This is a genomic window from Paenibacillus sp. 01T431 (assembly GCF_056398625.1).
On the sequence record NZ_JBFTPT010000020.1, the window covers coordinates 1 to 104067 of the forward strand.

At 42.5% G+C, this 104067-nt stretch carries 96 protein-coding genes and 8 tRNA genes; 21 read left to right on the forward strand and 83 right to left on the reverse strand.

Translation table 11 applies throughout. The features are described from left to right. Positions 1-204 precede the first annotated feature (204 nt). A complete protein-coding gene (locus AC1DM9_RS28445; protein ID WP_477509095.1) occupies positions 205-675 on the reverse strand; it encodes a 2-thiouracil desulfurase family protein in 471 nt (156 codons plus the stop codon). Between the two features lie 209 nt (positions 676-884). Here AC1DM9_RS28445 and AC1DM9_RS28450 point away from each other — a divergent pair, with 209 nt between their 5' ends. Together AC1DM9_RS28450 and AC1DM9_RS28455 are read left to right on the forward strand one after the other, a co-directional pair. Continuing rightward, a complete protein-coding gene (locus AC1DM9_RS28450; protein ID WP_477550975.1) occupies positions 885-1826 on the forward strand; it encodes an NADP-dependent oxidoreductase in 942 nt (313 codons plus the stop codon). A gap of 115 nt (positions 1827-1941) precedes the next feature. After that, positions 1942-2280: a L,D-transpeptidase gene (locus AC1DM9_RS28455; RefSeq protein WP_076267434.1), complete on the forward strand. Its 339-nt coding sequence runs from the start codon at positions 1942-1944 to the stop codon at positions 2278-2280. Positions 2281-2294: 14 nt separating this feature from the next. Here the strand turns inward: AC1DM9_RS28455 and AC1DM9_RS28460 are convergent, their stop codons facing one another. Genes AC1DM9_RS28460 through AC1DM9_RS28475 form a run of 4 tightly spaced genes read right to left on the reverse strand, consistent with a single transcriptional unit; the run spans position 2295 to position 6634 of the window. After that, positions 2295-3257 carry a DUF1861 family protein gene (locus AC1DM9_RS28460; RefSeq protein ID WP_477583441.1) on the reverse strand — a complete coding sequence of 321 codons (963 nt, stop codon included), beginning with the start codon at positions 3255-3257 and terminating at the stop codon, positions 2295-2297. 26 nt (positions 3258-3283) lie between these two features. After that, a complete protein-coding gene (locus AC1DM9_RS28465) occupies positions 3284-4363 on the reverse strand; it encodes a mannose-1-phosphate guanylyltransferase (protein WP_339204562.1) in 1080 nt (359 codons plus the stop codon). Next, positions 4356-5453: a glycosyltransferase gene (locus AC1DM9_RS28470; RefSeq protein WP_477583443.1), complete on the reverse strand. Its 1098-nt coding sequence runs from the start codon at positions 5451-5453 to the stop codon at positions 4356-4358. The genes AC1DM9_RS28465 and AC1DM9_RS28470 overlap by 8 nt, the downstream gene beginning before the upstream one ends. Beyond that, on the reverse strand, positions 5453-6634 hold the full coding sequence (locus AC1DM9_RS28475) for a glycosyltransferase family 4 protein (RefSeq protein ID WP_477509099.1): 1182 nt from the start codon (positions 6632-6634) through the stop codon (positions 5453-5455). The genes AC1DM9_RS28470 and AC1DM9_RS28475 overlap by 1 nt, the downstream gene beginning before the upstream one ends. Before the next feature lie 366 nt (positions 6635-7000). Between AC1DM9_RS28475 and AC1DM9_RS28480 the strand changes: the two genes are divergently transcribed. Further along, entirely contained in the window at positions 7001-7576 is a 576-nt protein-coding gene (locus AC1DM9_RS28480; protein ID WP_477583445.1) for a 50S ribosomal protein L25, read from the forward strand. 52 nt (positions 7577-7628) lie between these two features. Here AC1DM9_RS28480 and AC1DM9_RS28485 read toward each other — a convergent pair whose 3' ends face one another. The 11 genes from AC1DM9_RS28485 to AC1DM9_RS28535 all read right to left on the reverse strand — a co-directional run bounded on the left by AC1DM9_RS28485 (position 7629) and on the right by AC1DM9_RS28535 (position 10101). Continuing rightward, on the reverse strand, positions 7629-7868 hold the full coding sequence (locus AC1DM9_RS28485; RefSeq protein ID WP_339204567.1) for a helix-turn-helix domain-containing protein: 240 nt from the start codon (positions 7866-7868) through the stop codon (positions 7629-7631). Between the two features lie 167 nt (positions 7869-8035). After that, positions 8036-8120: transfer RNA gene (locus tag AC1DM9_RS28490), tRNA-Leu, on the reverse strand. Positions 8121-8169: 49 nt separating this feature from the next. Beyond that, positions 8170-8245, reverse strand: a tRNA-Lys gene (locus AC1DM9_RS28495). A gap of 49 nt (positions 8246-8294) precedes the next feature. After that, a tRNA-Glu gene (locus tag AC1DM9_RS28500) sits at positions 8295-8369 on the reverse strand. Positions 8370-8478: 109 nt separating this feature from the next. Then, positions 8479-8796 (reverse strand): hypothetical protein, encoded by a 318-nt coding sequence (locus AC1DM9_RS28505; protein WP_076267429.1) that lies wholly within the window; start codon positions 8794-8796, stop codon positions 8479-8481. Positions 8797-8976: 180 nt separating this feature from the next. Next, positions 8977-9061, reverse strand: a tRNA-Leu gene (locus tag AC1DM9_RS28510). Between the two features lie 49 nt (positions 9062-9110). After that, positions 9111-9186: transfer RNA gene (locus AC1DM9_RS28515), tRNA-Lys, on the reverse strand. Between the two features lie 56 nt (positions 9187-9242). Further along, positions 9243-9317 (reverse strand) — tRNA-Glu (locus tag AC1DM9_RS28520). A gap of 105 nt (positions 9318-9422) precedes the next feature. Continuing rightward, positions 9423-9513 (reverse strand) — tRNA-Ser (locus AC1DM9_RS28525). Positions 9514-9518: 5 nt separating this feature from the next. Continuing rightward, positions 9519-9594, reverse strand: a tRNA-Asn gene (locus tag AC1DM9_RS28530). Positions 9595-9621: 27 nt separating this feature from the next. Continuing rightward, a complete protein-coding gene (locus AC1DM9_RS28535; protein ID WP_441876414.1) occupies positions 9622-10101 on the reverse strand; it encodes a SprT family protein in 480 nt (159 codons plus the stop codon). A gap of 131 nt (positions 10102-10232) precedes the next feature. Here AC1DM9_RS28535 and AC1DM9_RS28540 point away from each other — a divergent pair, with 131 nt between their 5' ends. Together AC1DM9_RS28540 and cmpA are read left to right on the forward strand one after the other, a co-directional pair. Beyond that, a complete protein-coding gene (locus AC1DM9_RS28540; RefSeq protein WP_339204568.1) occupies positions 10233-10595 on the forward strand; it encodes a hydrolase/acyltransferase in 363 nt (120 codons plus the stop codon). An 80-nt stretch (positions 10596-10675) separates the two neighbouring features. Then, positions 10676-10828, forward strand: a complete 153-nt coding sequence (gene cmpA, locus AC1DM9_RS28545; RefSeq protein WP_339204569.1) for a cortex morphogenetic protein CmpA — start codon at positions 10676-10678, stop codon at positions 10826-10828. A gap of 183 nt (positions 10829-11011) precedes the next feature. On the opposite strand, the gene AC1DM9_RS28550 is transcribed toward cmpA, so the two are convergent. The 6 genes from AC1DM9_RS28550 to uptA all read right to left on the reverse strand — a co-directional run bounded on the left by AC1DM9_RS28550 (position 11012) and on the right by uptA (position 16606). Beyond that, a complete protein-coding gene (locus AC1DM9_RS28550) occupies positions 11012-11683 on the reverse strand; it encodes a nitroreductase family protein (RefSeq protein ID WP_076271830.1) in 672 nt (223 codons plus the stop codon). 178 nt (positions 11684-11861) lie between these two features. Further along, positions 11862-12308: an RrF2 family transcriptional regulator gene (locus AC1DM9_RS28555; RefSeq protein WP_441876406.1), complete on the reverse strand. Its 447-nt coding sequence runs from the start codon at positions 12306-12308 to the stop codon at positions 11862-11864. Between the two features lie 103 nt (positions 12309-12411). After that, complete coding sequence (locus AC1DM9_RS28560; protein ID WP_477550978.1) at positions 12412-14670, reverse strand: Tex family protein; 2259 nt, start codon at positions 14668-14670, stop codon at positions 12412-12414. Between the two features lie 23 nt (positions 14671-14693). After that, positions 14694-15347: an MBL fold metallo-hydrolase gene (locus AC1DM9_RS28565; RefSeq protein WP_477583448.1), complete on the reverse strand. Its 654-nt coding sequence runs from the start codon at positions 15345-15347 to the stop codon at positions 14694-14696. A gap of 18 nt (positions 15348-15365) precedes the next feature. Further along, positions 15366-15932, reverse strand: a complete 567-nt coding sequence (locus AC1DM9_RS28570; protein ID WP_477583450.1) for a thioredoxin family protein — start codon at positions 15930-15932, stop codon at positions 15366-15368. A gap of 65 nt (positions 15933-15997) precedes the next feature. Then, complete coding sequence (uptA, locus tag AC1DM9_RS28575) at positions 15998-16606, reverse strand: undecaprenyl phosphate transporter UptA (RefSeq protein ID WP_076271826.1); 609 nt, start codon at positions 16604-16606, stop codon at positions 15998-16000. A 167-nt stretch (positions 16607-16773) separates the two neighbouring features. On the opposite strand from uptA, the gene AC1DM9_RS28580 reads away from it, so the two are divergent. Together AC1DM9_RS28580 and AC1DM9_RS28585 are read left to right on the forward strand one after the other, a co-directional pair. Beyond that, entirely contained in the window at positions 16774-17220 is a 447-nt protein-coding gene (locus tag AC1DM9_RS28580; RefSeq protein WP_441876396.1) for a cupredoxin domain-containing protein, read from the forward strand. 75 nt (positions 17221-17295) lie between these two features. Beyond that, the gene (locus AC1DM9_RS28585; RefSeq protein ID WP_441876393.1) at positions 17296-17607 is read left to right on the forward strand and encodes a dehydrogenase; all 312 of its coding nucleotides are present in this window, start codon (positions 17296-17298) and stop codon (positions 17605-17607) included. Positions 17608-17701: 94 nt separating this feature from the next. On the opposite strand, the gene AC1DM9_RS28590 is transcribed toward AC1DM9_RS28585, so the two are convergent. The 25 genes from AC1DM9_RS28590 to galU form a co-directional block, all read right to left on the reverse strand. Continuing rightward, the gene (locus AC1DM9_RS28590; protein ID WP_339204576.1) at positions 17702-17884 is read right to left on the reverse strand and encodes an H-type small acid-soluble spore protein; all 183 of its coding nucleotides are present in this window, start codon (positions 17882-17884) and stop codon (positions 17702-17704) included. Positions 17885-17925: 41 nt separating this feature from the next. After that, on the reverse strand, positions 17926-18108 hold the full coding sequence (locus AC1DM9_RS28595; RefSeq protein WP_076271822.1) for a hypothetical protein: 183 nt from the start codon (positions 18106-18108) through the stop codon (positions 17926-17928). A 130-nt stretch (positions 18109-18238) separates the two neighbouring features. Then, complete coding sequence (cls, locus tag AC1DM9_RS28600; protein ID WP_477583452.1) at positions 18239-19663, reverse strand: cardiolipin synthase; 1425 nt, start codon at positions 19661-19663, stop codon at positions 18239-18241. 189 nt (positions 19664-19852) lie between these two features. After that, on the reverse strand, positions 19853-20824 hold the full coding sequence (locus tag AC1DM9_RS28605) for a glycosyltransferase family 2 protein (RefSeq protein WP_477583454.1): 972 nt from the start codon (positions 20822-20824) through the stop codon (positions 19853-19855). Continuing rightward, a complete protein-coding gene (locus AC1DM9_RS28610) occupies positions 20814-22220 on the reverse strand; it encodes an undecaprenyl-phosphate glucose phosphotransferase (RefSeq protein WP_477583456.1) in 1407 nt (468 codons plus the stop codon). Before AC1DM9_RS28610 ends, AC1DM9_RS28605 begins: the two co-directional genes overlap by 11 nt. 100 nt (positions 22221-22320) lie before the next feature. Then, entirely contained in the window at positions 22321-23259 is a 939-nt protein-coding gene (locus AC1DM9_RS28615; RefSeq protein ID WP_477583458.1) for a glycosyltransferase family 2 protein, read from the reverse strand. Positions 23260-23267: 8 nt separating this feature from the next. After that, positions 23268-24116 (reverse strand): dTDP-4-dehydrorhamnose reductase, encoded by an 849-nt coding sequence (rfbD, locus tag AC1DM9_RS28620; RefSeq protein ID WP_477583460.1) that lies wholly within the window; start codon positions 24114-24116, stop codon positions 23268-23270. A gap of 1 nt (position 24117) precedes the next feature. Continuing rightward, complete coding sequence (gene rfbB, locus AC1DM9_RS28625) at positions 24118-25140, reverse strand: dTDP-glucose 4,6-dehydratase (protein WP_477583462.1); 1023 nt, start codon at positions 25138-25140, stop codon at positions 24118-24120. A 9-nt stretch (positions 25141-25149) separates the two neighbouring features. After that, positions 25150-25707, reverse strand: a complete 558-nt coding sequence (rfbC, locus tag AC1DM9_RS28630; protein ID WP_477550987.1) for a dTDP-4-dehydrorhamnose 3,5-epimerase — start codon at positions 25705-25707, stop codon at positions 25150-25152. Between the two features lie 16 nt (positions 25708-25723). Then, positions 25724-26467, reverse strand: a complete 744-nt coding sequence (locus tag AC1DM9_RS28635) for a sugar phosphate nucleotidyltransferase (protein ID WP_477550988.1) — start codon at positions 26465-26467, stop codon at positions 25724-25726. A gap of 17 nt (positions 26468-26484) precedes the next feature. Next, positions 26485-27273: a glycosyltransferase family 2 protein gene (locus AC1DM9_RS28640; protein WP_477550989.1), complete on the reverse strand. Its 789-nt coding sequence runs from the start codon at positions 27271-27273 to the stop codon at positions 26485-26487. Positions 27274-27292: 19 nt separating this feature from the next. Further along, on the reverse strand, positions 27293-28105 hold the full coding sequence (locus AC1DM9_RS28645) for a sugar phosphate isomerase/epimerase family protein (protein ID WP_441876363.1): 813 nt from the start codon (positions 28103-28105) through the stop codon (positions 27293-27295). After that, positions 28102-28872 (reverse strand): Rossmann-fold NAD(P)-binding domain-containing protein, encoded by a 771-nt coding sequence (locus tag AC1DM9_RS28650; RefSeq protein WP_477583465.1) that lies wholly within the window; start codon positions 28870-28872, stop codon positions 28102-28104. Before AC1DM9_RS28650 ends, AC1DM9_RS28645 begins: the two co-directional genes overlap by 4 nt. A 2-nt stretch (positions 28873-28874) precedes the next feature. Continuing rightward, on the reverse strand, positions 28875-29867 hold the full coding sequence (locus AC1DM9_RS28655) for a glycosyltransferase (protein ID WP_477583467.1): 993 nt from the start codon (positions 29865-29867) through the stop codon (positions 28875-28877). Further along, the gene (locus AC1DM9_RS28660; RefSeq protein ID WP_477550992.1) at positions 29864-30988 is read right to left on the reverse strand and encodes an FAD-dependent oxidoreductase; all 1125 of its coding nucleotides are present in this window, start codon (positions 30986-30988) and stop codon (positions 29864-29866) included. The genes AC1DM9_RS28655 and AC1DM9_RS28660 overlap by 4 nt, the downstream gene beginning before the upstream one ends. Before the next feature lie 15 nt (positions 30989-31003). Beyond that, a complete protein-coding gene (locus tag AC1DM9_RS28665) occupies positions 31004-31354 on the reverse strand; it encodes an SMR family transporter (RefSeq protein WP_477550993.1) in 351 nt (116 codons plus the stop codon). A 15-nt stretch (positions 31355-31369) separates the two neighbouring features. Beyond that, on the reverse strand, positions 31370-33478 hold the full coding sequence (locus tag AC1DM9_RS28670) for a hypothetical protein (protein WP_477583469.1): 2109 nt from the start codon (positions 33476-33478) through the stop codon (positions 31370-31372). Positions 33479-33489: 11 nt separating this feature from the next. Continuing rightward, positions 33490-34419: an NAD-dependent epimerase/dehydratase family protein gene (locus AC1DM9_RS28675; RefSeq protein WP_441876342.1), complete on the reverse strand. Its 930-nt coding sequence runs from the start codon at positions 34417-34419 to the stop codon at positions 33490-33492. Positions 34420-34424: 5 nt separating this feature from the next. Beyond that, a complete protein-coding gene (locus AC1DM9_RS28680; RefSeq protein ID WP_477550995.1) occupies positions 34425-35183 on the reverse strand; it encodes a hypothetical protein in 759 nt (252 codons plus the stop codon). 13 nt (positions 35184-35196) lie between these two features. Next, positions 35197-36792, reverse strand: a complete 1596-nt coding sequence (locus AC1DM9_RS28685) for a glycosyltransferase family 2 protein (RefSeq protein WP_477550996.1) — start codon at positions 36790-36792, stop codon at positions 35197-35199. Between the two features lie 32 nt (positions 36793-36824). Beyond that, complete coding sequence (locus tag AC1DM9_RS28690; RefSeq protein ID WP_477583471.1) at positions 36825-38870, reverse strand: glycosyltransferase family 4 protein; 2046 nt, start codon at positions 38868-38870, stop codon at positions 36825-36827. A 3-nt stretch (positions 38871-38873) separates the two neighbouring features. After that, positions 38874-41057, reverse strand: a complete 2184-nt coding sequence (locus tag AC1DM9_RS28695; protein ID WP_477550998.1) for a methyltransferase domain-containing protein — start codon at positions 41055-41057, stop codon at positions 38874-38876. 13 nt (positions 41058-41070) lie between these two features. Continuing rightward, the gene (locus AC1DM9_RS28700) at positions 41071-42348 is read right to left on the reverse strand and encodes an ABC transporter ATP-binding protein (RefSeq protein WP_477550999.1); all 1278 of its coding nucleotides are present in this window, start codon (positions 42346-42348) and stop codon (positions 41071-41073) included. Next, positions 42338-43162 carry an ABC transporter permease gene (locus AC1DM9_RS28705; protein ID WP_441876324.1) on the reverse strand — a complete coding sequence of 275 codons (825 nt, stop codon included), beginning with the start codon at positions 43160-43162 and terminating at the stop codon, positions 42338-42340. The genes AC1DM9_RS28700 and AC1DM9_RS28705 overlap by 11 nt, the downstream gene beginning before the upstream one ends. Before the next feature lie 87 nt (positions 43163-43249). After that, complete coding sequence (gene galU, locus AC1DM9_RS28710) at positions 43250-44131, reverse strand: UTP--glucose-1-phosphate uridylyltransferase GalU (RefSeq protein WP_477551000.1); 882 nt, start codon at positions 44129-44131, stop codon at positions 43250-43252. A gap of 272 nt (positions 44132-44403) precedes the next feature. Between galU and AC1DM9_RS28715 the strand changes: the two genes are divergently transcribed. The 3 genes from AC1DM9_RS28715 to AC1DM9_RS28725 all read left to right on the forward strand — a co-directional run bounded on the left by AC1DM9_RS28715 (position 44404) and on the right by AC1DM9_RS28725 (position 48338). Beyond that, on the forward strand, positions 44404-46665 hold the full coding sequence (locus tag AC1DM9_RS28715) for an O-antigen ligase family protein (RefSeq protein WP_477583473.1): 2262 nt from the start codon (positions 44404-44406) through the stop codon (positions 46663-46665). A gap of 207 nt (positions 46666-46872) precedes the next feature. Next, the gene (locus tag AC1DM9_RS28720) at positions 46873-47886 is read left to right on the forward strand and encodes a peptidoglycan DD-metalloendopeptidase family protein (RefSeq protein ID WP_441876316.1); all 1014 of its coding nucleotides are present in this window, start codon (positions 46873-46875) and stop codon (positions 47884-47886) included. Between the two features lie 5 nt (positions 47887-47891). Next, positions 47892-48338: a bactofilin family protein gene (locus AC1DM9_RS28725; RefSeq protein WP_477583475.1), complete on the forward strand. Its 447-nt coding sequence runs from the start codon at positions 47892-47894 to the stop codon at positions 48336-48338. Positions 48339-48421: 83 nt separating this feature from the next. Here the strand turns inward: AC1DM9_RS28725 and AC1DM9_RS28730 are convergent, their stop codons facing one another. The 5 genes from AC1DM9_RS28730 to gltB form a co-directional block, all read right to left on the reverse strand. Continuing rightward, on the reverse strand, positions 48422-49216 hold the full coding sequence (locus tag AC1DM9_RS28730) for an ABC transporter permease (protein WP_076268918.1): 795 nt from the start codon (positions 49214-49216) through the stop codon (positions 48422-48424). Beyond that, positions 49209-50129 carry an ABC transporter ATP-binding protein gene (locus AC1DM9_RS28735; protein ID WP_477583477.1) on the reverse strand — a complete coding sequence of 307 codons (921 nt, stop codon included), beginning with the start codon at positions 50127-50129 and terminating at the stop codon, positions 49209-49211. The genes AC1DM9_RS28730 and AC1DM9_RS28735 overlap by 8 nt, the downstream gene beginning before the upstream one ends. A gap of 518 nt (positions 50130-50647) precedes the next feature. Beyond that, positions 50648-52030 (reverse strand): sugar phosphate nucleotidyltransferase, encoded by a 1383-nt coding sequence (locus tag AC1DM9_RS28740; protein ID WP_475443661.1) that lies wholly within the window; start codon positions 52028-52030, stop codon positions 50648-50650. A gap of 50 nt (positions 52031-52080) precedes the next feature. Beyond that, entirely contained in the window at positions 52081-52521 is a 441-nt protein-coding gene (locus tag AC1DM9_RS28745; protein WP_076268921.1) for a PilZ domain-containing protein, read from the reverse strand. 385 nt (positions 52522-52906) lie between these two features. Further along, positions 52907-57511: a glutamate synthase large subunit gene (gene gltB / locus AC1DM9_RS28750; protein ID WP_441876297.1), complete on the reverse strand. Its 4605-nt coding sequence runs from the start codon at positions 57509-57511 to the stop codon at positions 52907-52909. A gap of 419 nt (positions 57512-57930) precedes the next feature. Between gltB and AC1DM9_RS28755 the strand changes: the two genes are divergently transcribed. After that, on the forward strand, positions 57931-59280 hold the full coding sequence (locus AC1DM9_RS28755; protein ID WP_477583479.1) for an SGNH/GDSL hydrolase family protein: 1350 nt from the start codon (positions 57931-57933) through the stop codon (positions 59278-59280). A gap of 7 nt (positions 59281-59287) precedes the next feature. Here AC1DM9_RS28755 and kapB read toward each other — a convergent pair whose 3' ends face one another. Beyond that, entirely contained in the window at positions 59288-59683 is a 396-nt protein-coding gene (gene kapB / locus AC1DM9_RS28760) for a sporulation phosphorelay system protein KapB (protein WP_477583481.1), read from the reverse strand. 204 nt (positions 59684-59887) lie between these two features. Here kapB and AC1DM9_RS28765 point away from each other — a divergent pair, with 204 nt between their 5' ends. The 3 genes from AC1DM9_RS28765 (at position 59888) to AC1DM9_RS28775 (ending at position 63549) form a co-directional block, all read left to right on the forward strand. Further along, complete coding sequence (locus AC1DM9_RS28765; protein WP_076268925.1) at positions 59888-61003, forward strand: MGDG synthase family glycosyltransferase; 1116 nt, start codon at positions 59888-59890, stop codon at positions 61001-61003. Positions 61004-61086: 83 nt separating this feature from the next. Continuing rightward, entirely contained in the window at positions 61087-62502 is a 1416-nt protein-coding gene (locus AC1DM9_RS28770) for an NAD-dependent malic enzyme (RefSeq protein WP_475443667.1), read from the forward strand. Positions 62503-62904: 402 nt separating this feature from the next. Further along, positions 62905-63549, forward strand: coding sequence for a YqaA family protein (locus AC1DM9_RS28775; protein WP_076268927.1), 645 nt, complete (start codon positions 62905-62907; stop codon positions 63547-63549). 61 nt (positions 63550-63610) lie between these two features. Here AC1DM9_RS28775 and AC1DM9_RS28780 read toward each other — a convergent pair whose 3' ends face one another. From AC1DM9_RS28780 to AC1DM9_RS28790, 3 genes are all read right to left on the reverse strand, one after another. Next, positions 63611-64639 carry a C40 family peptidase gene (locus AC1DM9_RS28780; RefSeq protein ID WP_477583483.1) on the reverse strand — a complete coding sequence of 343 codons (1029 nt, stop codon included), beginning with the start codon at positions 64637-64639 and terminating at the stop codon, positions 63611-63613. Positions 64640-64976: 337 nt separating this feature from the next. Beyond that, positions 64977-65927, reverse strand: coding sequence for a cation diffusion facilitator family transporter (locus tag AC1DM9_RS28785; RefSeq protein ID WP_477527703.1), 951 nt, complete (start codon positions 65925-65927; stop codon positions 64977-64979). A 108-nt stretch (positions 65928-66035) separates the two neighbouring features. Beyond that, positions 66036-67034 carry an ABC transporter substrate-binding protein gene (locus AC1DM9_RS28790; RefSeq protein ID WP_477512367.1) on the reverse strand — a complete coding sequence of 333 codons (999 nt, stop codon included), beginning with the start codon at positions 67032-67034 and terminating at the stop codon, positions 66036-66038. Positions 67035-67231: 197 nt separating this feature from the next. Between AC1DM9_RS28790 and AC1DM9_RS28795 the strand changes: the two genes are divergently transcribed. The 3 genes from AC1DM9_RS28795 to AC1DM9_RS28805 are packed head-to-tail and all read left to right on the forward strand — an operon-like array spanning position 67232 to position 70152. Further along, entirely contained in the window at positions 67232-68239 is a 1008-nt protein-coding gene (locus tag AC1DM9_RS28795) for a FecCD family ABC transporter permease (protein WP_339204605.1), read from the forward strand. A gap of 1 nt (position 68240) precedes the next feature. Continuing rightward, positions 68241-69287, forward strand: a complete 1047-nt coding sequence (locus tag AC1DM9_RS28800) for a FecCD family ABC transporter permease (RefSeq protein ID WP_477583485.1) — start codon at positions 68241-68243, stop codon at positions 69285-69287. 49 nt (positions 69288-69336) lie between these two features. Beyond that, the gene (locus AC1DM9_RS28805; RefSeq protein ID WP_339204607.1) at positions 69337-70152 is read left to right on the forward strand and encodes an ABC transporter ATP-binding protein; all 816 of its coding nucleotides are present in this window, start codon (positions 69337-69339) and stop codon (positions 70150-70152) included. 76 nt (positions 70153-70228) lie between these two features. Here AC1DM9_RS28805 and AC1DM9_RS28810 read toward each other — a convergent pair whose 3' ends face one another. The 8 genes from AC1DM9_RS28810 to AC1DM9_RS28845 all read right to left on the reverse strand — a co-directional run bounded on the left by AC1DM9_RS28810 (position 70229) and on the right by AC1DM9_RS28845 (position 81807). Further along, complete coding sequence (locus AC1DM9_RS28810; RefSeq protein WP_477583519.1) at positions 70229-71878, reverse strand: glycoside hydrolase family 13 protein; 1650 nt, start codon at positions 71876-71878, stop codon at positions 70229-70231. An 89-nt stretch (positions 71879-71967) separates the two neighbouring features. Further along, positions 71968-73059: a carbohydrate ABC transporter permease gene (locus tag AC1DM9_RS28815; RefSeq protein ID WP_441908439.1), complete on the reverse strand. Its 1092-nt coding sequence runs from the start codon at positions 73057-73059 to the stop codon at positions 71968-71970. A gap of 1 nt (position 73060) precedes the next feature. Then, positions 73061-74470, reverse strand: coding sequence for a carbohydrate ABC transporter permease (locus AC1DM9_RS28820; RefSeq protein WP_477583487.1), 1410 nt, complete (start codon positions 74468-74470; stop codon positions 73061-73063). Between the two features lie 71 nt (positions 74471-74541). Then, positions 74542-75933: an ABC transporter substrate-binding protein gene (locus tag AC1DM9_RS28825; protein WP_477583489.1), complete on the reverse strand. Its 1392-nt coding sequence runs from the start codon at positions 75931-75933 to the stop codon at positions 74542-74544. A gap of 293 nt (positions 75934-76226) precedes the next feature. Next, complete coding sequence (locus AC1DM9_RS28830) at positions 76227-77237, reverse strand: LacI family DNA-binding transcriptional regulator (protein ID WP_477583491.1); 1011 nt, start codon at positions 77235-77237, stop codon at positions 76227-76229. Positions 77238-77646: 409 nt separating this feature from the next. Next, on the reverse strand, positions 77647-79266 hold the full coding sequence (locus AC1DM9_RS28835) for an ABC-F family ATP-binding cassette domain-containing protein (RefSeq protein WP_477512371.1): 1620 nt from the start codon (positions 79264-79266) through the stop codon (positions 77647-77649). Positions 79267-79514: 248 nt separating this feature from the next. Then, complete coding sequence (locus AC1DM9_RS28840) at positions 79515-80582, reverse strand: Gfo/Idh/MocA family protein (RefSeq protein ID WP_441908444.1); 1068 nt, start codon at positions 80580-80582, stop codon at positions 79515-79517. 169 nt (positions 80583-80751) lie between these two features. Further along, positions 80752-81807 carry an MBL fold metallo-hydrolase gene (locus AC1DM9_RS28845; protein WP_445253948.1) on the reverse strand — a complete coding sequence of 352 codons (1056 nt, stop codon included), beginning with the start codon at positions 81805-81807 and terminating at the stop codon, positions 80752-80754. A 339-nt stretch (positions 81808-82146) separates the two neighbouring features. On the opposite strand from AC1DM9_RS28845, the gene AC1DM9_RS28850 reads away from it, so the two are divergent. Further along, complete coding sequence (locus AC1DM9_RS28850; protein WP_477583494.1) at positions 82147-83301, forward strand: virulence factor; 1155 nt, start codon at positions 82147-82149, stop codon at positions 83299-83301. A gap of 90 nt (positions 83302-83391) precedes the next feature. Here AC1DM9_RS28850 and AC1DM9_RS28855 read toward each other — a convergent pair whose 3' ends face one another. The 5 genes from AC1DM9_RS28855 to AC1DM9_RS28875 form a co-directional block, all read right to left on the reverse strand. Next, on the reverse strand, positions 83392-84576 hold the full coding sequence (locus AC1DM9_RS28855) for a transglutaminase domain-containing protein (protein ID WP_477583496.1): 1185 nt from the start codon (positions 84574-84576) through the stop codon (positions 83392-83394). Between the two features lie 180 nt (positions 84577-84756). Continuing rightward, entirely contained in the window at positions 84757-85734 is a 978-nt protein-coding gene (locus AC1DM9_RS28860) for an alpha/beta hydrolase (protein WP_477583498.1), read from the reverse strand. Between the two features lie 17 nt (positions 85735-85751). Next, a complete protein-coding gene (locus AC1DM9_RS28865) occupies positions 85752-86384 on the reverse strand; it encodes a bifunctional 4-hydroxy-2-oxoglutarate aldolase/2-dehydro-3-deoxy-phosphogluconate aldolase (RefSeq protein WP_477583500.1) in 633 nt (210 codons plus the stop codon). A gap of 28 nt (positions 86385-86412) precedes the next feature. Next, positions 86413-87654 carry an A/G-specific adenine glycosylase gene (gene mutY / locus AC1DM9_RS28870; protein WP_477583502.1) on the reverse strand — a complete coding sequence of 414 codons (1242 nt, stop codon included), beginning with the start codon at positions 87652-87654 and terminating at the stop codon, positions 86413-86415. Next, on the reverse strand, positions 87654-88532 hold the full coding sequence (locus tag AC1DM9_RS28875) for an AraC family transcriptional regulator (RefSeq protein WP_441876245.1): 879 nt from the start codon (positions 88530-88532) through the stop codon (positions 87654-87656). Before AC1DM9_RS28875 ends, mutY begins: the two co-directional genes overlap by 1 nt. A gap of 169 nt (positions 88533-88701) precedes the next feature. On the opposite strand from AC1DM9_RS28875, the gene AC1DM9_RS28880 reads away from it, so the two are divergent. After that, positions 88702-89049, forward strand: coding sequence for a c-type cytochrome (locus AC1DM9_RS28880; protein WP_477583504.1), 348 nt, complete (start codon positions 88702-88704; stop codon positions 89047-89049). Positions 89050-89126: 77 nt separating this feature from the next. Here AC1DM9_RS28880 and AC1DM9_RS28885 read toward each other — a convergent pair whose 3' ends face one another. From AC1DM9_RS28885 to AC1DM9_RS28905, 5 genes are all read right to left on the reverse strand, one after another. Further along, the gene (locus AC1DM9_RS28885) at positions 89127-89354 is read right to left on the reverse strand and encodes a hypothetical protein (RefSeq protein ID WP_076268946.1); all 228 of its coding nucleotides are present in this window, start codon (positions 89352-89354) and stop codon (positions 89127-89129) included. Between the two features lie 61 nt (positions 89355-89415). Next, positions 89416-89814 carry a holo-ACP synthase gene (acpS, locus tag AC1DM9_RS28890; protein WP_477583506.1) on the reverse strand — a complete coding sequence of 133 codons (399 nt, stop codon included), beginning with the start codon at positions 89812-89814 and terminating at the stop codon, positions 89416-89418. Between the two features lie 95 nt (positions 89815-89909). Further along, positions 89910-91982, reverse strand: a complete 2073-nt coding sequence (locus AC1DM9_RS28895; RefSeq protein ID WP_477583508.1) for a copper resistance CopC/CopD family protein — start codon at positions 91980-91982, stop codon at positions 89910-89912. A gap of 9 nt (positions 91983-91991) precedes the next feature. Further along, positions 91992-93053, reverse strand: a complete 1062-nt coding sequence (locus tag AC1DM9_RS28900) for a DUF4198 domain-containing protein (protein WP_477583510.1) — start codon at positions 93051-93053, stop codon at positions 91992-91994. Positions 93054-93217: 164 nt separating this feature from the next. Beyond that, complete coding sequence (locus AC1DM9_RS28905) at positions 93218-94849, reverse strand: hypothetical protein (protein WP_477583512.1); 1632 nt, start codon at positions 94847-94849, stop codon at positions 93218-93220. Positions 94850-95059: 210 nt separating this feature from the next. Here AC1DM9_RS28905 and AC1DM9_RS28910 point away from each other — a divergent pair, with 210 nt between their 5' ends. Continuing rightward, positions 95060-95977 carry an amidoligase family protein gene (locus AC1DM9_RS28910; protein ID WP_477583514.1) on the forward strand — a complete coding sequence of 306 codons (918 nt, stop codon included), beginning with the start codon at positions 95060-95062 and terminating at the stop codon, positions 95975-95977. A 40-nt stretch (positions 95978-96017) separates the two neighbouring features. Here the strand turns inward: AC1DM9_RS28910 and AC1DM9_RS28915 are convergent, their stop codons facing one another. The 9 genes from AC1DM9_RS28915 to AC1DM9_RS28955 form a co-directional block, all read right to left on the reverse strand. Next, positions 96018-96398, reverse strand: a complete 381-nt coding sequence (locus tag AC1DM9_RS28915; RefSeq protein ID WP_430059704.1) for a ribosomal maturation YjgA family protein — start codon at positions 96396-96398, stop codon at positions 96018-96020. Positions 96399-96405: 7 nt separating this feature from the next. Then, complete coding sequence (locus tag AC1DM9_RS28920) at positions 96406-97245, reverse strand: P-loop NTPase family protein (protein ID WP_477583516.1); 840 nt, start codon at positions 97243-97245, stop codon at positions 96406-96408. 175 nt (positions 97246-97420) lie between these two features. Then, the gene (nadE, locus tag AC1DM9_RS28925) at positions 97421-98230 is read right to left on the reverse strand and encodes an ammonia-dependent NAD(+) synthetase (protein ID WP_339204629.1); all 810 of its coding nucleotides are present in this window, start codon (positions 98228-98230) and stop codon (positions 97421-97423) included. 14 nt (positions 98231-98244) lie between these two features. Beyond that, entirely contained in the window at positions 98245-98679 is a 435-nt protein-coding gene (locus AC1DM9_RS28930; RefSeq protein WP_076268955.1) for a BrxA/BrxB family bacilliredoxin, read from the reverse strand. Positions 98680-98781: 102 nt separating this feature from the next. Then, on the reverse strand, positions 98782-99159 hold the full coding sequence (locus AC1DM9_RS28935) for a DUF3905 domain-containing protein (protein WP_441876213.1): 378 nt from the start codon (positions 99157-99159) through the stop codon (positions 98782-98784). 15 nt (positions 99160-99174) lie between these two features. Next, complete coding sequence (locus tag AC1DM9_RS28940; RefSeq protein WP_477512383.1) at positions 99175-99315, reverse strand: hypothetical protein; 141 nt, start codon at positions 99313-99315, stop codon at positions 99175-99177. Between the two features lie 81 nt (positions 99316-99396). Then, positions 99397-99849: a GNAT family N-acetyltransferase gene (locus AC1DM9_RS28945; RefSeq protein ID WP_477512396.1), complete on the reverse strand. Its 453-nt coding sequence runs from the start codon at positions 99847-99849 to the stop codon at positions 99397-99399. Positions 99850-99873: 24 nt separating this feature from the next. Beyond that, entirely contained in the window at positions 99874-101559 is a 1686-nt protein-coding gene (locus AC1DM9_RS28950) for an ATP-binding protein (protein WP_477551022.1), read from the reverse strand. A 106-nt stretch (positions 101560-101665) separates the two neighbouring features. Further along, positions 101666-102502, reverse strand: a complete 837-nt coding sequence (locus tag AC1DM9_RS28955; RefSeq protein ID WP_477512385.1) for a lysophospholipase — start codon at positions 102500-102502, stop codon at positions 101666-101668. Positions 102503-102564: 62 nt separating this feature from the next. Here AC1DM9_RS28955 and AC1DM9_RS28960 point away from each other — a divergent pair, with 62 nt between their 5' ends. Further along, positions 102565-103821 (forward strand): BaiN/RdsA family NAD(P)/FAD-dependent oxidoreductase, encoded by a 1257-nt coding sequence (locus AC1DM9_RS28960; protein WP_441959668.1) that lies wholly within the window; start codon positions 102565-102567, stop codon positions 103819-103821. Positions 103822-104067 lie beyond the last annotated feature (246 nt).

Consider the following 104067-nt stretch of genomic DNA (forward strand, 5'->3'; position numbering starts at 1 on the left):
TTTTTAAGCTGATCATCCATCCGCTTGTTTGCTGTTCCCTTTTTTCATACTTGCATAAAAAAAGAAACGGCACAGGACTTTTTCCCAAGCCGTTTCTGATTCTATTTTTATTCCCGGTCCTGACTCTTATGTTAACTTAATGACATTGCTCCTAGGAGGCTCCTTTTTATTTATGATTCTATTATTTTCTTGAATTTATTTCTGCTAGAAACTCATTTCCACCAAAAATTCCCCAAGCTGCTCTTCGGATATCACTCTTATGCCGTTTCTTCTAAGCAGAGCAGTCGTAACCCCATTTCCAGTCCTCTTATTGCCTTTAAACTCCCCATTATAAATCATGGCGCTGCCGCAAGAAGGGCTGTATTCCTTAAGTACAATCACTTCCGCATTTACTTCCTTCGCTTTTTTTAGCGTAATGTGTGCACCTTCCATATACATCGCCGTTACGTCCCTGCCCGATTTCTCTACTACTCTAGCTGTACCGTTTAACACATCATCGCCGTCGCCGCCAACAATTTCGGCTGACTCTCTTGGAGTAGAGAAACCGCCCAGCAATTCAGGACATACAGCAACGGCTTTCTTTTGCTGCACCAATTGTTGAATGATTTCATTTACACTATGCGTTGCATTATATCTTACCTCATACCCTGCTAAACAAGAGCTTACTAGGATCATAATCTGCACCTCTTTAAGAAAAATCATGATGTTCATTCATCTATTACTTTTATTGTACCATAGAAGCTGAGCAAGCTAATCTTAAGGAATCGTTACGATCCGCAAAAAAGTGCCTGCTTGCTTCCTTAATAGCATCAAGGTACATTTAACTCATATACAAATAGCCGAGCATTTGAACGATATAAAAAATTTAAAGGAGCTGCTTCCCTATGTCGGATCAAGCGATGCAAGCAATAAGAGTATATCAATATGGCAATGAAGAGGTGCTGCAGCTTGAGAGCATCCCCGTTCCTGTTCCAAAAGATAATGAGGTTCTCATACGTGTTCATTATGCGGGAATTGTCCCTGTCGATTACAAAATCCGAAATGGCTGGATGCATGCCAGATTTCCGCAAACCTTTCCGTATATCCCAGGCACAATCATGTCCGGTGTCATAGACACTGTCGGTTCCGCTGTAAGCGAGTTTAAAGCAGGTGACCGCGTGTTTGGTTCGGTAAAAGGAGCTTATGCAGAGTATGCGATTGCTGAGCCAAAAGAGCTGGTGCATATGCCAGACAGACTCTCGCTGAAAGAGGCTGCTACCATTAGAGGCGGAGCTGACACCGCTTGGAAAGCTTTATTTTCAGAAGGAGAGCTAGGCGCAGGACAGACCGTACTTATCCATGCTGCTGCTGGCGGTGTGGGGCATTTCGCAGTGCAGTTGGCCAAGTGGAAAGACGCGACTGTCATCGGAACGGCATCCACAGGAAATATAGACTATATTCAGTCGCTTGGTGCAGACCAAGTCATTGATTATACGACTACAGCTTTTGAGAGCGTAGTTCATGATGTTGATCTTGTCGTTGATGCAGTCGGCGGAACTACAGAAGATCGTTCATGGTCTGTTATTAAACAAGGCGGCAAATTGGTCGCACTAACGCAGCTTCCCTCCAAAGAAAAAGCCAAGGAATTTAATGTAACAGCTACATTCAACACAAAGTTCCCGACACATGCTAACCTTGAACAGCTTGCTCAACTCATTGCAGATGGAACGATCAAAGCAGAGATCAACACTGTCTATTCTCTAGCAGATGTAAAACAAGCGCATAAACAATGCGAGGGAAAACGAGGGCGAGGCAGAATATTGCTAGAGTTATTTACTATAAAATAAAATGACCAAAGAGCCCTAGGACACATCCTTTGGGCTCTTTTTTTGGGCGCGCCTAAATCTTTGAAGCAAACCGCTGCCGCTCTACATAACATAGGAGAAAAGGAGTGAGTCCCCCATGCCCGACTACCGTATTATCATCGATCTTTCCGATCGTCAGCTCTATCTGCTGGACGGCGACGTCGTCACTCAAGCTTTTCCCGTTGGCATCGGCAAAATGGTAACTCAAACGCCTACAGGTGAATTTACGATTATTAATAAGCAGCCCAATCCCGGCGGACCGTTCGGCGCCTTTTGGATGGGGCTCTCAAAGCCGCATTATGGCATCCATGGCACAAACGATCCTTCTTCCATCGGACATATCGTCTCACACGGCTGCATCCGAATGTTTAACGATGATGTACTCGCCTTGTCCAAAATAGTGCCTATTGGCACGCGTGTTACCATTCGCCCTTAGCCTAGCAGCCAGCTTTAGCTTTCAGCTTCATCTTGCTTCATCGCTTCGTACTCCGTGAACGGGTCTGCAATATCGATGTAATGCGCCTCCGTGTCACTAGCTCCCACATAGAGCTCCGCTCGGTTGTTAGCCTTGCGGACCAGTCCACCACTGAATATTACATCAACTAAATTCGGGCGTTTAGCCGGACCCTCAGGGAAGTCGCTTCTTGTTGCTATGATTTTGACCGGTGACTTCTCTCTCGTCCAAGGATTGAGAACAAATGACATCGCATGATAATGAAGATTAGACTCCTCGTCCGTGTAGGAGATGTGGCCTAATACGCCGAGATAACCATTTTTGAGCAAATGAATTTCATTTGCCCCTCCCCATTCATCCTTTAGAAATTGATCACGAAACAATGGAGCGTTAATAATAGCTGTTTCCGACAACTCCTCAAAGGAATCAATGATGCTAAAGCCGATTACAGCTCTCGTGCCTTCAATCCCAAATGGTCTCGAAAAAATACCGATCTTCCCATCAGATAATTGTGTTAAGCGAATATCCTTCATGTTCCAAGGGCCTGTTGCAGCATGTACAAGCTCATGCAAATTTTCTCCTCGGTAAAGCACGGTTTTCCAGCCTATGATCGACCTCGATGTTTCAGAGTCAAAATAAAGATGCACACCGCCGAAGATCCATTCGCCGTTAATTTTCGTAATAAAGGGATCCTGCAGCTGAAACTTAGGCAAATCCAGCTTCGGAGTCCATATCCCATCTTTGCATGTAAAGAAGTTAATCTCGGATTCCTCCGAATGGCGATCTTCCACACGGCCGGCAATATAAAGCTCCCCCTCATTCAAGAATGGAGCAGTAATATTGTAAACATCGCGGTCCCCAACGCCAGCAAAATGCAGCTTCGATCCTTGTTTTTGAGCAGGCTCATATTCTAGCAGCAGCTCTTTGCATGTTTTCGTTATCCATTCCAGCTTCATCATGGGGTTCATTTGAATGTGAGCCTTTCTTAGGCGTATTCGTGCATTCCTTTATCTTTCAATATTCTAACGATTTCCTTTACCTCTTGCGCCTTGTCTTTGGCACATATCAGCAGCGCATCCTTGGTATCCGCAATAATCAGACCATCAATTCCAATTGTAGTGATGAGCCGGTCATCGCCGTAGATGATGGAGTTCTGAGTGTCGATGCCTACGTAGTTCGCTTTGACAATGTTTCCATGCTCATCTGGAGGAAATATCGCGCCGAGCGCATCCCAGCTTCCAATATCATTCCATCCAAAATCGCCTTCAATAACGACAACCTCGTCACTGCGCTCTAAAATACCATAGTCGATTGAAATGTTTTGCAGCAAAGGATAAATCTCATTAATCATTTCCTCTTCGCGCTCCGTGCCCATGTACGCAATTAAAGGGAGCATTGTTTTAAAGAGCCTCGGAAGAAACCTTTTGAAATTATCAATGATGCAGGAGGTTTTCCAAATAAACATACCGCTGTTCCACAAATAATGACCGGATTGAAGATAGGATTGCGCTTTTGCAAAATTAGGTTTTTCGACAAATTCGGCTGCCTCATAAACATGACAAGGCTCCTTAATGAAAGAGTCTTTCTTGCAAGAAATATAACCATAGCCAGTTGAAGGAAAGGTAGGCTTGATGCCAATCGTAACAATCTTGTTTGTCTCCATAGCCACGATGCAAGCATCATTCAATGTTTTCTTAAAGTTATCCGATTCGGTAATATGATGATCGGATGGAAATACGACCATAAGAGAATCACCATGGTTTTTCTCAATAAATAAAGCCGCAAGGAGTATGCTCGCTGCCGTATTTTTGGCAACAGGCTCTACCAGAATGTTAACGTGCTGAACACTCTTATGCATGATCCTCTCGAGCAGCACCGCTTGGGTGCGATTCGTTACTACGATCGTGTTTTCCATCGGAATAACACCGTTAAAGCGTTCAATCGTATCATTGAGCATAATGTCGGTACCGCTTATATTGATCAGCTGCTTTGGCAGCTCCTGCCGGGATAAAGGCCAAAAACGTGTTCCGCCTCCGCCTGCGAGAATCGTAGCAAATTTATTTATTGTGCATCACCTCATGAGCCATGCAGTATGAAACAATGTTTTCCGAGCCTTGATTTAAATTCAGGCCGCTTGCATGTATGCCATCGTAACAGCCGCCGGTCTCTGCATCTATTAACGATTCATGACGGGAGTTCCGCCCATGAAACCATTCATAGCATAAGGAAGCTTGCTCGCGATAGGTTTCCTTCCCTAACGTCTTGTACGCTTCTAAGCAGGCTAACAGCATCTCGCAAGCTTCTATCGGCTGCTCGTCATATAACGCTGCTTCTCCGCCTCTATCAAGCCAGCCATGACTGCCCACGGGTTTGAAATAACCTTCTTTTGCAAAAGTAATTAAAGCTAGAAAGTCCAAGCTTTCTTTAGCGGTTTGTCTGAATGCTTCTATATGCGAAAAATGTGATGCTTTGAAAAGCGCCCAAGGCAGCATCGCATTGCCATAAGTAATACGATCCTCAAACCACTGCCAGCCCTCTCCTTTATTGCTTTGATACTGCGTATGCAGCCTCATCGCTAATTCCTCAATTAACGAAACGATTTGAGCCTCTGGAAGAAAGGCTGGATCATCGCTTTCCATATTCGGATATGGGAACTTATAACGGAGCGCGTTCTCGGTCTGCATCATGGAAGTTAAGCCGATAATTGCATAAGCCATCGCTCTTGGCGATCTCAAGCTCCGCACATGCGGCAGCGCTTGATTGATCATATATTTACATGTATTTTGCACATTATGCGGGACGGATGGCTCCGAAAGTGTAAATCCAAGCGCCCACAAACAGCGCCCCAGACAATCCTCAGAGCCTGTTTTTTCTATGAACAAACGGTTGTAGTCCATAAAGTTTCGAAAGCTGCCGTCTTCATTTTGAGCATGATGAATAAAGGCCAAATACGTATTTATAAGGTTCAAGGATTCCTTATCTCTAATGCGCTTATTGAGCATAACTGCCGCAATCAAAGCCCTTGCATTATCATCGGAAGTATAACCTTTGGAACGGTCGGGAATACCGAATTTAGTATGCTGGAAGATGCCTGTATCATCTGTTAATGAGCGTAAATAATCGGTTGATAACGGCTTGATCATACTTACTCCCATTAAACCGCACTTCCTTTTAACACATAATGATGTGCCATCGTTTCACGGAAAAGTACCGCGTAAGATTTGGCGACTTCATTCCACATCATTGTACTGCCTAAAGCGAGCGTCTTGCTCTCCATTTCCGCTTTTAGATTCGGATCGTCCAATATCGTTACAATATGATTTTCTAATGATGCGGAATTGTGGAAATCTGCGAGCAATCCTCTTCCGTCAGCCAGCATCTCAACAGCGTAGCGGTACGGAGTCGAAATAATCACCCTGCCGTAACCAATTCCGAATGCTAGTGTTCCACTTACAGCTTGATCCTTGCCAAGATAAGGCGTCATATAAATATCCGACAATACAAGAGATTGAACAACCTCCTCTTGCGTTAGATGCTTATCAACAAACGTAACATGCTGCTGAAGGCCTAGCTTTTCCACTAGATCTGTCAGCTTCGTCCTGTACACTTCTCCAACCTCTTGTTTCACAACAGGATGCGTTTTGCCTAAAATCATATAAAGTGCTTCCGGGTGCTTCTTCACTACGCCGTTCATGGCCTCTATGGCATATTCAATCCCTTTGCCTGGGCTTAAAAAACCGAATGTTGAAATGATTTGCCGATTCGTATACCCGAACCTTTCTTTAAGCTCATTTCTAGATTCGGTCGCAACTACCGGAACCCCATGATGGAACATCTCTATCTTTTCAAGCGTTATGCCGTAAACCTCATGCAAATCCTGTATTTTGGTATGGGCCATCGTAATGACCTTATAGCTTAAATCCGCCAGCTGCTTCATAATTAAACGCTGTTTCTCGCTCGGTTCGGACAATACGGTATGAAAAATAACGATAAACGGGATTTTGAGCTTCGCTGCCAATTCCAAAACGTATTCTCCGCTTTCCCCGCCGTAAATGCCGAACTCATGCTGAATGACTAACATATCGATATTGGATTGATTAAGATCAATGGCTATTTTGCTATAATCTGCACGATTGTGCTGTCCAATCTGAGCCATCACCTGATTGCCGTACGCATAGGACTTGTTGTTGTTAACCGCAATCATGCGTGGTGCATTAAAATCTTGCATTTGTTCGATCTCATTCATCAGATCCTGAGAAAAAGTAGCTAATCCGCATTCTCTAGGCAAACTCGTTCCCAAAAATGCTATATTCCGCTTGATTAAAACTTTTTTCAATGAAATCGCTCCCTTATTTTTAAAAAATTTACAAATGACAATAAAAAAAAGAAATAAAGATGTCTTTATTTCCGAGATTAAACGATATGCTTTTGGTTTTTAGCTATCCCAGTGTTACCACTTAACAGCTTTCAGTTGCTGCCTTTTCTTGCAATTCCGCTCCTATCTGCTGTTTAAACCTTAACACGACCATATTTTCTTGTCAATCGAGCCGGATTTGCACTGATTTGACAAGTCGAGAACTTGTGATAAAATTAACATATGACAAGAAAATATGGTCGTTAGCGGGCTGATTAGACATTCTATTGCTAATCGGTCTTTTTTATTGTCGGTTTGACAGTACCCCATTCGATTAGGAGGCAACAAATGATGAGCAATACTATCCAGTTAAACGAACGGGTCGATTTAAGCAAATCTAAGATTAATCTATTAAGAAAGCAAGGACAGGTACCAGCTATTGTATACGGTAAGGATGTCGGCAGCATTTCTGTTATCGTCGCTGAGAAAGAAATATTATCAGTCATAAAGCACAACCCGCGCGCTATTTTAAATGCAGCTATTCCGGAAAAAGGGAATAAGCCAGTATTAATTCAAAATATACAAAGAGATCCGCTAAGCAACAAAATTGTTCACGTTGATTTCTATCAATTGAATATGAATGTGAGTTTAGATTCGAAAGTAACGATTCATTTCTCCGGAGAACCAGCAGGTGTCAAAGAAGGCGGAATGCTTCAAGTTGAGATGTACGAAGTAGAGGTTCGCTGCATGCCAGACAATCTGCTCAGCGCATTCGAGGTAGATATTAGCGGCCTTAAAATAGGAGATCATTTACTAGTGTCTGATCTCTCCTTCCATGAAGGCATCGAAGTTTTGTCCGATCCTGATGCAATGTTAGTTAAAATCTCGCAAGCACAAGCCGAAGAAGCAGTCGCTTCCGCATAATTATCATATAAATAGTAAAGGGAACCCTATACAAAATGTACAGGGTTCCCTTTTATTTATCTGGATCTATATCTTTATCATCATGAACGACTACAATAAACTGTCCAGGACTTACATCAAAATATTTGCATAACCTCCATAACAGATCCCGCGGATATTGAACCATCTCATCCTTATACATCTTCCGAACAGAATCAAAATGATAGTCAATATCTTTGGCAAGCTGCCTAATCGATAGGTTTGGATCTTTAGCTCTCATGATTTCTTTTAAATTACTATGAACCCCCGGCATTTGAACACCCCCCACTCCGATAAATATATAACGCTCTAAATATATAATCAACCATTCCAACCTCTAGTATTCCCACTTTTTAAATATGACGATAAGTAGGGTTTCTTTTTTTGTTAGAACACACAAAAAAACGGCTCTATCACTAGAGCCGTACGATTTATATACTTTGGTGCGGTAGACAGGATTTGAACCTGCACGTCCATGGGACACTACCCCCTCAAGATAGCGTGTCTGCCGTTCCACCACTACCGCACATTGTAAATTGTACGATCCTTCACTCACATCTTCTTATCAAAGAAAATGGTGAGCCATGAAGGACTCGAACCTTCGACACCCTGATTAAAAGTCAGGTGCTCTACCAACTGAGCTAATGGCTCTCGTGTGATTGCAACGAGCTCCATAGAGCTGGTACACTTTGAGGATTAATGGTGACCCGTAGGGGACTCGAACCCCTGTTACCTCCGTGAAAGGGAGGTGTCTTAACCACTTGACCAACGGGCCGTCTGGAACTAAGAGAACAAATATGCTTGAGACAACAAAAATGATTATATCAGCTTATCATCAGAAGTTCAAGCATTTTTTCTCAAGTTTTTTAAATATAATTTTAGCCTTACGATTCAATCGTTTCAGCCTTAAATACATTGTCTAACTTGTCTTCAGGCGTAAGTCTTTTCTTAAGCGGCACCTTAACGTCTCTTCCCAATTCTTTGAAGAAGGTTTCAACGTCACATTCGATTTTGTCTACAAATACCGATAATTTGCCTCTTTCGATAATCGCTTCATTGCCTTCTGCTGGTACAGTTACTTCGATTGAGTATTTTTTCATTAAGGTATTGCTGTACCGTGCGAAAATCTCAAGCAATTCCTCGTTGTTAAATTTGCTAATCGCTGCTTGTCCCTTGTTCGTAAAGTTTAAGTTTATTTTCATGTTTACAGCTCCTCATCTCTAATGATGCATCTGTTTTCACGGCTCGAGCAACTTATAACGAAAAAACCACTCTCTAGTCAGATTTATGATCTGAATATAAAGTGGCATCATCTATCAGAAAAGTGCATGCAAAATGACACCTTCTAAGTTCACCTATATACATCGGCAAAGAGTAAGTTATGGTGCGGTAGACAGGATTTGAACCTGCACGTCCATGGGACACTACCCCCTCAAGATAGCGTGTCTGCCGTTCCACCACTACCGCACATTTATAAGTCGAACGTTCATCGCTCGCATCTTCTTAATCAAGAAAATGGTGAGCCATGAAGGACTCGAACCTTCGACACCCTGATTAAAAGTCAGGTGCTCTACCAACTGAGCTAATGGCTCTCGCTGTAATTGTAAACGAGCTCCGAAGAGCTAGTACATTTTTTTGTGTGAATAATTGGTGACCCGTAGGGGACTCGAACCCCTGTTACCTCCGTGAAAGGGAGGTGTCTTAACCACTTGACCAACGGGCCATACAGAACAATTCAAATGAGATTTCCACGATGCTGCAACCACTGTGGCAAATAAAAAAGACCGGATGAACGGTCTTCCCGTTGCAAACACTTGTGAGAAAAATGTGGCGGAGAGAGAGGGATTCGAACCCTCGCACCACTTACGCAGTCTAACCCCTTAGCAGAGGGTCCCCTTGAGCCACTTGGGTATCTCTCCAAATCTGGCTCCCCGAACAGGACTCGAACCTGTGACAACTCGATTAACAGTCGAGTGCTCTACCAACTGAGCTATCAGGGAAAAGTAAAAGTGACAAGTAATAATATATCATGTACTACTTTGATTGTCAATCACTTTTAACACTAATTTTCCGCGACATTTTCCACAAGCGTATTTAGCCGGATCAATCTTCCTTTTGCGCAGATACTCCATCCCGCATTTGGTACAAACAAGCTTGTACCGAAATGGCTGCTGCTTACGCTGCGCGCGTTCAGGCAAGGACTGACAATAGCGTGAGCCGCCTACCTGAGCCAGCAGCTGTTTGAATTCAATATCACGATGCTGGTATCCCCGCTTCAATATATGCAAGTGATAATGGCAAAGCTCATGCTTAATAATTTTCTCGGTTTCTTCATGCCCGAAAGCCGAAAGCTGATGAGGACTGATCTCAATATTATGGGACCTTGTAAAGTAGCGTCCTCCTGTTGCTTTAAGTCGGCTGTTGAATGTGGCTTGATGTAAAAACGGACGATTAAAAAAGGTTATCGAAATATGCTCAACCCATTGCTGCAGCGCCTCATTATTCATTCATTATTCTCCCCCAACTACTTGAATTTTAAAGCTGGCATAGGCTACACTGTCAAGTAGGAATTATTAAATGTGCAGAAAATTTACAGTATATGTACGGTAACAAACTAAAGGGGAGATCAATAATTATTATGGCAACTATGCGCTACGTCCTATTGAAACAAAATGACATCATCTTTTTCGTGGAAATGCCTGAATCGCACGCTTATCAGCTAAGCGCGCTTAACCTCCGGCTTCATAAAGAAATTGACAAGCTAACAGCAGAGCATGTTCCAGTATTGCCTTATGCTGTAGCAGAGTGCAACGATGTTGAGCTTCACGACAATTCCATTAATATCGTCTCAGGCCTGGATTACATCAACAGCCTTGAGAAGGATTTTGCCGGCGTACAAGAGAAGTCCTATCCGCTTATTTCGCTTTTAACAGAAATTCGCGCCCTGCAAGCTCAGCTTGAACAGTGGTACGAAGAGTATGAAGAAGAACAGAGTATATAGGTAGGACCTGCACGGACACACGCCCTTCCCCATATTGTAGTATTACAACAAGTTAGGCCTGGGGAAGGAGAACGATAGGTATGCCACAGTGGCTGTGCAATCAAATGATGCGTGCATTTCAAAAGAAAGACCGCAGACAAATTAAGCTGCTTAATGACTGCTGGTATTTTTACCGCAACAAACAAGGTTCAAAGGAAGAAGGCACCGGAACCGAATTCACCGAATTTCAGTAATCGATCACTGCCCAACCACATAACCGTATAGGGCTGCTGCCATACTTTTAAGGGATTAGCTCGTTTAAACGGTGAAATAAAGCAGAATGTAATGGCGAACTCCTAATTACTTATCGTTAGAATAACAAAAGCGACCCCCACTATCTGAGGGTCGCTTTTTGTTATTGTTTGGTTATCGATAAATTAAAATTTGTTAAAAAATGTAACATCATCAACCGATAGACGAGTTGTTTCACGGCCTTCTACTGCTGCTTTGCCGATTGGAAGCATCAACGTCGGCAAATAACGATCCGAAATATTAAACAGTTCCATCACTTGATCACGGTTATATCCGCCCATAGGAACGGAATCATACCCTTTAGCACGAGCTGTCAGCATAAGCTGCATCGCCACTAGGCCTGTGTCAAATACAACGATTTCTTTCAAGCGCTCTGCTGGCAAAGCTGAGTACATTTTCGTAGAATTCGCAATAAAGTTGTTGCCCACTTCTTCAGTCATGAAACCTGCTTCAATCGCAGATCCATAAATTTTTTCGGACAACGTGTACATTTCCAAATCAGCTAGAACAATAACAATCGCTGATGCAGCAGCTACCTGCTTTTGGTTAAATGCGATGGGAAGCAGCTTTTGCTTCAGTTCAGGATCAGTTACAACGAGAAAACGCCAAGGCTGCATATTCGATGAAGATGGCGCTTTGATCGCAGTTGCAAGAATGTCTCTGATTTCTTCCTCAGAAATTACTGCACTGCTGTCGTATTCACGTACAGAACGACGGCTATTTAAAACATCAAAGAAAGTTGCATTCAATTGTTCATTCGTTTGAGTTTCTTGTGAATTGCTTTGAGTTGTTGTCATATGGTTCCCTCCAAAGGAAAATTTTTATCTGTGCAAGATTCTACTCAGTTAATCTCGCGAATATACTGTGCTTCGCAGGGCACAGTTAATGAAAGATAAACTGTATCATTTATATACACAGTATAGGTCGTGTCGATACTTTTGTCAATCGACTAACTTTAGTAAATTTAATTACTTTTTAAGAAGAATTAGGCAATGTCTTTTGAGCAAGCTGCGCAATTGTAAACTGCTGCAGTGTTTCGATCGTATTCTGTTCAATCTCATTTGCAATATCCATGAATGCTGACTTCATATTCATTCCAGCATCATGCAGGCTGATTGTATCCAGCATGCCGCTGCAGAGAGGTTCTCCTACTTTGAGAGCAATGTACACCTCAGCGAGCGATATCGCCTCTGGAGGGCGTTTCAGCCTATAACCTCCATCACGGCCTTCTCTTGTTTCAATTAATTGCCCAGCAGCCAGCTTAGCCAGCACTTTCCGCAATTGTGTTGCTTCCGAGTTCAAGCAGCCGGCAATAGCCGCACTTGGATAACATTCTGATTTGTGCGATAAAATAACGAGTGCCTGCAAAGCGAGTCCAAACCATTTTGAATGGGCTGATCCGCTTGCCTTTTCTGTCTTCATAGTCATCTCACTCCTTTTGTAGGGTAGTAGGCGATGCCCATGCACTTGTTAAATTATAAAGGGCTTGCCTCCTAACAGGCAAGCCCTTTATATATGGAAACCGTTAGTTAGGCTTGCGCATCGTCAAGCTTACTCGGCCTTTTTTCGAATCGACACTAAGCACCCATACCGTAACCGTGTCACCGACAGATACAACATCCATCGGACGTTTAACGAATTTATCGCTAAGCTGTGAAATATGAACGAGCCCATCATTTTTGATGCCGATATCGACAAACGCACCAAAATCGATGACATTCCGCACTGTCCCGTGAAGTTCCATTCCTGGAGCCAGATCCTCGATATTGAGTACATCAGTATGGAAAATCGGAGGAGGAAGCTCTTCACGCGGGTCGCGACCCGGACGAAGCAAGCTATCCATGATGTCCCGCAAAGTAGGTACGCCCACGCCAAGCGTTGGCGCGATACGATCTGCGTCTAGCTCGGCAAGCTTTGTTCTTAGCTCCTCTGAGCCTAACTGCTTAAGGCTAAGGTCCATCTCACTAAACAGCTTGTCTACAACCTCATAAGATTCCGGATGAATCGGCGTGCTGTCTAGAGGATTGACTGGTTCAGCAATTCTCAAGAAACCAATACATTGCTCATAGGATTTTGCGCCAAGACGCGGTACCTTCTGCAGCTGGTTTCGTTTAATGAAGCGTCCGTTTTCATCACGATATTTCACGATATTTTTAGCGATGGTAGCATTAATGCCCGCCACGTAGGATAACAAGGATGCTGATGCTGTGTTCACATCGACGCCAACATGGTTAACCGCTGACTCTACTACACCGCCAAGCGTCTCATCAAGGCGCTTTTGACTAACGTCATGCTGATATTGTCCAACTCCGATTGCTTTAGGCTCGATTTTAACGAGTTCTGCAAGCGGGTCCTGCAATCTGCGGGCAATCGACACTGCGCTGCGCTCTGCGACGTCTAACGCCGGAAACTCCTCCTGAGCGAGCTTAGAAGCCGAATACACGCTTGCGCCTGCTTCGTTGACAATTATGTACTTAAGCTCAGCGCCGTCCGCTCCGGCCGCTTTGCGCTTGCCTATTAAGTCAGCAATAAATTGTTCCGTCTCACGTGAGGCTGTTCCGTTGCCTATAACGATCAATTCTACTTTGTATTTATCAATTAAACCATTGATGAGCTTCTCAGCTTCAGCCACTTTGTTGTTCGGAGGAGTTGGATAAGATACCGCGACCTCCAGCAGCTTGCCAATATCATCAATGACTGCTAGTTTGCACCCGGTACGGAAAGCCGGATCAACTCCGAGCACGATATTGCCGCGAACGGGCGGTTGAAGCAGCAGATTGCGCAAGTTTTCAGAGAAAATGGAAATGGCATGCTCCTCTGCCTTTTCTGTCAGCTCGCCACGAACCTCACGCTCAATGGATGGCGAGATAAGACGCTTATAAGAGTCTTCAATGACCGATACAAGCACATCGCGTACAGATTGCGCAGTCCCGTTTCTAAGCAGCTTTCTCTGGATATGCTCATGAATGCGTTCCGTAGGAACATCAAAGGCAACACGCAGCACATCCTCGCGTTCAGCACGATTAATCGCAAGAACACGATGTGGAGGAAGCTTTCGAACCGGCTCCTGATAGCTGTAATACATTTCGTATACCGTTTCCTCAGCAGCATTTTTTGCTTCTGTCTTGATTAGCGCTTGATCAAATGTGAATTTGCGAACCCAAGCGCGAATAGATGCATCATCGGCAATATTTTCGGCAATGATGTCCGAAGCTCCATTTAAAGCATCCTGAGCAGTCGGTACACCTTTTTCCTCGTTCACATAACGGGCAGCTTCAACAAGCGGATCACCGCTGCGCGGCTGTGACCACAGCCATTCTGATAGCGGCTCCAGCCCTCTTTCCTTCGCGACGCTCGCACGAGTCTTACGCTTTTGCCGATATGGCCGATATAGATCTTCTATCTCTTGCAGCTTAACCGATTGGGTAATCGAAGCGCGCAGCTCTTCAGTCAGCTTGCCTTGCTCATCGATTAGACGAATAACCTCGCGTTTGCGCTCTTCCAGGTTCCGCATATATTGCAGCTTCTCTTCGATTGCTCTTAGATCATTCTCATCCAGCTCACCTGTCATCTCTTTCCGATAACGCGCGATAAATGGAATGGTGTTGCCCTCATCGAGCAAGCCTACTGCAGATTTCACTTTTGTTACCGGGATCGATAACTGTGCAGCTATTCCAGTAATAATTCGCTGACTTTCGGCAGCTTTCTGTTCCACTGTCAATTTCGATTTTCCCGCATTTTCTTCTACATCATCTGTAAAATGCTGTACCTTTGTATCCGCCAAACGTCATGCCCCTTCCTCATGCTTCATGCACCCGTATATGGGTTGTTCGCCATTTCAAAACCAATCGTCGTACGTCCGCCATGTCCTGGATATACAATGACTTCTGGGTTTAGTTTGTACAGCTTCAAGCGAATGGAGTCATATAAATCACGTTCACGTCCGCCCGGCAGGTCCGTTCGGCCAACTGACATTTTGAAGAGCACATCGCCTGAGAACAGATGGTTGCCATGCAGGAAGCTTACGCTGCCGGGAGAATGCCCCGGTGTATGCATGACTCGGAAAGATAATCCAAGCAGCGATAAGGTTTGACCTTCCGCGAGCGCATATTCAGCGGGGTCCGTTGAGAGCGGAGGCGTTACATCCTGCCATCTCATTGAACCATTTTTACGCGGATCCGTTAGCCAGTCTGCCTCCAAGTCATGTATGTACACAGGACAGTCAGCCAGCTTTCGCACTTCATCCACGCCGCCCATATGATCGAAATGAGCGTGAGTCAATAGAATTGCCTCCACCTTCACACCTTTAAGGCGCTCAATCAGCTTGCGCGGATTCATTCCTGGATCAATCACGATGCCTCGTTCCTGCGCCTCTTCACCATTTACTGTTGCAGGCTCCTTCACCGTGATGAGATAAGCATTCGTTTGCAGGGGACCTAATGTAAAAGTTTCAATCTTCATATTCTCACTCATATTCGTTTAAAATGACTCCAACAAAGTGCGGAGCTCTTTCACAATAACGGATTGATATTCAGTTCCTTCTCCATAACGACGGCCAATTTCCTGTCTTGTAATCGCCAGCTTCTCTTGATAGTCGGCTGCTTCACGGTCTGGATTTTCTTTTTTGAACGCGAGCATAGCTTCCTGAACATGAGTAGGACGCGGTCCCCACTTGCCTAGCACTGCTCCGCCTGTATCCGCAACAATAACGACAGGTACAGAACGGCCGCCAAGTGTCAAAAATTGATCCATCGTGTCGAGATGCTCTTCCATAATGAGCACGTCAATCGGAACGCCGCTGTTCTCAAGCGCTTTGAATACAACAGGAATATTCCGTACAACATCGCCACACCAATCAGCCATCAGGATCAATACACGAAGATCATCACGATTGTTAAGCGATTCGAAATATTCCTTGTCGCTCTCATCAGTCCATACGAACTTTTCCGACCAATCCAAAAACTGCTCTTTATTTTTGGTCATGCCGTCAATAAATTGTTGCGGGCTAATTCCTTTGCCCAGTTTATCTGCAATGCTTTTGCTCATATGAATCCCTCTTTCGTCTATTTAATGGTTGCTCATCAGAAAAAAATGCAAGGTTGACTGTTCTATTATACCGATTTGCGGCGTGAGCGTACAAATTTGAAAAGGACATAAATAATAAGGAGTGCAATTGCGATAAGAATAGCAGGCTGTACATAAGGCGCAGCTTTCTCATCGATTTTATCCCAGTTCTCGCCAAGCGATTTGCCCAGATAAATAAACAATATAGACCATGGCAGAGAAGCAAGTGCAGTCAGCAATGTAAATAATCCAAAATTCATTCTTGCCATACCCGCTGGAATTGAAATAACCTGTCTCATTACCGGCACAAAACGTGCAGTGAACACGATGCCTACGCCATACTTGTTAAACCAATTTTCAGAAATATCTACATGTTTTTGTTTGATCTTTATATATTTACCGTATTTCTCGACGATTGGCCGTCCGCCATATCTGCCAATCCAATATAAAATCCAGTTTTGTCCAATTGCTCCTAACGTACCAAACAACACTGCCCCCCAGAAGGAAATATCCCCTTTGTATACGAGATAACCTCCAAAGCCGAGCACAATTTCACTTGGTATAACTTCAATCAATAGTCCGATCAAAATACCAAAGTACCCTAGACTCTCTACCCATTGCAATACATTGTCCAATACTTCATGAATAAAATCCATTCCTGTTCTCAATCCGCCTTCCTGCATAAAATATGGCTTTCGCTTGCTTTTGCTGCGCTGAAGCTATTCTAACATACGATACAGACAACCTTCCACTTTTGTCATGTGCTGACAAGCCCCTGCATAGACTAGCCTTAAATGATACGAATGGATGAGGTGAGCGTTTCATGTCAAAGGTCTTTATTGTAAGTAAACGACAAATTCAACTGTTTATTGTAGTTGCAGTCCTTATCGTATTCACCGGCGTTTACTTAAGCTGGGACAGATCAAAAGAGGTAGATGGACAACCGTCAGAGCCGCGAATTTTCCAGATTGTTACGGTTGAATACAAGTCACAAACCGCTGACGGCAAAGAGCATGAAATGTATCGCTGGGATCCGGGTCAAATTGTTGTCCAAAAGGATGAACTAACTGAGCTGCATATTAGTGGTGTAAGTGGAGCAAGCCATCCCTTTGTCATTGAAGGCCTTGGCATTAAGGGAGAAGTACTAAAAGGCAAAACGACGGTTGTACGATTCACTGCCAAAAAAGAGGGGACTTATCCTATTTTATGCTTGACCCATACTGATATGCGCCACGGTGGACCAATGGTTGGATATATCACAGTAGATTAGCAGGCAAACAGCTGTAACGAGTGACCTCCTTCTCCCCGGGCGCATACATATGGGGTAGAGAGGAGTCGGTCTATAATGAAAGCTAACGCGCCAAAACATACAGCCGGCTTACCGACTGCGCGTAAAATCCGCAGAGCCTGCAGCAACGAGCTATACCGCACCGTGAAGCGCATGAAACTTTGGGTGTCCAAAGAGAAAATGGAGCAAGCTGAAAAACTTTATTTTAAAAAGGTTATTGTCAACCTGATCTGGGTTCACGAAAATAAAGACAATCGGAAGATCCAATGCGACTGGTGGGAAGAGAATGTCAGCGCTGAAATTGCCGAGTTATGGGAAGTCGATCGCAATCAGCTTTGTATCGCGTTTAGAGAAGCTTTTGGCGGTTAAGATGGTTATTGGATAAACAAAAAAGAGGCTTTCCCATTTATTATTGGGATTGCCTCTTTTTCTGTACAGCTGCTTGTTGCTTAGCTTGTAACGATTAACCTTCTTCCTTCAATCGGTCACAGGATACCGTCTTTGTGTTCACAGGATTGTTGCCGACCATAACGGTTGCCATCCCATTCGCCTCGTCGACATTTTCAATCCAGACCGAATCCTCATCCAGATGAACTTTAACTGTCTGTTCTGATTCGTATATTTGCTTCGCGCGTGCTACGTCCATACTGCCTACCCCTCCTTTTTTATAAGTTCATTGAACAATTGCTATCTGGATTCACGTTCCATCGTATCTGTTGTTGATTCGTCAATAAGGCCGTTTTGCAGCGTTACATTGCCGCCGCCCAATCCTTCATTTACCATTCTGTCGATATCCATAAAATAATCCTCTCGACCCTCATGCTTCGGATCTGCCGCCTCTTGTTTTTGCTCGTCGTTAGTATCTGTCATAGTTATACCCTCCCATTTGTTTTGGCGAATACGTATACCGTGTAGGCCTGATTTCGCATTCGCGGCGGTAATAACATGGTTTATCCACCTTCGAAAAATATGCCCGAAAACGCAGTCAAGCATGCATCGTTCACAGCAGCGGCGATAACATGCGCAGTAATTCTTCTGCTGCCTTTTGTCGATTCGGTCGATTCATAAAGGTCTTTTTGTCCAATTCTCGGCTATGCTTCAAATCCTCCATAAAATCCGTTTCCAGCTTCTTAATCGTCCCTTCGTCAAAAAGCACCGCGTTCAGYTCAAAATTACTTAGCAAGCTGCGCATATCTACATTTGCTGTTCCAACAGTGGCCAGCATGTGATCTACAATCATCACCTTCGAGTGAATAAATCCTTTCTCATAGCGATAAACCTTCACTCCCGCATCCAGCATCTCTTGCATATAGGATAGTGTGGCAAGCAGCACAAGCTTGGAGTCCGCAATGCCCGGTATAATCAACCTCACATCCACCCCGCTGAGTGCAGCAGTTCTGAGACCCATAAGCAGGCTGGAATCAGGTATAAAATAAGGCGTCGTTATATATATCCTCGTCAAAGCCGCTGTTATCGCAGCAAACATGACTTCATCAATCTTATGAGCATGCTGTCCCGGTTTACTTGAAACCATCAGCACCCTTTCATTTCCTAGGCAATGATGAGGCGTCATATACGCTTTACCATCCAGCTCTTCTTTTGCCGCGAAGGCCCAGTCGTTCATGAACAGCTCCTGCAGGTAATAAACGGAGTCCCCTTTTAAACGCAAATGGGTATCCCGCCAGAAGCCCAGCTTAGGGTCCTTTCCTAAGTATTCATCACCGATATTGATACCTCCGATAAAACCTACGGTCCCATCTACTACAACGATTTTGCGATGATTGCGATAATTTAATTTTCTGTCAAAAAAGGCGATGCGCGGCGGTAAAAAGCAGCTTGTCCGAACTCCTGCACGATGAAGCTCTTCGAYATACTTATCACTTAAATGCAGGCTTCCTATCCCATCATATACAACTCGAACCTGGACTCCTTCTCTCGCCTTACTCGTTAACACCTGCAAAAAGCGTTGGCCAATTTCATCATCTCTAATCGTGTAATAATCCATATGTATATGATGGGTCGCTCGCTTCAGCTCTCTCAATATCTCCTCGTATGTGTCATCACCGTTATTCAGAACGAATGCTTCATTATTACGAGTAATCGGAAACGGTGCTAAGCCAGTAAGCATGGCAAACAGTTTCTTTTGTGTCTCAACCTGCTCATTTTCCATATCCGCTGCCTCTGTAACCTCCTGGGATAATTGATTAGCATAGCGTATAGTCTCCTGCTTAAATCGTTCCAAACACCTGCGCCTGACAAAGTCTTTCCCAAGCATGATATAGGCTATAAAACCTATGAACGGGAACATAAATGTAATGAAAAGCCATGCAGTCAACTGTGCTTGACGACTATGCTCCATCACAAATACCGCAGCGAGCTGAATAATGTATACGATTAATATTCCCGACAGCCAAATGAACACCATAGTTAAAATAACACCTCGTTTTCTCCTTACCGTGCAGAATCTTACAAGTCCCTCTAGTTTGAACGCATGCTTACATACCTATTCTTATAAAATCTTATAACATGAAAAAAAAGCCCGCCGATTAATGCTAATCGGACGAGCTTTAGAATTTGAGGTATTGCAGATTAATGATTAGATCTGATGAATGGATTATTGTTTCATTGTCACGCCAGCATTATTATTTTCAATATGAGTAAGGATAAGGCGATGCATGCTAAGCCTTCTTGTTATAAACTGTGGCAGTAAACGGTAATTCATGCCTAGCTTATAGCCGATCAGCTTTGCTGCTGATTCAGCGATCAGCTTGGGAATCAGATGCCATTTACGGGTTCGATTGAGCTCATTCAGCTGCAGCTTAACAAGCTTTGAGCCTGCCTTGCCAACCGCGCTGTAAGGCATGATCCATGTATTGCATCGCATAGAAATTCCATTATCGAAGTAACGCTTGAATTGTTGCTTAATCGAATAGTCATGCGAATGAAAAACAAGAGCCTCTGCGCAGTAAGCAACCTTATAGCCAGTCAATATGCATTTGGCAGCCATAAACAAGTCCTCATTAAAAATGACTGGCTCCTGAAACCGTCCCATCGTCTCAAACGTCTCACGCCAAATCGCTGAGCATACGTTGGAGCAAAAAAATGTTTTAATCCCAAGCTCTTCAATATCCTCATATGCTTTTAATTGCGACTGTGCCGGATAGTTATGTTCCCTTGCCAGTCGTTCCAGCACATTAGCTTCTGGTCTCGGCAGTTGCCTTGCATAGGCATACGCCACATTATTTCCAGATAAAAGTGGGCGAGTCAGCTCTTCAATGAGCTTATCGTTGCAAGGAAGGGCATCCTGCGTCATAAAAAGCAAAATATCGCCGCGTGCTTGCATCGCTGCAACGTTGCGCGTACCACCGTGATCGAAGTCACGGCGTTCAACGCGCATCACTTGGGCTCCAGCCTTGAGCGCTCGCTCCTGCGTTCCGTCGTCCGAGCAGGAATCCATGATGATGATTTCATATGGAGGAAGCGACTGATGCTTCAATCGCTCTAATAGCTCTTCCAGCTCTGGCCCTGCATTTAATGTAGGAATAATAATCGATACTCGGCATGCTGAATCGCTGTTAGTAAGCATTTTTGTTAATCAAGCCCTTCAGTACCGTTTTGAAAATAATTTTGATATCAAAGAAAAAAGTCCAGTTTTCAATATAAAAAATATCAAACATAATACGGTCTTGTATGGAAGTGTCGCCTCTTAAGCCATTGGTTTGTGCCCAGCCTGTTATCCCGGGTCTAATCTGATGCTTAACCATATATTTTGGAATTTCCTCTTTGAACTGATTCACGAAATAGGGACGTTCTGGCCGCGGACCAACCACGCTCATATGGCCGAGCAGGACGTTGAAAAACTGCGGCAGCTCATCCAGACTCGTGCGACGAAGGAAGCTGCCAAACTTGGTGCGCCTTGGATCGTTCTCTACCGTCCACTGTGTATCTGATACTTTATCCGTTGATACACGCATCGAGCGGAATTTAAACATATGGAACGTTTTGCGATCGAGCCCCATCCGCTCCTGCTTAAACAATACGGGTCCAGGTGATGTCAGCTTAAGCCCTATGACAGCGAACAACATGATTGGAGACGTTATAACAATTGCTACTAATGAGAAGGCGATATCAAACCAGCGCTTTAATATCCGATTGCTCAGCTCATCGAGCGGAATATCCCTTACATTAATAAGAGGGATGCCCGCAAAATTATCAAAAAATGGCCGAGCCGGCAGCAGATCAAAGAAATCAGGAATGATTAGCGTCTTCACGCCCGTCCGTTCACACATTTCAATAATTTCCGCATACTTCGCATGCGCTTCAAGCGGCAGTGCAATGATGACTTCATCAATAGGCATCATATCCAGCTTTTGCTTCAAAGCATCAAGCCTTCCGATAATCGGCTTCATATACTGATGCTCAGTCGCATGCTCATCTTGATAATCATCCAAAAAGCCGACTACCTCATAACCAAGATCCGGGTGCTGCTGCAGATTCGTATAGAAACTGCGTCCCACGGAACCAGCCCCAACGATAAGTACAAAACGTTTATTAAAGCCTTTGCGACGAAATGAAGCGAGGATCGATTTGACCCAATATCGGTATGACGCAATGGCGATAAAATTCATGAAAAAGAAAATGGCTAGAAATTCACGAGAGATATGTACTTCACGGGTAAAGAAGAACAAGCTAAGTAAACCTAAAAAGCTAATCATTTGAATCTGTAAAATACGAAGCACTTCGTAGGAATAATTTTTACGTCGTTTGGGCGAATAAAACTGAAAGTAAAAACCGATCAGCACTGCTGAAAAGGAATAAATCGTTCCCCATAGTAAATAAGTAGAGAACGCTACCGAGTTAAAGCTTGGCAGTAGACCGCTATAAAATTTAAGCCAATACGCGGCCATAAAGACGACCAATGTGCAGGATAAATCCGCCAGCATATATAATTGCGTCAAAAACCGTTGGTTTTGCCTTAGCATTCGCCGTGTTCACCCGCATTCTCTTAAATTTCGACTCTATCTGCATTGTACCAAAAATAGGATAGGAGGAGAACCCCATATTTTCCCATTTAAAATTAATTTAATGTTTAGTGTGCCGTTTATGAACTGCCTTTTCCTGAATCCATTTACGCTTTTGAAGCATGTTCGGAAGCGATTTGAAAATAATTGACCAACAGCGTAACAATCCTGGCTCACGTAAAATAATATAACCAAGCTTCACCACTTCCGTTGCTAGGATCAACGGCCCTATTAATAGAGAGTGCCAACCGATAGGTTCATTTTTTATAAGGGTGAAAAACCGGTTCTGATAGGAATGCTGACGAACAAACAGCGGAACGCTGCTCCTGCTTCCCTTTTTCCAGCCTCGATGGTGTACTGCGTTTGCTTCAGGTATGTAAAATGAGGTCYAGCCAAGCTTCTGCGCTCGCCATGCTACATCTACGTCTTCCTTATAAGCAAAAAAGCGTTCATCAAAAAATTCACCATCATATTCGATATCACGAATCATTGCCTTTCGATATACTGCTGCTGCACCAGATACGCCAAATACGGCTCTTTTTGTACTCCAGTCCGCTGCTTGGTCGCCTGCGGCTAGATCATATGCATTTCGAGTTCGTTTCATTCCAAGTCCTGCGCTATCCATTACTTCTATATTAGACGAAAAAACAAGCCGTCCGGTTGCACTTCCAACCTCCGGCTTTTGTTCCATAAAACCAATAATTTCTTGTAAATAATTCGGGTCTAGCGTAACATCTGGATTCAACACAAGTACATAATCGGAGGATGTCTCTCGGATAGCCTGGTTTTGGCCGCCGGCAAATCCATTATTGATCGTGTTCGTTATGAAATAGACATACTCTGCAAAAGGTTTCACTTGATCAGCCGTTCCATCAGTTGACGCATTGTCGATGACGACAATGCGTTCAACAGGGAAGCTTTGTTTTAAAACAGCTTGCAAACAGTTCTGAATGTCTTTCGCACTGTTATAAGTTACTATACAAACGCTTACTGTTGGCATTACATATATCACTCACTGTCTTTGAGATAGTGGTTAAGCGCTTCTCTCCACGGCCGCAGCATGTTGAGCCCATTAGTGCGGATTGCAGTATGATCCATAACCGAATATGCGGGTCTCGGCGCAGGCCGCGGGAAATCTGCTGTCGTACAAGGCTCAACAAGAATAGTTGTGCCGCTGTCTTCAAATATAGCATTTGCGAACTCAAACCAAGAGCAAACTCCGCTATTGGATGCATGATAAATACCATAATAATCAGTTTGCACTAGCTCTAGCAAAAAAGCTGCAAGATCATAGGTGTAGGTAGGCGAACCGATTTGATCTGCAACTACTTTAAGCTTATCTCGCTCTCCAGCCATTTTCAGCATCGTCTTCACAAAGTTATTTCCGTACTTCCCGTACACCCATGATGTCCGAACAATATAGAAGCGATCATGTAGTGTCTGAACGGCTTGTTCGCCAGCATATTTCGATTTACCATATACCGTTTGAGGATTAATCTGATCATATTCATTGTAAGGGACAGTGCTGTTCCCATCAAAAACATAATCGGTGCTTATATAACAAAGCTTTGCACCGATCTCACGAGCAGCTACCGCAACATTGCGTGTTGCAGCTGCATTCACACGAAAAGCCTCGTCCGGCTCGGACTCGGCTTTATCTACCGCAGTATAGGCGGCGCAGTGTATGACAACATCAGGACGATGCAGTGCAAATAAATTCCGGCAAGCTGGGAGACTCGTAATATCAAGCTCACTTCGGCTTAATCCAATAATTTCAGCCGTATCCGTCGTCCATTGCGACAATTCTCGGCCAAGCTGCCCACTCGCACCAGTAACTACGATTTTTAAAGTAGCCATATTATTCTTTCGCCTCCAGGCGATCTTTGTACTGGGTGTCATAATATTGTTGATAAGAGCCGGATGCAACCTGCTCCATCCACTCTGTATTGCTAAGGTACCAACGAATCGTTTCCTTGATTCCGTCCTCATAGTTAAATTTCGGCTGCCAGCCTAATTCATTACGAATCTTGTCAGCATCAATTGCATATCTGCGATCATGACCAAGACGATCCTTTACATAGGAGATCAGCGACTCAGGCTTGCCAAGCTCTTCAAGAATCGTGCGAACAACCTGCAGATTGTTCCGCTCGTTACGTCCACCAACGTTGTATACTTCACCATTAACACCTTTATGCAGTACGAGATCTATTGCGCTGCAGTGATCCTCTACATAAAGCCAATCACGGACATTGAGGCCATCCCCGTATACAGGAAGCGGCTTATCTTGAAGCGCATTCTGAATCATCAATGGAATAAGCTTCTCTGGAAACTGGTATGGACCATAGTTATTAGAGCAGCGTGTTATGTTGACGTTTAGTCCGAACGTTTCATGATAAGCTCTAACAAGGAGATCCGCCCCGGCCTTGCTCGCCGAATATGGACTGTTTGGCACAATCGGCGTATCTTCCGTGAAAAGCCCCGTCTCACCCAGCGTTCCGTACACTTCATCCGTAGAAACTTGAACGAATTTAGTTACGTTATATTGCTTTGTAAGATCAAGAAGCGTCTGAGTACCAAGAATGTTTGTCTGTACGAAAATCTCTGGATGCAAAATGCTGCGATCTACATGAGATTCTGCTGCAAAGTTAATAACAGCGTCGATGCCTTGTTGGAATAACGGCTCCAATTCTGAACGTTTAGCAATATCTGCTTTCACGAATGAATAGTTTGAATGCTGCTCAATCGATCGCAGGTTTTCAAGATTGCCTGCATATGTGAGTGCATCAACATTAATGATTTCGTAATTTGGATAGTTTTTAATCATATACAATACAAAATTGCTGCCTATAAAGCCGGCACCGCCGGTAACTAGTAATTTCACGAGTCTAACTCACCCTTCATATACAAAGTTGATTTCCGCATCGGCAAGCACCGGATGCTTGCCATCCTTATCCGATAAAATCGGAGTAGATGTCGGCCAATCGATTGCTAGTGCCGGATCGTTCCAGGCGATGCCACGGTCGTGTTCGGGGGAATATAGGGCATCAACTTTGTATTGAACTTCACAATTGTGAGTTAGAGTGCAAAAACCATGAGCGAATCCTTGTGGAACCAAAAGTTGAAGTTTATTGTCTGCAGATAATTCAAAGCCTTGCCATTGTCCAAAAGTAGGTGAGCCGTGTCTTATATCGATGACAACATCATAGATCCTACCCGCAGAAACTCTTACAAGCTTTGTTTGTGCCTTTGGTCCAAGCTGATAATGCATACCTCTTAGAACATGCAATTCTACTGAAAGGGAATGATTATCTTGTATAAAGTCATAATTAAGCCCAAGCTCAGCAAATGTTTTAGCATTATAGCTCTCCATAAAGAAGCCACGATGATCACCAAACACTGCGGGTTCTAGCAATTTCACTCCAGGAAGATCAGTCTCTCTTACTATCAATATCAATCACCGCCTATTACAATTTGAATCTTCCAAATTCGTCACCGTAAATGAGGTCCTTTGAAAGTTCATTCGCCTTGCTATATGATACATGAGTCCCTGCGTCCGTCCACCAGTTACTTAATACATCATATGACAGCTCATTGGAAGTGATATAGGCATTGTTAACATCAGTAATCTCTAATTCTCCCCGGTTCGACGGCTTTAAGGAACGAATAATATCAAATACACGACTATCGTACATATATATTCCGGTTACAGCATAATTACTTTTAGGGTTCTTGGGTTTCTCCTCAATCGATACAATCTTTTCTCCTGCAAGCTCCGGCACACCATACCGCTGTGGATCTGGCACCTCTTGTATGAGAATTTTTGCTCCAGACTGTTGTTCTTCAAACCCTTCAACAAATGATACGATTGAATTACTAAAGACATTATCACCTAAAATGACAACCATTCGATCGTTGTTGACGAATCGTTCTGCCATACCTAACGCCTGTGCTATCCCACCTGCTTCATCCTGAACCTTATAAGTAAAAGAAAGCCCAAACTCTTTACCACTTCCTAAAAGGTTCACAACATCACCCATATGTTCTTTCCCTGTTACTATAAGTATGTCTTCAATAGCTGCTTCTTTTAACTTAGCTATTGCGTGGAAGATCATAGGGTAACGTCCAACTGGAAGTAAGTGCTTGTTTGTTACTTTCGTCAAGGGAAATAGGCGTGAACCAGTTCCACCTGCTAGAATGATTCCTTTCAATTATTCCCCTCCCTATTCTATTGTTCAACATCGTATTTTCTTAACAAGAGATTACCTAGGGTCCGTAACAATAACATATTCCCTTTTATTGGACTAATTTTTGTTGGGATTTTACCTTTCGGATATACTCTGCTAACTGGTATTTCAATGACTTTCATTCCAATTTTAGGAGATATGTATGATAAAAAAGCTAGAAGTTCATAAGTTTCAAAGATTTCTCTAAAAGGTTTGACTCTTTGATCTAAAAGAAGCTTCCTTGAATGTCCTCTAAATCCATTTGTTGTATCTGTATATTTAAACCCTGAAATAAGTGATAGATAAGGAGCGTGAATTAATTTTATCGCTAGTTTTCTACTAAGTGGAGTGTTTACCTCACTCCCTCCAGGAACATACCTTGAACCTTGAATAAAGTCATAGCCTTTTTTTAATTGTTCGATAAACAACGGTATTGAATCAATACTATCTTTGTTATTGCCATCTACAGTAATAATCCCATCGTAGCCTTGTTCCAAAGCATATGCAAATCCCATTCTTAATTGAGCACTTAATTTCCCTTTATCTCTCTTCGTTAGGATTGATCTAATTCCGTTACTTATCAGGAAGTCATCTTCTAAAGAACCATCTGTACTTCCTCCGTCTAAAATAATAACATCTATTATATTCGTAAAAGATTTTATTTTAGTTAGTTGTTTCTGAATCTTTTCTCCTTCGTTAATGACAGGGATACATACACAATATGAGTTTTTTCTATTTGAAAATTCTTTCACATCGTGTTTAGGAACTATCCAATCTGACCGATTCGCCATTACTTACAAATCCTCACCCTCATATTTGAGTATAGTGTCTATTTACATATTCCAATGCTTGTAATAAAGCCTCGCTATTGTCTCTAAGAATACCGTTTTTCATTTCAATAGACACCCATCCCTGATAGTTGTAATCATGTAGGACTTCTGCAATGGCTTCATGTCCTTGATTATAACTCCCTGGTATATTAAGAAAAGGATCACTGATGTGAAAGTGTCCCGAATAGGGAAGACACTCTGGAATTAATAGTTCTGGTTTTTCCTCATTTAACAACATTGTACCTGTATCTAAATGAAGCTTCACTCCATCACTTTTTACATTTTTAACAAAATCTAATCCTTCTAAAGTTGTTGTTATAAAATCGCAACCGTATTTTACAGGATTAGGTTCAATACAAAGATGTACGCCTAGCTGAGTCGCCCGTTCTCCCAATAATCTAAAAAAATCGATAGCTTCTCCATATCTTTCTTCACGATCAGAACCGCCAATAAGACGATTCTTTGGAGATCCAAACACTACAGCTTTTATTCCTAACTTACTTGCTAGAGTTAAAATAGATACTAAATAATTCATTGTCTCTTTCTTTACATCACCAAAAATGGACAACTGATTTTTGTTAAACAATAAAGATTGCATTGCAATGGGAGTAAATCCTTGATTTACCCAAAATTCTTTATAATTTGCTATTTCAGTTTCTTTCGCTGTTGCCGGTTCATCCCAATGCTTTGTTGGAGCAATTTCAATACCTTTAACTCCAAACTTCTTAAGTAATGGAATCATTTTATCGTTTTCATGAGAGTCCCAAGCTATATTGGATATCGCTAGTTTCATTCTATTCCCCTTTCATTTGCAACAAATTGTTCTATTTGTAAAAAAACCTCTTCCTTAGTACTTAAATATGGTCCTGATTGTCCAAATAAACCTGCATACTTACTTCGCATATCATAATTAACAGGTGCTTTACCGTTATCATTTGTGTATACACTTTTAAAACAATTTTGAGCGATCTCTTCCGCTGACACCGGTTCTGTTGCAAAATTGATGATTGGACGATCATTACTTATAACAATACTCAAATCTTTCCACAATCGTGACATATCATAGAATTGAAACACACTTTTATAATGAGTCAAATGCAGACAATTATCATGAATCAAATCATAAATAAAATTTTTCTTAAGCCCATTCCCAAAAAGCCCTGGTAAACGAATAATACTACTTCCTTCAAACTTGTCTTGTACAAAATTCTCTAAGACAAAACGATGTTTACCATATGGCTCCAACGTTTCTTCAAATATCTTTGTATCTTCATCAACTGAAAGTGGTCTTTGATATACATCTACTGTAGATATTAATACAAACTTATTGGCTGTTATTGTATTCAAATGTGACATTAACCCTTTAAGATTAGCAAGATCTTCTTCTGGGTGCTGATTTGCCTTCCACTTTACAGCCGGAGCACCTGCACAAACAACAAGATCATAATTCTTCCCTCTAATCTCGTCGATATTCTTAGAATTATAACAATCATCAAATGTTGTTTGTGATAAAAGAGTTGTGCCTACAAAACCTGTAAATCCAATAAGTGCTGTTTTCATATTTACCCCTCCTGTTTAGATACTGCTACCTCAAGTTCACTGTTAATAAAATCCACGTTTCTTATTTTCGATTTAATTACTTCTGTTGAGTTAGTCGTATACGCTGGCCGATCTTGTATCTCTATCAGAATTCTTGATATGTATTCTCCTAGCATCCCAACAATAAAAAACAGCCCTGCAAACCCTGCACTTATTAAAATCATTAATGTAGTCCATCCTTGTACTACATACGCGTTGAATATGTAGTTATACAAGGCATAGCCCCCCATAAACATACTAAATACAAAGAAGATTATAGATAAATAATGAGCAAACTTAAGACCTAAATTCGAAAAAGAGACAATAATATCAAATGCTGTACCTATATTTTCACTATTAAACTTTTTAACTTGAGCAGCAACATTATTATTCGGTGCATAAAGAATACTTTTCTTGGAATATCCAGTATATGAATATAACGCCTTTCTATATCGCACTTTTTCTTTTAAATTTAGCATAGCATTTAGTGCTCTTCTTGAGACCAGACGTGCAGTTTCTGTGGTAAGGTCAAGATTCAAATAAGAAATTTTATTTATTAATTTATAAAACATCTTTGATGTCCAGGATGGATTTAAGGAAGGTGTTAGCACAACAATGTCTGATCCTTTTAATGCAGTTTGATACATTTCAACAATTTTTTCAAAATTGAAATCTATACTTGAGCCTTCTAATTCATAAACAAAGTCTCCCATAGATTTTATTAAACCTGCCATCATTGCCTTCTCGATACCATGTTTACGTGCAAGATTTAGTACAATGAGAGTGGACTCTATATTTTCCGAAGCAGACCTAATCTCTTGCAATGTTAAATCGTTGCTCGCGTCATTAATTACAATTATTTCATAGTTGTAGAATGTCTTACTCATGGTCTTATCAATATTAAGCAATGCTTTTTTAATTAAATCTTGTTCATTATGAACATATAACACTACAGACACAAATACCTGTTCTTTCACAGCAAGACATCCTCCAAATCATAAATTGTGTTAAACTTACCAGACAAAACAGAAATAAAAGATGGCTTGTTTGATGATGTTTTTATTACTGTTGGTCTTGAGTCATCAAGCTCAGCAGAGTTCAATATTGTTTTGACCGAGAACAATGATTTTTCATAATTAAACTGTAACCTTGAACTTAAATATTTTTGAGCTTGTTGTTTCATTCTCATCCATGCAGTATCAGGACTCATAAAACAAGAATTACAGTTTTGTAAAGAGAACTCAGAACAATCTACTCTATGATTTTGACAAGAAAACTTTGGAAACTGCCCACTTGCAGTTTCATGTGGTGTATAACTAACCGATGTAAGAGAATGATATCCTGAAAAACCGAAAGGCATTATTGAGAAAAACGGACCATCCATTACTGTTATTCCTATATTATTAAGTTCTTTGTTCGCTTTTGTTAAGATAACCTCACACAACTCATATTTTGTTTTGAATGCAGCTAAATTAAACACATCTAAAATCTGATTTATGCTTGCATAAGTTGCATTTAAAACTTTCGGAGTTAATACTGTTAATTCATCATTTATAACAATATAGTAATTATTGTTGTCACTATCAACATTTTTCACTTGAGTATTGAAATACATATCGACATTATTGTAGGTCTTTAATATTTCAAAAAATCTTTCTTTAATTTTTTTAGCATCATAAGTGTATTCAACCGTTTCGAATGCAGCTTCAACTATACCTTCATTAAAGTACTTCGCAGCGTTAATCTCATCTGCTGGAATTCCAACATGCATACAAAACTTTAAAAATTGTTCCGCATTAGTTAATGAATCATACTTAGATATTGCATATATTTTTTTAAATTGACTGTGAATACCAAAACTAAACTCTCTATTAAATCGTTGATAATAATGTGCTGATTTAGATGCTGTCGAGACACTTCTTGGGTAGTGATACCCATTATGAACTCTAGCTTGATTAATATAACTTGCCCTTTGTAAGGGTTCAGAATCCATCTCAATTAATGCAACATGAAGTCCTTTCTCACCTAAATATTTTGCAGCGTATAATCCATAAATACCAGCACCGATTATAACATAATCATATTTAATACTTTTCATAAGAACCCCTCTTGTTTATAAAAAAAGAATTATTGTACCAGCTATAAGTAGAAGCAACCCTAAAATCTTCATTGCCGTTAGAGGTTCATTAAATAAAATGACAGATATCAGCACAACCCCTACAGTTGTGAGAGCTTGAGATACTGGAGAGATCCTACTAAGTTCCCCTCTAGATAGTGCCATAATATAAAATAAAAAACTAATACCATAAAAAATTGCTCCACCCCAGATCTGTGGAGAAGCAATTATCTTAGTGAAAAATTGAATACTTAAAGCATCTACTTTTATTTGTAATACTGCCTGCTTTAAAAATGATTGAGCTAATAAGTTAAATATCAACGCAAGAATAAGCAATACATATGTCATTATTAATTCCCTCAATTATCTTAGTATTTCATCATTTTTGCATTTTCTAATCTTAATAAAAGATAAGCCAATTATAATAGGTGCTATTAAAGTAACAGAATAAAAATATCTTGCATCCTGCGCTGGTGTTGATATTAATAAGCCAGCAGCCTCAAATAATACAGGTGAAATCACTATAATCGCTTTCAGATCTTTGTTCCTATTCATGAATACAAATCCAAACAATAAGATTATAAATAGAAACATTGCAGGTCTCCAAAATAACCAGTTAATATTATGCTTTTCAGTAGCATTTACAATTTTCAAAATACTATTTTTAAAATCAGGAATAACATTCGTTTGAATTAATCCAAAATCATTAGTTATAATTTCTCTTGGGACAGTATAAAGGTAACCGTCTGGTGGCTGACTTATTCTCCATACAAGGGATGTTATAGATCTCCAATCATCAAATGCAATAGACGGGTTACTTATTACAAGCATCATCCAATTTTTTATAAATAATATTTTATCATCTATTATATTTTGCGGATTCATACTTGGATGAAATAATAGATAATTCGCAGAGTATTTCGAATAGACATAGACATTATCCTCTCCTTTCCATTTTTCAATTGGTAAAATTTCCTCGAAATACTTTTTGGCATTAGAATCTAATTGAACATTTTTATGAARCATGGTTCCAACTTGATGTAGTTGAAAAGCTAAGGTAAAGTGCGGAGGTGCTGGTACTACATTTAATAACTGAAAGATTGGTCCTTTGACCAAAATAATACTAATAAATACGATAGAGATAATCAGAATATTTTTTTTGAATTGTTTCAAATATAAAGCTAATAGAACAATAGATACACCAATTACTGTGACAATTCCGTTATGCCTTAACAAACCTACATTAATTAGAACAAAAACAAAGAATATTAAATTCCTTTTTACATAAAACCATGCATAGTTACTTTTATATACTTTAAATAACATAACAACAAGAATTAGAGACATAACCGCAAAAGGAATATCTTTCCATAAAGTAATAGACATCATTCCATTTACAGGATTAAAAGCAATTATAATCATTAATAGCAAGCACAGACGTCTATCTAATCCCAACTTCTCTAGGTAATATAATATGTATCCAAATGTTAATGACATAAATAATATCTGGAATATAGACACAATCGCTGGTGACGACCATATACTATAAAATATCCATAGCAATAACGTATGATAAGTAGGATGCCAGTTGTTAAACACACCTCCATGAGTTTGTGCCCATTGATCCATAGAGTCTGGACTCATATTTGCAGGATAAAACGAAATGAAATATATTGAATAAACAGTTAGAATAGGAATAACATAAAAGAGGATTCTTTTTCTATTAACATATTCCACTTTTGAAATAATCGAATATCGTTCTAATATCAAAAAAAGCACAAAAAACATTTGTGATAAGGCAATAATATCAATTAAATAACTAAACATAATAAAAATATATGAAGGATTAACATCGTATTGAAATTTATTGGTAATTCCTTCGCTATTATATAAATCAACAATTTCAGATTTCCCATTAGTAAATACTTCCACTTTCCCTGACCAAGCATGATTAACAAATTCAATTTTTATATTTTTTTTAATTTTTCCTTCCCATTTTATTGTTTCACCATTTTGATAAGAAAAAGGTACTATATTGTCTTTTAATATCCACCCTTCACTAAAAGCTACATTGTTCCAATCCACTTTGTTATCATCAATATAAAGTCCATTGACCCACACCTCATTACCAGAAGAAGAAGCATTTTTCTCACCAAGCACTTTTATTTCTAAAGATGTATTCTGCGCTAAAGACAAATGTTTTATTGGCACGGAAATAATGAGAAGTGTGCTAAATAACAAGCTGGCTAAAATCAAAATTATTACACTTTTTTTATCCATTACTTTTAATCTAGAAATTGTATATCTAAACATGTAAAATCCAATTGTCATTAGTAACAAAGAAATCAGAAAATAAATAAATATGCTATACTCCGTTTTCCCCTTCAAGTCCACATAAAACAAATTGAAAAGAAAAAAGTTCATAATACATGCTATTATAATACCTGTAATAATAGTTTGAATTTTCTTCATTTATTACCTCTCTATTTCGCTACTTTTCTTGTAGCATTTGATTTATTAATTATGTAATTTATACCTTGCTCAAGAGTAAATAATGATCTCCATGTTGTCGCACTTGTAATCATTGTATTATCAAGATAGCTATGATCGATATCACCTTCACGACCAGATATGTACTCTGGACTTATATTTATATTTAAATATTTTGTGATAATCTCAAATAATTCATTAATACTGGTAGGTTGCCCCGTACTTACATTGAAAATTTGGTCATGTCCTTGATTCAAAACAGTGAGATTTGCACTAACTATATCCTTTACAAATATAAAATCTCTCGACTGCTTCCCCGTCCCATGAATAGTTATACCACAACCAGAATTTAAAGCCTCTAAGAAGACAGAAACAACTCCTCCTTCACCTTTACCGTCCTGACGATCACCATAAACATTTGCATATCTAAGTATAGTGAATTTCATTTTATTATTAGCACAAAAAACTCGAATATAATGCTCCGGTGTATATTTTGAAATACCATAATATGAAATCGGAAGTTGTATATGCTCTTCGTTTATAGGCAGATATTGTGGATTTCCATAAACTGCTGCAGATGAGGCATATACTATTTTTTTTACATTTGCTTTTTTACAGTGTTCAAGAAGAGTGAGAGTGTTTATAATATTACAATTGGCATCCGCCAATGGATCATTCATTGACTGCATTACACTAACTTGAGCAGCATGATGATAAACTACTTCTGGTTGAAAGTTATTCAGTGCTTCTTTAGACAGTTCGGAAGTTATATCTGTATGTACAAACAGTGCATCACGATTTAAATTCTCCAAAATTCCAGTAGATAGATTATCGATTACAAGTACTTCATGTCCATTCTCAATTAATGAATCTACCAAATGAGATCCAATAAAACCACAGCCACCAGTGACAGCTACTCTCATTTTTTTCAACCCCTAAATTTGTTTATGTATCTTTTCAATCGCTTATTTATTATTAGTGAAAGAAATAATATTATTAATGATAGTACTATAGTAAATGTAGAAATAATTAAAATACGAGATAACATATTGATTTTTTTACCAATTGGCTGTATTAGAACTTCTTTTTTTCCACTTTCGGGAGAGTATAAATCCACTTTTTGTTCGGTATTATTGTGCGAAACTAGAACCTTACCAGACCAAGCATGCGTTCCAAATTCTAAATGAATACTCTTTTTTGCTGATATTTTTAATATCAAAGGTTCACCAGTTCCTTGGGATACTATTGCTTTGTCTTTCACTATCCAATTACCTTGCAAATCTAGGGTACTTAAAACGAAAATTTGTCCATCAATTTCCAGCTGAGTAAGCCAAACCTCAGAACCTTTTGAGTCTGGATTCATTTCTCCTATTGCATTGACAGTAATATGGGTAATACCATATTCATTATTCATATCAACTGGTATTTTCAATATCACTATTGAACTTATTAATAAACAAGACATAGCTATTATTATTTTTATTTTCTTATTAAATAAGACAAGCTTCATCCTGTTTTTTTTCAGTAAGTAAGTTATGGTTACTAAACCAAACAAAAATAAATAAGAATAGATAAAAATATGTTTAAAGACAGACTCATTATGCATTTCAATGAATAGTTTTGAATATGAATAAGAAAAAGAAATTGACAATAAAATCACTGCTATTTTTTTCAACAATGTAATCACATTCCTAACTCCGCTATTTAAACCATTTATTTACTTTCAATTTAATCAACCATTTAATTATTAATCTCCCTTTTTTTGAGTTTGCCATACGGATAAGTTCATATTTAAGATTGTTTGCACTTGTAATTTCCCCTTCTTCAGAGACGTATCCAACTTGAGGGTATGATATTGTAGGATTATTCCACAAATAACCTGGTCCGTTTGCATAATTCAGATTGAATAATTCCTTGCCGTATTTCTCATAGCTTTCATTATGGAAACTACTGATTTTTGAGTACAATTCATTCACTATTTTACGGTTAAATTTCCTAGACATCGACTCACTTCTGATACGATAAAATACAAGCTGTTCGGGAATACTTACTCCCGCGCAACCATTTTCACACATAGATATCCATGATTCGTAATCCTCCATACCTCTATCCATTTCGAGTTTATTCAACCCATATTTCAAAAAGTCTTCTCTTCGAATAACAGCGAATGCACTTAGCATATTAGACATTAATAAGTAAGGAAACTCTGTATTAAATGTCACCCAAACATCATCTTTTAAACCGAAGAATTTAACCCAGGAGTATACAAAAGAAATATTTTCATAATAATTTAAAATTTGAATGCATCTAGTATAATAACTAGGATGAATAATGTCATCTGCATCAAGAAACGCTATATATTTACCAGTAGCAGCCTGTGCACCTATGTTACGTGCATTTGCTAAACCCTGATTTTCAATATCGATTACTTTTACTACACTATTAAAATTTCTAAGATCATTTAATACCTTTAAACTTTCTGAGTCATTGCTTCCATCGTTAACAATAATAATCTCAATCGTTGAATATGTACTCTTTAAAACACATTCAATTGTCTCAGTTAATAAGCATCCAAGGTTATAAAATGGAATAATGACTGTTAAAAGTTCGCATTCGTTGTTATCCATACTAGATATTGTCCTTAAAGGCATGCTGCTACTAACAGGAAACCTAGATGAATGTGCTTGTTTCTCCTTGATGATTTCCATTAATCTTGCTTCCCAATCAAAAATTACAGAATTATTTGGATTAACATAAATAACTTCTTTATATCCATTTTGATTCAATGTATCTAATATTACTTTATCCCACGCTATATTAGCATGTGAATATGAAATACATTGTTTTCCCATTTGCCTATGCCAATATTGTGGAAATCGATATTCTATTTGATTTAATAGTGTCTTATTGTGTAAAGTCACAACGAATACATTATGAAGTTGCTTGTTTAGTGTCCAGATGTGCTGCAAAATAAAGTATGGTAGTACCTCGTCCTGATGAATAAATAAAACAATTGGATCGGACCTAACTAAATCCGTATTTTTCTCACCTAGTACCTTTATAATTAAATTAGACAATGAGAATGATCGAGCAAAGCCTTCTCCTAATTGAATATTTACTGGAACCTGATCTTCTGAAAATCTATATATTGATTTGCTTTTCAACCAATCACCAATATCTGTTACTGATGAATGACAAAAAACCTTGGTCACATGACTATCTAACCATTCAACCAAAGTTTCCGGCATCATATTTTTATCTTCAGAATTTGCTGACTCTACATACCAAACTTCCATTATTTTTCATACCAACTTCCTACACCAGAATGCTATCTTTTAGATCTAAGTTTTTTTACGACAACATAAAATTTTCTTAGAACATTTACAGCTATTCTTCCTTTTAATCCATCCATACCATCAGTTCTATTTTTTAACTTATGATAGAAACTTTTAAAATTATTTTTAATATATATTTCTTTGATCTCACTTTCAGCAACCGATGCTTGTCTTATAAGTGGATAAAGAATATTCGGGTTCCAAGTCTTGTTTTTAGTAGATCTGTGCAGCTTATAGACCGATTGCTCCTTATTTATATTAAGGAATTTTGAACTAATCTCAATGTATGCCCTTGGAATAACATATCCTTTTTTATTTATCAACTCCATCTCACCCAAGTTGCCCATTCGATTGTCAAAGACATCTCTAAGATTAGCCAATGAATCATCAATACTTACAATTGATCTAGTCAATCTTGAATAAGGATAATAATTATGATTTTCATACAAATCAAACTGTGAAATATTAGAATTTCCGCTGTAATAGCATCCTACAAAACGAAGATCAGAAGACTTTGAGTAAATTCTTTTTGCAACAGAAATGAATAATGGATCAATAACATCACCTTCGTAACAGGTTAGAACATATGGCATGAGCGACATTAAATGATCAGTACTTCCATCGAAACGTTTGGCGAATCTAATTTCTCCAAGAAACAAAACGGGAATTCCTGGTGGATCTAATGATAAAATGTAACATTTTTCTTGATCTACATCAGGATGATTTAAAAGTGAAAGATAATTACTAATATCATTTCCTTCATCTTTTAATAAAACAATAGAGCATTTCCAATTATAGTTATTAACTTTATCTGCATTCAAATCATCATTATTTTCCTCAAAAATAGATTCATATGTTCTATTAAATGTGCCATTGTTTATAACAGAATAAGGATAACTAAGTTTACTTCTTAGCTCACTACTTAAAAACAGTGTTTCCATTTTCGAAACAAGATCAAGTGAAGTATTATTGTAGACCAAAGAATTCTTTTCATGATGAAAGTAATCATTAAACGCTGGTATGTTATTAGATATGATAGGTATGCCCAATGAATATAACTCATGAATACTATAACAAAAAGACTCAATACGATTAGGAAAAACCGCAAATCTGACGTTTTGAATAACCTTCTCTAGTTCCTTATGATTCAATTGTCCTGTGAATACAAATCGATTTCTAAGCTCTTCTGGAATTCGTGCTAACAATTGATTACGATAGGGCTGACCTGATAAGTCCATACCGTCATAACCAACTATATAAAATAAAGATTGGTTACTTACATTCTTCAACATAAACATAACCGCAGCATCTACAAGGATGTCAACACCCTTTAATTGAAATACACGTCCATAAAATAAAACATCTTGTTGTTTTTCATTAACACTGTATTCTATATCATTCCAAGGTATTACGGGTGGAGGAGAGACAATTAAATTTTCTAGTCTAACACCGTAACGCTCCATATAAAGGTTGCTCCATGCCTTAGAAGGCACCATTACAAAATCAGCATTTTGTATCGAGCTTTTCTCCATTTGATACATTTCAAGTTTATGTATATTTAATTCATTAGGTATCTGTTCCATATCCATGAGATCAATGGTGCAATGTGCCCTAATAGTTAAAATTATTTGAGCAAATTCACCTTCAAAACGCTTTGCACGTACAGAAAAATAACCAATACCAACATAGTCAAAAAATTCAACATAGTTAATTAAATACAGTGAAGTTAACTTTACCAATCCTCTATAAAAACGATAGCTTTTTTGCAAAAAAACATTATCATATCCTTCACCGCAGCCAGACTCGTCCAATAATAACTGCGAAAGACAAACTATTGTAAGATTGTTAAAGTTGGGTAGATCTTGTTTGTAATTATTTTCATAAAGATCACATTCATGCTTGGGCATATCTAATAATAAGATAATATGATTATTGTTGTTTTTTAATAATTCTTGTATCGCATAATGAATAAACACACCGCAGCCACCTGCATTTATAGGTGCAAGTTCGTAAGAAACAAATACATATGTTTTAATCATTTTTCAACGCTCTCCTCCAAGAAACGTCTCTATACTCTGCTTCGCTAGTCTATTATTTTCCACTTTCCATTCTTGATATAACCGAATTATTTCATCTTTGTTTTGAAGAGCAACCTGGATTTTCTTAGATATTTCTACCGGGTCATCAGGATAACTAACAATTAGATAATCTGCAAGTGGACTTCCTTGAAAGTAATGATGATTTGGACCTGTAAGGCATGGAACCCCCATGTCTAAACTTTCCAAGACAAGCAAAGGAGCACATTCGGAAAATGTTACATACAGATTAATATCATTAGTCATCATTTGGTTTAATAACTCTTCCCTCGGCACAGCATTCTCAATACCCTTAAAATCAATATTTAATTGCTGAGCAAACTCTTTCATCCTTGAAGTGTATGGAATTGCATTTACTTGAACATTATCAATTAGCGCAGCTGCCGCTATTTGAGTAAAAGCATTTTTATTCCACGTATTTCCAGATGCATAAACACCAATCCTAACAATCTTATCTTCAACTTGAATAGATTTACGTAGTATTTTTTTATCTAGATTAACTGTATTTAGTATAAAAAAACTTGGAAATCCTTTCTGTTCATATAAAGTTGCCATACTCTGTTTAGCAAAACCCCATGCGTCAATTATACCCTCATTTACAAGTTGAATTATTTCTTGATACCTATACCAAGAGTAATCCTCATACATATGTGTTGTATTTCCATGCCAAAATATTTTTAATGATAAGTTTGGATTTAATTCCTTCAACATTTTAGCAAGTTGAAAATAACCAATTGCAAAACCACTAAAGGTAATACTAAGGGGTTTTCTATTATTGATTAGTGAAGCAATATATTTAATTTCTTTGCTATCATGCAGTTCTTTGACCGGCACTACGAATGAAAACAGTTCATTTGTAGAATTGGTGACCCCAAGCCACTCTGGCTGATGAATAGAAATGTTTTTTTCATAAGGAACTGCTGACAATAGTCCAATCAATTCTTTATACTTTATTTCATCATTTTTAGATTCTTGGATCATATTCTGAGGTATTATGTCTACAGAAACTACATCATTTTTCTTTAATTTTCTTATAATATGAAGTGTTTTGCGCAAAGGTTTTGTTAAACGATAGATACGATCCATATTTCTAAGTTTATTTATTATTCTCCAAGCAAGAGATGACTCAATCTCGTGTAGCCGGGATTCAAGATAAATGACTCGAGAACGTAATACTAGATTTTCCTCTTTATACTGAGTTTCTTCTGTAATCTTATTTTGCAAAATAACAGTTTTTTCGTTATTCTCATCAATTAAATTATTAATTTTTAATTCTTGCTCTAAAATACGTTTATTGATAGCTTCTTTCTCTTTCGTATTCTGTATGTCTCTTTCTTGAAACTCATTTAATTCAGATGTCATTTGAAACTCTTTTTCAATACGCATCTTTAATTCTTGTGTACGCCAGCCTACTTCACCTTCAAACTTTAAAATATTAGGTCTAATCCTTTGATCCATTAGCTTAAGCCTTGAAAACATAACCTGATTTTCCAGATGACCTTTAGGCCATATATCTGTAAGTTGTGTATAATATAAGTCCTGTTCATCTGCTACTTTAGTCATCAACGTGCATGATTGTCCTATTAATTCATATTCTTTTATAATTGAATGCTGCCAACAGCCGTTATGATCAGGAAATTGCAGAGTAGAGTTTGGTATGAAATTGTTCTCAAAATGGAGAATACCATGCTTTGAGACACGCACCAATTCCGCTAGTATCCCACTTAAATGTTCCGGTTGTATATGAATTAGCACTGAAACTGTATATACAAAATCAAAGTAATTATCAGGAAATGGTAACTTCGACCTCGGTTCGATCAATGTTATCCTGTTAATTAAATCTTGACGGCTTTGAAAACGTTCCTTTAAACTCTCCAGCATAGTTGGGCTTTGATCAACACCATAAAATTCAACATTAGGGATCATATCTAAATATTCTGCATGCCTACCGAAACCCACACCAAACTCCAAAACCTTTGTTTGTTTTGGCATATTTGAAAAAATACTGGTCAAAACAACTTCTTGAATACCATATAATGGTTGCATGGCTCTTCTTTTATCAACTTCATTTGCCCAATCAAACCCATTTTCTTGCCACCATGCTTCATTTTCATATATATTATTAGTCATAAAATACTCACCCTTATAATTTTATTTCAATTGGAATATACACCTTATAATGCACTGGACGATCCAGCTTCCGGATAACCTCAAATGCTGTAATACCATCAATTTGCTCATACAAATAGGTATCAGAATAATCACGATTTGTAACTTCATTAACTGCTACAGATATAGAGTAACTTCCTTGTCGCAAAGATACTGGAAATTTAAACCTAATTTGTTTTTTTTCTTTTGGTATTACTGAAATCAATGTAACATTCTCATCGAACATAGTAGTTCCAAATAAATCAACTCCAGTAATATCTCTAACCAAAAAAGAAACATTTATATTTTCTGCAACAATATCTGAAGTTATTTCACAAACAAGTGTAGCTTGTTCTCCAAACTCGTACACTTTTGTTAACTCATTTTTTTCATTACTCATATAGGCACTTAAAAATCTAATTTCGCCTGTTCCATATTTAAAAGCACTTGTATCACTATCTTTAAGAGCATTTGTTTCTTCAACGAAATGCTCATTATTTATTGGTTTAGTATCCTCGACATTTTCGTTCATTTCTTCTCTAACCATTGCTAAGTATCGATTAGTTATTCTCTCCGCTGTTCCTTGTTCAATCATCTTCCCTTTTTTAAGCAAAATCGCTGAATTGCACATTGATTTAATCGAATCTACTGAATGACTTACAAATAATAGTGTGACTCCCTTTTCTTTTAACTGCCTCATTTTAGAAACACATTTCGCTTGAAATGCAACATCGCCTACTGCTAATATTTCATCTATTATTAATATATCCGGTTCCATATTAATAGCAACAGAAAAAGCAAGTCTTGCGAACATACCACTTGAGTAAGTCTTTACTGGTTGATCAATATGATCTCCAATATCCGCAAATTTTTCAATTTCTGAAAATTTGTTTTGTATTGCCTCTCTACTAATTCCGTAAATGGCTGCATTTAAATAAACATTCTCTCGACCGGAAAACTCAGGATTAAATCCTGAACCTAACTCAAGTAATGCTACAACCTTTCCAACTATCTCAATAGAACCTGAAGTAGGAGTTACAGTGCCAGCAAGTATTTGAAGTAGCGTTGATTTACCGGAACCATTTTTGCCTACAATCCCAACGGTATCGCCACGTTTCACTTCAAATGAAATGCTATCTAATGCATGAAACTCTTCAAATCTGCCTGCTCCTTTTTTATCAAAAAAATCCAACAATCTCGCAGCTGGTGAATCATACATTTTATATGACTTACTTATGTCTTTTATCTTTAGAACTGTTTCATCAGATAACATCAGAAAATCCCTTCCTTAAAAAATTAAAAACTGTTAATCCCACTATTAAAAACGAAATAGCTATTATACATGTTACAAAGTAACTAGTAAGTGAAAATAACTGTCCATTAATAAAGATATCACGATACATTTTGATTATCGGACTTAAAGGATTAATTTCAAGATACACTCTAAATCTTTCTGGAATTAGCGATGTTGAATAAAATATAGGAGACATATAAAAGAGAATATTTATGATAAGTCCGACAATATACACTAAATCTCTCAGATAAATTCCTAATGCTGAAACAATTAAAGATACTCCTAAAGTCAAAATGATTGTAGGAAACAGAACCAATGGAGCAAATATTAATACACCATTAGGTGTATCCAAAAAAACAATCTTGCCAATTACTAAAAGTAATATTGAAAATGAACTATTAATCGCCGTGGATAATACAATGCTTGCTGGTAAAATTTCCAACTTAATTACTACTTTTTTAATGTAGTTAGCACTTTGAGTTAACACACTTACAGAACGGTTAACTGATTCAGAGAAAATCGTAAATGGTATTAAACCAGAAAAAATCATTAAAGTGTATAATAAATCACTTTTCTCTGATATATTTTCCCATCTTGATTTAAATACAACAACAAATATAAAGCTATACACAGCTAGCATTAATAATGGTGAGATCATTGCCCAAATTACGCCTAAAAATGACCCTTTATATCTTTGTTGAAAATCTCTTTTTGTAAATTCATACAAAAGCGTCCTAGCTTGATATAATGATAATAAATAGTTTTGAATTAATTGAAATCTCTTAGCAAACATAAATTACCTCATATACATTTATTGTTATTAAAATTCACTGAAAAACTATTATTTTGATCATTTCATACGCATATTTACATACAATCATCATAAACGAACAAATTTTGAGTGATAAAGATCAATTATATAATCAAGTAACCCTTCTCCAAGATCATCATGTTTTAAGCCCATCTCAATTGTAGTTTTAATAAATCCCAGCTTTTCGCCTACATCATAACGTTTGCCTTCAAAATGATATGCAAATACCTGTTCAATTTTCCCAAGCTTATCTATAGCATCAGTTAATTGGATCTCACCGCCGGCCCCTACTTTTTGACTAGATAAAATTTCAAAAATTGCAGGTGTTAGAATATATCTCCCCATTATTGCTAAGTTAGATGGTGCTTTCTCTATAGATGGCTTTTCCACCATGTTTTTAACTGAATAAAATCTTTCCATAATATATTCAGTTTCAACAATACCATAGCGACTTACTTCATTATATGGTACTGGCTGCACACCAATAATTGAAGATTCATTTTGTTCAAATAGATTTATCATCTGTTTTAGACAAGGAACCTCTGCTTGAACAATATCATCACCAAGTAGAACTGCAAATGGCTCATCTCCAATAAATTTACGAGCACACCAAATAGCATGTCCAAGCCCCTTTGGTTCTTTCTGTCTAATATAATGGATATCTGCCATATTAGAAGACCTTTGTACTTCATCTAGTAATGCAAATTTCCCTTTTTCACGAAGATTATTTTCCAATTCAAAACTGCTATCGAAATGATCCTCAATTGCTCTTTTTCCTTTGCCTGTTACAATAATTATATCTTCAATTCCTGAAGCAACAGCTTCTTCAACTATGTACTGTATGGTTGGTTTATCAACAATTGGAAGCATTTCTTTTGGCATAGCTTTTGTTGCTGGTAGGAATCTGGTTCCTAAACCTGCTGCCGGTATAATAGCTTTTCTTATCTTCATCTCTTTTCAAATCCTCCAATAAAATCTACTCCACCTTCGTTATCTTACCAAAATTCCACCTATAATCATACCTTAATCTGGGCCCCTGACCGAATAAATTGTAGAATTTTTCCGATTCCCTCTCTATTTCGACAAAACCTCATATTCTACAAATTTGTAAACTACATACAAATCGCTTGTCCTAATATAGTAATCTACTCCCCCATTTGTTAAAATACAAATAAAGCTAAATGTTTCATATCTACATAACGATGGATGAGGAGTACATACGAATGAGTGCACGGAACAAATCAAAAAGGAATACGAACACTTTAAATGCTGATTTTGCGCTTTTGAGGTGGATTGGGGCAATTGGAATCGCTCTATTTCTAGTCATCTTCCCCTATGAGAGAGCATTGTTTAACGGTTACGAATTAAGCTTTGAAGGCCCTATTTATGGAGCACTCATCTTCGGTTACGTGATGCTTGCCTTTACTGCATTTTATGTGTATCGCAACTCACAGATGAACAGTTATCGCGGAATTTTGTCGATTGCCGTCATGCTGCTTCCCTTCATTTATTGGTTGTCATCATTACAGGCGGTTTCAACCTATTATGCGAAGTTTATGACTCTCGTATTTTTCCTACTTGCTGCTTTATTCATAGGCGCTCTGTATTTTGCAGAAAATAAGCTAACCCGCAAAACGATTGAATACGCGGTTATGCTCTCTTCTTATTTAATTGTACTATTTGGTTTGCTCAACCTTTTTGGTCAAATCTATTATAAGGATGCGCTATGGCTTGCACATGACGGCTACCGGCTTTCATCGGTATTCCAATACTCAAACTCATACGCCGGCTTCCTAGTCGCTTTATTTCTAGTTAGTTTGTATTATGCAGTTCACTGCTTGCGTCCATCTGCAAGAATCATTCATGCTGCCATGCTTGTACCGATTTGGATTTCATTCATGCTCACCTATTCGCGCGGTGCAATTGTTATTATTCCAGTTATGCTGCTTATTGTGCTGCCTTTCTTACGCTTAACGAAGCAAATTACATACATCGTGTTTATGGGCGTATCTGTAGTGGTTTCCATGGCTGTCCTTGGGAAACTAACAACGATTGCTGATAAAATAGCTACTCTAGTTCAACCGACTGAAACGAAAGCGCCAAGTACAATTTCCTTGTTCAGCTCACTGCCTATGCAGGGTTGGGGATTACTTGTGCTCGGCCTACTCATTGTTACTGGCCTTATTATGCTTTATCATGCCAAAGCTGCTAATTTTCTAGAAACGAAGCTTACCAAGCTTTCTTCGTACAAATGGTCTTTTGCGGCTGTGCCTGTCATTACAATCGTGCTTACTGCTATAGCAGCGGTCAGCCTTCTTGGCAGCAGTGCTATTCGCGGCTTGCTTCCTGACAAAATTGCTGCACGCTTTGAAAATATTAACCTCCAACAGCACAGCGTTTTGGAACGTTTAACCTTTTACAAAGACGGTCTTCGTGTAGCTGAGGATTACCCTCTGCTTGGAGGCGGCGGCGGCGCTTGGCAAGCCATGTTTGAGCAATATCAGAATAACCCTTATTGGAGCAGACAAGCACATAGCTTCTTTGTACAAGTTCTTGTGGAGAGCGGTTGGCTTGGACTACTAGCAATCGTCGGACTGCTCGCGTTTGTATATTTTTTATACATCCGATCCTTTATTCGTTATCCCGAGCTTAGAGGCAGCCATTTTGTCTTTTTCATTTTTTCTTTGGCGCTGCTAGTCCACAGTGTGATCGATTTTGATATGAGCTATATTTATATTATCTCTCTCGTCTTTATTTCTCTCGGTTGTATGCTAGCTCCATATAGCCACAAGCTAATAATCGAACGTATGAATGGCAAGCTTAATAAATCTTGGCCAAAAATCGCATATCCAGCGGTTATGGCGTTATTGTCTATATTCCTTCTAGTCATTGCCATTCGTGAAACTAACGCAACTAGTAACTATAATAAAGCTATCGATTTGGCAGTTGGGCAGCAAACTTCTTTAGAACAACTTCTGCCTATACTTGATCGTGCCATTAAGTCTTCACCAACACAGCCTTATTATAAACTAACGAAAGCTGACTGGCTGGAGCAGGCTTATAAGCAAACGAACACCGCTACATTCCTTGACCAAGCTCTTAGTACTGTAAAAGAAGGCAGAAAATATGATCCTTATAATCGAAGCCTTCTAATGTCGGAATATCGTTTTCTGCAAGAAAAAGGACTTTTTGAAGAGTCGCTCGCAACGATTAATGAAGGCGTCAAAAAATTCCCTTGGGATATCAATTTATATGAAGCTGCGATAACCTCATACGCCAAAGCAAATCAAACTGCACTTACAGAAAAGGATGAAGCTAAAGCAAATCAATATGCTCAGCAGGTTGTCGATCTCTCTAACGAAGTTAAAAGAAGAATCGGTCAGCTAGCTTCACTTCCAGCCGAGCAGCAGCAAGGCCGTGCATTTGCAATGACACCAGGTATAGAGGAAGCAGTTGCCCAAATAGAGCTTGCTTCGGCACAATAAAGTGTTGTAATGATCTCGTATTACAAAGACTGCCCGCTTGCACAATTCATGTGCGACGGGCAGTCTTTCTCGTTTCATACAAGTTTCACGCAAGTTTCTTGTATGTTTCACGCAAGTTTTATGGCATGTTTTACTTCGTTTAAGAATAAATAGCAATAGAACGTTCTGATCGTTTATAGCCAATCTTAAGTAGGAAGGAGAAGTCTATTGAAACGAGTCCAGAAGCCAAAATGGTCTTTTGTCGTGCTGCGCGGCGCTGACAAAACCGTTAAACAGTTTCACGTTTCAAAGCGATCGGTCTTTGCCGCTCCAACAGCGGTAGTAATAGCGGTTACGGGCTGTATTGCGGGGCTTCAAATAAAGTCGGCCTATGAAATGAACCAATTGGAAGAACAGATGTCACAACAAGACGAACTATTTGCCCAAACCGTTTCCGATAAAAACGAAGCTATTGTCTCGCTGCAGCAAGAAATAATCGGATTGTCAGAGCAAGCAAATGAAATGAAAGAGAAAATCGATGATCTGCAGCAGCTCGAACTAAAGCTGAAGCAATTTATCGCAAACTATGGCAGCAAACTTGAAACCTCTACCTATCTGACGCCAATAGACAAAAGTGAGACAACTGTAAAAATTCTTTCCGATACTTCCTCAACAGGAAATCGGAGCTTTAACGATTCGAAGCAAAGCAAACAGTTTGTTTTGCTCGCACAGGAAACAGGACTTCATCTCGCCGATTTGCAACGGATGGTCGAGACGATGGAGGATTCATTAACGTTGACACTGCAGCTTGCACAAGCGACGCGAGTCTCCGTTGATGCTTATCCTTCCGGCTGGCCGACACGCTCCAAAATGCTGACCTCTGGATTTGGTTATCGAAGAGATCCTTTTACTGGACGAACGGCTTTCCACGCTGGACTAGACATCACTGGCAAGCTAGGAGATCCCATATTTAGCGCAGCAGACGGCACAGTATCGGACACTGGCTTCAATAACTCACTGGGCAAGTATATTATCATTGATCATCTCGGAGGCCTGCAAAGCGCCTATATGCACTTAAAGGAAATCGAAGCGAAAGAAGGCGACACCGTGGTTCGAGGCGAAAAGATCGGTTTGCTCGGATCGAGCGGCAGAAGCACTGGCCCGCATTTGCATTTTCAAATTATGCAGAAAAACGAGCCTGTTAACCCTTTACCATTTTTGTCATTAATAAAGGAGGATTAATGTTTATGTTCAAGGACCATAAGCGGCTGGCAGCCACTGATACATTAATTGGCCAAGGCACGATAAGCGAGGGCCGGCTAATTTGTGAAGCAAGTCTTCGCATTGAAGGGGAGCACCGAGGCGATATCGAATGCAAAGCTGACGTAATCATTGGAGAATGTGGTCTTGCTCGCTCGAATATTACGGCGCGCGATATTACCATTGCAGGAAAGGTTTTCGGAGATATCGTCACCAAGGGGAGGCTAATCATTACTTCCTCCGGCACGTTAACGGGGGCAATTACAACCCAAACACTTATCATTCAAGATGGCGGCAAGCTGAATGGCAACTGCTACATGGAGCAAGCAGCTGACAGCAAAAATCGTGTGCCAGTAGAATCCGATGCACCACACATCATCGGTAAAGAAGCAGTAATTAAAGAATCCAAAGAGAAATCTCGCCAAGCAGGATAATACAGCAAAAAAGCCGTTCTACACGTGCATGTCTTCCGAAGAAGCAGCATGTATAGAAACGGCTTTTTTAATTCATCTAAAATCTAAGCTGCAACATCGCGTTTCTTAAAGGTATACCATGTAATGGCGATGAAAAGAGCATAATAAACACCGAGCACCACAAGCGAAAAGCCTAAGGTCATGCCCTCTCTCATCGGATTTCCATCCAAGTATTGCGTTAGGTTCAAATGAATAAACAATAGATAATCGATCCAATTGTAATCGAGCATCGCAATTAATCCAATAAAGCTGTTCACGCCTAGAAGAAGAAACAATGCCATACCAATCGCTAAACCGCTGCTGCGGAATACAGTAGAGAGCATAAACGCAAGCGTTACGGTAACAACAAGCGAAATTAACGTTAAGCCATAATACTTAAGCATATACGAAAATGGATTCGTTCCTTCATCTCCAACGAAGGTTGGCTTTATATCCGGCGACGCATTAATGCCGAAGCAAATCCAGTTCACGAATATCGTCGTAGCAAACAGTACAATAGCAAGCAAAAGAGCGAATATCATGATCGAAATATATTTAGACAACAATATTTTCGAGCGTGACCAAGGCCTGATAAGCAGAAGCTTGATAGTGCCACTCGTAAATTCCTCGGCGACGCCGCCAGCAGCGATTACTACGGTAAAGATCGTAACGAGCAGAAACAAAATGGAGGATTCCATAAAAGCAACATCCCACATCGAAGCATCTCTACCGCCGAATATTACCCATAAAATAGAAATCGCCAGAACTAACAAAACCAATATACCGGTCATCACCCATGTGCGAGGACGACGGTAAATTTTCATATTCTCATTTTGAATAAGCGGCAAAAAATTACCCAATTCGTTCCCCTCCTGTCACTTCTAAAAATTGATCTTCAAGTGTCTTAACCTGTACGCGAATGCCATAAACCTTGATTCCAGCATGAACGAGAGAAGCATTAATGGCAGCTGTGTTTTCCTTATCCGTTTCAACCGCTATGGCATCTCTGCCTTCAAGCACCGCGGAAATGCCAGATGTGAACAGCACATCCATCGCAGCCTGCTGACTGTCTACTTCAATAACAACACGGTTATGTACTTTAGCTGCATGCTCGCCCTTAATGGTTCGCACGTCTATGAGCTTGCCATTTTGAATGATCGCGACACGATCACACATAAGCTCCATTTCCGATAATAAGTGGCTCGATACAAATACAGCAATACCTTCTTCTTTGGAAAGCATGCGCAAATAATCACGAAGCTCTCTTATCCCTGCCGGATCCAAGCCATTCGTAGGCTCATCCAAAATAAGCAGCTGAGGTTTATGCAAAATAGCCTGTGCTACGCCAAGCCGCTGCCGCATGCCGAGCGAATAGGTTTTCACCTTATCCCGAATTCGCCCTTCAAGACCAACAAGCTTAACAACCTCATGAACACGATGCTCTGTAATGCCTGGAATCATTCGTGCATAATGAATTAAATTATCATAGCCGCTCAAGTATTTGTACATTTCAGGATTCTCAACAATCGCTCCAACATGGCGAATTGCCTTTTCGTATTCCTTTGTAATGCTATGTCCTCCAATAGTGATTTCACCATCTGTGAGCGACATTAAGCCAACCATCATTCGAATCGTAGTGGTTTTACCCGAGCCGTTGGGACCAAGGAAACCAAATACTTCCCCAAGTGGGATATCAAGCGTTAAGCGATCAATAATCGTTCTGCCGCCGATTTTTTTGGTTACATTTTTTAATTTAACAATAGGCTGATCCATATTTGTGCTCCTCCTTCAAAAATCCAAATCCTATTCATTATAAACGATTAAGGAAACAATTGGTAGTTTACAAAAAAATACACCTCTACTCTACAGTTAAACTGTAGGGCAGAGGCTCTCATTATCATTTGTGCGATAGGGCTGTATAACATGTTCGGCAACTTTCGCATCTGCACGAAGGAACATTTTATAGTCATAGTTACTGGTCTTACCCGGCGATCCTACTATAGCATCCAGCCTATCCTGCTCCACGCTGCATGTTAAGCAATAACCCATTGGATGTACCACTCGGAAAAATCCTGTTCGAAACAAAATATCTGCTTCAGGACTTAAAAGCATCTCCCCGCAACTAACACAATAAAAACGGTCCTTTGAACATATCATTCGATAGATCGCTCCCTCTCTCTTTCGTAATGATTGTATCAACCTCAACATTAAAAACGGCATTAAGCGTTAAATGGCAGAAGTTCTATCATAACGTCGATTGCAATCCATCCCAAACATGCTTTAACAGCATATTATACACTATTTAATTGACTAGTGATTTCATCCCATGTCGTTCCAAGCCTTATAATGTCATCCTCATTAATCTGTTTGCCTGTCTGAACCTCAATTAGCTCAACGTCCGTAATTGCCCGCAGGCTGTGCCTCGTTCTCTCCGGAATCGATACGGTATCGCCTGGCTCAACGTGACGGTACAGATCATCCAGAATTAGCACTCCCTCTCCGGAGATAATGGTCCACGCTTCTCTTCGCTTAAAATGCATTTGATAGCTTATATTTTGGCCAGCTGCAACAAAAACCCGCTTAGTAACACAATGAGTTCCTGATGACAAGACAACGGAATCAACAATCTTGGAATGCCCCCACCTGCGCTCCTCATACTTTGGACGCTCATTCATGAGCTTAAGCTTCGCATCGAGCTCATTACTCGCATTTTTGCTAGTAACCAAAATGCCGTCGGGACTTGCCGCAACAATCACATTCGTAAGCCCAATAATGGAGATAGGAATGTCCAGCTCATTGATGAGCTGTGATTGCTCGCTGTCATCCGATATTTCGCCCATGCCTAGTCGTTCAAAGGCTAGTTCCTCGGATAATGTTTTCCATGTGCCAAGATCTTTCCACTCACCATCGTAGCAGATAACTGAACGAGAGGTTTCTTTTTGCGATACTTCAATTTCGAAACTTGATTTAGGAATTTTCGTATATTGTTTATATAATTCGTCATAATGGATAGGCAGCCTGCGATTCATGAGCAAAGTAATCATATAATCAAGCTTGAAAGCGTAAATACCGCTATTCCATAACGCTCCGCCTTTTATTAATTGATTAGCTTCAGCCTCATACGGTTTCTCTTTGAATGAATGTACTCTACGTTCATAGCTATCATCATCATTGCTGTGCCGATTGGCTTCTGGAACGATATATCCATATTGCTCTGACGGATAACTTGGCTTAGTCCCAACCATAAGCAGCTCAGATTTGCTTTCTCTGATCAACTTTGGAAGTCCTCTTATACATGAGAAAAAATCACAGCTTACATAAGCATCAACTGGTATGACAATGACCGTTTCATTTAAAGATACGCCCGCGATTGAATACAAATAAGCAGCGGATAACGCTATCGCAGGAAACGTGTCACGCTGCTCAGGCTCAATGATAAGCGGTGCTTTTACACCAACCTGTCTTTGTAAAATCTCCACCTGCTCACGGCAAGTCGAAATGCGAGTATGCTCCTGCAAATCCGACTCTTCCAACTGGCGCCATATACGCTGCAGCATTGATTCCATGCCGCCGTTTGGACTCTCCAGTACAGTTAAATATTGTTTTGCTCGACTACTATTCGACAAAGGCCATAATCTCTTTCCAGATCCGCCTGATAACAAAATAATTTTCAAAGCATGTCCCCCTTCTAAGTTGTTATTGAATTCTACTTCCTATCAGATCGTTAACTACTGTAATACAGCCGTTTTGTATTCAATAATCTGCTGTATAAATAATGAATTTTTTTCTGCTGTGGCTGACTTTCTAATATTTCTTGGTTCATGACACCAATAATAAGAGAGCGAAGTGTATTCGAGCATTCAAACAACACGCCATGAGCGAATTGATTATCTTGTTTCAAATTCCAAACGATCCGACCGCGAATCATAATCTGTACATTCGAAATCGTCATTCGAAATTCAACAAGATAATTGGATTGAATCGGTAATTGCAAGCCGGATAAGAAGCATAAACCATTTTGGCTTAAATTAAGTAGAAGTACTGTAGTCGTAGACGGCGTCAACAATTGTCCATCTTTACTAATTAGCCGCAGCTCTGCCTTAACGCCCTCTGTAAAGCGTAGCCTAATGTGGTTGCGCGAGGCATCATTTGAATTCATCGCCATGCTTAATTCCTCCATCATACCTAATAGCAATAACAATCCTTGTTACAGCTCAAATACTGGACTCCATTTCTATTAATGCCTATTCATCTAGCAAGAAATCTATTTCAAGTACAGTGACGGCTGCGTCCCAAGCTCCCTCTCCGCTATCCATCTCTACTTTATCTCTTAACCTCTGACCAACTACATATAAATTACTAATAATGATAGATATATTAACATCATTATACCCGAGTCCGCGGATGGAATATGTCGGTTAATGGGCGCGGCTTTCTTCTAATTTGGTGGCATTTTGTCGAAAAACAAAAGGGACTGTCGTCTGAAGTAATGAAGCTACTTCAGGGACAGTCCCTTTACTCGTATATACGATTTATAAAATAAGTCTGAATTACTTGCCGCCTGCGCGTGCAAGCTCTTTCTTGTTCGCTTCGAACGCTGCAAGAAGTGCCGCTTCGCCCACTAAGCCTGTATCTTCAACCTTGCGGATCTGTTCAAGCATACGCTTGTAGTCCTTAGGAATAACTTTAACGAATTTCGAAAGCGATGCTTCCCAATCATTCAATAGACGGTTACCAATCGCACTCTCTGTATACTTAACATGTGATTCAATCAAACCACGAAGTTCAGCAACATCTACAGAATCTTCTAGGCGCTCCAGCAATACCATCTCCAGATTGCAATGATTGTAGAAATCGCCTTTCTCATCGTAGATATACGCGACTCCGCCAGACATACCTGCCGCAAAGTTACGACCTGTGAGGCCAAGAATAACGACGCGTCCGCCTGTCATATACTCACAGCCATGATCGCCGACACCTTCTACAACTACATTTGCGCCGCTGTTCCGAACAGCGAAGCGTTCGCCAGCTGCACCGCGGATATAGGCTTGACCGCTAGTAGCACCATACAGCGCTGTGTTACCGATAATAACATTGTCCTCAGCCACAAAAGTTGCCTTTGGTGACGGTGCTACAATGATTTTACCGCCGGATAGCCCTTTTCCTACATAGTCATTCGAATCGCCTTCGATTGACAACGTGATTCCTTTTGGCACGAATGCACCAAAGCTTTGGCCAGCCGTTCCGACAAAATGGTAAGAAATCGTATCTTCCGGCAAACCTGCTGCACCGTATTTACGGGTAACTTCGCTACCAAGAATCGTACCAACAACACGGTTCGTGTTCAAAATAGGGAATGTTCCGCGCACGCGCTCGCCATTCTCAATCGCAGCCTTTGCAAGTGGAACGAGCTGCTGCATATCAAGCGACAATTCAAGACCATGGTTTTGCTCTTGAACATTGTAGCGAACTGCATCCTGTGGCAGATCAGCTTCGTACAGCAAGCCAGAGAGATCAATACCTTTTGCTTTGTAATGCTCAAGCAGCTGCTTCGTTTCCAAAATATCGACGCGGCCAACCATTTCTTGAATGGTACGGAAACCGAGCTCTGCCATTATCTCACGCAGCTCTTCAGCAATGAAGCGCAGGTAGTTAACAACATGGCTAGGATCGCCCATAAATTTTTTGCGAAGCTCAGGATTTTGAGTTGCAACGCCTACTGGACAAGTATCCAATTGGCATACACGCATCATGATGCAGCCTAGCACGATAAGCGGAGCCGTCGAGAAGCCATATTCTTCTGCTCCAAGCAGTACAGCAATCGCAACGTCACGGCCATTCATCATTTTGCCATCTGTCTCAAGAACAACACGGTCACGCAATTTGTTTAGCATTAGCGTTTGATGTGTTTCTGCAAGACCAAGCTCCCACGGCAAACCTGCGTGACGAATCGAGCCCATTGGAGAAGCTCCAGTTCCGCCATCATAACCGCTGACCATAATAACATCTGCGCGGCCTTTCGCAACGCCAGTCGCAATCGTACCAACGCCAACACCAGATACCAGCTTTACATTGATTCTTGCGCGTGGATTAGCATTTTTCAAGTCATGAACAAGCTCTGCCAAATCCTCAATAGAATAAATATCGTGATGCGGCGGCGGCGAGATCAGTCCTACGCCAGGCGTGGAACCACGAACCTCGGCTACCCAAGGATATACTTTAAGGCCAGGCAGTTGACCGCCCTCACCAGGCTTAGCGCCTTGAGCCATTTTAATTTGAATCTCATCTGCATTAACCAAGTAGTTGCTCGTTACGCCAAAACGTCCCGATGCTACTTGTTTAATCGCACTGCGTCTGGAGTCGCCATTCGCATCTGGTATAAAGCGTGCTGGATCTTCTCCACCTTCGCCCGTATTGGATTTGCCGCCTAGGCGGTTCATCGCAATAGCCAGACTCTCATGGGCTTCTTTACTGATTGAACCAAATGACATCGCACCTGTTTTGAAGCGTTTTACGATGGATTCAAGTGATTCAACTTCCTCAAGCGGAACGGCTTGACGGCCTTCCTTAAACTTGAGCAAAGAACGAAGCGTAAGATGTTTTTTGTCCTCGCCCTGTACAAGCGCAGAGAACTTTTTGTATAGCTTGTAGTCATTCGCACGAGAAGCCATTTGCAGCGTATGAATTGTTTGCGGTGTAAACAAATGGTCTTCGCCATCTTTACGCCACTGGTAATCACCGCCAGAGTCAAGCTCTTTCTCTCCGCCTTCTTGCTCAGCGAAAGCGCGGTTATGGTGCTTCAACGTCTCTTCAGCAATAACATCTAGACCGATGCCGCCGATGCGGGACGGTGTCCATGTGAAGTACTCGTTAATCACATCTTCTTTCAAACCGAGCGCTTCAAAAATTTGAGCACCACGGTAGGATTGAATGGTCGAGATACCCATTTTGGACAATATTTTAATAACGCCTTTAGTGGCTGCTTTAATATAATTTTTCACTGCTTTATCATGTGATACGCCGCGAAGCATGCCTTGCTTAATCATGTCGTCAAGCGATTCAAATGCAAGATAAGGGTTAACTGCGCTTACGCCGTAACCAAGCAGCAATGCATAGTGATGCACTTCACGAGGTTCGCCGGATTCCAGCAAAATAGCAACCTTTGTCCGTGTACCTTGGCGAATAAGATGATGATGCAGTGCCGCTACTGCCAGCAAAGCTGGAATTGCAGCATTTTCCTTGTCGACGCCACGATCGGATAGAATAAGCAGATTATGTCCCTTCGCAATAACACGATCAGCCGCTTCACACATTTGTGTAAGCGCAGCGCGCAAGCCCGTCTCACCCTCATTTGCAGGGAAGAAGATCGGGAGTGTAATGGAACGGAAGCCAGGACGGCGCACATGGCGCAGCTTGGCGAATTGCTCATTAGACAAAATAGGCGTATCCAATTTGATGTGTCGGCAGCTCTCTGGCTCTGGATTAAGCAGATTGCGTTCTGGACCAATCGTTGTACCTGTCGCAGTAATAATCTCCTCACGAATCGCATCAATAGGCGGATTCGTAACTTGTGCAAACAACTGCTTGAAGTAATTGTACAAACGCTGCGGACGCTCTGACAACACCGCCAGCGGTGCATCATAACCCATTGAAGCGATAGGCTCCATGCCGCTGCCAGCCATCGGCTCAAGCACTTTGCGAATGTCTTCAAATGTGTATCCGAATGCTTGCTGTCTCATTTGAACAGTAGCATGGTTTGGTTCTGGCAGCTCAGGAGCTTCCGGCAAATCTTCCAAATCAACAAGATGCTCATTCAGCCATTCGCGATATGGATGCTCGGTCTCGATTTCCGCTTTCACTTCTTCATCAGAAATGATGCGGCCTTGCTCTGTATCTACAAGCAGCATGCGCCCTGGACGCAAGCGGTCTTTGTACAAAATATCCTCTGGCGGAATCTCCACGGTTCCAGCCTCGGAGCCGAGAATAATATGATCGTCCTTCGTTACGTAATAACGAGCTGGACGAAGACCATTGCGGTCAAGCACCGCACCGATTTTTACGCCGTCAGTAAAACCAAGCGCAGCTGGGCCATCCCATGGCTCCATCAATGTGCTGTGGTATTCATAAAATGCTTTGCGCTCGTCGCTCATGCTCTCATGATTGGACCAAGGCTCTGGCACCATCATCATTGCGGCATGTGCCATCGAACGACCGGACAAGAATAGGAACTCCAGCGTGTTGTCGAACATTGCTGTATCCGATCCATCTGGGTTAATAACAGGTTTGATTTTCTCGATATCATCACCGAACAATTCAGAGGCAAACAAGGTTTGACGGGCATGCATCCAGTTCACATTGCCGCGAAGGGTATTAATTTCTCCGTTATGAATCATATAATGGAAAGGATGAGCGCGTTCCCAGCTTGGGAATGTATTCGTACTAAAACGGGAATGTACAAGCGCCATTGCCGAAACAACGGATTCATCGTTCAGCTCGGTATAGAACGAACGCACCTGCTCTGTCGTAAGCATTCCTTTATATACGATTTTTCTGGAGGATAGGCTAGAGAAGTAAAACATATTGCCGCCTTCTTTGCCGGCATAACGAATCGCAAGCTCAGCGCGCTTACGAATAACATATAATTTGCGTTCAAATGCCATATTGTCCTTCAGGCTGTCGTTCATGCCGATAAACAATTGACGAACATAAGGCTTAACAGCTAATGCGGATTCACCCAGTTTCTTATCATCCGTTGGAACCGTACGCCAACCGATAACCGATTGGTTCTCCTCTTGAACGATCGTTTCCACTTCACGCTCAATTGCACGGCGAGCTTCTTCATCCTGCGGCATAAAAATCATACCTACGGCATAGTGTCCTTCGGCGGGAAGTACAATTTCTTGCTTCTTTAATTCAGCCGCAAAAAATGTATGAGGAATTTGAAGTAAAATACCTGCTCCATCTCCCGTATTCGGTTCGCTGCCTTGACCACCGCGATGCTCCATATTCTCGAGCAGCATCAGCGCTTGGCGAATGACCTTGTGTGACTTGATTCCCTTGATGTTGGCCACAAAGCCCATGCCGCATGCGTCTTTCTCAAACTGCGGATCATAGAGCCCCTGCTTCGGCGGCAATCCCAAAATATGTTCTTTCATTGTGAGCAACCTTTCTATGAGAAGATTTTTGGGTAAGCGTGAACGTGTTGAAATTAAGCACCGATGAATACGCATTACGCTTCATTTTTGGCTTGTTTTATCATAGAATGGTAGTCAGCGAGGCACACCGGCCTGCTCCTTGACATTCCTAAGCTAAACGGAAACGTCTCTTATAGAGCGTTAACGTTTAATTGACCACACCCGGCCTTTACCGCGTCATAGCGATTATCCTGTTATTTTATCATTAGGCCAAAGCGGAATCAATTTAATATTTTCATAATAGTTTGCACTATTTTACTACAAATTCAATTATTGAAGATGGTTTTGGAAGGCGTTAGCTTCGATTCTCTGCGGAGTATCATCATAGCATACCCTGCAGTTTTTATTTCCTTTTATTTTAACAGAGGAGTGTGTACTTATTGTATAGCAAGTTTAGGAAAGCGGCGTTTCGCGCTGCATCGTCAGTATTGATCGCTATCGTGCTTACAACCGGTATTTTCTCTCCACTAAGTATAAGCACTGCCGGGAATAACGCTCCTACTGCTCATGCTGCCTCTGTAGTTGACAAAAAGAAAGATGATCACACTTACCGCATCGTCGCGGTTGGTGATTCATTAACTGCCGGCTACGAATATGGCTTTACCGAACAATCCATTCCATATGGCTTCGTAGAGCATGTATACGAACAAGCTTTATTCCATGGACTTCGTGCAGAGTACATCAATTATGGGGTGCTAGGGCTCCAAACATCAGGATTAAAGCGATGGATTGAAGCCGTTGTGAGCGGTGCCAGCGTAAAAAGCTCTGATATTCAGAGTGGACTGCCCGATCCACGCGCAGAGCGAATATTTGCTGAAACATCGCTGCTCCGCTCTGCCTTAAGTGAAGCTGATCTAATCGTAATGACAATAGGCGGCAACGACTTGTATGCTGTTCTCGACAAGCTAAATAAGGGTGCCGATCGTGCCGAGACGACTGCTGTGCTGGACAAGGCTTTGGACACTTACGAGACGGAGCTTGAGCCTGCTCTAAGATTGCTGCTTTCTCAGCAGCCAAATGCCCAAATCATTATCGCAGATCAATATCTACCAATACCTCCTCCATTAAAGGTAGGATCGCTCATCTTTCCTCTTTACCCTGAGGCTGACCGGTTGTTTCTGAAGGATAGCATCAAGCAGCTGCGGGAACGCTTAAATCAGATAATCGATCGGCTTGTGAAAGAAGGATTTAATGTTAAAATCGCAAATGTCTCCTCTTCCTTCATAGATAATGAGCTAAGCTATACATCAATTGCAAAAGGGGACATACATCCTAGCAGGGCGGGTTATGCTGCAATGGGGAAATCCTTTTCGAAGGCCATTTGGGGAGATTATCGTATTGTTAAGCCAAGAGCAAAGGATAGTAAGGCTGCGCTTGCTATTGTCGTTAATGGAAAAGAAATGATTAGCGCATCTAAACCAATGGTTGTTCAAAATCGCACCTTCGTACCGCTTCGGAGCATTGCAGACGCATTAGGCGCTACCACCAAATGGAACGCCGCTGCGCAGACGGCAACTATAAAAGTTGCCGATCGAGCGGTGGATATAACGGTAGGACAATCCTCTTTCCGTGAAAACGGTACAGTTAAAGCACTAAATGCACCTCCTGCTTTCATCCATACCGTTGGCAAAGCAAGCACGTTATATGTTCCGCTTGCCGCATTATCAGAAGGATTGCAATTCCAAGTGATTTATCGCGATACTCTAAAAACCRTCTTCATTAATAAATAATATAAAGCTATTTATATTCCTTTAAGAGCTRCTGCATTTGCTCCAAGCCTTTAGCCGCCCAGCGCTGCAGTCGATCCAGTGAAGCAATTTCGGCTTCTGCGGCAGCTCTTAAAGAATCGTTATACTCTGGAATAATGCCTGTATGCCGCTTTACGTCACGCAGCAAAACATTTGTTTTTTCTGTAAAGCTTAGTGCACGACGCTCATGAAACATAGGCACGTCTGGATTATATGGATTATGCAGGTCACCTTGCTCAGGATGCTTTAACACAGCTAATACCTTGACGAGAGCACGAGGCCCGTTAATTTCAACAAGCTCACCTAGATAATGACCGGAGCGGATTTCAGCTCTAACGTTATCCCCTATTTTCAAACTATCGTCAACCTGGTTATTTCGTTCCATATCGAACCATCCTCACTTTATTATGTTATATTTGCTTGTAAAATAAATGTAAATATAGTTGACTACTTAGTTACATATAATAATAATGTGTACATCTTCATTCTAGGATAATTTATCCACCACATTATTCGCAACCCTAGCGGATAAAACTTGTGTTAGTCGCACTTGCATCGTAATATGGAATTAGAAAAGTAGGTGGAATGAATGCGTAAGAAAAGAGTGCTTCTGCTCTCTGAAGGCTTTGGCTCTGGTCATACCCAAGCTGCCTATGCGCTCGCTGTCGGACTCAAGCAATTAAGTCCGGGGATTCAGACCCGCGTCATCGAGTTAGGAAATTTCCTTAATCCGGTGCTTGGTCCGTGGATTATATCTGCATATCGCAAAACGGTAAGCAAACAACCAAAGATGGTCGGTCTTATGTACCGCAGCAACTATAAGAAGTCGCTTAACCGCTTTACACAGCTTGCGCTTCATCGTGTGTTTTATACCCAAACGTCACAGGTCATATCCCAGCTGAAGCCAGAACTAATCGTATGCACCCATCCTGTACCGAATGCTGTCGTTGCTCGGCTCAAACGTCTAGGACTAGACATACGGTTATATACGCTTATTACAGACTATGATGCACATGGGTCATGGGTAAACCAAGAAGTCAATAAATACCTCGTTTCAAGCGAGCTTGTGAAAGAGCGGCTCATGGAAAAAGGGGTTACAACAGACCGAATTGAAGTAACAGGAATCCCTGTTCACCCCAACTTCTGGCATACATACGAGAAAGAAGAGATTAGAGAACAATTTGATTTAAAAAACATGCCGACCGTACTCATAATGGGCGGCGGTTGGGGAATTTTATACGAGGACAATGCCCTTGAATATATGACCAAATGGCGGGAAAGCACACAACTCATTTACTGCGTTGGCTCAAACGAGAAGATGAAGGAAAAAATGCTTGCCGATCCCCTTTTTCAGCATCCTAACATTCGTATACTTGGCTTCACTCGCGAGGTGAACAAGCTGATGGATGTCTCCGATCTTCTAATTACGAAGCCTGGCGGCATGACCTGCACAGAAGGAATGAGCAAAGGAATTCCAATGCTGTTTTATGAGCCGATTCCTGGACAAGAAGAGGAGAACTGCGAATATTTTATCAATAACGGATTTGGAGAAATGCTCGATTCGAACGATACTGTCGATAAGTGGTTCAAGCTTATCCATGAGCCCTACGCTTCAGGCCAGTTTAGAGACAGCCTGCTTACCAAACGCAATCAACAATACGACCCCACGAGTTGTCCGAACGCCGTCCTGCGACTGATGCAGTGACGGTTTTCTTTTTAAAATAAGAATGAAGCATAAATTGTATGCCCTTATCCAAATAGTATAACTGATGAAGGGAGCTGTTTATAATGAGTTCGAAGATGACAGACGGAAAAACGATTATTTTGAGGTTGGAAATTGATACGAATCTTGCGCAGTTTGGCCGAGCAGCTACAGCAATCGAACAAGCCAAAGGCGATATTATCGCCATAGACGTCATACATACAGACAAAAACAAAAGCTTGCGCGATTTAACTGTGAAAATATCGGAGCATGGCGCAGCAGAACGGCTTACGACAGCCTTGAAATCATTAGAAGGCATTCGGCTCGTTCATATATCCGACCGTACCTTCCTGCTTCATCTTGGAGGTAAAATTTCAATTCAGCCGAAAACGCCGATCCAAAACCGCGATGACTTGTCCCGTGTCTATACGCCGGATGTGGCTAGAGTATGCCAAGCAATCGCCGAAGAACCGTCCAAAGCTTATACGCTCACCATTAAAAGAAATATGGTTGCCGTCGTTTCCGACGGAAGCGCGGTGCTTGGCCTCGGCAATATCGGTCCGTATGCAGCTATGCCTGTCATGGAAGGCAAAGCGATGCTGTTCAAGCAATTTGCCGATGTCGATGCGTTCCCGATCTGCCTCGACACGCAGGATACCGAAACCATCATTGCAACGATCAAAAACATTGCGCCTGCCTTTGGCGGCATTAATTTAGAGGATATTTCCTCCCCTCGCTGCTTTGAAATTGAACAAAGGTTAAAGCAGGAGCTTGATATCCCTGTCTTTCATGATGATCAGCATGGTACTGCGGTCGTATTATACGCAGGGCTGCTAAATGCGCTGAAGCTGACAAATCGAAGCCTCCAAGAGGCTCGCATCGTTATTTGCGGAATCGGGGCAGCAGGAACCGCTTGTACAAAAATGCTGATCGCCGGAGGAGCAAAACATATTATCGGTGTGGACCGGGCTGGGATATTGTCCGCTGACTGTGTTTATGACAACCCTATGTGGCAGTGGTATGCTAATCATACGAATGAAGAGCGCATCACAGGCGGTTTAGCTGAAGCGCTAAACGGCGCTGATGTTTTTATAGGCGTTTCGGCCGGCGGCATATTGACGCGAGAGCATATTACAACGATGGCAAAAGATCCAATCGTTTTCGCAATGGCGAATCCAGAGCCTGAAATACGCCCTGAACTAGCTGAGGATATCGTCGCTGTTTTTGCTACGGGGAGATCGGATTATCCTAATCAGATTAACAATGTTCTCTGCTTTCCGGGAATTTTCCGTGGAGCGCTCGATAGCCGGGCTGCCACAATTAATGAAGAGATGAAGCTTGCGGCAGCAGAAGCCATTGCCTCCGTTATCAGTGATGAAGAACTGAGCCCTATGTATATAGTTCCTAGCGTCTTCAACACGAGAGTCGTTGAGGAAGTACGGCGACGCGTCATACAGGCTGCACAGCAAAGCGGTGTCTCTCGCCGTCAAATTCGGGAGTAGCTGCTGCCATTCTATTCTTTGTTGTAATCTCCGCTCGTTTACGGCCCCCGTAACGAGCTTTTTTTTATTTCTAGCAACGTAAATTTCTCTAAATCATCAATAATCATAAGAATTGAAAATGCTGGGAGAGAATATTCTGAAAAAGACGTTGAAACCTGTAAGCAGGTAATCACGTATTCGTTCTTAAGCACTTGGTCTAGAGGAACTAGAGAAGCGGAGATGAAACACATGACAAGTATCATCTTCTTAAGCGAAAAAATTATGCTATAATTAAAATATCAAGCGCTAAAGCGCTTTTTCAACAAGCTGCAGCATATGTTAGCATAAGTGGAATTTACACACGGTATATTTCGTAAAAGCAGGCTTTATGTGCAGGTTAGTTGATGGAAAGGGAGCCTGGTAATGTTTCAAGCCGTAGTCGATTTTTTAAAGGATTTCGGTCCACTCGGATTGTTTATTCATTCGTTTCTAGACGCAGTTATATTTCCCATTCCTGCTTTTTTTCTTCAAGTCTCATTGAGCATACTCAATCCATCTACAGCATTATGGCTGGCCACTGTGGGCTATATCGCCTGCCTCCTAGGTACACCTGTCGGGTATTATTTGGGAAAGATTATGGGCAAATCCGTTCTATATAAATTTCTAAAAAAAGAATGGATCGATGCCGCTACGGATAAGTTTCAGAAAAATGGCGAAGCAGCCATTCTTATCGGCTCTTTCACACCTATTCCATTCAAAGTATTTACAATATTGTCTGGTTGCTTAAATTTCCCTCTTTGGAGATTAATCGGTTACGCAGCAATTGGCCGGGGCTTAAAGTTCTATATTGTTGGATCATTATTTTATTTCTACGGACGCGCTGCGGAAAGCATGGTTAAGGATGTTTCCTTGTATATTTTTTTAGGAGCCGTGCCTATTCTCATTGTTTATCTTTTGCTTCGCAAGAGACGTAACAAGAAGAAAGCGCTCGAGGACAAAGAAGCTGAAGCAGTCCAGAACGAACAAATTAAACATAACGATAATGCAAAAATTCAAATAGATTCATAAGCAATTTCATACAGATGTAAAAAAGCCAGTTAGGATTAAATCCTAACTGGCTTTTTTGAGGTTACAACGCGCTTCCACCGAACAGTATACGATACTCCCAATGTGTACCTTCAATACTGCTGACGGTAACACCGCCCCCCTCTTTCGAATACGTATGCAATACTTTGCCGTCTCCCAAATAAATCCCGTCATGAGTAATCGTAGCTTTAGATTTATCAATTCCATTATAGGCTGATGCCTTCGTTCCTTTATAGGACATAAAGAATACGATATCACCGCGTTTCAACTGCTTCCAGTTGGTCGTAATAGAACCTTTATCCTTTACGTACTGACCTTGCTGACGAGAGTCAGCCGGGAGCTTCAGAGAGACGCCATCAAGAAAGGCTTGTCTTACGAAATCGGAGCAATCAAAAGTTGTCGTCGTGTTGCGATCAGAGCTGTATTCATAAGGGGTGCCTAAATACTTCATCCCTGCAGCTATGATTTTCTCAACCTGCTTATCTTTTGATACATCAGGATTCGTAACTGTTCCGCCGCCATTGCCGCCCGTGTTCCCCCCAGTATTCCCACCTGGAATAGTCCCAGTTACTTTCAAGTAGGAAGAATCTGTGCTTACATAGCCGCGAACACCGTTGCCATCCTTCACTTCATACCAATAGCTGTTTGTCTTTGCTACGATAGTTACCTGCTCGCCTTTCTTCAAATATCGAATGCGTTCACCCGATGTCGATGCCGCCTTTCGGAAGGAAACAGACGATAGAGCGACTGCATTGCCGTCTTGTTCAGGAACCGAGGTTTGAAGTTCAATATACTGTGATGAGGTCGATATGTAACCTTGTTTACCTGAAGAATCTGCTACTTTATACCAATATGAATTAACCTTATCCATCACCGTAATTTGTTCGCCTTTCTTTAAACTGCGAATAATGGATGCTGATGTCGAAGGTGATGTGCGCATATTTACGCTCGATTGTACCTCTGCTGCTTGTGTTGTCTGRGCCGCCAGCGCTGCTGGAACTGAAAGTGAACTAAACAATAATGCTGCCGTTAACGTTGCTGTTGCCATCCTTTTTTTCATGCTGTGTTGCAATCCTTACGCCTCCTTGGTGTGTAAACAGTTTAAGTTTCACGGTTCTGCTTCATTGTAAATTCGATTAGATTAGACAAGTATCGACCAAAAAGCCTATTTAACCCCTCTTCGTAATAGGTTTTAAGAACCACAAAATCGTCGTATGTACACAAAAAAAAGACATCCCAATTAAAAGGATGCCTTAGTACCTATATGCACTTGAAATTTACTCCATCACTGCAACTAAATTGTATGATTTTCATGTGAAGAGTAGGTCTTTTGGCAGAATCAGCCTTTCATGCCATTTGAACCATAAATTTTGATTTTGAACTCATTTGGCAACAATTACCGATTGGATTTAATGATTTTCCGGCTTACTTGCCCCTGTATTCTCGATTAGCTCATCGGGCTCAACGTGAACATGTATGCTCATTATGTTATGCTTCCTACTCATTCGACGCTCGATTTCGTCACTTATTTGATGGCTTTCGATCAATGTAAGCTCGGGATCAACCTGAACGATTACATCGACAAGTACATGACTGCCATGTACTCTAGCTTTAATATCCTTAATCGATTTAACACCTTTCGTTTTGGCAATTGTTGAACTTAGAGAGGACAGCTCATTCTCATCAAAGCCGTCCGTAAGCGCATGCGTAGAGCTATAAAAAATTTCCCAAGCCGTTTTACATATTATAATACCTACAGCTATTGCCGCTACAGGATCAAGCCATGGCAAGCCAAATTGTGATCCTATAATACCGATAGCTGCCCCTATGCTCACAAGAGCATCTGACAAGTTATCCTTAGCTGCCGCTAATAAAGCTTGATTGTTAATTCGGAGGGCCAGCCTTCGATTATATATATAAACCCCGCCCATACATGCCGCAGCAAATAAAGCAATCCATGCTGTCATTAGATTAGGTATATGATGATTAGCAGCAAACAATGATTTTACAGCACTGATCAATACTTGGATGCCCACCGTCGCCATAATGAACGAAGCGATAAGTGCTGCAATGGTCTCCGCTCGAAAATGTCCGTATGGATGATCCTTATCCGGCGGCTTCTGTGAAATTCGCAATCCAATCAGTACGGCTACTGACGCAACAATATCCGTAAGGTTGTTATAGCCGTCTGCAACGAGTGCTCCAGATACGAACCAGTAGCCTGCTCCGAGTTTGATGGCGGATAATCCCAAATAAGCGCCTATACTGACCCAAGCACCCTTCTCGCCTTGTTTAATCTCATCATACTGATTCAGCTTAAATACCCCCCAAGCAATAAAAGTATGTATTTTTGCACCCATGCAACAATCCAGTGTATCGATTCGAACGATCATATCCTAATTAACTTACCCGTTATTATAAGAAAAAAACAGTCGGTATAAGAACCGACTGCTTTAAAAAGCGACTATTTAGTTAATTTCATAAATCTTATAAATTTCATCAAGCATTAGATTAGCTGCAATGACGCCGCCGGCTGTATTCCAGATCGCATCGCTCACTCTAATCGCTTTATTATTTTTTACAACTTGAAGGCTTTGCCACAAAGGATCCTTCAACATTTCTTCTTCCATCTTCGTTCCTTTGCCATCACCCGTTTCATAAGTGAAGTAGAACAACATGTCAGCATCTACTTCCGGCAAACGTTCTTTCGTAATTTCCTCAACGAATGTATCTTTATATTTTTGATTGTCTGGACGTGTAATTCCAAGCTTCGAGAATGCAATCCCTGTAAAAGTATCCTCTAAGTAAATGCGCGTTTTGCCCGCCATAAACCGAACGACTGATACCTTCTGGTTGAGCTTGTCGCCAGCTTTACTTTTAAAGTCTGCTGCACGGTTGTCATAGTCGGCAATGATTTTTTCGCCATCAGCTTTCTTGCCGATCGCATCAGCATATAGCATGAAATTAGACTGCCAAGCACCACGAAGCGTTTCAGAAAACACAGTAGGTGCAATAACCTTAAGCTGATCATAAACTTTCTCTTGGCGCAATTTATTACCAATAATAAGATCAGGTTTTAGGCTTGCAATCAGCTCGATGTTAGGCTGACTCTCTTCACCTACAACGGTAACACCTTCCATATCCGCTTTTATGTGGTCATACCATGGGTCGCCTGTCCAAGATTTCACCGCGCCTACCGGTTTAATGCCAAGTGCCAGCAACGCTTCTGTTCCTTCGTTAGATAATACGACGATACGAGTTGGATTGCCTTCTATTTTGGTCTCGCCCATTGCATGCGTAATTACTCTCGTGTCTTCTGTCTTTGACGCGTTTGTTCCTTCTGTCGCCGATGAATTGCCTTCGTTATTTTTTGAACCGGATTGGCCGCATCCCGAAACAATTACGGCTAGTGCAAGCAATAGGGCGGATGCTGTCCAAGTAAATTTCTTCTTTAATACATAAGACATTTTTTTCTCCCCTTCATGTTGAAAATCATTCTCAGTTTTATTACAAACGAAACTATACCAGCCATATAAAACAAAGTCAATAACTGTTGATAATGATTTTCAACTTCATTGACACTATGTACATGATCCCCTAAAATGTTTTAGTAGTCCTAAATCATGAATACCCTTCACAATTGACATCAAGGAAAGAGGAAATTATGAGTACATTATTACATACACGAGCCCAGAAAATAATAGGGCTGATAACCGGCTTGCTCCTCTTTGCTGCTGGTATCGTTTGCAGCATAGCATTTGGAGTAACGAATATTAGCTGGCGCACGATTTTAGCTTCATTTACCGCATTTGATGGCTCTCAGGAGCAGCTCATCATTCAAACGGCAAGAGTGCCGCGCGCGTTTATCGCAGCCGCAGTCGGAGCGAGTCTAGCTGTAGCAGGCTCACTCATGCAGGGAATTACCCGCAATCAGCTTGCTTCTCCGAGCATATTCGGCGTGAATTCAGGAGCCGCTTTCTTCATCGTCATCGGCTCTGCCTTTTTCGGAGCTAGCGGCATGACGACTTTTGCAACTCTGGCGTTTGTAGGAGCAGCCTTTACAGTGACTCTCGTTTACTCGCTTGGCTCGATCGGCAACGATGGTTTGACTCCGCTGAAGGTTACGCTTGCTGGCGCTGCTATGACTGCTTTCTTCTCTTCGCTCACGCTGGGCGTATTGCTTACAAGCGGCCAGACATTTGATCAGGTGCTTTATTGGTTTGTCGGCTCCGTCTCAGGACGCGACATGAACATCTTTACAGCCGCTGCTCCATATATGGGTATTGCCTTGATAGCGGCCATCGTGCTTGCAAGACATATGAACGTGCTGGCGCTTGGAGAAGACGTTGCTGTAGGATTAGGTCAAAAAACCGTCTATATCAAATTAGCAGCTGGAATTATTATCGTTCTGCTCGCAGGCGGCTCGGTCTCTATGGCTGGCCCTATTGCTTTCGTTGGCATTATTATTCCTCATCTAATGCGTTATTTAGTTGGCATTGACTACCGTTGGGTTATTCCATACTGCGCGGTGTTTGGCGGCATATTGCTGCTTGCTGCTGATATCGGATCAAGATATATTTCATTTCCGAAGGAAGTTCCCGTGGGAATCATGACAGCGATTATTGGTGTTCCTTTCTTCGTGTTTATCGCTAGAAGAGGAGGCCAATCCTAATATGAATAAATGGATCACACTCAGGGGCCGCAAACACTCCTTTCAACTTGACCGCCGAACGTTAATGGTGATTGTTTTGTTGCTAATTGCCAATTTAGCAGCAGTCATCATTTGTGTTGGGCTTGGCAGCAAAACCATTAATCCTATCGATGTTTTACTTACTTTTGTGGGACAAGGTGATTCGTCAGATGCGATGATTATTTTTTCACTTCGTCTGCCACGCGTGTTGATTGCTGTAATGGTAGGCTCCGCACTCGCTGTTTCAGGGGCGCTGCTGCAAGGTATTGTGCGCAATCCTTTGACATCTCCCGACATTATCGGCATTACGGGCGGAGCCTCACTTGGCACCGTTATATTCATTTTGTATTTTTCGCATATAAGCATCCGGTTCATGCCGATCAGTGCTGTTATTGGAGCTTTTGCCGCTGCGTTCCTCATTTATTTATTTGCTTTCCGAAARGGAATCACGCCGCTCAGGCTCGTCCTAATTGGGATCGGAATGGCTACCGCATTAACTGCGGTTACCTACATGCTTATCCTTACGTCATCCTTCACGCCTACTGCGGTAGCCGTCAAAGCCTTTACTTTTATGACTGGCAGCATCTACGGCGTATCATGGGACAGAGACTTTTGGACTTTGCTTCCATGGCTTGTCGTTTTGTTTCCAATTGCGCTTATCTACGCTCGGCATCTTAATGTCCAGGAGCTTGGCGATGAGGTTGCTACAAGCGTAGGCAGCTCCGTGCAAATCAAAAGAACGATACTGCTCATCATCAGCGTTGCACTCGCAGGTGTTGCGGTTGCTATAGGTGGTGCCATTAATTTCATCGGGCTTATGGCGCCTCATATTGCCCGGAAGCTTGTTGGCCCGTCTTATGGAGGCGTAATACCTGTGTCCGCTTTAATAGGGTCGCTCGTATTGCTGCTCTCTGACCTTATCGCAAGAACTGCGTTCCTTCCGCTAGATATTCCAGCAGGTGTCTTCACTGCAGCGATAGGCGCACCGTTCTTTATCTATTTATTGTATCGCCATCGCAACCGATCATAACGCACTGCGCGTTTTTAATTAAACAATAATGCAAAGGGGAGAGATTATCGTGTCCTCCATTCAAGCGAAAAATCTTACGTTATCCTACGGACAAAAAGCGATTTTCAATAATCTTGATTTGCTGATCCCTCCCGGCAAGATCACAGTATTCATTGGCAGCAACGGCTGCGGCAAGTCAACGCTGCTCCGTTCCCTTGCCCGCCTTTTAAAGCCGCAAGAAGGCTCTATTCTTATTGATGGCCATGAGATTGCCAAACTCTCTAGCAAGGAAATCGCAAGGCGCCTAGCGATCTTGCCTCAAGGTCCAATAGCACCGGAAGGCTTAACCGTCCATCAGCTCGTCAAGCAAGGCCGTTATCCTTATCAAAGCTGGCTGCAGCAATGGTCGCATGAAGACGAGAAGATGGTCAAAAAAGCGCTTGAAGTGACGCATATGGACGAGCTGTCCTCGCGCTCACTGGACTCGCTCTCCGGCGGTCAACGTCAACGTGCTTGGATAGCAATGACGCTAGCCCAAAACACACCGACTATTTTGCTTGATGAGCCGACAACCTATTTGGATATGGCCCATCAGATCGAAATTCTTGATTTGCTTTTTGATTTAAACGAGCAGGAGAATCGTACGATTGTGATGGTGCTGCACGACATTAACCTAGCTTGCCGATATGCTGACCATATTGTAGCTGTGAAAGACGGCCAAATACATGCGCAGGGCAAACCGGAAGCCATTATGAACGAACAGCTTATACGCACCGTGTTTGATATGGAATGCCAAATCACAGCAGATCCCATATTTGGCACTCCCCTTTGCATCCCTTACGGGAAAGGCCGCAAGCTGCCATTAAAGCAAGAAAGCGTGCGTTAAGCGCATAATAAAAAAAATGGTGGGGCAGGGTTTATTCTGCTCCACCATTTCTTTATAATCGCACGCTCACGCGGAATTAGGTGATTACTTCATAGATTCGCGCTTCAAATGGCCTCAGCTCGATGCTTCGCCCTTCGTCATTCCAAGTGCTTAATGTATTCTCATACGTACCAAGCACCAGCTTCAAAGCTTCCTCTCCAAAAAACGAATCCGAGAACGTAAAGGTTTGGGCTTCTTCTCCGTGATTCAAAAGCACAACCCATTCGGTTCCCTCCAGCTCTCGAACATAAACATATAGATTCGGATCATCTTCACTTATATCTGTAAAGTCGCCATAAACCATGACTGGATTGCTCTTTCTAAGCGCAATGAGCTTCCGATAAAAAGCTAATACCGAATTTGGATCTTTTTCGGCTTGTTCTACATTAATCTCTTCATAATTTGGATTAACCTTTATCCATGGCTCGGCGCTGCCAAAACCTGCATTCAGCTCCGTATTCCATTGCATTGGCGTTCTGGAGTTATCACGGCTAAGCGCCTGCAATGAACGAAACACTGCAGCAGGATCTTTGCCTTTGCCGACTTCCTCTACATATTTGTTAATCATAGCGATGTCATTATAATCGCCAATCGTTTCATACCTTACGCCTGTCATACCGATTTCTTCGCCTTGATAAATGTATGGAATGCCTGGAAGCGTATGGACCATCGTAGCCAGCAGCTTAGCTGATTCCTCGCGGAATTCCTTGTCATTCCCATAACGAGATACTTGCCGCGTATGATCATGGTTATTTAAAAACTGCGAGCCAAACCCTCGGCCAGCCAAAGCCTCCGCCCACTGCTTCTGGATACGCTTGTAACGAACCATATCCCATTCCGGCATTTCATCCGCAACTTCAAAATGGAACAGCGTATTCAGCTCCATACGCTCCTCTTCAACGAACAAAGGACCTGTCTCCGGTGTAGCGAACGCAATTTCGCCAACCGTCATCATATCGTAATGCCGGAAAACCTCACGGTTCATTTCCTGCAAATAATCATGCAGTCCCGGATTATGTGTTAAATACCTGATGTCATGTGGATCTTCTACATCACTGTAGCTGTTTGGCTTAGCCAGCAATGCCAGAGCGTCGAGCCGCAGCCCGTCTACTCCTTTATCCAGCCAGAAACGCAGCATGTTGTAGATTTCCATTCTCATTTCTTTGTTTGCCCAGTTTAAATCCGGCTGCTCGATCGCAAAGGAATGCATATAATATTGCTTTGTCGTCTCATCAAATTCCCAGCTTGAAGGGTTAAAATAAGAACGCCAGTTGGTAGGCGGCTCGCCCTCTCTGCCATCCTGCCAAATATACCAATCTCGCTTCGGATTATTGATCGAGGAACGAGATTCGATGAACCAAGGATGATGATTCGATGTATGATTAACGACGACGTCCATCATCAGCTTCATGCCTCTTGCATGCGTCTCCGCAACGAGCTGATCAAAGTCTTCCATCGTACCTGCCTTTTTCATTACCGTATAATAGTCGGACACATCGTAACCATTGTCCTTGTCTGGGGATTCATTAAATGGATTAACCCAGACCATTGTCACACCTAACGATTGAATATAATCCAGCTTTTCAATAACACCTCGAAGATCACCAATACCATCCCCGTTTGTATCTTTAAAGCTGCGCCAATAAACCTGATAAACAACTGATTCCTTCCACCAAGCCGGTTTTATCTGCACTCTAATCTCTCCTTCTCTCTATACAAACAAATGGCGCGCGAGGGGACACCGTGTCCAGACGCTGCGCCATTCTTTTGCTGCTGTTAACCTTTGATGGAGCCGCCAAGCATCCCGCGAACAAAGTATTTTTGAAGTGCAAAAAATACGGTGAGCGGCATGAGCATCGAAACAAATGCTGCTGCTGTAAGCAAATGCCAGTCATTTCCTCTGGAGCCTACCATGTTTGCAATATTCATTGACAATACTTGCACTTCAGGCTGGCTTCCGAGAAATATAAGGGATATCAAATAATCATTCCATACCCATAAAAATTGGAATATGCTGATCGATGCTAGTGCTGGAACGGATAGCGGCAGGATGAGCCTGCTGAAAATTGTGAAATTCGTTGCCCCGTCCATAAATGCCGATTCGAACAAATCCTTGGGCAGCTGACTAATTGATGTGTACATAAAATATGTGATCAATGGCAAACCAAACGCCGTATGTGCAAGCCAGATCCCAAAGTATGTGCCGTTCAGTCCAAGCGATGTATAATCGCGCAAAATCGGAATGAGCGCTACCTGTAAAGGCACGACAAGCAAAGCGATAACAATGACAAACAATGTCTTTCTTCCTGGGAACTTTAGCCAAGCAAAAGCATAAGCTGCAAAGGATGCGATGAAAATCGGAATTACGGTAGCTGGTACTGTAACCGCAATCGTATTCCAGAAGGAACGCGACATACCGCTGCCCTTCTCTGTCTTGGTCGTACCATCTGGCATCGTGATGGAATATGTTTTTCCACCCAGCACCGTCTCATAGTTCTGAGTCGTAAAATTAGATATGATCGTCCACTGCTTATCCTGTACGTTCAGAAGTCTAGCTCTCCGGTTTTCCCAGATCAATCGTTCGCCGTTAAGCTCCACACCCGCACGCAGCTGATCATCGGTAAACGTTGCTCCATTCACCTTAATTGGCTCACGAAGATCGGTGTCCTTGGGCAGCTGAATTTGCTCTGTTGTGCTCCAATCCCGATGAGGCAGTATATTCCACCAGCCAGTAGATAATATATCTGCTGCAGGCCGGAAAGAGGAAACGAGCAGACCGAGCGTCGGGATAGTCCAAATGAGACATATGACAGCTAGCACTGTATTCACGAGCCACTTGGACTTACGGGATTTTTTGTTCCTGCTCATATTAGAACCCTCCTTCTCTACGGAACTGCCGCAGATTGATTATGATGACTGGAATGACAGCAACGAGAAGCACAATGGCTAAGGTTGAACCATAACCTGCATTTTGGTACATAAACAGCTGGCGATAGAACTGTGTTGCCACTACGTCCGTCTCATATTGTCCGCCTGTCATGATCATAACAACGTCGAAGATTTTGAGTGTAAACACAATAATCGTTGTTGTAACGGATAACAAAGTTCCCGCAATGTAAGGAATCATGATTTTGAAAAAAATGCGAACCTCGCCTGCGCCATCCATACGAGCGGCCTCCAGCATATCCTCTGGGATGCTCTTAATCGCAGCTGAGAATATAACCATCGCAAAACCTGTTTGCATCCAAATGAGAATAACGATAAGGAACAGGTTATTCCACGGCTGAATCATACTGAGCCATGCCTGCGGTTCCCCGCCAAATTTCACGACGATCGCATTCAGCAGTCCAATTTGCTCCTGGCCTGGCTGATAGTAATAAATAAATTTCCAGATAACGCCTGCCGCTACGAACGAGATCGCCATTGGCATAAATATGAGACCCTTAGCCAACTTCTCGAAGCTGCTTCGATCGGCAAGTATCGCAATAAGAAGACCTAAGCCAACACAAGCCAGTGTGCCAAAGAACACCCAAAGCAAGTTGTTGCGCAGCGCCATGATGAGCAGGCGGTCCGTAAATACAGCTACATAGTTGGCGAAACCGACAAAATTGACCGAGCCGGCATCAAAAAAGCTTAAGTATAGCGTCCGCAATGTCGGAAAGACAAGCAGCCAACCAAGCAGCAGCACCGCTGGGCCAACAAATACAAAAGGCAATATTCTCCGCTTCCATTGATCCGGATACTTTTCAACTACCCAGTTAAACGAATAGTAAATCGAATAAATACCAACTGCTCCCCATATGACTGCAAACACCGCATTGAGGATAGGCGGAAGGTTGGAGTCGCGGAAAAGTATAAATATGCCCCCGTGAATGACAATATTGATAACTGGCACGAGTATGGATAACAACAGTAGCCGCAGAGCATTGCCTTTCCTAGCCTGTAATTCCATATGAATCCTCCTCCAAGGTTTGCGAAGCAAACCTTTCTTCGTAAGCGTAAACTTAGGTTTGCGTAGCAAACCTATCTTCGTAAGCGTAAACTTAGGTTTGCGAAGCAAACCTTTCTTCGTAAGCGTAAACTTAGGTTTGCGTAGCAAACCTWTCTTCGTAAGCATAAACTTAGGTTTGCGTAGCAAACCTTTCTTCGTAAGCATAAACTTAGGTTTGCGTAGCAAACCTTTCTTCGTAAGCATAAACTTAGGTTTGCGTAGCAAACCTTTCTTCGTAAGCATAAACTCAGGTTTGCGAAGCAAACCTTTTATCGTAAAAGCCACCATTTACTGCATTGATTATAGAGGGGCTTTCCCCTTGCCGCGAGAAGCCCCCGAATCACTCAAGCAGCAGTCAATTATTTTTTCCAGCCAGCTTGAATTTCTTTTAGTGCTGTATCCAAATCTACTGTTCCACTTACCCAGTCTGTCATACCTTTCCAGAATGTACCTGCGCCAACTGCGCCTGGCATAAGGTCAGAACCGTCAAAACGAATCGTTTCTGCTGTTTTCACGAATTCTGCCATTCTGCGTTCTTGATCGTTCGGGTACCATGATGGATCAGCATCATTCATAGGAGCTGTTACGCCGCCTGTTTGAATCCAAGCTTTGAGCGACTCGCCCGTTGTGAAGAATTCCATTACAGCGCGAACCTCTGGACGATCATTAAACATAGCATAAATATCTCCTGAGATTAGAGCTGGTTGACCATATTTCTCATCAATGGCTGGAAGTGGGAACCAATCGTAATCATCAGCTGTCAAGCCTTCTGGGAAGAAGCTTGTAATAAAGCCGGCTTGACGGTGTAGCCATGCTTTTGGCGGATTATCGAATAGCGGCTTAACTGCATCACCAAACGATGTTGTAGCGATCGATTTTTTTCCTCCGTACACATAGTCCTCGTTGAACCAGATTTCAGCCATTTTTTCTGATGCATTTTTGACTACAGGGTCTGTGAATGGAAGCTCACCCGATACCCATTTGTCATAATTTTCAGGCGTAGTCGTGCGGAGCATAATATCCTCCATCCAGTCTGTAGCCGGCCAGCCAGTCGCTGTACCGCTCTCGATGCCTATGCTCCAAGCTGGATCGCCGTCTTTCGCGATTTGATCAGTCAGCGCCATAAGCTCTGTCCATGTTTTTGGAACGGTATAACCTGCTTCTGCAAATGCTTTTTTGTTGTACCACACTAAGCTTTTTACGCTGCTGCGTGCCCAGATGCCGGACATTACGTCTCCGCTAGTACCTTTCATCGTAGCCATGTCAAGCCAGCTTTGGTTGTATTGTTTCTTCAAATACTCATCGCTAAGGAATGATTTTACATCAATTACCTTACCAGAGTTCACAAAGCCCTTCAGCAAACCCGGCTGCGGGAAATCCGCAATATCAGGAGCGTTTCCGCCGTTTACACGTACCGAAATCGTTGCTTCGAACTCTTTAGAGCCTTCATACGCGATGTCGATTCCAGTCTTATCTTCGAACGCTTTAATGCTTTCGTTAAATTTCACTTCATCCGCATCCGTAAACGGACCGAACATCGTAACCTTTTTACCTTTAAAATCGCCGTTTAATGCTTTAGCCAGCGCGCTGTCGCCCGCCCCTGCTCCTGCATTCGTTCCGCCCTCTGCTGGCTTCTCTGTCGGCTGGTTCGTTGTATTATTATTTTTCCCTCCGCAAGCCGTAATCGTCATCACAAGCGCTAGCGTTAGAATAAAGACAGTCGATGCTTTTTTTGTTTTTCTCGTGTACATAGACCTCATCCTTTCATGTTTAAGTAATCAGTAATTAAATTACACTTACTCGGCCCTTTTGAAACGTTAAATTAACGTCAGATAACAAGTTGTTGCCTCACCTCCTTTAAAGTGCCAATGTAGGTTGTTTTTATGCTCAACAGGTATCGAAAACAAAATCTTTTAAATAGATAACGCTTCCATTGCTCTGAAAAGCTTTTCAGAGAGGAGTTAAAGCGAAAGACCAAAGCCAAAATTTAGAGGCAAAGCCGTTTCGCTATTAATATTCGAATCTAAGTATTATCGTTTCACGTCTATGATGAATAGGACTTGGTTGACTCCCGTACAATTAAATGATGTGGAAGCTTTTCTCTGAGCACTTCAACTTTCCCAGTTGTAATCAGCTCATGCAGCTTCTCAACGGATCGATACCCAATATCATAGGTTGGCTGGTCTATCGTCGTTAGCTTAGGTATAAACATATGAGCCATTCGGATATTGTCAAAACCTACGACAGACATTTGCTCAGGTACGGATTTGCCATTGTCGCGCAAATATGAAATCGCACCCATCGCGAATTCATCCGAAGCTGCAAAAACGGCCGTTAAATCGGGACAACGAGTGAACAGTCGTTCAGCTGCATCATAAGCATGCTCAAATCGATGTATAGCAAATTCAATGCAATTCTCGTTTTCTGAGAGGTTATATTCCTGAAGCGCCTTCTTAAAGCCCGTATATCGCGGCTCACCGGAGATTGTGATTCCTAAAGGAAAACCAATCATACCTATGCGGCAATGTCCTGCTTCAATTAAATGTTTGACCGCATCATACGCACCCTGCTCATCATCAATATCAACGGAAGGAATATCATACTCCGGAGCATTGGTAGAAGCTAGAACGAATGGCAGACGATAGCGCTGCATCTCCTCGTAATATTCTTCATGCAATGAATCACTCGTAAATATGATGCCATCTACCTGCTTCTCAAAAAAGCTTTGCACATAAGCGATCGTCCGCTGCTTGTCGCGGTCTGTATTACAGATCATCAGACTATGGTTCAGCATAACAGCCGCATCCTGCATTCCGCGTATTAAGCCGGCATAATACGGATTTTCTATATCCGGAATCATAACGCCAAGCGTGTCTGATTTTTTGTAAATCAGCCCTCTGGCAAATCCATTCGGCTGGTATTGAAGCGCCTCAATAGCTTCCAGCACCTTGATACGTTTCTCTTCCACTACGGTTTCCGGCGCATTCATGACCCGGGATACGGTGCTTATGGACACGTTAGCGTATTTTGCTACATCGCGTATAGTCGATTTCATAATGGCACGCCTTTCTTGATGAGTAAGAATGATGTAACATGCGCTAGTTTGAATTTTATTATAATGAGTCAAGTTTCACATTTATGAAAGTGCTTACTGAAAAGCTTTTCTGAAAACCTTTTCAAACGTAGTATAACTCCCTTTTACACATAAATCAACCAAAAAATTTTCAAGTTTGTCCATTTTATTTATGCCAATTGTTGCATAACTTTAGATAAGACGGCTGCTTTCGAGCTTAACGGTATTTTCTACTAATGAAAATAATAACGTAGCCATTGAGGCTTCATATCTGTATATTGTGAGCAAATGAAATGACATCTAGACTTGAGAATTTTATTCGGTTCTCCATATAGACAAAAAAAGCGTCAATCAGCGAGACTATCCTCACTGATTGACGCTCTATAGTAAATTAAACAGCGTACATACGTTCACGAAGCGCTTTAACCTCAGCACTTTCAAGGTACTCGTCATAAGTCATCATCCGGTCGATTACACCGTTCGGCGTAATTTCAACGATGCGGTTAGCGATCGTTTGTACGAACTGATGGTCATGCGAAGTGAACAAAACCGTACAATCCGTATCTGTCAAACCATTATTCAGAGCCGTAATGGATTCAAGATCCAAGTGATTCGTTGGCTCATCCAAAATAAATACGTTCGCGCCCTCAAGCATCATCTTGGAGAGCATGCAGCGAACTTTCTCGCCTCCGGACAACACGCTTGCTTTCTTCATTGCATCATCGCCCGAGAAGAGCATACGGCCAAGGAATCCGCGAATAAAAGTTTCATCCGGATCTTTCGAATATTGACGAAGCCATTCCACAAGGTTCAAATCAACACCATCAAAATATGGTGAGTTGTCTTTCGGGAAATAAGCCTGCGATGTTGTTACACCCCATGAGTAGCTGCCAGCATCCGCTTCAACTTCACCAACAAGCAATTGGAAAAGCAAAGTCTTAGGCAAGCTGTTCGGTCCAACAAATGCAACTTTATCGCCTTTATTAAGAGCGATCGTCAGATTGTCGATCACTTTCTCGCCGTCGATCGTTTTGGTCAAGCCATCAACAAGCAGGAGCTGCTTGCCCGCTTCACGCTCACCTTTGAAGAGGATAAACGGATATTTACGGTTAGATGGACGAATATCATCAAGCGAAATTTTCTCAAGAAGCTTCTGTCTCGAAGTTGCTTGTTTCGCTTTCGATTTGTTCGCACTAAAGCGTTGAATAAACGCCTGCAATTCCTTGATCTTGTCTTCCTTCTTCTTGTTCTCACCGCGCATCAACTGCAATGCAAGCTGGCTGGATTCGTACCAGAAGTCATAGTTGCCGACATACATTTGGATTTTGCCAAAGTCGATATCCGCAATATGTGTACATACCGTATTCAGGAAGTGCCTGTCATGGCTGACTACGACAACAGTTCCTTGGTAATCGGCAAGGAAATCTTCCAACCAGCGAATGGACTCAATGTCCAAGTGGTTGGTAGGCTCATCGAGCAATAGAATGTTCGGTGTGCCAAACAATGCTTGAGCCAGCAATACACGGACTTTCTCATTGCCGCTTAGCTCAGCCATTTTCTTATCATGCAGGTCAGGAGTAATACCAAGTCCATTTAGCATCTCTGCTGCTTCAGACTCAGCTTCCCAGCCGTTCATGTCTGCGAAGTCAGCTTCAAGCTCACCTGCACGCATGCCGTCTTCATCAGTGAAGTCTGCTTTTGCATACAAAGCGTCCTTCTCCTTCATTACTTCATAAAGACGCTTGTGACCCATCATTACCGTCTCAAGTACAACGGACTCGTCGTATTCATAATGGTTCTGCTTTAGAACGGCTAGCCGTTCACCCGGCGTTATATGCACTTCTCCGTGCGATTGCTCAACTTCACCGGATAATATTTTCAAAAAGGTCGATTTGCCCGCGCCGTTAGCGCCGATCAAGCCATAACAGTTGCCTGGCGTGAACTTAATGCTAACATCTTCAAAAAGCGCCCGCTTCCCGTAACGGAGCGTTATGCCACTTGTACTAATCATTCGTTTAATCCCGTCCTTCACTACAAAATCACTTTATCTTGATCTATTATACCACAGTATGCAAGGAAACCGAACCTTCTTTTGCCTTTGACTTAGCATTTGGATAGACAATCCAGCAACGAGGATTACTTTTAATTCATAGATCTCACGATAAAAAAACCTTCCTCCATGCGACTTTGATACAGTTGTCGCATTAGGGAAGGTTTTTAGCAATACACTATGAAGCAGTGATGTCTTTTTTTAAAAGATTAATCCCACTTCAGCTTAACTTCATTGCCCGTGCGGGATGATTCATATATTGCGTCAAGAATACGGTTATTTGTATAACCTGAAAGTGCAGACGTAATCGGCTGCCTGCCTTCGCGAATGCAATCGACAAAATGACGGCTCATTAGAATCCGATCCTCTTCGCCCTCTAGCGGAGTGATGTCGCTTTCAACGACTTCATTGTTCTCATGCGTAACATACTTGCCGTTATTGCCAATGATCGCTACGCCGCCCTCTGTTCCCATCAAATGAATAAATGGATCTTCCGGCAGGAAGGCTGAATGTGCAGCCCAGCTAACCTCAAGCGACAAGGTTGCTCCATTATCAAGTTTAATAAGCGCCGAGGCAAGGTCCTCAACGTCATAGTACCCGTCCCAATTTGGCGTACCCCATGTTCCTGTACCAAGACGGTTAGGACCAAATTCTGCATAAGTCGAACCGTATACGGAAACAGGCTTCGGATTGCCCATGAGATAAAGCGAAAGATCGAGCATATGAACTCCGATGTCAATCAGCGGGCCGCCGCCTGCTTGGTCTTTGCGAGTGAACCATGAGCCCCAGCCGGGAATGCCCTTTTTGCGGAACCAGCCAGCTTTTGCATTATAGATATGGCCTACATCGCCGTTATCAATTCGCTGCTTAAGTGCGCGGCTTAGTCCGGTCCAGCGCATTTGATGCGACATCATTAGTATTTTACCTGATTTCTCAGCTTCCTCTACGATTAGCCGCGCTGCTTCGGAATCAATAGCCATCGGTTTCTCCAGCAGAACATGCTTGCCTTGCTTCAGTGCTTCAATAGCAAGCTCGGCATGAAATTGGTTAGGCACACCAATAACGACTGCATCGATCGATGAGTCTTCAAGCAGCGATTGCGGGCTTGGATGAACCGTTTCAATACCGTACTCAGCAGCACGCTGCTCAGCAAGCGGAAGGTAAGCGTCCGTTACAGCAACAACATCGATACCTTCGACTTTATTGAATGTCTGCATATGTATACTACCGATTGCACCTGCACCGATAACGCCTAGACGAATGTTTGCATGAATCATTCCTTGCTCCTCCTTATAGGTACCTTGCTTCGTAAGATAAGCTTAGATTTGCGCATGCAAACCTAAGCCCCCTAAAATTATTCCACTATGCATACTTATACTTAGCAAGTATAACGGTTTCTCTTACCGTCGTCATTGCTCGAATTTGGCAAACCTTTGTCCTCGTTTGTTATTTCCCGGACATACGCCAAGTCTCGCCATGCGGCAGAACTAGAATTCGCTCGTCAGAAATACATCGTTTTCTACGTTCAGCCTCCAAGCGATCAAGCGCTTCACGAGGCGTATCATCCGCAAGCTTAAACGCACCATAGTGCATAGGAATAAACCACTTGGCATCCAAATCATCGAAGGCTTGGAGCGCTTGCTCCGGCGTAATATGCTGCGGCGCCATGAACCATTCCGGCTCATAAGCTCCAATCGGCAATAACGCTACATCAACCGGGAAGCGGCGGCCGATCTCCTTGAAGCCTTGAAAATAACCGCTGTCCCCCGCGAAATAAATAGTCGGAAAATCAGATATGACTGGCCGCTCGACGGAAGCTGTACCACTAAAAAACGGACAACTCCGAGCAGCTGCCGGCTCGGACGCGCTTGCGATTTGCGCTCGCGACTCTGCAGCTGATTCCATTCCGTCACCGGCCTCAAAAGTATCACGAACATGACTTACAAGCTTCTCGCTGCGTGATGCTGGACGCTCAATGACAAAGCCTCCCCAATGCGAGCTATTCGTATCCCATGGATTGCGGCGAGTCGAATGCTGTGAAGGCACAAAAGTGAATTTTACGCCGTTATACATAACGGATTCCCACCAGTGGAGCTCCTTAATTCTAAGAAAGCCCTTCTTGCGAAGCTTGGCACCTAGTCCTGCAGGCACAAGCAATTGTCTAGCGCCAACCAGCCTGCGCAGCGAATTTATATTTAAATGATCATAATGAGAATGCGATATTAGCACGATATCAATAGGCGGAACGTCCTCTACCTTGATACCCGGCGCTGAAAGTCTTTTTTGAAATGCCATTTGAGTCGACCACACAGGGTCTGTAATAATGTTCAATCCGCCGAACTGAATAAAAAAAGTGGAATGCCCTACCCAAGTAATAGAAGGCCATTTTCGGTTATTCTCCAAGTATGCGATGTCAGGTTCAACATTCGGAACGGTGAATGAATAATCTTTCATTCTCAGCTTGCGAATGCGTTCCTGACGCCATCTTTTGAATTGCTTCATTGAAGTGTGCTGCTCGATAGGATCTATATTAGCAAATCGTTTTAACTTCAACCGTCCATCCCTCCTTCGCATTCATTTCTTGTTTTATTAAGATACCAAGCCAGCGGTACTCAATGCAAATATGTTATTTATGCGAAATCATCCACGCACTCGTATGACAGTCTATCCAGAAATGTGAATTAGAGACAATCTCTCGTTTCATCGTTCGCATCCTAACATAAAATCAGTTACACTTGGTTATAAAGCATTTACACATAAGATTACGCTTTCGACGCAGCATTTGTTACATAAATGAAGCAGATGAGCGTCTAAATATCAATTAGCCCAGGAGGTTTCCTTATGAAACTAATTTCAATAGAACCAACGCCGAGTCCCAATTCCATGAAGCTGAACGTCGATGAGATGCTCCCTCGCGGACGCAGACTCACCTACAAAGCGAGTGAAGCAAGCGACGCTCCTGAGCTGCTTCAGCAGCTTTTGCAAATAAACGGAGTGAAAAGCTTATTCCGTACAGCTGACTTTATTGCGCTTGACCGCAAGCCTGGAGCAGATTGGGCAGCTATACTCGCTGAAGCAGGACAATTGCTGCAGAAGGTTGCTGATGGCGACAACGGCGAGAGCAGCGGGAAAGGACCTTCAACAAGCTTTGGCGAAGCACAGGTGCTCGTTCAAATGTATCGCGGCATTCCGATGCAGGTGCGCGTAAGAATGGGAGACATCGAGGCACGTTCAGCGCTCCCGCCACAGTTTGGCGAGGCGGTTAACCTTGCCGCTGGCTCTGGCATGATTCGCGAGCGCAAGCTGGAGGAGTTTGGCGTTCGCTACGGAGAGCCCGAGGAAATTGCAGCTGAAATTGTACGCGAGCTGGAAGCTTCCTATTCGAGTGAGAGATTGGACACTCTTGTGCAAGCAGCTATTGAGCAAGGGAATGCTGGTGCTGAAGGAGAAGCTCCAGCTGTCGTAAGGCCAGCTCCGCTAACTTTTGAACAAGCGCAAGAGCAGTTCGCCTCACCGGATTGGCAGGTTCGTTACGCAGCATTGGAGCGATACGTTTCCGCTATAGAAGGTTTGCCTCTGCTTGCACAAGCGATAAAGGATGAGAACACATCCATTCGTCGTCTTGCCGTTATCTATCTCGGCGATCTGCGAGCGCCTGAAGCGCTGCCGTATTTGTTTATGGCGCTGCGTGATTCCTCAACTTCCGTTAGAAGGACGGCTGGCGACACGCTGTCTGATCTTGGTGATCCCGCTGCGGTTGGACCGATGATTGAATCGCTCCGTGACAAAAACAAGCTTGTCCGCTGGCGCGCGGCACGCTTCCTCTATGAAGCAGGAGATGAATCTGCGATCGATGCGCTGCGTGAAGCCGCAAACGATAATGAATTTGAAATTCAGCTTCAAGCCAAAATGGCGCTTGAACGTATTGAACGCGGTGAAGAAGCCGCCGGCTCTGTATGGCAGCAAATGACCGCAGCGAGAAAAAATGAGCAATAATTGATTTACTCCAATAGGAAAGGGGGTGCAGAAATGCACCCCCTTTCCTATTGGAACAAAATGAGGTGCAGCCCTCTGCACCTCATCCTATTATTTCGTATATTCCAGCTGAAGATTAACAAGAAGTGATTGATCGCCAGCATAAGGCTCATAGCTTGCCCGATAGCCAACTGCTACGTTTATACGTTTGAAGGCAGCCTTTAAAGCTGCTGGGAATTGATCACCTTGCTCATATCTGAACGACAGGCTCCCTGCCTTGGAATCAAGCGCCGATTGTATAACTTGATTCAGCTGCGCTGAGCTTGATACCGTATATTCCGGTTCAAGCCAGTGCAGGCCAAGTGCGATCTTCAGCCTGCTGAAGCGGCTGCGCTCCACCTTTCCCCCTTGCTTCTCCAACTCACGAATCGTATCCGCATAGGAGACGTTTGCAGCAGGATAAGTTCTAGTCCACTGGTGATCAACGCGCAGTTCCTCATCCGTTCTCAAATAATAGTTATAACGAATCGTACTCTCGCTTGGCGAAACTTTTTGTGCCGTGATTTGGCTTCCTGCTGATGCTGCTGCGACCGGATCATCCCAGGTTAGATCCAAATGGTACCAAACACCGTCTACCTGCACCATATTCCATGCATGCTCGCCCGTATTCACAGTACCCTCTGCGATTAAAACCGTCAGTCCCGCTTGCTTCAGCATTTTATAGCCTAGCAATGAGTATCCTTGACACACGGTTTCTCCGAGTGTCACCGCATCATAAGCAGTGTAATGCTTCAATGTTTTATCATACTCCACATGGCTAACGACCCAGTCGTGAATGGCTTTTATTTTCTCATGCTCATTCATTCCTGGCTCTATTATAGATTGGAGCGCCTTTGCAACGGTGCGATCTACAACTGCCGTTTGTTCCAGTGTCTCACGGTATCTGGCTTCCAGAGCAATCGTCGATTTATTTCCCCAGCTGCGAATGGTGTAGATGTAGGATTCAAGAATGTAGGCTGAATAATCATCATGCTTTAAAGCAGCACGAATGACCTCTGTCATTTTCTTCGATAGTTCCTGCTTGTCCCCCGTGTATGTCACTGAAAACCGCTCGGACCTGGCTTTGAAATGTTTAGCAAGCTCGAGCTCCAAGCGCTCCATCTTATTCGTTTCATCCAAGGCGGCCACCTCCTCCGACTCTGCTGCCGCCGGAAATAAATCCAGCTTGAGGTCAAGACAAAATGCAGCTACTACGATAACGACAACCACCAACAATTTAGAAGCTACTCTACGCATTCGAACCTCCTTAACAATAAGTGAAAGAAAGCAACCATTTATCAGAAACTTCTTCACATTTATATTTTCAACTAAAAGGGATGCCCGCTTATAAGCTAGCAGCATTGTAATCAAACTGTAATATTTCTCTCATCTTGGTTTCATCTTATGCTTATATAATAAATTCATGACCCCCCTTTATTATATATTCTCTCTTGAAGCCTGCAGCCTCGTGCCGCGGGCTTCCTTTTTGATAGAAGCATACTCCATGGATTCCAGCAAAAAAGGGATAACCTTCTCCCAAAAGCTAGAATCTTGCTCGGAAGTGCTATGTCCTTTGGTCGATACGAACAGTGTTTGAATCAGATGATCTGGCAATTGCTCTTTCAGCTGCTTCAGATCCTCCGCACTAATAAACTCATCACCATTCGAATGAATCATCATAATCGGTGTACGGCCAATGTCGGAGCTGCCGGCATGTTTAGCTATTACAGCAGGAATGCTGGCCTCTTTAAACTGCGACCACGATATGCGTGAACGAATAAGCCATATCATCGGAATCAGATAGGCTAACGGGAATAGCGGCAGTTTTTTGCGTCGCAATTCCGATTTCATCATCGTATCGAAATGGACGGGCATTGAATCCGTTACGACCGCTTTCACCTTCATGCCTTGATCAAGGGCAAGCAGCGCTCCAAATCCGCCAAGGGAATGACCTAGTATGGCAATTCGGTCTGGATCAATACCTGGCAAACTTTTGGCTGTTTCAAGAGCAGCGAGCACATCATCCCGAAACATGAGCGCGGAAGGCGCAGAGATCGAATCGCTGTTGCCGTGGCTGCGCGCATCATACAGCAATATAGCGAACCCTGCTTCATAAATCGGACGCGTATACCTAAGCACTCTCGTCCGATTTGATCCCCAGCCATGCGCAATAATAATAAGAGGCGCAAGTCCGTCCTTTAACAAGTCGTTGGAAGCAGGCTGAAGCAGCCAGCCTTCCAGCTTAGAGCCATGATTAGTGAACGTTAAGGATTGCCACTGCGTATCGACAAGAGGAGTCTCCGCATTCATAATCTTTCGAGGCTTCTGGCTGCGCGCGCCCATTTGCCAGATTAGCGCAGCAAGCAGCAAAACAATAATAAAGAAGATGATAACGATCCATAAGACAACGTCCATGAGATAACCTCCTTGCTCTATAACTTGCTTACGATATCTACGAATTGCCGTGCTCGTTCCGTTACTTGAGCGAATTTCCCCTCGCGAACCCATTCCAAATTAACGAGCTTGCTGCCCATTCCAACAGCATTTGCTCCTGCCTTAAAGTAATCTGCAATATTATGTAAATCCACTCCGCCAGTAGCAATCATCGGAATATCGTTTAATGGTCCGCGAATTTCTTGCAAGTAACCTATGCCGAGCGTGCCCATTGGAAAAATTTTCACAGCATCCGCTCCTGCCTTCCAAGCTTTCACAATTTCAGTCGGTGTCATAACACCGGGCCATACGGAGAGGCCGTGCTCGCGGCCATATACAATAACTTCCTCATCTAGGTTAGGCGATATGAGATATTGGGCACCTGCCGCCACAGCCTCCTTAGCAAGGTCTACATCCGTTACTGTGCCGGCACCTACTGCAGCTTTTCCATCAAACTTCGAACGCCAACGCTCTATCATAGCCGCTGCTCCATCTGTGTTCATCGTAATCTCCATCATATAAATGCCGCCATCTATTAAAGCCTGCGCTGTATCATCTGCATGCCGATCTTCAATTCCTCGTAAAATGGCTACGATTTTGTGCTGCAAGAGCAGCTTCAGCATATTGCTCATTTGCTTCTCCTCCGACTCTTATAATCATTTATTCCCAAAATTGCTTTAAAATGCGCAAAAATAAATTTGGAAAAGGCAGCGTGTCCATATCTTCCTTTGAAATCCATCGGTAAGTGCCCGGCTGCTCATTATGTTCCTCAGTAGAAACATCTCTAGCTACCGCCTTTTGATTCACTTCATAAGAGGACGCTGCCTCCGCAGCAATGGCTGCGTTGTCCGATGCAGCTGCGATGTCTGCGTCTAAAGCTGAATAAGACGTTTCACCCAAATCGGCTAAATAAAAACGCATTTTCCAATGAATATGACTAAAAATATGATCAGCATCTGTAAACCAGCTGCGCGGACGAATAAGAAGTCCTGTGTCCTCATCAAGCATGCGGCTTATCATCTCGGCGAGCTCGCCCTGCTCCTTCGGCGCTGTTTCATCCAGCCAGTTCACCTTATCCAGCGGCAGCAGCAAATGAGGAAGCTCCCACATTTGGGCTAGAAGGCCTGTAGCTGGACGCTGCCTTACGAGCACTTTGCCGGCATTTTCTCCGCTGCCAACAACGATCGCTGCTGCCCTAAACTCTGGACGAGGAGGCTTCGCCTTCGTCTTGATCGGCAATTCCATCTCTCTGCCTGCTAGTCTCGCCTCACAATGCTCCATTACAGGGCAAGGCAAACAGCTTGGCGATTTTGGCGTACATACGAGAGCACCCAGCTCCATCAGCGCTTGATTGAAGTCGCCAGCGGCACCTTCTGGAATCAGCGAAGCAGCCAGCTTCTCAATGCCTACTCGCGTAGAAGCTTTTGCGATATCATCCTCCAAGCAAAAATATCGCGAGAGCACACGCATCACATTACCATCCACTGCCGGCTCTGGACGATTAAATGCGATGCTCATAATAGCTCCGCTAGTATAAGGGCCAACGCCTTTCAATCCAGCAACGGACGCTTTATCATCTGGGACGATTCCCCCATAACGCTGAGCGACCTCTTTGGCACCTGCTTGCAAATTGCGGGCACGCGAGTAGTAGCCGAGCCCCTCCCAGCTTTTGAGCACTTCCTCCTCAGGAGCTTCAGCAAGCGCTCGCACTGTGGGGAATTTACTCATAAATTGGTTGTAATATGGAATGACAGTATCTACCCTCGTCTGCTGCAGCATAATTTCAGATACCCATACCCGGTAAGGATCTTTATTAATCCTCCATGGCAAATCGCGTTTGATAAGCCGATACCAATTTAGCAGCTCTGTGCTAAAATACGTCTTTACCTCTATTTCTCCCATTAGCTTTTCTCCTCGTTCATTCTTGTTGTAAGCGTCTTTCGATTGGTTCCGGTATTTTTTCCAATCCGTCTATACTGAACCGGCGTGATGCCTGTATATCTTTTGAACAGCCGAGATAAATAATGATTTTGCATGCCAACCTGCTTCGCAACAACGGCTACAGGAAGCTCCGTTTCCATAAGCAGCTGCTTAGCGATCGCGATGCGGCGATTCGTCACATATTGGATCGGCGAACAGCCCATGATGTTTTTGAAGGATGTAATGAAATAGTTTGGATGAAGAAAAGCAAACTTAGCTAGCTCCTCAATTTGTATATTCTGATGCAAATTTGCTTCAATATAGGCGAGCACTTCATTCCATTTTACCTCAAAATCCGATTGCTGGAATGTTGTTCTCTGCACATGGCTTTCTTCTAAATAATAGGCAAGCAGCTCCAGCAGCACCGACTTTAACCGCAGCTCTCGTGTAATCGATTTACAATGCTGATATTCGTTCATTTTTATAAAAAGGTTCTTCATCATTTCTTTGTCTTTCACATAAACAAATGGCGGAAGCTGCAGCGCATTTATAACTTGAAAGTCGCTAAGCTCCAAACGGAAATGGCACCAATAAAGCCCAAGCTTCTCATTTCCCTCTGTACCAAAAGATTGTTTTGTACCCGCCGGCAAAAAATAAAGAGTACCCGGCTGTACGAAATAGGTGTCATTTTGTATGTTAAGCCGGGCTTCTCCCTTGACTGTATAACCGAAACGGAAAAAATCCGGCTCGGTTTTTTGCTCGAACCAGCCTGGCTCAAATTCGTTATAGGCAGTCATAATAACCTCGGCTTGAATGTTGTTCAACTGATTTTGCAAAATACTTTCTATTGTCGGTTTCATGAATTCTCCTATAAGTAAAACTGAGATATAATAGTTATATCTTCTCTCTAGTGGTTAACATCTTCTCTATTATACGAACTAACGATTCAAATTCATATGGAAGTCTTATGAAGACCCTGAACAAGACCGAATCTTCTATAATAAACAATTAATGAAAGGATTGCTATATATGAATTGGAACCGAGGTTTTTCTATCGCAATAACATTCTTTTTAGCTGTGATACTGCTAGCGGGCTGTGGAGGCAAGGAGAACAGCTCGACTGAGAAAACCAACGCGATTAGCGGGCCGGAGGAAGTGATTTCGGTTTATAAGGCCAATTGCGTCAGCTGTCACGGAACCGGGCTTCAAGGCAGAGTAGGCCCGGCAACAAATCTCCAAAAAGTTGGAGAGCGCATGAGTGCTGCTGATATTACGAAACAGATTGAAGAGGGCGAAGGCTCGATGCCTGCTTTTAAAGAGCGTCTGACTGCTGAAGAAATTGCTGGGCTCTCTAATTGGTTGGCAAGCAAAAAATAACAAAGGATTAGCGAAAAAAAAGGATGCCTGAGCAGATTATGCTGCTCAAGCATCCTTTTTTTCTTGTTCATGTTCGCTTAATAGCCGATATGATGGCCGTTTATTTTTGGAGAGCTCATGAAATGAAGTGCCGCTTGGCCGGCGTAGGTCCAATGCGTTTCACCCATTTGGGGATGCATCGGAAATAAATCACCCTGTACAAGCACTAGATCTCCGCCCCAATCGTCTGAATACAACCCGTCGAATTCAACCCATTGTCCGGTTTTAAACCGTCGCTTCGTTTTTTGCAGCCGCTGCTCCTTCATTGTCGACATCCCCTCTCGACTAGCTAACTTGGTATATTACATTCCAAGTATAGGCAAAAGGTTACTCCGATATCCGTTCCGCAACAGCAAAAGCGGAAGCAAGCTTTCGTTCATGTGTAATCGTAACATGAATTCGAACAACCTCTCTGCTAAAGCCTAGGCGATTCCAAGCTGCCACCGTTAAGTTGCATTCGGGTTTGCCGCAGCTTCCCCGCAAAATTTCGATGTCTGTAAATCCTAATATATTCCCTATTCCACAGCCAAAAGCTTTCACAACCGCTTCCTTCGCAGCGAAACGTCCAGCCGTGAACTGATAAAGCCGCTCGCCTGTATACTCCGAAGCCAGCTCTCGCTCGCCCGCAGACAGCACCCGCTCCAAAAACCTTCTGCCTGTGCGGCCATCCACTATTTTCGCGATTCTTGTAATATCTGATAAATCATGTCCGATGCCGATGATCATGCTAACACCCGCCTTTTCCCTGATGGTGAGATTAGCAGAAGCATGAAGCGAAGTCAAGCATGGACATGTCTTTCCCTCTTATTTTGCAGTAACAACTATTCCGTTAGCGAGTCGCCTATCGCTCGCTCATAATGGAAGTTGTTTCCTTTCTCGTCTTTTACATCAACTGTAATTAACCCTTTTTTCTGATCATCGATAAACTCACCTGATGAACGATACGTATATTTCGTAAAGCCTGGAAATTCAAACATCTCTTTCCCCATCGGCTGCAATTCCAGCGGAATCACAATTTTGTTTCCTTGCTCGGTTTCCTTTTCCGCTTCCGCTTGATTCGAGTCTATCTTAACAGCTACTTCCGCGGATAAAGGCGTTCCCTGATCTTCAGGAAGCCACAAATCAAGGCGTACAGCCTGATCCCCAGTCTGATCATTCTCCGAAATACGCAAACTCATATGCGCCTGCTCACCCATCACATGCCAATAAATCGGTTCAGCCAGCTTTGACTCCACGCGTGCTTCCGGCGGAGAAGTTGTCGACAACCAGCCTGCCAGCACGAATAGAGCAACAGCAAGCAGCATCTCAATTCGGATGCCATACAGCAACCCTCTTGCGGCGCTCGCTTTCGCGATTTGCGGCATGAATACGAGCTTATGAAGTGCTGCAATGACGACGACAAGCAGCATGAGAATGGTTTTGGCGAGGATTAGCTTGCCATACGCTGTAGTGAACAATTGTCCCCATTCTGAGAGCCTAGCAGCCGAAAGCCATATTCCGCTAATCAAAATAACGATCATGCTTGGCAGCGCCCACTTTGCGAAATGCACAGCCGCTTGGTTCAAGCGCTCCACGGCATTTCTATGGAAAGTTAATGACAGCAAACCCGCAAGGCCACCAAACCATATTGCGGCAGCAGACATATGGACCGAATGGGTCACTATTCCAAATACGACATCGCTTAAAGCAGCATTCGCATGGCCTGTGAGCGGGAAGCTCACTATCAATGCCGCTGCGGCTATCCATTTAATCATATTCGCCCATCGTCTCTCCCGAATAGGCGCAAATGCGAGAAGAAGTGCGATTAAAGCAAGCCCAACTCTTAACGTCGCTATCTTTCCAATCATTGTTCCATTAGCTAGTGCATAGATGGATACACCGCCGAATTGGTCTGCAAGCATCGACAAGCGAAGCAAGCCGGAAACCAGCCAAATAAGCGCTGCGGCTCCCATCACTAGTCTCTCGGCTCGGACGGAGAAACCAAAGGGTGCCTTTGATTCTTCATCTCTCCAGATGACATATCGGAAAAACAATATTCCAGCGAGAATAACAGCCGTCAAAATATCCAGTATGCGCATCAGCACCATGAAGCCTTGGCCACCTGCATGATCGTGCTCGGCCTCTCCAGCGCCACTGTCGCCGCTGTGATTGCTATGGCTGCTGTGATCATCAGCCATATCCTGTTCGATCTGCGGTGCAGCATTATCGTCTTCCACAGCATCCGCATCAACATCTTTTGTATTTGTATTTGTATCCGGCTCTGCTGCCTCCACCTCTTCACTGCTTGAAATCGTGGGAGACGGGGTAACGACCGTCCCTTCACTGACTTCCATAGACTCAGCAGTCGGAGTGGGCGATGCAGATGGCGTAGGCATTATATCCGGCTTCTTTGTAGGCTTAGGTTTAATTGTGGGCTCTGGACTCTTTGTAACTACTGGCTTGTCAGTCGCTTTTGCTTCATTTCCAGAGCTGTTCCCTGTATTACCAGCAGAAGCACCGTCCAGTGAAACCGTATCATCCGGTTTCACAGCCTCAAGCTTCACGCCTACCGCAAATTTAAAGGAACCGTCTGTTATATGAGAATCAAGCGACAACACCTGCCAGCTTACTTCATAAATGCCCTTATCCAGCTTAGGAATGGTATAAACAAGCGTAAGATCATCATCACTGCTTAACTTGCCAGTTATGTCAGTGCCGCTACTGCTTTTTAGTGAAATATTACTTAGCTTCGTATCGATTTTCTCTGTAAATTTTATTCGAATGGCAGGCGGAGCTTCCGCCAGCTCCGCATCCCCATAAGGTGTCGATTGCGCAATATAGGCATGCGCCGAGACGAAGCTCGGCAGGCATGCCCATATTATTACTATTGCAAATATCAATCTTATTTTTTTCATCTGCAATCCTTATTTCGTATAAATGGCGACAGCTGCTTGATTACCGCCTACGGCAGGGAAGTATTCAACAGAAGCACCAGCTGCCTCAGCTGCGGAACGAAGGGTTACTGCACCTGTGCCTTTATATGCTGCGTCTACGTATTGCTTAATGAACGCTGCATCTACTTTTGTCGTACCATTTGTAACGGTCAAACTGCTTACAGCTACTACGTTTCCGTTTACGTAAATATGTGGTTTAGCAGACACGGCGCTGCCTGGGAGCTTCACTGATTTATTTTGAACCGTGAAAGTCATTGTAGCTTCGTAATTTGTTGCGCTGTATTCGCCTTCCTTAGCTTCCGTAGTGCTTGGCTTCGCACGTACTAAGTAATAATCGGCAGCACCCGTCGTAAATGAAACCACGCCCTTATCATCGGTCTTCAGCTCCACTGCTTCAGAATTGCTGCGACGAATAATATCAACGGCTGTATTAGTAAGTGGTTTGCCCTTTAGAAGCAGCTCAATCGACACTTTTTCACCCGGTGTAACTGCAGCAGGATTGAACAAAGGGATGAGCTCCGCTCTATCCGGGCTTACTTCCTTAGAGAAACCTGTAAGTGCTTTAACCCGATCAATAACAGGAATATCGCTAATCGCTACGAATGATTTGGCACTGCGCAGCGTACGAGTAGCAGCGTCTGCACCTTTGTACACGCTGTCTGCTTCGGTTGATATAATATACGCGCCTGGAACATTTGATTTAAATGACGCAACAAAGTAATTATTTAGCGCTGGCGTTGTTTCCGTAGCCGGCTCTCCAGTGTAGAAACGAGTGCCTGTAATATCTGACTTCTGCCCTGCCGGCGTAGTCACATATACTTTTGAAGTGCTGCCCCACTGCCCTTCCAACCGATAGCTCTTGTGCTCGTTGGAGTGGTTTCCATACATAAGCTCAACATAGGAAACTTGACCCGGCGCTACGATTGGTGCACTCGTCTGAGACCAACCGTCATGCGCGAATACTGGAGCCGCCGCTCCTAGTGTCAACATAGCTGCCAGTGCGACTCCTGCGATTTTTTTCTTAAGCTTCATAAAAATACCCCCATCGATTTGGATTCACTGTCCAAATTGTATCAATGGGGGAGCTGCATCACATGACTCGTTAGAGCTATATAGTGGTGAACGATATGTGAATCATGACTATGCAATTATGGAAAGTGTAGCTTTCCTTCCGTCTGAAACGATACGCATCTCGTTTAAGTTCTATATTCACTAAAATCAACTGAAAGGCCATTGATTAATTTCTCACTGCTGCCTTTTCCATCAACATTTAGCTCAAGTACGCTCTTATCATGGCTCATATACTTCACACTAAGCCTTTCCTCAGCAGACCAAGCTGGCCTATTGTTTTTTGCCTGTTCCACAAATGCTTCATAGCTGCTTATGCCATTCTTCAACGCATCGTTATGGCTGATTACTTCGACTATTACGCCGTTTTCCGAACCTATGCTCGTCACGATAGAGCGATCCGAACGTTGTTCCAGCTCATAAGGCTGCATGACATAAACCGCCAAAAACACATTCTCTGTCTGACCAACAAGCATGCCCGGCTCTTGCAGCCAATCCATACATGGCAATAACCCGATAATCGTATTGTCTTTGTCTGGAGGAATCGGATATAGAGCCATTATTGTGTTTTTGTAATAAAGAACTTCCGTAAACTCAGTTTGATGCCGCAAATCTTCAACCGCATTCGCCTCTGCCGGATGGAAGAAGTAGAGTTGATTCACGCCGTTTTGCAGTCCCAATGGCAAAGAAATATCCCAGCGATGCTGCTCATTGTCAAACTCCGAGAATCGCTCCCACATTCCGCCCGCTGCAAAATCCGATGTAATATAGGCATAGCTGTGAAGCATGCATGCTCCTTCATCCGTTAGCTTCGTAATCGCCTTTTTCACCTCAGTTGGCTCACTGCGATTAAGCGCTGTACGACGAGCTGTTTCAGATGCCTCGTAAAATAAAAATCCTGCATACTCCGTTCGCGGCATTTGCTCTGGAAGCTCGAAATCACCGAATTGCACATAATCATGCAGAACGTTGCTATCAAGCGGGATGTCATGCTTCTGACCGCGGCAATGAGCACCGACAAAGGTGCCTTTCAAATAGAATGCAGCTCGCTCATTCCAAAGAAAATCAAGCATATCGGCGAGCTCTTGTTTAATGGCTGCGTCCTGTATTTCGTACCAAGCACAAGTGAATGCCTGCACCCAATGCCAGAACCAAGGCAAGCTGTTGTATTCGGACATGCCATACTTGCCAATATGGGCTAATGTAAGCTGAAGATTGCTGCGACCATCCTCCAGCAAATCAGCATCGGCAAACATTTGTCCAAAAATCAGCTTTGCAGCTGTATATTTTGCATCGTGATGACCAAATACATTTTTATGATGGTAGAAGCCGCTTCGATAAATATGGATAAGGGCAGTATCAAATGCTTGGATTAGCTGCTTGTCAAAAAACGTCCTATAGCGTCTCGCAAAAAATGCCATCAAGCTCCCCATCAGCTCTACGGGTAGCGTATTTGGCTTGGAGTCCTTCGGAACATCCTCTAGTCTAAGCGGCCAATGTCCATAAGTATCGCTTTCTACATCCTGATCTTGCAGCGCAAGCACCTCTAGAAGCACAGATTCCGCAGTTCGTTTAGCAGCCTCTCTCTCAAACGGCAGTTGTTCTGAGTTATCAACTGCAGCTGCAAGCAAATAGGAAGCATAATAAAAGTTATCGCGTAAATCGTGGTGGAACCATAAACCGCTGCTTAATAATGGCTGGTTATGGGCTGCAATTGCTATTTTTTGAATAATCTCTTTTTGCTTAGCTGTAAAGCTCATTATACGAATCTCCTCAATTTACCTTTTTTCTTCTAATCATATATAATTTGAATAATAAGAGATACCTCTTCATTATTTTTTTAGTTCAAAACTACAATCATTTTTTCGAATAAGGAGGACATTTTATGTTCAGAAAAAAAATCCCTCGTTAATCTCGTGGTCCGCCTCGACTCCTCTCTTTACATGATGAAGCTTATATAAATGGAGAGGATGATGGCAATGTGGCCAAAAATCGTTGATTGGAAAGAGCTGCGCTTTGGCATGGAAATTGAGTTTGTAGGCGGAAATCCAGAAAGCTTGGAGCTGCTGCCTGGTTGGGTTATTTCTTTGGATGAGCGGCAAGTTGATGCACAAGGTATGGAATCAGGCAGTGAGCTAAAGCCGCCTCCGATCTTGTGGGAAGACCGTGAGCAAATTCAGATCATGTTAAGCAGGCTGAGGGAACAAGGAGCAACAGCTAATTGGAGCTGCGGACTTCATGTTCATATTGGTCTCGAACCATGGGGAGAAGATGCTGTCCTCCCGCTTATAGACGCCGCACTGGAATATCAACAAACGATCCAAGCGCTATTGAATACGAGCGAGCACCGACTGCTGTTCTGCCCGCCCGTTACTCCGGACATGCGTGAGAGCTATATTGCAAATCCAAGCGATGAAGCCGTTATCCATGAAGGACGTCCGCAATCTCATCGTTGTGGAATAAACACAGCGGCTTGGTTTGATATAGGCACGGTGGAAATTCGTTATGCAAATGGCTCAGTGAATGATGAAGAAATTTTCCGTACCATTGAGCTGTGCTTGCGATTCGTAGCAGCGATAGGTGCCGGCCGTAAGCTATCAACCGATCCCCTAAAAATGGCTCTTGAGCTTGAAGCACCTATTGATGGTTATCCTTCTGATTTACCACCGCCACAATGGTATCAAGAAAGATGCTGGCTGGAGGAAGCTCTCATTCCCATCTTGACGCCGCTGGCGGCCGAACTTGTACCGGGTGGAGAAATTCATCATATCGTACCTGTTCAAGATGGTATTATGGTTGCTATTGAGAAATCTGGAGAACACCTATTTAAATTTGTGCTAAAGCCTGCTGCCCAGTGCTGGACAGTTGTACGTCAAGTTGAATCATAAATCAAAAACCCTTCCGCCGCGTTTCGGTGGAAGGGTCTTCTTATTTTTTTAAAATAAAATATCGATCAACAATTATGGCAAACATAATGCCTACGCTGTACCTGATCAAATCCACGGTCAAAAAACCGCTCCCGAGCACTAAAGCTCCAATAAACGTCCTGCGAATCTCATTAATCCAATCCGCCTGGTAGAGCTGACTAAACTCGATACCAAAACAAAAGATGAGGCTAGCGCCAGCAGCCCAAAACAAGTTTTTGTGCACCCCTATGGTACGGAAGCCATAATAAATCATGCATGCCCAAAGCGCATCGCCAAAATGCTCTGCTACAAACCCAGGCAGCGAATCTGCAAAGCTCCTTGAGCTGTAGCCAAGCACCATCGTTATAACAACCGCAATCGCGTATCGTATTCTCGGTTTCATTTGATAATCACCTGCTTAAACGATTTTGCAGATCGATTTGGATTTGGCTGTGGATCTTGTCCCAGTCCAAGCTGCTTTTATTAAACAGCATTTTATCGATCGGCAACTCGTTTAGTATCGCTAATTCATAAGTCTTTCGCAGCTCAAGCACCTCGAGAAGACCTTGAGTTCCCTTGAGCTCTTTACTTTTGCCGTAGCCCTGCTCCGTGTAATACCAAGTAATAAAGTTTAGCCATTCTGTTGGCCGTTCAGCAATTATTGCAGGAAATGCATGTTTAAAGTCATCCTGATACAAATAGAGCAATACCGGATTTAGCTGCTTAATCAAGCGATTCAGTTCATGAATATAGGTCGATATTTCAACCTCGGAACAATTGTCTCGTACAAGCATGACGGTTAACGGATTTTGCAAAAAACAGCATTCCAATATGTATACTTCATCCCCGTTAATAGCCTGTCTCGAAAAATCGCTCCACTTTTCAATAATGAGCTGCTGATGCCTCTCCAAAGGGAGGTTATATACATCATAATCCCCGAAATATTCACTATTAATCGAAACTGTTTCCTTTAGCAGCTTCCCGTAATATACGATATATCCGTCCGCCTTAGCCTCGGAATGCTTAATGATTAACTGCTGTTGTTCCGTATATTTTTGCAGCATTTGCTTATATTGTTCTTCTGTAAAATAAGCCGCGGAATCATAATCGGCTGGGTGCTCCAAATCCCCCTCCAAAAACAAGCGATTGGCAATATTCTGTTCATCTAATAGCTGCTTCACAAAACGTGCCGTACTCGTTTTCCCTGATCCGGGCAATCCTTCAACAAGGATTAACTTTGTATTATTCATGGCATTCAGCTCCTTTCACAAATACTATATTCTATCTTCCAGCCGTTTCTCCTCCATCATTGGCGTCCGCTTAGCTAATCAAATGCTGCTCCACTGCAACAAAAAAAGACTGTCCCCTGCCGAATTCTCGGTTCAAGGGACAGTCTTTTTACTGCTCGAAGCTTAAAGCAGTTCATTAAATACCCGGAATCGGGGAGCGCTTATGCTCGGTTTTCAAATATTGCTTTTCAAGCTTCTCGCGAGCCTCGTCGCTAATGGACTTGCCTTCGAGATAGTCGCTGTTATCACCATAAGTGATGCCTAGCTCGCCCTCGTCGGTTTGTCCGTCCCATAGGCCTGCCGTTGGCGCTTTGTCGAGCACGCTTTGCGGTACGCCGATATGGGAGGCCAGCTCACGAACCTGCCGTTTATTAAGCGTACTAAGCGGAGTAACATCAACCGCTCCGTCGCCCCATTTCGTGTAAAAGCCTGTAATCGCTTCAGATGCATGATCTGTACCAACGACTAACAGATTAAGGTCGAATGCAAGCGCGTATTGCATAACCATCCGCGTTCTCGCTTTCACGTTGCCTTTGCCGCCGCGGCTCAAATGACGCGGAATGCCTAACGACTTAAAGCTATGCTCCACTTCAATCGCGATTTCATCCACAGCTTCTTCAATATTCGTCTCCGCGCGGTGCTTTAGCTGGAACGCTTCCGCTACTGCATAACTATCCGCAATATCGGATTGCTCGCCATAAGGCTGAAATACGCCAAGCGTCATATACTCGCGGCCTGTTTCAGCGCTAAGCTCATCTGTTGCCCGCTTGCAAAGACCCGCTGCGACTGCGCTGTCAATTCCGCCGCTAATCGCAATAAGCAAACCCGTTGTTCCCGAGTTCGTTACGTATTCCTTCAAGAAATCAACCCGTTTGCGAATTTCCTGCTCCGGATCGATTTGCGGCTTAACGCCAAGTCTTTGAATAATGGATTGTTGTAAGCTCATAGTTACCTTCCTAATTAGCGGCAAAACCGATCGAAAGCGTCTGTCAGATCGGCTGCAATGTCCGATGCGGAACGATTTTCGATCTGGTGGCGCTCGATAAAGTGTACTAGCTCTCCATCCTTCAACAAAGCGATTGAAGGGGAAGATGGCGGATATGGAGCGAAAAACTCACGAGCTTTTGCTGTTGCTTCTTTATCTTGTCCTGCAAATACAGTGTATAAATGATCAGGAGTAATATCGTGTTGAAGCGCATCAGCCACGCCTGGACGGCATTGGCCTGCTGCACATCCGCAAACGGAATTGATAACAACAAGCGCCGTACCTTTTGCATTTGGCAATTTTTCTTCTACTTCTTCAGGTGTGCGAAGCTCCTGAATACCAATTCGAGTAAGATCGTCTCTCATAGGCTGCACCATATCTAACATGTATCGTTCGAATGACATCGACATCGAAACACACTCCTTTAATTACTTTATTTTAGCTACTATTATACCTTCCGTAGTCAAAATAAAGCAACCGGAGCGCTCGCACTCCGGCTGTTCTTTTTCAGCTTAAACAGGAGCGTCTTTCGGCTTGTCCAAACCAAATGCCGCATTTTTGTCAGGATGAGTAAATATTCCTCCTTGCGGCTGAAGGCCCTCCTCAAAAATATCCCGATTTTCAGCGGTTAGAAAACCTACATCCTTAAAAGGATGCACCCATTCATCGCCAGCCATTACAGCTGGATCTGTTTCCTCGCTCCACTGCGACAATGGTGAATCCGGAGACTCATATTCATGATCGCCTATAACGATGCCGTGTGAGTTCACAAACGGCGCACGGCTTCCTCGCCCTTCGCGAAACTGAGGCAGAAATTCGATTTCAAAAGGATCTAAAGCGGGATCATCTTTAAGCATTTCATCTTCATTCTTGTGCTCATGATCTGGCATATGAACACCTCCGCACTAAATTGAAGGACGATTAGGTCCATCAAGCTTTTTGTCAAAACCAGCGGATTCGGGTGATTTGCTGTCAGCAGCCGTATTATTTTTTGCCTGCTTTGCTTGCTCAGCCGAACGACCTTTTTCCTCATTATGCTGCGTCATTGTGAGCGCTCCTCTCGTCATAAAATGTAACCGCAATTGCCGGTTATCTTTCAGAGGTAGTATGCTCAGCTAGCGCTTTCCTTATAAATCCTGAGATAAACGAACCATATCAACAACCTGTATTCCGTTCTCATAAATCGCTTCCGGATAATGTCTAACAAAGAAGTCTCGGTCAATACTCGTCATTCGAAAGCCGCATTTCTGATACAATGCAAGCTGGCTGACCCCTGAATTGCCCGTTCCAATTTCAATCGTTTTGTAGCCTAGAAGCTTTGCATATGAAATCGCATAAAGTACCATTTGCTTTCCAAGCCCTTGACCTTGCTTTGACTCCGCTACTGCTACATTTACGATCTCGATCGTCTCGGGCCTTGTTGGCAGCAGTACAAATACTGCAATAATTTCATTGCTTATAACACCTACAAAAACTTCCCCGCGTTTTATGTATTCTTCTACGAGCTTAATCGAAGGATCTGCTAACAAGAGCAGTTCCATTGGGGGTTGTTCGTTTGCTAACAACTTACGCATTTCCATTTCCACTCTAATTTGCTCCTTCATTCAACTCGCGCGTTCCTCCGGCACTGTGAAAGTAACGATAAACGCTGTACCTTCACCTTCCTTCGACTCAACGTCAATCCGGCCATTATGGCGCTCAGCGATGCTTAGGCATAACGGCAGGCCAAGCCCTGTTCCTTGCGTCTTCGTCGAGAAAAAAGGCTCGAACAAATGCTGCATTTGCTCTGGAGGTATACCGACACCCTGATCGGCAATCCGCAGCTCAATTTTATTTCCATTATTACGAGTACTAATATGTAATGAGCCCTTATTGCCCATAGCTTCCATTCCGTTACGGGCAATATTAAGAAATAGCTGCTTAATTTCTCTGTCGTTCATCATAATTAAAGGTATATCTTCGCAAAGGCTCACTTCAATAGATTGGCCTCGCAAATTCGCATCCGCACTAAGCAGAGGTATAAGTTCATTAACAACATCATGCAGGGAAGTCAGCTCCATGGCTAGTTCCCTATTTTGAGCAAGCGATAGAAAATCACTAATAATCATATTCGCACGATCCAGCTCATCGATCACAATCTGAAAGTATTCCTCTTGATTTTTTGGACTGCGCTCCTGAATCAATTGGACAAAGCCGCGAATAACCGCCATCGGATTGCGTATTTCATGAGTGATGCTTGCAGCCATTTGACCTATCAGGCTTAATCGTTCCATTCGCCCAACCTCACTCTGAAGTTGACGAAGCTCCGTTACATCCTGAACGATAAGTGATGCGCCTGCATTTTCAGCATTAACCGATGTACGCATCGAAATCGTCGACAAGAGCAGCATTTTATCGCCGCTAACGTACGGAACGAGTGTGTTCTTCCTGCCGTTTAACGCCTGAGAAAGCAGCTTTATGCAAACATCGCCATGTCCGTCCTGAAAAATAAGCGGGAAGGAGGCGCCAAGCAAGTCCTTCACTTCAGAATCCTTTGAAGGCAGGCTGAGAACTGTTTTGGCTATATCATTAAAATGTGTGATTTTGCCTTCACGATCAACAATGACTACCCCAAAAGAAGTCTCATCTATAAATTGCTGAAGCTTCTCCACTTCATTGCTATAATTAACCGACATTCGTTTCACTTCATCATAGAGCTGCTGCTTCTCTTTAACATTTTCGATCATAAAGATAGAGAGCCAGGTTGCCATTAATGATGCACAAACAGAGATCAACTGCACGTAAATCATCACATTCGACCACCAAATACCATTAAATAACATAATTCCAGTAACGGAAATAATGTAGTATAGGATCAAAATGGACATGATCACTAAGCCCCTGCGTTTTTTCTGTTCTTTGCCTAAAACAGAGGTACGCTGGAAAGATGGAATCGCATACAACATCAGCGGGACAAAACCAATGACAAAAATGATAAAGTTAATGACTTCCAAGCTGCCTTCGAGCATAGATACTCTTACTGCAATGTAGATGACGGTTAAGACGGCTAATGTTGGCACGCCTCCATAGAGAGAACCTATTACATAAGGAATGAGACGAAAATCGACTTCATAACCTAATAAATCAGGAGCAGTCACCATACACAATACCATCGATCCACCGCAAAATAGGCTCATGAAAATAGGTATTCCCTTCCATCTTTGGTCTTTATCATACCAAAGCTGAAAGGCGAAAACAGGCAATAAGGACACAATGAATTGTAAGAGCAATTCCTTTAACACAGACGTCACGTCCGATCCCCCTACTACACTCTGAATCTATTCCATATTATGTTTTTTACGTAGCTTTGTATTTGAATCAATCTATTAATCCGATTAAAACATAAAATACCTCTATTTACAATTGTTCTTCTAACCAATCAATTAGCTCTTGAACAGCCTCTTTCCCCTCCAAGTCATTGTGCAACTCATGATACCCGCCATCCCAGCGTCTAAAATAACATTGGTCTCCGATTCGCTCAGCAACAAGCGCGCTTGCTTCAAAGGATGTTACCCGATCAGAAGTGCCATGCATAAGCAGCAGTGGAACCTGCAGGCTGGATGCATGAGCGATCGCCCACTCGCCGGCAGCGGTAATCTCCATATAGGTTTGGAGTGTAATTTTGGTATGACATAACGGATCTTCCACGATTGGCGCAGCAAGGTCATAGCCAGGACGAAATAAATCGGCAGGATTTAAGCCAGTAGATTGGTGCATCTTCGGGACAACCGCTGCCAATTTGCGTCCAAACCACTCCACAGCTGGATGTGGTTTGAATGCAAGCTGTAGCCAAGGGCTTGTCAGTATGAGTCCACGAATTGGAGGCTGAAGTCGCAGCGCACAATTAAGCGCCACATTGCCGCCCATACTGTGGCCGTATAAGAAGATCGGCGTTCCCGGGTGCCGTTTGCCAGCCTCTTCAATCATAAGCGCTGCATCGCTTACAGCTGCGCCAAGTGAATGCAGATGCCCCCGTTTGCCTGAAGAGCGGCCATGGCCTTGCTGATCCAGCGCTATAAGTACAAAGCCAGCAGCAGTAAGCTGAGCAGCTACATGTCCATAACGATCGCCATGCTCCCCCATCCCGTGTACGAGACAGACGACAGCTTTTGTCTCTATCGTTTCTGACTTCCATTCCCGCAAAAATATTTGCGACCCCTTAGCGCCAGTTATGACCCATTCATCTCGCAGCATTCAAACGCCGCCTTTCTTTTGTGGTATTATAATACTACTAATAATATAGCAGGTGGAAAGCGATGCAATATGATGCAATTGTAATTGGCGGAGGCTCCGCAGGACTAATGGCGGGTATTGCTGCAAGCAAGGAAGGCGCTAAAGTGCTTCTCCTAGACAAAGGCGATAAATTAGGACGCAAACTCGGCATATCCGGCGGCGGCCGATGCAATGTAACGAATAATAAAGAACTGGATGAGCTGATCAAGCATATTCCCGGCAATGGGCGTTTTCTTCACAGTACATTCTCCAATTTCAACAACAAGGATATTATCGCCTTTTTTGAGAACCTTGGCATTGCTTTAAAGGAAGAGGATAACGGGCGCATGTTCCCCGTATCAGATAGAGCTAAAACGGTGGTAGATACGCTTGTTAACCAGGTACGCAAACAAGGTGTCAAAATCATACTGAACGCTCCTGTCGATCATATCATGTATGACAATGGAAGGGTCACAGGCGTGCGTACAAAAGCTGGTGAAACATTCCGTGCCCGCAGTGTCATCGTAGCTTCCGGCGGCAAGTCCGTGCCCCAGACCGGCTCAACCGGCGACGGTTATGCATGGGCAGAAAAAGCCGGGCATACGATAACTGAGCTTTTTCCAACTGAGGTTCCGCTTACGTCAAATGAGCCCTTCATTGTAAGCAAGGAGCTGCAAGGGCTATCTCTGAGAGACGTTGCACTGTCGGTTTGGAACCCGAAAGGGAAGCAGATTATTGAACATCAAGGCGATATGCTATTTACGCATTTCGGTATTTCCGGACCGATTGTGCTAAGATGCAGTCAATTTGTAGTGAAAGCTCTTAAGCAATTTAAGACGGGCAATATTGAGGTTGCGATTGACTTAGTGCCTGATAAAAGCAAAGACGAGGTCTATAAGGAAACATTGAAACTTTCCGAGCTTGAACCGAAAAAAACGATTAAAAATGTCCTTAAAGGTTATTTGCCGGAAAAAATGATACCCATCTTGCTTCAAAAGGCAGGTTTGCCGGATAGCCTTACTTATGACAATATTCCAAAACAGGACTGGATAGCCCTTTCGCTGCTGATCAAACATTTTCCGATTAGAGTGTATGGCTCTTTATCCATTGAAGATGCTTTCGTAACCGGCGGAGGCATTCAATTAAAGGAAATCGATCCAAAGACGATGCAATCCAAGCTCATGAGCGGTTTGTTTTTTTGCGGAGAAATATTGGATATTCATGGCTACACCGGAGGCTACAACATTACTGCGGCTTTCTCCACAGGCTATACGGCAGGACTTAATGCTGTCATTCAGTAAGGATATAAAAAGGCTGTCAAACGTCGATAAACGTGGGACTGACCCCATAACGTGAGACAAATCAAAACACCTTCAAGAAAATGCAACCATGTCGTAGGATATGGAGACAACCTTGGAGGTGTTTTTACGTTGGCAACAAGAGTAAGTTACCCAGTGGAAACAAAAATGAAAGCCATTGAATTGAGAATAACAGGAGTTCCAGTGAAAGAGGTCATGGAGCAGCTGAGCATACGAAATAAGACGCAA

What these genes read in the sequence shown, in the direction of transcription:
- AC1DM9_RS28445 (WP_477509095.1), bottom strand. Translation starts at nt 675, where the DNA reads ATGATCCTAGTAAGCTCTTGTTTAGCAGGGTATGAGGTAAGATATAAT.
- AC1DM9_RS28450 (WP_477550975.1), top strand. Translation starts at nt 885, where the DNA reads ATGTCGGATCAAGCGATGCAAGCAATAAGAGTATATCAATATGGCAAT.
- AC1DM9_RS28455 (WP_076267434.1), top strand. Translation starts at nt 1,942, where the DNA reads ATGCCCGACTACCGTATTATCATCGATCTTTCCGATCGTCAGCTCTAT.
- AC1DM9_RS28460 (WP_477583441.1), bottom strand. Translation starts at nt 3,257, where the DNA reads ATGATGAAGCTGGAATGGATAACGAAAACATGCAAAGAGCTGCTGCTA.
- AC1DM9_RS28470 (WP_477583443.1), bottom strand. Translation starts at nt 5,453, where the DNA reads ATGGGAGTAAGTATGATCAAGCCGTTATCAACCGATTATTTACGCTCA.
- AC1DM9_RS28480 (WP_477583445.1), top strand. Translation starts at nt 7,001, where the DNA reads ATGATGAGCAATACTATCCAGTTAAACGAACGGGTCGATTTAAGCAAA.
- AC1DM9_RS28485 (WP_339204567.1), bottom strand. Translation starts at nt 7,868, where the DNA reads ATGCCGGGGGTTCATAGTAATTTAAAAGAAATCATGAGAGCTAAAGAT.
- AC1DM9_RS28505 (WP_076267429.1), bottom strand. Translation starts at nt 8,796, where the DNA reads ATGAAAATAAACTTAAACTTTACGAACAAGGGACAAGCAGCGATTAGC.
- AC1DM9_RS28535 (WP_441876414.1), bottom strand. Translation starts at nt 10,101, where the DNA reads ATGAATAATGAGGCGCTGCAGCAATGGGTTGAGCATATTTCGATAACC.
- AC1DM9_RS28540 (WP_339204568.1), top strand. Translation starts at nt 10,233, where the DNA reads ATGGCAACTATGCGCTACGTCCTATTGAAACAAAATGACATCATCTTT.
- cmpA (WP_339204569.1), top strand. Translation starts at nt 10,676, where the DNA reads ATGCCACAGTGGCTGTGCAATCAAATGATGCGTGCATTTCAAAAGAAA.
- AC1DM9_RS28550 (WP_076271830.1), bottom strand. Translation starts at nt 11,683, where the DNA reads ATGACAACAACTCAAAGCAATTCACAAGAAACTCAAACGAATGAACAA.
- AC1DM9_RS28555 (WP_441876406.1), bottom strand. Translation starts at nt 12,308, where the DNA reads ATGAAGACAGAAAAGGCAAGCGGATCAGCCCATTCAAAATGGTTTGGA.
- AC1DM9_RS28565 (WP_477583448.1), bottom strand. Translation starts at nt 15,347, where the DNA reads ATGAAGATTGAAACTTTTACATTAGGTCCCCTGCAAACGAATGCTTAT.
- AC1DM9_RS28570 (WP_477583450.1), bottom strand. Translation starts at nt 15,932, where the DNA reads ATGAGCAAAAGCATTGCAGATAAACTGGGCAAAGGAATTAGCCCGCAA.
- uptA (WP_076271826.1), bottom strand. Translation starts at nt 16,606, where the DNA reads ATGGATTTTATTCATGAAGTATTGGACAATGTATTGCAATGGGTAGAG.
- AC1DM9_RS28580 (WP_441876396.1), top strand. Translation starts at nt 16,774, where the DNA reads ATGTCAAAGGTCTTTATTGTAAGTAAACGACAAATTCAACTGTTTATT.
- AC1DM9_RS28585 (WP_441876393.1), top strand. Translation starts at nt 17,296, where the DNA reads ATGAAAGCTAACGCGCCAAAACATACAGCCGGCTTACCGACTGCGCGT.
- AC1DM9_RS28590 (WP_339204576.1), bottom strand. Translation starts at nt 17,884, where the DNA reads ATGGACGTAGCACGCGCGAAGCAAATATACGAATCAGAACAGACAGTT.
- AC1DM9_RS28595 (WP_076271822.1), bottom strand. Translation starts at nt 18,108, where the DNA reads ATGACAGATACTAACGACGAGCAAAAACAAGAGGCGGCAGATCCGAAG.
- AC1DM9_RS28605 (WP_477583454.1), bottom strand. Translation starts at nt 20,824, where the DNA reads ATGCTTACTAACAGCGATTCAGCATGCCGAGTATCGATTATTATTCCT.
- AC1DM9_RS28610 (WP_477583456.1), bottom strand. Translation starts at nt 22,220, where the DNA reads ATGCTAAGGCAAAACCAACGGTTTTTGACGCAATTATATATGCTGGCG.
- rfbD (WP_477583460.1), bottom strand. Translation starts at nt 24,116, where the DNA reads ATGGCTACTTTAAAAATCGTAGTTACTGGTGCGAGTGGGCAGCTTGGC.
- AC1DM9_RS28640 (WP_477550989.1), bottom strand. Translation starts at nt 27,273, where the DNA reads ATGGCGAATCGGTCAGATTGGATAGTTCCTAAACACGATGTGAAAGAA.
- AC1DM9_RS28645 (WP_441876363.1), bottom strand. Translation starts at nt 28,105, where the DNA reads ATGAAACTAGCGATATCCAATATAGCTTGGGACTCTCATGAAAACGAT.
- AC1DM9_RS28650 (WP_477583465.1), bottom strand. Translation starts at nt 28,872, where the DNA reads ATGAAAACAGCACTTATTGGATTTACAGGTTTTGTAGGCACAACTCTT.
- AC1DM9_RS28660 (WP_477550992.1), bottom strand. Translation starts at nt 30,988, where the DNA reads ATGAAAAGTATTAAATATGATTATGTTATAATCGGTGCTGGTATTTAT.
- AC1DM9_RS28665 (WP_477550993.1), bottom strand. Translation starts at nt 31,354, where the DNA reads ATGACATATGTATTGCTTATTCTTGCGTTGATATTTAACTTATTAGCT.
- AC1DM9_RS28675 (WP_441876342.1), bottom strand. Translation starts at nt 34,419, where the DNA reads ATGAGAGTAGCTGTCACTGGTGGCTGTGGTTTTATTGGATCTCATTTG.
- AC1DM9_RS28685 (WP_477550996.1), bottom strand. Translation starts at nt 36,792, where the DNA reads ATGGAAGTTTGGTATGTAGAGTCAGCAAATTCTGAAGATAAAAATATG.
- AC1DM9_RS28690 (WP_477583471.1), bottom strand. Translation starts at nt 38,870, where the DNA reads ATGATTAAAACATATGTATTTGTTTCTTACGAACTTGCACCTATAAAT.
- AC1DM9_RS28695 (WP_477550998.1), bottom strand. Translation starts at nt 41,057, where the DNA reads ATGACTAATAATATATATGAAAATGAAGCATGGTGGCAAGAAAATGGG.
- AC1DM9_RS28700 (WP_477550999.1), bottom strand. Translation starts at nt 42,348, where the DNA reads ATGTTATCTGATGAAACAGTTCTAAAGATAAAAGACATAAGTAAGTCA.
- AC1DM9_RS28705 (WP_441876324.1), bottom strand. Translation starts at nt 43,162, where the DNA reads ATGTTTGCTAAGAGATTTCAATTAATTCAAAACTATTTATTATCATTA.
- galU (WP_477551000.1), bottom strand. Translation starts at nt 44,131, where the DNA reads ATGAAGATAAGAAAAGCTATTATACCGGCAGCAGGTTTAGGAACCAGA.
- AC1DM9_RS28715 (WP_477583473.1), top strand. Translation starts at nt 44,404, where the DNA reads ATGAGTGCACGGAACAAATCAAAAAGGAATACGAACACTTTAAATGCT.
- AC1DM9_RS28725 (WP_477583475.1), top strand. Translation starts at nt 47,892, where the DNA reads ATGTTCAAGGACCATAAGCGGCTGGCAGCCACTGATACATTAATTGGC.
- AC1DM9_RS28735 (WP_477583477.1), bottom strand. Translation starts at nt 50,129, where the DNA reads ATGGATCAGCCTATTGTTAAATTAAAAAATGTAACCAAAAAAATCGGC.
- AC1DM9_RS28745 (WP_076268921.1), bottom strand. Translation starts at nt 52,521, where the DNA reads ATGGCGATGAATTCAAATGATGCCTCGCGCAACCACATTAGGCTACGC.
- gltB (WP_441876297.1), bottom strand. Translation starts at nt 57,511, where the DNA reads ATGAAAGAACATATTTTGGGATTGCCGCCGAAGCAGGGGCTCTATGAT.
- AC1DM9_RS28765 (WP_076268925.1), top strand. Translation starts at nt 59,888, where the DNA reads ATGCGTAAGAAAAGAGTGCTTCTGCTCTCTGAAGGCTTTGGCTCTGGT.
- AC1DM9_RS28770 (WP_475443667.1), top strand. Translation starts at nt 61,087, where the DNA reads ATGAGTTCGAAGATGACAGACGGAAAAACGATTATTTTGAGGTTGGAA.
- AC1DM9_RS28775 (WP_076268927.1), top strand. Translation starts at nt 62,905, where the DNA reads ATGTTTCAAGCCGTAGTCGATTTTTTAAAGGATTTCGGTCCACTCGGA.
- AC1DM9_RS28785 (WP_477527703.1), bottom strand. Translation starts at nt 65,927, where the DNA reads ATGGGTGCAAAAATACATACTTTTATTGCTTGGGGGGTATTTAAGCTG.
- AC1DM9_RS28790 (WP_477512367.1), bottom strand. Translation starts at nt 67,034, where the DNA reads ATGTCTTATGTATTAAAGAAGAAATTTACTTGGACAGCATCCGCCCTA.
- AC1DM9_RS28795 (WP_339204605.1), top strand. Translation starts at nt 67,232, where the DNA reads ATGAGTACATTATTACATACACGAGCCCAGAAAATAATAGGGCTGATA.
- AC1DM9_RS28815 (WP_441908439.1), bottom strand. Translation starts at nt 73,059, where the DNA reads ATGAGCAGGAACAAAAAATCCCGTAAGTCCAAGTGGCTCGTGAATACA.
- AC1DM9_RS28825 (WP_477583489.1), bottom strand. Translation starts at nt 75,933, where the DNA reads ATGTACACGAGAAAAACAAAAAAAGCATCGACTGTCTTTATTCTAACG.
- AC1DM9_RS28830 (WP_477583491.1), bottom strand. Translation starts at nt 77,237, where the DNA reads ATGAAATCGACTATACGCGATGTAGCAAAATACGCTAACGTGTCCATA.
- AC1DM9_RS28835 (WP_477512371.1), bottom strand. Translation starts at nt 79,266, where the DNA reads ATGATTAGTACAAGTGGCATAACGCTCCGTTACGGGAAGCGGGCGCTT.
- AC1DM9_RS28840 (WP_441908444.1), bottom strand. Translation starts at nt 80,582, where the DNA reads ATGATTCATGCAAACATTCGTCTAGGCGTTATCGGTGCAGGTGCAATC.
- AC1DM9_RS28845 (WP_445253948.1), bottom strand. Translation starts at nt 81,807, where the DNA reads ATGAAGCAATTCAAAAGATGGCGTCAGGAACGCATTCGCAAGCTGAGA.
- AC1DM9_RS28850 (WP_477583494.1), top strand. Translation starts at nt 82,147, where the DNA reads ATGAAACTAATTTCAATAGAACCAACGCCGAGTCCCAATTCCATGAAG.
- AC1DM9_RS28855 (WP_477583496.1), bottom strand. Translation starts at nt 84,576, where the DNA reads ATGCGTAGAGTAGCTTCTAAATTGTTGGTGGTTGTCGTTATCGTAGTA.
- AC1DM9_RS28860 (WP_477583498.1), bottom strand. Translation starts at nt 85,734, where the DNA reads ATGGACGTTGTCTTATGGATCGTTATCATCTTCTTTATTATTGTTTTG.
- AC1DM9_RS28865 (WP_477583500.1), bottom strand. Translation starts at nt 86,384, where the DNA reads ATGAGCAATATGCTGAAGCTGCTCTTGCAGCACAAAATCGTAGCCATT.
- mutY (WP_477583502.1), bottom strand. Translation starts at nt 87,654, where the DNA reads ATGGGAGAAATAGAGGTAAAGACGTATTTTAGCACAGAGCTGCTAAAT.
- AC1DM9_RS28875 (WP_441876245.1), bottom strand. Translation starts at nt 88,532, where the DNA reads ATGAAACCGACAATAGAAAGTATTTTGCAAAATCAGTTGAACAACATT.
- AC1DM9_RS28880 (WP_477583504.1), top strand. Translation starts at nt 88,702, where the DNA reads ATGAATTGGAACCGAGGTTTTTCTATCGCAATAACATTCTTTTTAGCT.
- AC1DM9_RS28885 (WP_076268946.1), bottom strand. Translation starts at nt 89,354, where the DNA reads ATGAAGGAGCAGCGGCTGCAAAAAACGAAGCGACGGTTTAAAACCGGA.
- acpS (WP_477583506.1), bottom strand. Translation starts at nt 89,814, where the DNA reads ATGATCATCGGCATCGGACATGATTTATCAGATATTACAAGAATCGCG.
- AC1DM9_RS28895 (WP_477583508.1), bottom strand. Translation starts at nt 91,982, where the DNA reads ATGAAAAAAATAAGATTGATATTTGCAATAGTAATAATATGGGCATGC.
- AC1DM9_RS28900 (WP_477583510.1), bottom strand. Translation starts at nt 93,053, where the DNA reads ATGAAGCTTAAGAAAAAAATCGCAGGAGTCGCACTGGCAGCTATGTTG.
- AC1DM9_RS28905 (WP_477583512.1), bottom strand. Translation starts at nt 94,849, where the DNA reads ATGAGCTTTACAGCTAAGCAAAAAGAGATTATTCAAAAAATAGCAATT.
- AC1DM9_RS28910 (WP_477583514.1), top strand. Translation starts at nt 95,060, where the DNA reads ATGATGGCAATGTGGCCAAAAATCGTTGATTGGAAAGAGCTGCGCTTT.
- AC1DM9_RS28915 (WP_430059704.1), bottom strand. Translation starts at nt 96,398, where the DNA reads ATGAAACCGAGAATACGATACGCGATTGCGGTTGTTATAACGATGGTG.
- AC1DM9_RS28920 (WP_477583516.1), bottom strand. Translation starts at nt 97,245, where the DNA reads ATGAATAATACAAAGTTAATCCTTGTTGAAGGATTGCCCGGATCAGGG.
- nadE (WP_339204629.1), bottom strand. Translation starts at nt 98,230, where the DNA reads ATGAGCTTACAACAATCCATTATTCAAAGACTTGGCGTTAAGCCGCAA.
- AC1DM9_RS28930 (WP_076268955.1), bottom strand. Translation starts at nt 98,679, where the DNA reads ATGTCGATGTCATTCGAACGATACATGTTAGATATGGTGCAGCCTATG.
- AC1DM9_RS28935 (WP_441876213.1), bottom strand. Translation starts at nt 99,159, where the DNA reads ATGCCAGATCATGAGCACAAGAATGAAGATGAAATGCTTAAAGATGAT.
- AC1DM9_RS28940 (WP_477512383.1), bottom strand. Translation starts at nt 99,315, where the DNA reads ATGACGCAGCATAATGAGGAAAAAGGTCGTTCGGCTGAGCAAGCAAAG.
- AC1DM9_RS28945 (WP_477512396.1), bottom strand. Translation starts at nt 99,849, where the DNA reads ATGGAAATGCGTAAGTTGTTAGCAAACGAACAACCCCCAATGGAACTG.
- AC1DM9_RS28955 (WP_477512385.1), bottom strand. Translation starts at nt 102,502, where the DNA reads ATGCTGCGAGATGAATGGGTCATAACTGGCGCTAAGGGGTCGCAAATA.
- AC1DM9_RS28960 (WP_441959668.1), top strand. Translation starts at nt 102,565, where the DNA reads ATGCAATATGATGCAATTGTAATTGGCGGAGGCTCCGCAGGACTAATG.